The 115343-nt window shown below is 64.8% G+C and carries 101 protein-coding genes and 1 tRNA gene (1 of these 102 running past the window's edge); 31 read left to right on the top strand and 71 right to left on the bottom strand.

Going from position 1 to position 115343, the window contains the following annotated elements:
- Positions 1-909: the 3' portion of a M56 family metallopeptidase gene (locus PSET11_RS15700; RefSeq protein WP_124093267.1), read on the top strand. The gene continues 75 nt to the left of window position 1, outside the view; only the last 909 of its 984 coding nucleotides appear in the window; its start codon lies beyond the left edge, outside the window; the stop codon is at positions 907-909.
- Between the two features lie 44 nt (positions 910-953).
- Here the strand turns inward: PSET11_RS15700 and PSET11_RS15695 are convergent, their stop codons facing one another.
- Positions 954-3062 carry a DNA gyrase/topoisomerase IV subunit B gene (locus PSET11_RS15695; protein WP_124093266.1) on the bottom strand — a complete coding sequence of 703 codons (2109 nt, stop codon included), beginning with the start codon at positions 3060-3062 and terminating at the stop codon, positions 954-956.
- 254 nt (positions 3063-3316) lie between these two features.
- Here PSET11_RS15695 and PSET11_RS15690 point away from each other — a divergent pair, with 254 nt between their 5' ends.
- On the top strand, positions 3317-3538 hold the full coding sequence (locus PSET11_RS15690; protein ID WP_124093265.1) for a DUF7455 domain-containing protein: 222 nt from the start codon (positions 3317-3319) through the stop codon (positions 3536-3538).
- A gap of 133 nt (positions 3539-3671) precedes the next feature.
- On the opposite strand, the gene PSET11_RS15685 is transcribed toward PSET11_RS15690, so the two are convergent.
- The 4 genes from PSET11_RS15685 to PSET11_RS15670 all read right to left on the bottom strand — a co-directional run bounded on the left by PSET11_RS15685 (position 3672) and on the right by PSET11_RS15670 (position 8901).
- Positions 3672-4952, bottom strand: a complete 1281-nt coding sequence (locus tag PSET11_RS15685; protein ID WP_124093264.1) for an RNA polymerase sigma factor — start codon at positions 4950-4952, stop codon at positions 3672-3674.
- Between the two features lie 243 nt (positions 4953-5195).
- Entirely contained in the window at positions 5196-6428 is a 1233-nt protein-coding gene (locus PSET11_RS15680) for a DUF4192 domain-containing protein (RefSeq protein ID WP_124093263.1), read from the bottom strand.
- A gap of 76 nt (positions 6429-6504) precedes the next feature.
- Entirely contained in the window at positions 6505-7860 is a 1356-nt protein-coding gene (locus PSET11_RS15675; RefSeq protein WP_124093262.1) for an MFS transporter, read from the bottom strand.
- A gap of 102 nt (positions 7861-7962) precedes the next feature.
- A complete protein-coding gene (locus tag PSET11_RS15670; protein ID WP_124093261.1) occupies positions 7963-8901 on the bottom strand; it encodes a proteasome assembly chaperone family protein in 939 nt (312 codons plus the stop codon).
- A 254-nt stretch (positions 8902-9155) separates the two neighbouring features.
- Between PSET11_RS15670 and PSET11_RS15665 the strand changes: the two genes are divergently transcribed.
- The 5 genes from PSET11_RS15665 to PSET11_RS15645 all read left to right on the top strand — a co-directional run bounded on the left by PSET11_RS15665 (position 9156) and on the right by PSET11_RS15645 (position 15235).
- A complete protein-coding gene (locus PSET11_RS15665; protein ID WP_124093260.1) occupies positions 9156-10685 on the top strand; it encodes a leucyl aminopeptidase in 1530 nt (509 codons plus the stop codon).
- Between the two features lie 241 nt (positions 10686-10926).
- On the top strand, positions 10927-12309 hold the full coding sequence (gene lpdA, locus PSET11_RS15660) for a dihydrolipoyl dehydrogenase (RefSeq protein ID WP_124093259.1): 1383 nt from the start codon (positions 10927-10929) through the stop codon (positions 12307-12309).
- 115 nt (positions 12310-12424) lie between these two features.
- Entirely contained in the window at positions 12425-14170 is a 1746-nt protein-coding gene (gene sucB, locus PSET11_RS15655; protein WP_124093258.1) for a 2-oxoglutarate dehydrogenase, E2 component, dihydrolipoamide succinyltransferase, read from the top strand.
- A 148-nt stretch (positions 14171-14318) separates the two neighbouring features.
- A complete protein-coding gene (locus PSET11_RS15650; RefSeq protein WP_124093257.1) occupies positions 14319-14669 on the top strand; it encodes a hypothetical protein in 351 nt (116 codons plus the stop codon).
- 137 nt (positions 14670-14806) lie between these two features.
- The gene (locus PSET11_RS15645) at positions 14807-15235 is read left to right on the top strand and encodes an OsmC family protein (protein WP_124093256.1); all 429 of its coding nucleotides are present in this window, start codon (positions 14807-14809) and stop codon (positions 15233-15235) included.
- Between the two features lie 76 nt (positions 15236-15311).
- Here PSET11_RS15645 and PSET11_RS15640 read toward each other — a convergent pair whose 3' ends face one another.
- Positions 15312-18851 carry a S41 family peptidase gene (locus PSET11_RS15640; RefSeq protein ID WP_124093255.1) on the bottom strand — a complete coding sequence of 1180 codons (3540 nt, stop codon included), beginning with the start codon at positions 18849-18851 and terminating at the stop codon, positions 15312-15314.
- Between the two features lie 74 nt (positions 18852-18925).
- On the opposite strand from PSET11_RS15640, the gene PSET11_RS15635 reads away from it, so the two are divergent.
- Positions 18926-19855 (top strand): TIGR01777 family oxidoreductase, encoded by a 930-nt coding sequence (locus tag PSET11_RS15635; protein ID WP_124093254.1) that lies wholly within the window; start codon positions 18926-18928, stop codon positions 19853-19855.
- A gap of 10 nt (positions 19856-19865) precedes the next feature.
- Here the strand turns inward: PSET11_RS15635 and PSET11_RS15630 are convergent, their stop codons facing one another.
- Positions 19866-21524, bottom strand: a complete 1659-nt coding sequence (locus tag PSET11_RS15630) for a serine/threonine-protein kinase (RefSeq protein WP_124093253.1) — start codon at positions 21522-21524, stop codon at positions 19866-19868.
- A gap of 140 nt (positions 21525-21664) precedes the next feature.
- Between PSET11_RS15630 and lipB the strand changes: the two genes are divergently transcribed.
- The 4 genes from lipB to PSET11_RS15610 all read left to right on the top strand — a co-directional run bounded on the left by lipB (position 21665) and on the right by PSET11_RS15610 (position 24613).
- Positions 21665-22333 (top strand): lipoyl(octanoyl) transferase LipB, encoded by a 669-nt coding sequence (gene lipB / locus PSET11_RS15625; protein ID WP_124093252.1) that lies wholly within the window; start codon positions 21665-21667, stop codon positions 22331-22333.
- Complete coding sequence (lipA, locus tag PSET11_RS15620; protein ID WP_124093251.1) at positions 22330-23337, top strand: lipoyl synthase; 1008 nt, start codon at positions 22330-22332, stop codon at positions 23335-23337. The genes lipB and lipA overlap by 4 nt, the downstream gene beginning before the upstream one ends.
- Positions 23338-23426: 89 nt before the next feature.
- Positions 23427-24176 (top strand): DUF4191 domain-containing protein, encoded by a 750-nt coding sequence (locus PSET11_RS15615; RefSeq protein ID WP_124093250.1) that lies wholly within the window; start codon positions 23427-23429, stop codon positions 24174-24176.
- A gap of 83 nt (positions 24177-24259) precedes the next feature.
- Positions 24260-24613: a DUF3817 domain-containing protein gene (locus PSET11_RS15610; protein WP_124093249.1), complete on the top strand. Its 354-nt coding sequence runs from the start codon at positions 24260-24262 to the stop codon at positions 24611-24613.
- 228 nt (positions 24614-24841) lie between these two features.
- On the opposite strand, the gene PSET11_RS15605 is transcribed toward PSET11_RS15610, so the two are convergent.
- Positions 24842-25279: an RDD family protein gene (locus tag PSET11_RS15605; protein WP_124093248.1), complete on the bottom strand. Its 438-nt coding sequence runs from the start codon at positions 25277-25279 to the stop codon at positions 24842-24844.
- Between the two features lie 300 nt (positions 25280-25579).
- Between PSET11_RS15605 and glnA (PSET11_RS15600) the strand changes: the two genes are divergently transcribed.
- Entirely contained in the window at positions 25580-27004 is a 1425-nt protein-coding gene (gene glnA, locus PSET11_RS15600) for a type I glutamate--ammonia ligase (RefSeq protein WP_124093247.1), read from the top strand.
- A 220-nt stretch (positions 27005-27224) separates the two neighbouring features.
- Here the strand turns inward: glnA (PSET11_RS15600) and PSET11_RS15595 are convergent, their stop codons facing one another.
- Genes PSET11_RS15595 through glnA (PSET11_RS15580) form a run of 4 tightly spaced genes read right to left on the bottom strand, consistent with a single transcriptional unit; the run spans position 27225 to position 32635 of the window.
- On the bottom strand, positions 27225-27791 hold the full coding sequence (locus PSET11_RS15595; protein WP_124093246.1) for a GNAT family N-acetyltransferase: 567 nt from the start codon (positions 27789-27791) through the stop codon (positions 27225-27227).
- Positions 27791-28234 (bottom strand): VOC family protein, encoded by a 444-nt coding sequence (locus tag PSET11_RS15590; RefSeq protein WP_124093245.1) that lies wholly within the window; start codon positions 28232-28234, stop codon positions 27791-27793. Before PSET11_RS15590 ends, PSET11_RS15595 begins: the two co-directional genes overlap by 1 nt.
- 40 nt (positions 28235-28274) lie before the next feature.
- Entirely contained in the window at positions 28275-31286 is a 3012-nt protein-coding gene (locus PSET11_RS15585; protein WP_124093244.1) for a bifunctional [glutamine synthetase] adenylyltransferase/[glutamine synthetase]-adenylyl-L-tyrosine phosphorylase, read from the bottom strand.
- Positions 31287-31294: 8 nt separating this feature from the next.
- Positions 31295-32635 (bottom strand): type I glutamate--ammonia ligase, encoded by a 1341-nt coding sequence (glnA, locus tag PSET11_RS15580; protein ID WP_124093243.1) that lies wholly within the window; start codon positions 32633-32635, stop codon positions 31295-31297.
- 265 nt (positions 32636-32900) lie between these two features.
- Between glnA (PSET11_RS15580) and panB the strand changes: the two genes are divergently transcribed.
- Positions 32901-33794 carry a 3-methyl-2-oxobutanoate hydroxymethyltransferase gene (gene panB / locus PSET11_RS15575; RefSeq protein ID WP_124093242.1) on the top strand — a complete coding sequence of 298 codons (894 nt, stop codon included), beginning with the start codon at positions 32901-32903 and terminating at the stop codon, positions 33792-33794.
- A 42-nt stretch (positions 33795-33836) separates the two neighbouring features.
- On the opposite strand, the gene PSET11_RS15570 is transcribed toward panB, so the two are convergent.
- Positions 33837-34001 carry an SPOR domain-containing protein gene (locus PSET11_RS15570; RefSeq protein ID WP_124093241.1) on the bottom strand — a complete coding sequence of 55 codons (165 nt, stop codon included), beginning with the start codon at positions 33999-34001 and terminating at the stop codon, positions 33837-33839.
- Positions 34002-34123: 122 nt separating this feature from the next.
- On the opposite strand from PSET11_RS15570, the gene map reads away from it, so the two are divergent.
- The 3 genes from map to PSET11_RS15555 all read left to right on the top strand — a co-directional run bounded on the left by map (position 34124) and on the right by PSET11_RS15555 (position 36700).
- On the top strand, positions 34124-35002 hold the full coding sequence (gene map / locus PSET11_RS15565; protein ID WP_124093240.1) for a type I methionyl aminopeptidase: 879 nt from the start codon (positions 34124-34126) through the stop codon (positions 35000-35002).
- A gap of 104 nt (positions 35003-35106) precedes the next feature.
- Positions 35107-35910: a polyphosphate--glucose phosphotransferase gene (gene ppgK, locus PSET11_RS15560; RefSeq protein ID WP_124093239.1), complete on the top strand. Its 804-nt coding sequence runs from the start codon at positions 35107-35109 to the stop codon at positions 35908-35910.
- Between the two features lie 4 nt (positions 35911-35914).
- Entirely contained in the window at positions 35915-36700 is a 786-nt protein-coding gene (locus tag PSET11_RS15555; RefSeq protein WP_124093238.1) for an SDR family oxidoreductase, read from the top strand.
- Positions 36701-36727: 27 nt separating this feature from the next.
- Here the strand turns inward: PSET11_RS15555 and nrdR are convergent, their stop codons facing one another.
- From nrdR to PSET11_RS15540, 3 genes are all read right to left on the bottom strand, one after another.
- Positions 36728-37231 carry a transcriptional regulator NrdR gene (gene nrdR, locus PSET11_RS15550; RefSeq protein WP_124093237.1) on the bottom strand — a complete coding sequence of 168 codons (504 nt, stop codon included), beginning with the start codon at positions 37229-37231 and terminating at the stop codon, positions 36728-36730.
- 94 nt (positions 37232-37325) lie between these two features.
- On the bottom strand, positions 37326-38693 hold the full coding sequence (gene hisD / locus PSET11_RS15545; RefSeq protein WP_124093236.1) for a histidinol dehydrogenase: 1368 nt from the start codon (positions 38691-38693) through the stop codon (positions 37326-37328).
- Complete coding sequence (locus PSET11_RS15540) at positions 38690-39226, bottom strand: hypothetical protein (protein ID WP_124093235.1); 537 nt, start codon at positions 39224-39226, stop codon at positions 38690-38692. Before PSET11_RS15540 ends, hisD begins: the two co-directional genes overlap by 4 nt.
- Before the next feature lie 171 nt (positions 39227-39397).
- Here PSET11_RS15540 and PSET11_RS15535 point away from each other — a divergent pair, with 171 nt between their 5' ends.
- A complete protein-coding gene (locus PSET11_RS15535; protein WP_377946755.1) occupies positions 39398-39856 on the top strand; it encodes a flavin reductase family protein in 459 nt (152 codons plus the stop codon).
- A gap of 49 nt (positions 39857-39905) precedes the next feature.
- Here PSET11_RS15535 and dnaE read toward each other — a convergent pair whose 3' ends face one another.
- The 23 genes from dnaE to dinB form a co-directional block, all read right to left on the bottom strand.
- The gene (dnaE, locus tag PSET11_RS15530; protein ID WP_124093233.1) at positions 39906-43463 is read right to left on the bottom strand and encodes a DNA polymerase III subunit alpha; all 3558 of its coding nucleotides are present in this window, start codon (positions 43461-43463) and stop codon (positions 39906-39908) included.
- A gap of 35 nt (positions 43464-43498) precedes the next feature.
- Entirely contained in the window at positions 43499-44425 is a 927-nt protein-coding gene (locus PSET11_RS15525) for an RluA family pseudouridine synthase (RefSeq protein ID WP_124093232.1), read from the bottom strand.
- A complete protein-coding gene (lspA, locus tag PSET11_RS15520) occupies positions 44418-45002 on the bottom strand; it encodes a signal peptidase II (RefSeq protein ID WP_124093231.1) in 585 nt (194 codons plus the stop codon). Before lspA ends, PSET11_RS15525 begins: the two co-directional genes overlap by 8 nt.
- A 92-nt stretch (positions 45003-45094) precedes the next feature.
- On the bottom strand, positions 45095-45817 hold the full coding sequence (locus PSET11_RS15515) for a DivIVA domain-containing protein (protein WP_124093230.1): 723 nt from the start codon (positions 45815-45817) through the stop codon (positions 45095-45097).
- 177 nt (positions 45818-45994) lie between these two features.
- Positions 45995-46282 (bottom strand): YggT family protein, encoded by a 288-nt coding sequence (locus tag PSET11_RS15510; protein WP_124093229.1) that lies wholly within the window; start codon positions 46280-46282, stop codon positions 45995-45997.
- A 114-nt stretch (positions 46283-46396) separates the two neighbouring features.
- Positions 46397-46927 carry a cell division protein SepF gene (locus tag PSET11_RS15505; RefSeq protein ID WP_124093228.1) on the bottom strand — a complete coding sequence of 177 codons (531 nt, stop codon included), beginning with the start codon at positions 46925-46927 and terminating at the stop codon, positions 46397-46399.
- A 92-nt stretch (positions 46928-47019) separates the two neighbouring features.
- Positions 47020-47772 (bottom strand): YggS family pyridoxal phosphate-dependent enzyme, encoded by a 753-nt coding sequence (locus tag PSET11_RS15500; RefSeq protein ID WP_124093227.1) that lies wholly within the window; start codon positions 47770-47772, stop codon positions 47020-47022.
- On the bottom strand, positions 47765-48454 hold the full coding sequence (locus PSET11_RS15495) for a purine nucleoside phosphorylase YfiH/LACC1 family protein (protein ID WP_124093226.1): 690 nt from the start codon (positions 48452-48454) through the stop codon (positions 47765-47767). Before PSET11_RS15495 ends, PSET11_RS15500 begins: the two co-directional genes overlap by 8 nt.
- A 7-nt stretch (positions 48455-48461) precedes the next feature.
- A complete protein-coding gene (gene ftsZ, locus PSET11_RS15490) occupies positions 48462-49697 on the bottom strand; it encodes a cell division protein FtsZ (RefSeq protein WP_124093225.1) in 1236 nt (411 codons plus the stop codon).
- A gap of 211 nt (positions 49698-49908) precedes the next feature.
- Positions 49909-50958 carry a cell division protein FtsQ/DivIB gene (locus PSET11_RS15485; RefSeq protein ID WP_124093224.1) on the bottom strand — a complete coding sequence of 350 codons (1050 nt, stop codon included), beginning with the start codon at positions 50956-50958 and terminating at the stop codon, positions 49909-49911.
- The gene (murC, locus tag PSET11_RS15480; protein WP_124093223.1) at positions 50951-52324 is read right to left on the bottom strand and encodes a UDP-N-acetylmuramate--L-alanine ligase; all 1374 of its coding nucleotides are present in this window, start codon (positions 52322-52324) and stop codon (positions 50951-50953) included. The genes PSET11_RS15485 and murC overlap by 8 nt, the downstream gene beginning before the upstream one ends.
- A complete protein-coding gene (gene murG / locus PSET11_RS15475; RefSeq protein ID WP_124093222.1) occupies positions 52321-53421 on the bottom strand; it encodes an undecaprenyldiphospho-muramoylpentapeptide beta-N-acetylglucosaminyltransferase in 1101 nt (366 codons plus the stop codon). The genes murC and murG overlap by 4 nt, the downstream gene beginning before the upstream one ends.
- Before the next feature lie 6 nt (positions 53422-53427).
- Positions 53428-54768 carry a putative lipid II flippase FtsW gene (ftsW, locus tag PSET11_RS15470; protein WP_124093221.1) on the bottom strand — a complete coding sequence of 447 codons (1341 nt, stop codon included), beginning with the start codon at positions 54766-54768 and terminating at the stop codon, positions 53428-53430.
- 2 nt (positions 54769-54770) lie between these two features.
- Positions 54771-56312, bottom strand: a complete 1542-nt coding sequence (gene murD / locus PSET11_RS15465; RefSeq protein WP_203415998.1) for a UDP-N-acetylmuramoyl-L-alanine--D-glutamate ligase — start codon at positions 56310-56312, stop codon at positions 54771-54773.
- Positions 56294-57403, bottom strand: coding sequence for a phospho-N-acetylmuramoyl-pentapeptide-transferase (mraY, locus tag PSET11_RS15460; RefSeq protein ID WP_124093219.1), 1110 nt, complete (start codon positions 57401-57403; stop codon positions 56294-56296). The genes murD and mraY overlap by 19 nt, the downstream gene beginning before the upstream one ends.
- On the bottom strand, positions 57400-58866 hold the full coding sequence (locus PSET11_RS15455) for a UDP-N-acetylmuramoyl-tripeptide--D-alanyl-D-alanine ligase (RefSeq protein WP_124093218.1): 1467 nt from the start codon (positions 58864-58866) through the stop codon (positions 57400-57402). Before PSET11_RS15455 ends, mraY begins: the two co-directional genes overlap by 4 nt.
- 6 nt (positions 58867-58872) lie before the next feature.
- The gene (locus PSET11_RS15450; protein WP_124093217.1) at positions 58873-60507 is read right to left on the bottom strand and encodes a UDP-N-acetylmuramoyl-L-alanyl-D-glutamate--2,6-diaminopimelate ligase; all 1635 of its coding nucleotides are present in this window, start codon (positions 60505-60507) and stop codon (positions 58873-58875) included.
- A 75-nt stretch (positions 60508-60582) separates the two neighbouring features.
- Positions 60583-62385, bottom strand: a complete 1803-nt coding sequence (locus tag PSET11_RS15445; RefSeq protein ID WP_124093216.1) for a peptidoglycan D,D-transpeptidase FtsI family protein — start codon at positions 62383-62385, stop codon at positions 60583-60585.
- Between the two features lie 43 nt (positions 62386-62428).
- Positions 62429-63085 (bottom strand): cell division protein FtsL, encoded by a 657-nt coding sequence (gene ftsL, locus PSET11_RS15440; protein WP_124093215.1) that lies wholly within the window; start codon positions 63083-63085, stop codon positions 62429-62431.
- Entirely contained in the window at positions 63082-64074 is a 993-nt protein-coding gene (gene rsmH / locus PSET11_RS15435; protein WP_124093214.1) for a 16S rRNA (cytosine(1402)-N(4))-methyltransferase RsmH, read from the bottom strand. Before rsmH ends, ftsL begins: the two co-directional genes overlap by 4 nt.
- A 161-nt stretch (positions 64075-64235) precedes the next feature.
- Entirely contained in the window at positions 64236-64664 is a 429-nt protein-coding gene (mraZ, locus tag PSET11_RS15430; RefSeq protein WP_124093213.1) for a division/cell wall cluster transcriptional repressor MraZ, read from the bottom strand.
- Between the two features lie 459 nt (positions 64665-65123).
- Complete coding sequence (locus PSET11_RS15425) at positions 65124-65501, bottom strand: DUF3040 domain-containing protein (protein WP_124093212.1); 378 nt, start codon at positions 65499-65501, stop codon at positions 65124-65126.
- Positions 65502-65761: 260 nt separating this feature from the next.
- Positions 65762-66997, bottom strand: a complete 1236-nt coding sequence (gene dinB, locus PSET11_RS15420; protein ID WP_377946744.1) for a DNA polymerase IV — start codon at positions 66995-66997, stop codon at positions 65762-65764.
- 74 nt (positions 66998-67071) lie between these two features.
- Between dinB and PSET11_RS15415 the strand changes: the two genes are divergently transcribed.
- Together PSET11_RS15415 and PSET11_RS15410 are read left to right on the top strand one after the other, a co-directional pair.
- Positions 67072-67596, top strand: coding sequence for a hypothetical protein (locus PSET11_RS15415; RefSeq protein ID WP_124093211.1), 525 nt, complete (start codon positions 67072-67074; stop codon positions 67594-67596).
- Complete coding sequence (locus tag PSET11_RS15410; protein WP_124093210.1) at positions 67593-68687, top strand: polyprenyl synthetase family protein; 1095 nt, start codon at positions 67593-67595, stop codon at positions 68685-68687. Before PSET11_RS15415 ends, PSET11_RS15410 begins: the two co-directional genes overlap by 4 nt.
- A gap of 31 nt (positions 68688-68718) precedes the next feature.
- Here the strand turns inward: PSET11_RS15410 and PSET11_RS15405 are convergent, their stop codons facing one another.
- A complete protein-coding gene (locus tag PSET11_RS15405; RefSeq protein WP_203415997.1) occupies positions 68719-69072 on the bottom strand; it encodes an Rv2175c family DNA-binding protein in 354 nt (117 codons plus the stop codon).
- A gap of 253 nt (positions 69073-69325) precedes the next feature.
- Here PSET11_RS15405 and PSET11_RS15400 point away from each other — a divergent pair, with 253 nt between their 5' ends.
- Both PSET11_RS15400 and pknB read left to right on the top strand, forming a co-directional pair.
- Positions 69326-70702 carry a lytic transglycosylase domain-containing protein gene (locus PSET11_RS15400; RefSeq protein ID WP_124093209.1) on the top strand — a complete coding sequence of 459 codons (1377 nt, stop codon included), beginning with the start codon at positions 69326-69328 and terminating at the stop codon, positions 70700-70702.
- 77 nt (positions 70703-70779) lie between these two features.
- Positions 70780-72831, top strand: a complete 2052-nt coding sequence (gene pknB, locus PSET11_RS15395; RefSeq protein ID WP_124093208.1) for a Stk1 family PASTA domain-containing Ser/Thr kinase — start codon at positions 70780-70782, stop codon at positions 72829-72831.
- A 68-nt stretch (positions 72832-72899) separates the two neighbouring features.
- On the opposite strand, the gene PSET11_RS15390 is transcribed toward pknB, so the two are convergent.
- Positions 72900-74291 carry a class II 3-deoxy-7-phosphoheptulonate synthase gene (locus PSET11_RS15390; RefSeq protein WP_124093207.1) on the bottom strand — a complete coding sequence of 464 codons (1392 nt, stop codon included), beginning with the start codon at positions 74289-74291 and terminating at the stop codon, positions 72900-72902.
- 94 nt (positions 74292-74385) lie between these two features.
- Positions 74386-75096, bottom strand: coding sequence for a lysophospholipid acyltransferase family protein (locus PSET11_RS15385; protein WP_124093206.1), 711 nt, complete (start codon positions 75094-75096; stop codon positions 74386-74388).
- 110 nt (positions 75097-75206) lie between these two features.
- On the opposite strand from PSET11_RS15385, the gene PSET11_RS15380 reads away from it, so the two are divergent.
- From PSET11_RS15380 to PSET11_RS15370, 3 genes are read left to right on the top strand one after another with little or no spacing between them, the layout of a single operon-like run.
- Positions 75207-75995 (top strand): alpha/beta hydrolase, encoded by a 789-nt coding sequence (locus tag PSET11_RS15380; protein ID WP_124093205.1) that lies wholly within the window; start codon positions 75207-75209, stop codon positions 75993-75995.
- Positions 75992-76807, top strand: coding sequence for an alpha/beta hydrolase (locus PSET11_RS15375; RefSeq protein WP_124093204.1), 816 nt, complete (start codon positions 75992-75994; stop codon positions 76805-76807). The genes PSET11_RS15380 and PSET11_RS15375 overlap by 4 nt, the downstream gene beginning before the upstream one ends.
- The gene (locus PSET11_RS15370; protein ID WP_124093203.1) at positions 76794-77303 is read left to right on the top strand and encodes a hypothetical protein; all 510 of its coding nucleotides are present in this window, start codon (positions 76794-76796) and stop codon (positions 77301-77303) included. The genes PSET11_RS15375 and PSET11_RS15370 overlap by 14 nt, the downstream gene beginning before the upstream one ends.
- Here the strand turns inward: PSET11_RS15370 and PSET11_RS15365 are convergent.
- Entirely contained in the window at positions 77300-78388 is a 1089-nt protein-coding gene (locus PSET11_RS15365; RefSeq protein ID WP_124093202.1) for an ROK family glucokinase, read from the bottom strand. The genes PSET11_RS15370 and PSET11_RS15365 overlap by 4 nt on opposite strands.
- Positions 78389-78566: 178 nt before the next feature.
- On the opposite strand from PSET11_RS15365, the gene PSET11_RS15360 reads away from it, so the two are divergent.
- On the top strand, positions 78567-80378 hold the full coding sequence (locus PSET11_RS15360; protein WP_124093201.1) for an AMP-dependent synthetase/ligase: 1812 nt from the start codon (positions 78567-78569) through the stop codon (positions 80376-80378).
- A gap of 111 nt (positions 80379-80489) precedes the next feature.
- On the opposite strand, the gene PSET11_RS15355 is transcribed toward PSET11_RS15360, so the two are convergent.
- Positions 80490-83885, bottom strand: coding sequence for a pyruvate carboxylase (locus PSET11_RS15355; protein ID WP_124093200.1), 3396 nt, complete (start codon positions 83883-83885; stop codon positions 80490-80492).
- Between the two features lie 298 nt (positions 83886-84183).
- On the opposite strand from PSET11_RS15355, the gene PSET11_RS15350 reads away from it, so the two are divergent.
- Positions 84184-85002, top strand: a complete 819-nt coding sequence (locus PSET11_RS15350) for a ParA family protein (protein WP_124093199.1) — start codon at positions 84184-84186, stop codon at positions 85000-85002.
- A 74-nt stretch (positions 85003-85076) separates the two neighbouring features.
- Here PSET11_RS15350 and PSET11_RS15345 read toward each other — a convergent pair whose 3' ends face one another.
- The 5 genes from PSET11_RS15345 to gcvH form a co-directional block, all read right to left on the bottom strand.
- Positions 85077-85670: a MerR family transcriptional regulator gene (locus tag PSET11_RS15345; RefSeq protein ID WP_124093198.1), complete on the bottom strand. Its 594-nt coding sequence runs from the start codon at positions 85668-85670 to the stop codon at positions 85077-85079.
- Positions 85671-85896: 226 nt separating this feature from the next.
- Positions 85897-86400 (bottom strand): bifunctional nuclease family protein, encoded by a 504-nt coding sequence (locus tag PSET11_RS15340; RefSeq protein WP_124093197.1) that lies wholly within the window; start codon positions 86398-86400, stop codon positions 85897-85899.
- Complete coding sequence (gene ftsR, locus PSET11_RS15335; RefSeq protein ID WP_124093196.1) at positions 86400-87116, bottom strand: transcriptional regulator FtsR; 717 nt, start codon at positions 87114-87116, stop codon at positions 86400-86402. Before ftsR ends, PSET11_RS15340 begins: the two co-directional genes overlap by 1 nt.
- A 23-nt stretch (positions 87117-87139) precedes the next feature.
- Positions 87140-87613, bottom strand: coding sequence for an FHA domain-containing protein (locus PSET11_RS15330; RefSeq protein ID WP_124093195.1), 474 nt, complete (start codon positions 87611-87613; stop codon positions 87140-87142).
- Between the two features lie 154 nt (positions 87614-87767).
- A complete protein-coding gene (gene gcvH, locus PSET11_RS15325; RefSeq protein WP_124093194.1) occupies positions 87768-88154 on the bottom strand; it encodes a glycine cleavage system protein GcvH in 387 nt (128 codons plus the stop codon).
- 166 nt (positions 88155-88320) lie between these two features.
- On the opposite strand from gcvH, the gene PSET11_RS15320 reads away from it, so the two are divergent.
- A complete protein-coding gene (locus tag PSET11_RS15320; RefSeq protein WP_124093193.1) occupies positions 88321-89190 on the top strand; it encodes a DNA-formamidopyrimidine glycosylase family protein in 870 nt (289 codons plus the stop codon).
- A gap of 48 nt (positions 89191-89238) precedes the next feature.
- On the opposite strand, the gene PSET11_RS15315 is transcribed toward PSET11_RS15320, so the two are convergent.
- The 11 genes from PSET11_RS15315 to PSET11_RS15265 all read right to left on the bottom strand — a co-directional run bounded on the left by PSET11_RS15315 (position 89239) and on the right by PSET11_RS15265 (position 100603).
- Positions 89239-90831, bottom strand: coding sequence for an ABC-F family ATP-binding cassette domain-containing protein (locus PSET11_RS15315; RefSeq protein WP_160118992.1), 1593 nt, complete (start codon positions 90829-90831; stop codon positions 89239-89241).
- Between the two features lie 136 nt (positions 90832-90967).
- Positions 90968-91041: transfer RNA gene (locus tag PSET11_RS15310), tRNA-Pro, on the bottom strand.
- A gap of 146 nt (positions 91042-91187) precedes the next feature.
- Positions 91188-92738 carry a ribosome biogenesis GTPase Der gene (gene der / locus PSET11_RS15305; protein ID WP_124093191.1) on the bottom strand — a complete coding sequence of 517 codons (1551 nt, stop codon included), beginning with the start codon at positions 92736-92738 and terminating at the stop codon, positions 91188-91190.
- A gap of 10 nt (positions 92739-92748) precedes the next feature.
- Complete coding sequence (locus tag PSET11_RS15300) at positions 92749-93432, bottom strand: lysophospholipid acyltransferase family protein (RefSeq protein WP_124093286.1); 684 nt, start codon at positions 93430-93432, stop codon at positions 92749-92751.
- Between the two features lie 31 nt (positions 93433-93463).
- Entirely contained in the window at positions 93464-94177 is a 714-nt protein-coding gene (cmk, locus tag PSET11_RS15295; protein ID WP_124093190.1) for a (d)CMP kinase, read from the bottom strand.
- The gene (locus tag PSET11_RS15290) at positions 94177-95286 is read right to left on the bottom strand and encodes a prephenate dehydrogenase (RefSeq protein WP_124093189.1); all 1110 of its coding nucleotides are present in this window, start codon (positions 95284-95286) and stop codon (positions 94177-94179) included. The genes cmk and PSET11_RS15290 overlap by 1 nt, the downstream gene beginning before the upstream one ends.
- Positions 95287-95288: 2 nt before the next feature.
- Positions 95289-96506, bottom strand: coding sequence for a pseudouridine synthase (locus PSET11_RS15285; protein WP_124093188.1), 1218 nt, complete (start codon positions 96504-96506; stop codon positions 95289-95291).
- A 112-nt stretch (positions 96507-96618) separates the two neighbouring features.
- Positions 96619-97278 (bottom strand): SMC-Scp complex subunit ScpB, encoded by a 660-nt coding sequence (gene scpB, locus PSET11_RS15280; RefSeq protein WP_124093187.1) that lies wholly within the window; start codon positions 97276-97278, stop codon positions 96619-96621.
- Positions 97275-98117, bottom strand: coding sequence for a segregation and condensation protein A (locus PSET11_RS15275; protein WP_377946749.1), 843 nt, complete (start codon positions 98115-98117; stop codon positions 97275-97277). Before PSET11_RS15275 ends, scpB begins: the two co-directional genes overlap by 4 nt.
- Complete coding sequence (locus PSET11_RS15270; protein WP_124093186.1) at positions 98101-99000, bottom strand: ParA family protein; 900 nt, start codon at positions 98998-99000, stop codon at positions 98101-98103. The genes PSET11_RS15275 and PSET11_RS15270 overlap by 17 nt, the downstream gene beginning before the upstream one ends.
- A 253-nt stretch (positions 99001-99253) precedes the next feature.
- Entirely contained in the window at positions 99254-100603 is a 1350-nt protein-coding gene (locus tag PSET11_RS15265; RefSeq protein ID WP_124093185.1) for a cation:dicarboxylate symporter family transporter, read from the bottom strand.
- Positions 100604-100744: 141 nt separating this feature from the next.
- Between PSET11_RS15265 and PSET11_RS15260 the strand changes: the two genes are divergently transcribed.
- Both PSET11_RS15260 and PSET11_RS15255 read left to right on the top strand, forming a co-directional pair.
- A complete protein-coding gene (locus PSET11_RS15260) occupies positions 100745-102406 on the top strand; it encodes a sensor histidine kinase (protein WP_124093184.1) in 1662 nt (553 codons plus the stop codon).
- The gene (locus tag PSET11_RS15255) at positions 102403-103116 is read left to right on the top strand and encodes a response regulator (RefSeq protein ID WP_124093183.1); all 714 of its coding nucleotides are present in this window, start codon (positions 102403-102405) and stop codon (positions 103114-103116) included. Before PSET11_RS15260 ends, PSET11_RS15255 begins: the two co-directional genes overlap by 4 nt.
- Before the next feature lie 24 nt (positions 103117-103140).
- Here PSET11_RS15255 and PSET11_RS15250 read toward each other — a convergent pair whose 3' ends face one another.
- Positions 103141-103677, bottom strand: a complete 537-nt coding sequence (locus PSET11_RS15250; protein WP_124093182.1) for an 8-oxo-dGTP diphosphatase — start codon at positions 103675-103677, stop codon at positions 103141-103143.
- A 28-nt stretch (positions 103678-103705) separates the two neighbouring features.
- Between PSET11_RS15250 and PSET11_RS15245 the strand changes: the two genes are divergently transcribed.
- Positions 103706-104395: a hypothetical protein gene (locus PSET11_RS15245; protein ID WP_203415996.1), complete on the top strand. Its 690-nt coding sequence runs from the start codon at positions 103706-103708 to the stop codon at positions 104393-104395.
- A 145-nt stretch (positions 104396-104540) separates the two neighbouring features.
- On the opposite strand, the gene xerD is transcribed toward PSET11_RS15245, so the two are convergent.
- The 10 genes from xerD to PSET11_RS16945 form a co-directional block, all read right to left on the bottom strand.
- Entirely contained in the window at positions 104541-105494 is a 954-nt protein-coding gene (xerD, locus tag PSET11_RS15240) for a site-specific tyrosine recombinase XerD (RefSeq protein ID WP_124093181.1), read from the bottom strand.
- A complete protein-coding gene (locus tag PSET11_RS15235; protein WP_124093180.1) occupies positions 105494-106156 on the bottom strand; it encodes an NUDIX domain-containing protein in 663 nt (220 codons plus the stop codon). Before PSET11_RS15235 ends, xerD begins: the two co-directional genes overlap by 1 nt.
- A gap of 26 nt (positions 106157-106182) precedes the next feature.
- Positions 106183-107949: a CTP synthase gene (pyrG, locus tag PSET11_RS15230; protein WP_124093284.1), complete on the bottom strand. Its 1767-nt coding sequence runs from the start codon at positions 107947-107949 to the stop codon at positions 106183-106185.
- 109 nt (positions 107950-108058) lie between these two features.
- A complete protein-coding gene (gene recN / locus PSET11_RS15225) occupies positions 108059-109798 on the bottom strand; it encodes a DNA repair protein RecN (protein WP_124093179.1) in 1740 nt (579 codons plus the stop codon).
- 4 nt (positions 109799-109802) lie between these two features.
- Positions 109803-110840 carry an NAD kinase gene (locus tag PSET11_RS15220; RefSeq protein ID WP_124093178.1) on the bottom strand — a complete coding sequence of 346 codons (1038 nt, stop codon included), beginning with the start codon at positions 110838-110840 and terminating at the stop codon, positions 109803-109805.
- A gap of 13 nt (positions 110841-110853) precedes the next feature.
- The gene (locus PSET11_RS15215) at positions 110854-111669 is read right to left on the bottom strand and encodes a TlyA family RNA methyltransferase (protein WP_124093177.1); all 816 of its coding nucleotides are present in this window, start codon (positions 111667-111669) and stop codon (positions 110854-110856) included.
- Positions 111669-111950: a hypothetical protein gene (locus PSET11_RS15210; protein WP_203415995.1), complete on the bottom strand. Its 282-nt coding sequence runs from the start codon at positions 111948-111950 to the stop codon at positions 111669-111671. Before PSET11_RS15210 ends, PSET11_RS15215 begins: the two co-directional genes overlap by 1 nt.
- A gap of 9 nt (positions 111951-111959) precedes the next feature.
- Positions 111960-112949, bottom strand: a complete 990-nt coding sequence (locus PSET11_RS15205) for an HAD-IIA family hydrolase (RefSeq protein ID WP_124093176.1) — start codon at positions 112947-112949, stop codon at positions 111960-111962.
- 5 nt (positions 112950-112954) lie between these two features.
- Positions 112955-113953, bottom strand: coding sequence for a hypothetical protein (locus PSET11_RS16950; protein WP_238989189.1), 999 nt, complete (start codon positions 113951-113953; stop codon positions 112955-112957).
- Positions 113878-114915, bottom strand: coding sequence for a hypothetical protein (locus PSET11_RS16945; protein ID WP_238989188.1), 1038 nt, complete (start codon positions 114913-114915; stop codon positions 113878-113880). The genes PSET11_RS16950 and PSET11_RS16945 overlap by 76 nt, the downstream gene beginning before the upstream one ends.
- Positions 114916-115343: the final 428 nt, after the last annotated feature.

Raw genomic sequence — 115343 nt, 5'->3', positions numbered from 1 at the left:
GCGCAATGGCCCGCGCGTTCGCCGTTCACGGCCATGCTCCTCTGGCAGGCGATCGCGCTGGCCGGCGGGTTGTCCATGATCGGCGCCATGCTGGTCTACGGGCTCGAGCCCATTGGCGATAACCTCCTGGCGGGCCTCCGCGCGCTGGCGTCAATGGTCCTTTTCAATGCGCCCACAACAGATTTAGGCTTCTGGCACATTTTTGCCTTGTCGGCCGCAGCGTTATTGACGGCGCACCTGGTATTCACCCTGCTCCTGACGTACTACCGCATTCAGCGCCAGCGCTGGCGGCACCGTGAGCTCTTGGCCCTCCTTGCATCTCCCTCGGGGCAGGACGCAGCCACCCTGGTCATCAGCCACGACTCCCCCGTTGCCTATTGCCTGCCCGGCGGCGCACGCTCTGTCACTGTCCTCTCCGACGGACTGATGGCAGCTCTTGAGCCAGCTGAACTTCGGGCAGTCCTCAGCCACGAAAATGCGCACCTGAGCCAACGCCACCACCTGCTGCTCTGGGCCTTCGCGGCATGGCGGCAGGCGCTGCCTTGGCTTCCCACCACCCGCCTGGCCCAGGAAGCCGTCGGCTCCCTGATCGAAATGCTTGCCGATGATGTGGCGCTCAAGTCCGAGAGCAAGGGCACTCTGATCAAGGCGATTGCCATTGTGGCCAGCGGATCAGCCAAGGGCCTGGGGCAACCCGATCTGCAGTCCGGTACTGCCAACCTCAACCTGGGCGGCGGTGACCTCGCCCTCGGGGCCGAATCCGCACGGACCACCGCGTCCCGCGTCAGTCGGCTCCTGTCCCCGCAAGCTCCACTCCCGCCGGCCGTCCGCTCCGCGGTGCTGGTGGTCTGCGTATTGCTGCTCGCCGTGCCTACGGCGCTGCTGGTGGTACCGGGCCTTTTGGGCTAGGCCAGCCGTTTCAGCGCCGCAACTTTCGACAGTGCAGGCCGAAGTCAGGCGTCGATGCGTTCGCGGTCCAAGCTGGCGGCGCCGGCAACGATGAAGTCCTTCCGCGGCGACACGTCCGATCCCATGAGCAGGTCGAAGGTCTTCTCGGCCCGCTCCAACTCCGAGATCCGCACCTTCCGGAGCATTCGGTGCCGAGGGTCCATGGTGGTTTCGGCCAACTGCTCGGCGTCCATCTCACCGAGTCCCTTGTACCGCTGAATCGGCTCCTTGTAGCGCTTGCCTTCCTTCGCCAGCCGGGCCAGCAAGGTGTGCAGTTCAGCCTCGGAATAGGTGTAAATCATCTCGTTGGCCTTCTGGCCAGCGTTGATGACCTCCACCCGGTGGAGCGGTGGAACGGCAGCGAAGACCCGGCCCTCGTCAATCATGGGCCGCATGTAGCGGAAGAACAGCGTCAACAGCAGTGTCCGGATGTGTGCCCCGTCCACATCGGCGTCGGTCATGAGGATAACTTTGCCGTAACGGGCGGCGGAAATGTCGAAGCTGCGCCCCGAGCCAGCACCCACCACCTGGATGAGCGCGGCGCACTCGGCGTTGGAGAGCATGTCTCCCACAGAAGCTTTCTGGACATTGAGGATTTTCCCGCGGATGGGCAACAGGGCCTGGAAGTCCGAGGACCTGGCCAGCTTGGCGGTACCCAGCGCCGAGTCACCTTCCACAATGAACAGTTCGGAACGTTCGACGTCGTCGGTCCGGCAGTCGGCCAGTTTGGTGGGCATGGACGACGTTTCCAGCGCGTTCTTGCGCCGTTGGGTCTCCTTGTGAACGCGGGCAGAAATCCGCGATTTCATCTCGCTGACGATCTTTTCCAGCAGGAGCGCCGACTGTGCCTTGTCGTTGCGGTTGGCTGAGCCGAGCTTGGCGGTGATCTCCCGCTCAACGACGCGCGCCACGATGGCCCGGACGGCGGAGGTGCCAAGAATTTCCTTGGTCTGGCCCTCAAACTGCGGCTCGGCAAGCCGGACGGTCAACACGGCGGTCAGGCCGGCAAAAATGTCATCCTTTTCGATCTTGTCGTTGCCAGCCTTAAGCTTCCGGGCATTGGTTTCAACAGCCTTCCGGAAGGTCTTCACCAAAGCCTGCTCGAAGCCGGACTGGTGCGTTCCGCCCTTGGGAGTGGAGATGATATTGACGAAGCTGCGCACGGTGGAGTCGTAGCCAATCCCCCAACGCAACGCAACGTCAACTTCGCAGTCGCGCTCCACCTCAGCCAACTGGCTATGGCCACGCTCGTCCAGGACAGGGACCGTTTCCTTAAATTTCCCTGACCCGTGCAGGCGCCACACATCCGTCACCGCAGAGTCAGCTGCCAGGAAGTCGACAAACTCAGACAGGCCGCCGTCGTGGTGGAAGACCTCCTCATGCGGCCCGGCCTCCCCCGGCGTTCCGGGCGCCTTGCGTTCGTCCCGAACCGTCAGCTTGAGCCCGGGCACCAGGAAGGACGTCTGGCGGGCGCGCGCGGCTAGCTCATCGTAGGAGAACTTAGCGTCCGGGGTGAAAATCTGCCGGTCTGCCCAGTACCGGATCCGGGTTCCGGTGACGCCGCGCTTCGCCTTGCCGATGACGTCCAAAACGGAACCATCCACGAACGGAGCGAAGACGGCTGCCGGATCGACGCGGGACCCCGAATCCTGGAACCGGCCCGGCTCGCCCCGCCGGAACGACATTTTGTACGTTTTGCTGCCGCGGTCCACCTCAACGTCCAACCGGGAAGAGAGTGCATTGACCACGGAGGCGCCGACGCCGTGGAGGCCACCGGAGGCGGTGTACGAGCCGCCGCCGAACTTACCGCCAGCGTGCAACTTGGTAAAGACCACCTCGACGCCGGTGAGGCCGGTCTTTGGTTCTGTGTCCACCGGAATGCCGCGGCCGTCGTCGTGAATCTCCACCGAGTTGTCGGCGTGCAGGATGATCTTGATGTCGTGGCCGAACCCGGCAAGGGCCTCGTCCACGGAGTTGTCGATGATCTCCCAGAGGCAGTGCATCAGGCCGCGCGAATCCGTGGAACCGATATACATTCCCGGGCGCTTGCGGACAGCCTCGAGGCCCTCCAAGACAGACAAGTGCCGAGCAGTGTAATCAGAACTAGGTGCCACTGGTGATGAACTCCTTCAGGGAGGGAAAGCGTGCGTCAGGATCGCTCCCTCTAGGGTAGTCGCGCGCAGCCCGGCAGCCGAGCTGCCACACGGTGGTCGCCGTGTGCGGCATCCCACCCACTCCGGAACGCCGACGGCGGCACGATCTTGAGCGATTCTTGCGGCTACGCGGACAGCGAACTTGGCCCATCCTTGCAATGGTTTTGCTGCGAATACTGGTTATATAGACGTACAGATCTACTAAGGAGGCCGACATGACAACAGCAGTGGCAGACCGCACACTCAATGCACTCGACAGGTGCGATCGTTGCGGAGCTCAGGCATATGTTCGGGTTGTACTCGAGACCTCCGGCGGTGAGTTGCTCTTCTGCGGCCACCACGCCCGTGCAGTCGAATCAACGCTCAAGCCGTTGAGCTCAGACTGGCACGACGAAACCTCGAAGCTTCACGAAAAGGCAGTCGTAGACGTCGACTGACGTTTGACTCGCAAAAATGAGCCCTCGCCACCTCGGCGGGGGCTCATTTTTTCTGCCCTCGCCACACACAAAAGCCGCCCCGTGCCGCCATCCGAAGATGCCGGCCAGGAGCGGCCCTGTGGTGCAAGCTGATTTAGTCCAGGTAGTCCCGCAGGACCTGTGACCGGGACGGGTGGCGCAGCTTGGACATGGTCTTCGATTCGATCTGGCGGATCCGCTCGCGCGTGACGCCGTAGACCTTGCCGATTTCGTCTAAAGTCTTCGGCTGGCCGTCGGTCAGGCCGAAGCGCATGGCCACCACACCGGCTTCACGCTCGGACAACGTGTCCAGGACCGAATGCAGTTGCTCCTGCAGCAGCGTGAAGCTCACGGCGTCTGCAGGTACCACGGCCTCGGAGTCCTCGATGAGGTCACCGAACTCGGAATCGCCGTCCTCGCCCAACGGGGTGTGCAACGAGATGGGCTCGCGGCCGTACTTCTGGACCTCGACAACCTTCTCCGGCGTCATGTCCAGCTCGAGGGCCAGTTCTTCGGGCGTAGGCTCCCGGCCCAGGTCCTGCAACATCTGGCGCTGTACACGGGCCAGCTTGTTGATGACTTCCACCATGTGCACCGGGATGCGGATGGTGCGGGCCTGGTCTGCCATGGCGCGGGTGATGGCCTGGCGGATCCACCACGTGGCGTAGGTGGAGAACTTGAAGCCCTTGGTGTAGTCGAACTTCTCGACGGCGCGAATGAGGCCCAAGTTGCCTTCCTGGATGAGGTCCAGGAAGAGCATGCCACGGCCGGTGTAGCGCTTGGCCAGTGAGACCACGAGGCGGAGGTTGGCCTCCAACAGGTGGTTCTTGGCCCGCTTGCCATCGTGGATGATGAATTCGAGCTCACGCTTGAATTTGGGATCCATGGAACCGTCGTCCGCGTTGATTTTCTCTTCGGCGAACAGGCCAGCTTCGATGCGCAGGGCGAGGTCAACTTCCTGCTCGGCATTGAGCAGCGCAACCTTACCGATCTGCTTCAGGTAGTCCTTGACGGGGTCCGCAGTAGCGCCGGCCGACATGACCTGCTGGACAGGGGCATCGTCATCGTCGGCGTCAGAGTAGACAAACCCTTTACCTGCCGGGACAGCCGTCTTGGCAGAGCCATCTTCGGACTTGTCCGACCCGTCAAGGGCGGAGTCGTCCGGATCCTGATCGTCGTCGGCGTCCTCGGCGTCGTCATTGCTGGCCTGTGCGGCAGCAGCCTTTGCTCCAGGCTTGGGGCCGCGCTTTTTGGGCTCGGGCTTACCGTCCGTGCCTACGTTCGCCTTGTTGGCAGCACGCGTTGCTGCGCGCTTGGCGTTGGTAGCCGCCTGCTTTTCCTCTGCGGACAGTTCGTCCTGGGCGGCGGGGTCCTTCTTCGTGGAAGACGGGGTCACAGAAAACCTTTCTAGCGGTGGTCTGTGGAATCGCCATACGGGCAACACCACTATGACCCTGTCAAGTCCGTGGTAGAAATCAAGCGCCACCACGGCCAACAGAGTCTAAATGATCCAACTGCTGGAGCGGCTGTATTGTTCCCAAAGGAAGACAAGACAAGCACTGAATACACGGACCCAACCGGGTCTCGGCGTCTATTGTCTCACGATTCCGCCGGATCGGGCCTACCCACGCCGCCTGCCCTACACCGTTCCGTCCACCACGTGCTGCCAGGCTGCCTCCCGCCGAGCAGCCCAGCCACAAATGGTCCCGCGCCGATCCATCTCCAAGAGCAACTCAGCCAGCCTGTACTGCGGCTCCGCCCAGAGCGCCTGGCCGAAAAATGCCGCGGCCATGGACCCCCTTCCTCGGCTCCACGCGATCCACCCACGGACAGTGAGGGGAGCAGACACCACCTTTCCGCCGACGCTGCTGAGGTGCGCCGCCACCCTGTCCAGGGCATCCATCCGACTCCAGGTGGGAACCGCCGGCCACAGTCCCATCAGGACCTCGCCGTAGCCGGGCACAGCGCCGTCGTCCTTACCTGACACCCAAGCTTCCGGAGGAGGCGCGGCCGCCGCTTCGAGGAGTTGGCCGCATTCCGGCAGCACCGGGGACGGGTGCCGTCCCAACGTGAAGGGCCGGAACCGCGCAGCGCTCTCCGTAGCGAAGGTTTGGCCTGCAGCGGAAAGCACTAGGACGGCATCCCGCAGCACCGGCATCCGCAGTGTGGCCAGCAGGAACGCATCCCGCTCCACATCCTGGCGCCACGGGAGGCCAGCGGGTTGGGCCAGCACCAGAGCCCAGTACGACAGAACATAGCTGAATTGCGCTTCGCACCCTTGCCGCCGCTCCAGCTTCCGGCTCCATTGGCTGCGCGCCCGCCGGACCGCCAGCGCATAGGGCTTGTCCGCTGGCTCGAGGCCCACTGGTACCCCCACGGGCTCAGGACCAAAGGTGCTCCCGCGAAACACCATTTCGGCGTTCAGCCGGCTGTCCAGGATTTCCTGCACCGGCCGGCCAGGCAGCGGGCAGCATTCGAGGTTCGAGCAGTAGGCATCCCGCCAATATTTGGTGCCCACATACCAGGCGTCCCGGATGGGCATCCCTGCTGCAGTCAACGCCGTCTGCAACGTCACCAGGAGCAGGTCATGGGCGGCGGCGGCGGGCCGCTCCCCCGTTCCGCTGAAGATCACCACGAGGGTTTCGTCCGCCTCACCATCCGCCCGGAGGTAGCCGCACACGGCGCGGACCAGAGGGGTGGGGTCCCGCAGCAGATGCGGGGCCGGCAGATCCAGCCGGAGCGTGGCCCCAATCCCCTTGTTATGCAGTGTCACCGCCACCAGGCTGGAGGTGGGCCAGTAGCCCAGGGAGTGCGGAATGAAGCTGAGGATGTCCTCGGGTCCGTGGGCTGTGATTGACGTTGGCGTGTCCATGCCTCCACTGTCCGACGGCACCGGATCCTACGGACCCAGCCAATCGGGCTATGTGGGAAACCCGCCCTGTGGAGGACTACTCCGGACCGTTCTGCCCCTGCGCTGGAGGCCGTCGCCGGGCCAGGCTTTCCCGGCGCTGACGGGCCAGAGCAACGCGCAGCGGGGGCACCACGACTCCCTGGTCAGCCAATTGCCCGCGCACCTTGCGGCGGGAGAGGATAATGCCCACAACACCTATCGCGTACAGCATCAACTGGACGCTCAGCGCGATCTTCATGGGCCCCAGCCCGTACAGCACGCCCTGCGAATAGCCACTGGCCATCAGGACGTCCAACACAACGCCAATCAGGAACGTGGCAATCAAGGCAGCAACGAAGCCGCCGACGTTGACAATGCCGGTGGCCGCGCCGATGCGGTGGGCCGGGTTGAACGACCGGGCGAAATCGAATCCGATCATGGAACCTGGCCCGCCGATGGCCAGGACAACCACCAACACCGCCAGCAGCCACAGCGGTGCACGGCCCGGCACCAGCAGCACAGCAGACCAGGCAGCAATGCTGGCAGCCGCAATGAGCAGCACCATGGTGGAACGGCGCAGGGGGTGCCGCGAAACGAACCCGCCCATGAACGGTCCAACAGCCAACGCTGCGGCCACAAACAGCGCCATGAGTGCGGCCACCGTGGCAGGATCCAGGCCCTGACCGGAAATGAGGAACGGGTAGCCCCACATCAAGGCAAAGACCGTGCCGCCGAACTGGATGGTGAAGTGGCTCCACATCCCCAGCCGGGTGCCGGGCTGACTCCACGCCCGCGCCAACGAGACACCGGTGGCTTTGAGGCCCTCCCTCGGCGCAGACCGAACAGTTCCCGGCGGCGCGTCGCGCAGCACCAAGACCACCAGGACAAGAACCAGCACCGACATTCCGGCCAGCATCAGGAAGCCCGAGGTCCACCCAGAGGCGTGCAGCACCAGGGCAAACGGGATCACGCTGAAGAGCTGACCCAATTGACCTGACATACCCGTCAATTGGGTCACCAGCGGCACTCGCGCCGGTGCAAACCAAAAGGGGATCAGTCGGATGACGGCGATGAAGGTCATCGCATCGCCGGCACCCACGAGTACGCGGCCGGCAACCCCAGCAGTAATCGTCTCCGCGAACGCGAGCTGCAGCTGGCCCAGCCCCATCAACACGGCTCCGCCGGCGATCAGTGCCCGCGAACCAAACCGGTCCACCAGCACACCCACGGGAATCTGCAGCGCTGCGTAGACCAGTAGCTGCAGGACGGTGAAGAAGGAAATTGCCGAAGCACCGGCGTTGAACCGTTCCGTTGCTTCGAGCCCCACCACGCCAAACGAGGTTCGCTGGGACACTGCCACCAGGTACCCGAAAATTCCAACAGTCCAGATCAGCCAGGCGCGGGGTGCAGTCACCACCTCATTATGCCCGCACCGGCCCGCGACCCTGCCCAGCCAGCCCTGCCCAGCCAGTCCCGCCCAGCAGACCGGTCCAGCATGCCCGGGAGCCATGCACGCCTAGCTCCCGGGGTTCTCCCGAGCGAGGTAGGCCTCCACGGCTGCACCCAGCTCGTCGCCGTCGGGCAGCTGATCATTGTCATGAGCCAACAACGAGCGCCGGACGGTGCCCTCGGCTTTTTCGTCGTAGCGGGTTTCCAGCCGCGCCACTACTTCCTGGACGTCCTCGGAGGATTCGATCTGTTCTGCAATCTGGCGGCTAACGTCCCGGCCGGATTCGCGCAGCCTGTCCGTGGGGAGCATCAACGAGGTCGCCGCGCCGAGGTATTCCAGACCCGCGACGGCGGCGGGCGGGTATTCAGCATCCGCCAGGTAGTGCGGCACGTGGATGACGTAGCCGGCAACGTTGCGTTCGGCCTCGGTAAGACGCAATTCCAGGATGTGTCCTACTGCGGCCGGTACCTCAACCGTTGGCTTCCACACGGAAATGCCCTCGATGAGTTCTGGCCGGTTGCCGTGCACCGTGACGCCTACCGGCCGGGTGTGTGGGACAGGCATGGGGATCGAGTGGATCCAAGCCACGAGATTGACGTCCAGCTTTTCCACGATCCCGACGACGGAACGCGCGAACCGCTCCCACTGAAGGTCCGGTTCGAAGCCCGCCAACAACAGGAAGGGGCTCCCCAGCCCGTCCACCAACCGGTACAGGGCCAGGCGAGGTTCCTGGTAGTCCTGGAGGTGGTCCTCCACGAAGCTCACGTGCGGCCTGCGGGAGCGGTAGTCGATCAATTGGTCGGCGTCGAAGACCGCCACGGGCTGGACGTCTTGGGAGTCCAGGAGTTCGGCGTTGATCTGCTTGACTACGTGGCCCGCGTCCGCGAATCCGGTAAAGCCCATGAGCAGGTTCAGCCCGCGGAGGTCGGGGCTGTTGAAAAGCTCAATGTTGCTGGCGTACAGCGATTCGGGATCCAGGAGGGAGCCGGAAATCCGTTCAAGCACGGCGTTTTCCTTTCACGGGGCGGGTGTCTGGTCTGTACAACGCAGCAGGTGGCCTGGTCATTCCGCGCGCCACTGTGGCGCAGCTCTCAGAGGATTCCCGCCCCGCCGCGCGGACGGGCTACGATCGAAACTGGTCCGCCAGCCGGGCCTCTTGATACCCGGAGCGTTGCCGGAACGGCTTCCGCCGGGCATCAGGCAGTAGCCCATCAGGCGCCCCTGCCCCATCATCTTTCGAGAATCGAGGACTGATCCCTGTGATCAAGAATGTTGACGTCACCCTGAGTACCCTTTCCCGGAGCCTGGCCAAGAGCCCCAGCGACGCGGTGGTGCTGGGCGTGGGGCAAGGCGCCGATGGTCCAGAGCTTCTTGCTAACCCGTTGACGGCCAAGTCCGCCGAAACGCTCGCCGCTTCCCTGAAGGGTCTCGGTGTCACGGGCGCCGCAGATCAGGCAGTCCGGCTGCCGGGACTGCCTGAAACCGGGGCGCCGGTCTTGGTCCTCGCGGGCCTAGGCAAGGTCACCGCCGGCCAGCCGATCCCGGCAGAGACCCTGCGTCGAGCAGCCGGTTCAGCGGTCCGCCAGCTGGCAGGCCTCGCCACGGTCACGTTGGCGCTTCCGACGACGACCCTCGCCGACGTCGCGGCCATCGCCGAGGGCGCAGCGCTGGGCGCCTACTCCTACACCGAATTCCGCTCCTCGCAAGATGGCCTCAAGGCCCCCGTGCGCAACGCCGTGATCCACACGGCCCTGGCAGACCACGAAGAGGTCCCGGCGGCGTTGAAGCGCGCCACACTGTTGGGCAAGGCCGTCAACGCCACCCGCTCGCTGGTCAACCAGCCGCCCAGCCACCTTTACCCTGAATCCTTCGCTGAAGCTGCCAAGGACCTCGCCAAGGGCCTGCCCGTCAAGGTCACGGTCTGGGACGAGAAGCGGCTGGAAAAGGAAGGGTTCGGCGGCATCATGGGCGTGGGCAAGGGCTCCACCCGCCAGCCGCGCCTGGTGAAGGTGGAATACGCTCCGGCCAAGGCCGCCGCCAAGATTGCCCTGGTCGGCAAGGGCATCACGTTCGACACCGGCGGAATTTCCCTGAAGCCGGCCCTCGGCATGGGCGACATGAAGAGCGATATGGCGGGCGCCGCCGTCGTCCTCAACACCGTGCTGGCCATCGCCGGCCTGGGGCTGAACGTCAAGGCAACCGCCTGGCTGTGCATTGCCGAGAACATGCCCTCCGGTGCCGCAACCCGGCCCGCGGACGTGCTGACCATGTTTGGTGGCAAGACCGTTGAGGTCCTGAACACCGACGCCGAAGGTCGTCTGGTGATGGCCGATGGCATCGTGGCGGCAAGCCAGGAATACCCGGACGCCATCATCGACGTCGCCACCCTCACCGGCGCGCAGCTGATCGCCCTGGGCAACCGCACCGCTGGCATCATGGGTGCCGACTCCGTCACTTCTGCGCTCAAGACCGCAGCCGACCGCGCCGGCGAACTGGTATGGCCTATGCCCCTGCCCGAGGAACTGCGGGCCAGCATCGACTCACAGGTGGCAGACCTCGCCAACATCGGCGAACGCCACGGCGGCATGATGACCGCCGCTGTGTTCCTGCAGGAGTTCGTCGGCAAGGGCAAGGACGGCGAGCAGATCCCGTGGGCCCACGTGGACATTGCCGGCCCGTCCTTCAACAACGGCAGCCCGTACGGTTACAACCACAAGCAGGGTACGGGCTGCACCGTGCGGACCCTGGTTGCATACGCCGAAGACGTCATCGCCGGCACCCCCGCTTAGCCTGAACCCACGCGGCCCTGTGGCCAGGACAGCAACGTCCGCCACAGGGCCGCGTGAGTCTGGACACAAGCCAGCAACAAACATGCTGCCAAGGTGGAGCATGGAAGAGTGGTTCGCTAAGGTGAAGCACGATAGTCACAAATGCAAGCGAATGACCCTGCTGACATAATCACGGCAGTACTAGTTCAAAGACCAGATGATGCGCCAGAACGCGTCATCGTTCACGCGAGGGAGCGTTTTAGTGGCCGATCAGGCAACTGCGCAAGAATTCGACATCCTGGTACTCGGTGGCGGCAGCGGTGGATACGCCGCCGCGCTTCGAGCCGTCCAATTGGGCCTGACCGTCGGCCTCGTGGAGAAAGCGAAGTTGGGCGGCACCTGCCTGCACAACGGCTGCATCCCCACCAAGGCGCTCCTGCACTCCGCAGAATTGGCCGACCACGCCCGTGACTCCGCCAAGTACGGCGTGAACGTCAGCCTGGACGGCATCGACATCAACGCCGTCAACGCGTACAAGGACGGCATCATCGCTGGCAAGTACAAGGGCCTTCAAGGACTGATCAAGTCCAAGGGCATCACGGTCATCGAAGGCGAAGGCAAGCTCCAGGGCACCGACACCGTCGTGGTCAACGGCACCCCCTACAAGGGCAAAAACATCGTCCTGGCCACCGGCTCCTACTCCCGCACCCTGCCGGGCCTGGAAATCGGCGGCAAGGTCATCACCTCCGATGAAGCCTTGACCATGACCTCCATCCCGAAGAGCGTCATCATTCTCGGTGGCGGCGTGATCGGCGTCGAGTTCGCATCGGTCTGGAAGTCATTCGGCGCGGACGTCACCATTGTTGAGGGCCTGCCCTCCCTGGTTCCCAACGAAGACGCCACGATCGTCAAGGCCTTCGAGCGTGCTTTCAAGAAGCGCGGCATCAAGTTCTCCACCGGAATCTTCTTCCAGGGCGTTGAGCAGAACGACGACGGCGTCAAGGTCACCCTGGTGGACGGCAAGACGTTTGAAGCCGACCTGTTGCTCGTGGCTGTGGGCCGTGGCCCCGTCACCGCCAACCTTGGCTACGAAGAAGCAGGCGTCACGATCGACCGCGGCTTCGTCATCACCAACGAACGCCTGCACACCGGCGTGGGCAACATCTACGCGGTGGGCGACATTGTCCCCGGCGTGCAGCTGGCGCACCGCGGTTACCAGCAGGGCATCTTCGTAGCCGAGGAAATCGCCGGCCTGAAGCCGGTCATCGTCGAGGACATCAACATCCCCAAGGTCACGTACGCGGAGCCTGAGATCGCCACCGTTGGCTACACCGAGAAGGCTGCCAAGGCCAAGTTCGGTGACGACCAAGTCATCACCCAGGAATACAACTTGGCCGGTAACGGCAAGAGCTCCATCCTGGGCACGTCCGGCTTGGTCAAGCTGGTTCGCCAGAAGGATGGCCCCGTGGTGGGCGTTCACATGATCGGCTCACGCATGGGCGAGCAGGTCGGCGAAGCACAGCTGATCGTCAACTGGGAGGCCTACCCGGAGGACGTGGCGCAGTTGCTGCACGCCCACCCCACCCAGAACGAATCTCTGGGCGAGGCTCACATGGCGCTTGCCGGCAAAGCCTTGCACGGCTAGTTTTCCCCAGCATTAACGAGGTTTAGTGCACCTGGCCGAAGCTGCCAGGTGCACTAGGCTTCACACAAGGCAGCAATCATTCGCACTTAAGATCAATAAGGAGAACGGGGACGACATGTCTGAAACCGTTAACTTGCCCGCCCTTGGTGAAAGCGTCACCGAAGGAACCGTCACCCGCTGGCTCAAGCAGGTAGGTGACCGGGTAGAGGTGGACGAGCCGCTGCTCGAAGTCTCCACCGACAAAGTAGACACTGAAATCCCCTCCCCCGTGGCCGGTGTGATTGAAGAAATCCTCGTCCCCGAAGACGAAACCGCCGAGGTAGGCGCACCCCTGGTGCGCATCGGTGATGGTTCCGGTGGCGGCTCGCCCGAGGCTGCCCCGGCAGCAGAGGAAGCCCCGGCAGCGGAGGAAGCAGCAGCACCGGCTGAGGCTCCCGCAGCCGCTCCGGCACCTGCCGCTGAGGAAGCTGCAGCACCGGCAGCCGGCGGCGAAGGCCACGAAGTCACGCTGCCCGCCCTCGGCGAGAGCGTGACGGAAGGTACCGTCACCCGCTGGCTCAAGGCGATCGGCGACACCGTCGAGGTCGACGAGCCGCTCCTGGAGGTCTCCACCGACAAGGTAGACACCGAAATCCCGTCGCCGGTAGCCGGCACGTTGCAGGAAATCCGCGTCAACGAAGACGAAACCGCCGAGGTGGGCTCCGTACTCGCCGTCATCGGTTCAGGTGCTGCGGCAGCCCCCGCCGAGGCACCCAAGGCAGCACCGGCTCCCCAGGAACCAGCACCCGCTGCGCCCAAGGAAGAGGCCCCCAAGGCTGAGGCACCTAAGGCCGCTGAGCCCGAAGCCCCGAAGCCCGCCGCTGTTCCCGAGGCACCCAAGCAGGCACCGGCGTCCGCACCGGCACCCCAGGCTGCGCCCGCAGCTGGCGGTTCCGAGTCCGGCTACGTGACTCCCCTGGTTCGCAAGCTCGCCAACCAGCACGGCGTGGACATCACCAGCCTGACCGGGACCGGCGTCGGTGGCCGCATCCGCAAGCAGGACGTCGTCGCCGCAGCAGAAGCGAAGGCAGCCCCCGCGGCCGCACCGGCTGCAGCTGCACCGGCAGCCTCCGCTGCGCCTGCAGCAGCTGAGTCTTCCCTCCGTGGCACCACGCAGAAGGCGCCCCGCATTCGCCAGGTGATTGCACGCCGCATGCGCGAATCGCTGGAAACCTCCACGCAGCTCACGCAGGTGCACGAAGTCGACATGACCAAGGTGGCCAAGCTCCGCCTCAAAGCCAAGAACTCCTTCCTGGCCCAGAACAACGTCAAGCTGACCTTCCTGCCCTTCATTGCCAAGGCAGTGGCGGAAGCCCTCAAGCAGCACCCCAAGCTCAACGCTGCGTACGACGAGGACAAGCAGGAAATCACCTACCACAACGCCGAGCACCTGGCGATCGCCGTCGACACCGACAAGGGCCTTCTGGTTCCTGTGGTGACCGACGCCGGTAACCTGAACCTTGCCGGCCTCGCCGCCAAGATTGCCGACGTTGCAGGCCGCACCCGCGCTGGCAAGATCGGCCCGGATGAACTGTCCGGCGGCACGTTCAGCATCACCAACATCGGTTCGGTGGGCGCGCTCTTCGATACGCCCATCATCAACCAGCCGCAGGTAGGCATCCTGGGCACCGGCGCAATCGTCAAGCGCGCCGTCGTCGTGGCTGACGAAAACGGTGATGACTCGCTGGCCATCCGCTCCATGATGTACCTGTCACTCACGTACGACCACCGCTTGGTGGACGGCGCTGACGCTGGCCGGTTCCTGCAGACCCTGAAGGCCCGCCTCGAAGAAGGCGCCTTCGAAGCAGACCTGGGACTCTAAACGCACCAGACGACGGCGGTCCAGCGGCCGGTGGGAAACCATCGGCAGGCTGGGCCGCCGTCGGCCGTTAAAGGCAGAGCACCCCGCGCGAGGTTTTGCCACGCTGCCGCTACTACGGTGCGTAGAAACAGTTGACTAGACTGGTCCCATGACTCTCGTTTACAACATCATTGTCTTCTTGCACATCGTTGGCGCGGCTATGATCGTGGGCCTCTGGATCGGCCAGATGAAGAACCCCACGGTCCATCCCCGCCAGTTCGACGGCGCCATGCTGCAGTTGATCACCGGCATCGCTCTGATGGGTCTCATCCCAGCCCTGGACATGGATGCCAACTATTTCAAGCTGGGCATCAAGTTCGCCATCGCCCTCGCCGTCGGCGTGCTCGCGTTCATGGGCCGCCGCCAGTTCAAGAAGGGCGAGCAGGTCCCGCCGGGGATTGCGCACGGTGTTGGCGGACTCGCGTTGCTGAACATCGCCATCGCCACGATCTGGCACTAGCACCACCGCACTAACGGCAAGTCACAATCCACTGGTAGCGGACACCTCTCGCCCCCACCCGGCGAAGTCCCTACGATGGAAAAAGGCGGGGTCCAGGCAGCAGTCTGCCCCGGTAATGATCAATCTGAGGAGTGGAAATGGCAACTGTACGCACCGCACACACCGTCTGGAACGGGTCTTTGATCGAGGGCGCGGGCAACACCACGCTGGACAGCTCAGGCCTGGGCACGTTTGACGTGACCTGGAAGGCCCGCACGGAGGCCGCCGGCGGCAAGACCAGCCCAGAAGAACTGATTGCCGCAGCGCACTCGGCGTGCTTCTCGATGGCCTTCAGCCACGCTCTGGCCGGCGCAGGCCACACCCCGGAGGAAGTTAACACCAAGGCTGACGTCTCGTTCGTCCCCGGCACCGGCATCACCGGCAGCCACCTGACGCTCTCCGCCAAGGTCCCCGGCATCTCCGAAGAAGAGTTCCAGAAGATCGCCGCCGAAGCCAAGGTGGGCTGCCCCGTCTCTGGCGCACTTGCCAGCATCGACATCACCCTCGACGCCACCCTGGTGGCCTAAGCAACACCCACACCCAGAAGCCCCCTTGGGGCCGGAATGCTCCGGCCCCACTGGGGCTTCTTCGTGCTGTCCCGGCTTAGCTTCCCTGCCGCCGCGGCGGGAGGGGTGCTGGCCGGAGCTTTCGGTACCCCTCACGGAGCGGTGGCCTGTCGGTGGGCAACTCCTGGATCATTTCCTTCAGCGCACCGATCCCATATTCCAGCTGTGGATCCTGGCCGGCTGCGTAGGCGTGCGGCGGAAATACCACTTCGATGTCTGGATCGACCCCGTAGTTTTCGACGCCCCAGCCAACGCCACCGCCAAACCAGTTGGCGTAGCGGGGCTGAGTGACACCGGTACCGTCTGCGAGGCTGAAGCGGTTATCGATGCCCACCACGCCGCCCCACGTCCGGGTCCCGATCACAGGGCCGATGCCGCGCAGCTTCGATACCTGGGTGATGATGTCGCCGTCGGACCCGGCAAACTCGTCAGCGAGGACGGTTACCGGCCCCCGCGGCGCGTGGTGCGGGTAGGTCCGCGGTTTCTCGCCACGCGGCATGCTCCAGCCGGTTACCTTCCGACCGATCAGCTCGGCAACAAGTTGGGACGTGTGTCCGCCGCGGTTCCTGCGCACGTCCACGATCAGACCATCCAGGGCGGTCTCGGTGTCCATGTCCCGGTGCAGTTGTGCCCAGCCGTGCGCCATCATGTCCGGGATGTGCAGGTAGCCGTAGGCGCCGTCTGAGGCTTCGCGGACCGTGCGCCGGTTAGCTGCCACCCATTCCTGGTAGCGCAACCGTTCCTCATCCTTGATGGGCACTACTGCCACGCGCCGTTGGGTTCCGGTGGCCTCGCCGTGCGCGGCCCCGTTGAGCAGGGTGAGTTCCACCGCCCGGCCAGCAGCACCCACCAGTTGCATGGCTGGCGAGACCGTGGGAGTCAGCGGCACCCCGTCAATGGCCAGGATGATATCGCCTGGCTTGGCGCCTACCCCGGGGCGGGTCAGTGGTGAGGTCGCCAGCGGGTCGGAGGACTCGCTGGCCAAGATTCGAGTGATTTCCCACCCCGCTTCTGTGGCCTCAACGTCAGCCCCCAGCCGGCCCTGCCCGTGGCTGCCCGGCTCCGAGACGGCCGCCGGACGCACATACGCGTGGGAAGTCCCCAGCTCGCCGTGGAGCTCCCAGAGCAGGTCCACCAGGTCATCGTGTGAGCCCAGCCGGGCCACCAGTGGGCGGTAACGCCGGGCGATGGACTCCCAGTCCTGGCCCGCCATGTCCTCCGTCCAGTAGAAGTCCCGTTGCAGGCGCCACGCTTCGTCAAACGCCTGGCCCCAGACGCTGACGGGATCCATCATCACGCGGATGCGGCCCAAATCAACCTTGACGAGCTTGCCTGAGTCCTCGTCAGCCTTGGCATCAACGGGCACCACGGTGACTTGCTTCTCGGCAATCACCACCGCCTTCTTCCGGTCGCCGGAGAGCCGGTAGCTGTCCAGCGTGTCCACGAGCGTGGTGGTCTTCCGCCGGGCGATCTCGAATCGCACCAGGCTGGGTTTGGTGTCCTTGTCTTCCTGGCTGGCCTTGCCGTCACCTGTCACTCCGGCCAACGCGGCATCGAGCCACAGCAGTGCACCGTGGGTGGCCTTGAGCGAGGCGTAGTTGCCCTGCGGGACGGGGACGCCGATCACGCGCTGGGAGATGTTCTCCGGCTCTACCACCACGGCGGCCACGTCGTCAGTGGCCTCATCGGGTTCATCGGCGTCCGCTGCCACAGCAGGGCCGAACGGCGACGGCGTGTCAGCGCCCAGGGCCACCAGGTACGGCTTGATGGGGCTCGGGAAGGACAGGTCGAATGAATGCCCGTCGTAGACCGGGTCGAAGCTCCGGTTGGACAGGAATGCCAGGAACTTACCGTCCGGAGTGAAGGACGGGGATCTATCGCAGAACCGACCGTCGGTGACCTCCACAATGCCGCCACCCTGGCCCGCCTCGACGAGCCGCAGCCGGCTGCGCGCGCCAAACGATGTCACCGGCTCGGACCACGCCACCCAGCGGGAATCACCAGACCACGCGAGATCGTCAATGGACCCTTCGCCGATGCTGGCCACCAGAGTGAGCTGGCCGCTCGTGGTGTCTACCAGGTGCAGGTCGCCAAAGGACGTCCCCACCGCCAGCCACTGGCCGTCCGGGCTGGCTTCCATCGAACTGACGCGCGACGGCGACGGGAGGTCGATGCGGACCGCCTCGGTGTGGCTGCCAGCAGGCTTCGCCGCATCACGTTTGCCCTGGTCAGGCTCGGTATCTGCCGCCAAGGGGGCTGTGGACGCGGCGGGGGTGTCATCGCTGGCAGGAGGATGGGCTGACGCAACGGAGCGTCCAGTTGCGCCAGCGGCAGGCACGGGTTGCGGCAAGGGCGCTTCACCGTCTTTGGAGCTGGCCGTTTCACCGGCAAGGGCGTCTGCCCCCACCGTGGCACGAACGACGCCGGCACCTCCTCCGGCTGCCGACGCTGGCAGTGCGGCGGGGGCCGGCGTCGTCCGCTGCCGAACGGGGGCGGCGATGTCCTTGACGTATAGTGCCTCCACCCCGCCATGGTCTGCGACGTAGGCGATCCTGCCACCGGCGACGGGGCGCGGAAGGCGACCGCGGACCCCGGGAGCAGCTTCGACGATGCGGGACGGGCCGTCCTTGTGGCGCAGCCAGTGCAGCGTGCCGTGCGCCTCGACGGCACTGGCCGTGCCGGCGTCGTCCGGAACGACGGCGCCCAGATGCTTGGCGGTCTTCAGCAGCGCGGGGCGGCGGGCCTGGGAGGCGGAACCCAGCGTGATGTCCAACTTTGTGGCGTCAGAGGTGAGGTCGTTCAGGACCCACAACTCGCCTGCCGATTCAAAGATGACGCGCGTGCCGTCGGTCGCAGCGTGCCGGACATAGAAATCCTCGTGGTCCGTGTGTCGGCGCAGATCCTTGCCGGTGGGCAGGACCGAGTACAGGTTGCCGTAGCCTTCGTGGTCGGACAGGAAGGCGATCCGGCCGTCCACCCACAACGGATCGGTGAGGTTCCCGTCGATCTCGGGAACCAGGCGCGCGAACTCGCCGCCGCCGTCGGCATCGATCCACAACTTGCCCGCGGTGCCGCCACGATAGCGCTTCCACCAAGCGGGTTCGCGGGAGAGCACTGATGCCAGCACCACCGGCCGTTCATCGCCCACCACCGGTCCGAAAGCCACGCCCTCGACCGGGCCAAACGGCAGTTCCTGCGCGGAGCCCCCTTCTACCGGGATGCTGTACGCGTACGTGTGGCGGCTTTCCGCCTGCCGGAAGGCGCTGGTGACTACCACTGACCCGTCGGGGGTGAAGCCTTTGACCTTGGTGGTTGCATGGCCAAAGTAGGTCAGCTGACGGTAGCCGCCGCCATCCACCTCGGCACTGACCACCTCGGGCGCGCTCCCCTGCACCACCGACCAGACGAGGCGCTGCCCGTCCGGGGTGAACCTGGGATTGCGGGCTGGCAACTGCAGGGCCGAGACCCGCCATGCCCGGCCTCCGGTTAATGGCGCAATCCAGACATCGTCTTCAGCCACGAAGGTGACCAGATCGCCATGCAGATGCGGGAAACGTAAGTAGCTCGAAGAGGTCATCAATCGATCATAGTCACACGAATCCGCCGCCTGCCGCGCGTGCCAGCAGGGCATCAGCCGTGGTGAGATGGAGTATGCGTATTGTCATGGCCGGGGCTTCGGGACTGATCGGCACCCATATGTCTGCAACCTTCCGCGCCGCTGGGCACGATGTTGTGGCACTCGTCAGGCGCGAACCTTCCTCCAGCGCAGAGGTCCGCTGGGATCCTGCCACCGGGGATCTCAACCCCGCAGCGCTGGCTGGTGCCGACGCTGTGGTGAACCTTTCCGGCGCCGGCATTGGCGACAGGCCATGGACCAAGAAACGGGTGGCTGAGATCTTCAGTTCACGCGTCGACGCCACCAAAACCTTGGCAGCTGCGATGCACCAGATGGACGTCCCACCAGCCACCTTCCTCAGCCAATCGGCTTCCGGCTACTACGGCGACGCCGGCAACACGGTGCTGCGCGAGACCGCACCCGCAGGCTCTGCCATGCTGTCACGCGTCTGCCTGGCCTGGGAAGATGCCGCCCATGAGGCTCCGGACGGCGTCCGTGTGGTGACCCCGCGGACCGGTGTGGTGTTTAGCAGGACCGGCGGCGCGCTGGGGAAACTGTTGCCGCTCCTGAAGCTGGGGGTGGGCGGGCCACTCGGAAACGGCCGACAGTTCTGGCCGTGGATCACGCTCCCGGATATTTCCTCGGCGTTCCTCTTTCTCCTGACAGGGCCGACGGCGGGGTCCCCAACTGGTGGGGCAGGCGATTCGGTGGTGGGACCGGCGAACCTCTGCGCTCCCGAACAGGCAGATGTGGACGCCATTGTGGCAGCACTCGCCAAAGCCCTGCACCGGCCGGCCATCCTCCGGGTTCCCGCGCCGGTGCTCCGGTTGCTGATGCAGGACCTGGCCGAGGAACTCCTGCTCTCCAGCCAGCGAATGGAACCCACCGTGCTGTCCGCCGCCGGCTTCACCTGGCAACAACCCACGCTGGCGTCCGCTGCTGCCTGGGTGGCTGGCAAAGACTGAGCTGGGTTCCTCAGCCGGTGACCGGCAAAATTTCGCTGACCCGCCAGTAGCCGTCCACAGCCAGCAGGACCACATGGAGCCGTTGACTGCCCCGCTCCGGGGCACTTGACAGCACGGCACCGCTGGCATCGACTTCCCGATAGTCGGAGGTAGCTGCCGTCACGGCGACCACAGCTCGTGCATCAGTGGCAGCTCCCACTAGGAACGCATCGCTGATGGAGCTGGTGAAGCCGTCGAGTCGCTGCCCGGACGCCACCAGTCTCGCCATGAACGCGTCATCGGCAGCCGCGGCAGCCGATCCTGCGACGTTGACCTCGGCGAGCAATTCCGGGTTTCCTTTCCGGAGAGCTCCGTCCCGGAGTGCGGAGAGCCCACTAACCGCAAGGACAGGATCAGCCGACGCGGCGGCCGCCTTGACCCTGGCCAACTCCGTCGATTCTGCCGTAGCTGATTCACCGCCGTTGACCGTCTCGCTCAACGCGGCGGGGACACTACCGCTCTGTTGGCCGGGAGTGACGGGCTTGGGGCCCCACAGCCACCAGCCGCAGGCAGCAGCCACCACGAGGGTCAACCCGCCCAGGATCGCAGTGATATGCCGAAGTCCAGCCGCCCAACCCCGATAACGCGACGCTGCCCGTCCCTTCGGTTTCGGCACTTCGCTGGCCCGCCTGCCGTGCGCCGGCACGGCATCGGCCGGTGGCTGCCGGGTGAGCAGCCGCCGTCGTGCGTCCTGCCAACGGGCAATCAACGCCGCCCGCCGCGTCGGGACCGGCTCCTGGCGTCGCGTCAGGAGTTGTGGGACCACCGAGGAATGCACTGAGCCGGCCAGGTCCACCGGCCGCGCCGCTGCACTGCGGAAAAGGGCCACGGCGAAGGCGGCAGCAGTGGGCCGTTGCCGACGGTCCTCGTTCAGGCCCGCCTCGAGGGCAGTGACGAGGTCAACTGGCACCTCGGGCACCAGCAAGGGCAACGGGGCGCGGTCTCGGGTGCGGCCGGGGGCAGTCCCCGTGAGGCAGAACCAGCCCAGGGCCGCCAGGGAATAGACGTCGCGTTCTGGCTGCAGTCCGGCGCGGACCACATCCAAGGGTGCCGGATCCACGAAGCCAGCCGTCCCACTCGTAGCGTCCGCTGCCGGCTCGCCGAGCATCCGGGCAACCCCCAGATCAGCCAACAGCGGCTTCCCGTGGGCTGTGAACAGGACATTGCCCGGCGACACGTCGCCATGGGTGAAACCTTTTCCGTGCAGGTAGGCCAACGCCTGGGCAAGAGGGGTCAGGACGGTGACCGTCTCACCCACACTGATCTGCGTCCGGGCCGACAGGAGCGCTGCCAGCGATCCACCAGGAGCGTAATCCATGAGCAACCCCACGGGACCTTGCACCTCACCCTGCCCACCACTCGTGGCCAGTGCGAAATCGTTGACCCGGATGACGCTGCGTGCCTTGACCAGATGGGCGTGATCGAGGACTGACAGGATACGGACTTCGCGTCGGATGGCGTCCTCGTCAGCTCGCCCGGTTTCGGGTCTGCCTGCCGCATCGAAGCATTTGAGGGCATACTCCTGGCGGGTCCGCTGATCCTGGACCAGCCAGACGCTGGCGCTTCCGCCGCGACCTAACCTGCGCCCCACGTCATAACCAGCCGCCGTCGGCCGTTCCTCTTCCGCCATGACCTATTTCTAGTCCAAAACGCGCAACGCTGCAGAAGTTATCCACAGGCAGCCCCCTGCCTGCCGATGATGACTGCCCGGAGCGGTGAGCTTAAGCACTAAATCATGTCTGGCCGCAGCAGAGGTCTAAGCTGTTCAGCATGACTCTTCAGTTTTCACAGCTGGGTCTGGCACCGGATTTCATCGACTACGCGAGTGGTTGGAAAATCCAGGCCGAACTCCATGACAAAGTTGTCGCCGGAACGGCGCCCAGCACCGTCCTGTACCTTGAACACGCAGCCGTGTACACGGCAGGCAAACGCACCGAGGACCACGAACGGCCCTTCGACGGCACTCCCGTGGTGGCGGTAGATCGCGGCGGTAAGCTCACGTGGCACGGCCCCGGCCAGCTGGTTGCCTATCCCATCATCAAACTCAAGCACCGAGCCGGCATCCGGGACTACGTGGAACGGCTCGAGGCCGTCATTATCGCGGTCCTCGCCGATTACGGCATCGCCGCTGTCCGGATCAAGGGCCGGGCCGGCGTCTGGCTCGAAGCGGATGCCAAAGGTCCGGACCGAAAAATTGCCGCCATCGGAATTCGTGTCCATGAGGGCGTCACCATGCATGGCTTCGCCATCAACTGCAACAACGATCTCGCCCCCTACGCGCAGATCATCGCCTGCGGGATCACCGACGCCAGCGTGACCACCATCGCGGCGGAGATTGGCCGCGATGTCGCACCAGCAGACCTCGTTGACAGGATCACCGAGGAACTGCGCAAGAATGAAGACGCACTAGTCGCCACCCCAGAAGGAGCATTACTTTGACACTGGCACCCGAAGGCCGGAAGATGCTCCGGATCGAACAGCGCAACGCGGCAGTTCCCGTCGAGCGCAAGCCGGACTGGATCAAGGCAAAGGTCCAGATGGGCCCGGAGTTCGTCCAACTCAAGAACCTGGTCAAAAAAGAAGGCCTCCACACGGTCTGTGAAGAAGCTGGTTGCCCCAACATCTTTGAATGTTGGGAAGACAAGGAAGCTACCTTCCTCATCGGCGGCTCCGAATGCACCCGCCGCTGCGATTTCTGCCAGATCGACACCGGCAAACCCTCCCCCGTTGACATGTTCGAGCCCACCAAGGTGGCCCGCTCCGTCCAGGCGATGCAGTTGCGCTACGCCACCGTGACCGGCGTGGCCCGAGATGACCTTGCGGACGAGGGCGTCTGGCTCTACGCCGAGACGGTCCGTAAGATCCACGAGCTGAACCCCGGCACCGGCGTCGAACTCCTTATTCCCGACTTCTCCGGACGTCCGGAGCACATCGCGGCGATCTGCGATTCGAAGCCTGAAGTGTTTGCGCACAACGTTGAAACGGTCCCCCGGATCTTCAAGCGCATCCGCCCGGCGTTCCGGTACGAACGTTCCCTCGACGTCATCACGCAGGGCCGCAAACTCGGCATGGTCACCAAGTCCAACCTGATCCTGGGCATGGGTGAGACCCGCGAGGAAATCTCTGAAGCACTCCGCGACCTGCACGAGGCTGGCTGCGACCTCATCACCATCACCCAGTACCTGCGCCCCTCGGAGCGGCACTTGCCGGTGGATCGCTGGGTCAAGCCGCAGGAATTCGTTGACTTGCAGAATGAGGCCGACGAAATCGGCTTCCTGGGAGTCATGTCCGGCCCGTTGGTGCGGTCTTCCTACCGCGCCGGCCGCCTCTGGGCCACCGCCATGCGGAAGAAGGGGTGGGAGATTCCCGCCCAGCTGGCCCACATCGAGAGCTCAGGCAGCACCCGGCAGGAAGCCAGCTCACTCCTGGCCGCGCATTCCTGATCAGTAGTTAAGAGCAGGTCCTTAAGGCCGGACGCCGCAGGATATTGGCGTCCGGCCTTTGGCGTCTGGTCACGTAGAATTGAGGAACTATGGCGAAATCCACTGACTCCAGCAACCCCACCGCGGCATCCCGCGCTCCCAAGCGCGGCCTTTTCTCTCGCAAGCCGAAAGAACCCAAGGTCAAGAAGCCAAGCCGCCTCAAGCAAATCGCCGAGGTCTTCACCATGACCCGGCGCCACGACCCCATGGCGCCGTGGCTCATGCTGCTGGTGTTCCTCGGTGTCGTCGCTGCAGGCCTCCTGGTGGGCTTCCTGCTGGACAACTGGATTACCGGCCTCATCATCGGCATCATGCTTGGCCTGCTGGGAGCCACCCTCATCTTGTCCCGCCGCGCCGAGCGGGCCGCGTTCGCGCAGATCGAGAACCAGCCGGGCGCCTCTGGCGCAGCGCTGGGCACCCTCCGCCGTGGCTGGATCACCGAAGACCAGCCAGTCTCCGTCAACCCCCGCACCCAGGACGCCGTGTTCCGCGCCATTGGCCGTCCCGGCGTCATCCTGGTCAGCGAAGGCCCCACGCACCGGGTCAAGCCGCTCATTGACGCCGAGCGCAAGCGCCTGACGCGCATCCTCCCCAACGTCACCATCCACGTGATTGAAAGCGGCCGTGGCGAGGGCCAGGTGCCCATCAGCCAGGTAGCCAAAAAGATGGGCAAGATGAAGAAGGAACTCACCAAGCTGGAGGTCAACACGGTCTCTAAGCGAATCTCGTCGCTGGGAAACCGGCTTCCTATCCCCAAGGGCATTGACCCCTACAAAGCCCGCCCCAACCGCGGACGCTAAATCGTCGGACGCCCCGGTCCCGGCTACAGCCGGCGCCGGGGCGTTCTTTTTTGCCCAACACCCCGCACCGACAGGACATCGACATGACCGCCAAGACCATCGTGATCCGCGCCTTCAAGATCCTTGCCATTGCCGAAGCCTTCAGCTGGGCAGCCCTCCTGACCGGCATGTACTTCAAATGGATCGCTGGCACCACCGAAATCGGAGTGGAAATCGCTGGACCGATTCACGGCGCCCTCTTCGTGGCCTACGGTGTGGCGGCTCTCGTCTTATGGCGCCTGCAGCGGTGGCCGTTCATCGTGGCGCTCTTTGCCGGCCTCTCCGCGGTCTTCCCCTTCGCCACCATTGCGTTCGAACGCTGGGCTGGCCGCAGGGGTTACCTCACTGCTGCGCCCGCAACTGAGCTGGCTAATGAGCTGGAGTCGACCCGAGCCTAGGCTCCCAACCCTCCCGGAGATCTGACGGGCAGACGGCCAACCCTCCCGGACATTTGATTGGAGTCATGACCCTTATCTAGATATCTCCGGGAGCGTTTCAGGTTTAGGCGCGAAAGCTCCGGGACGGATGCCGGTTTGGCCGCGAAAGCTCCGGGACGGATGCCGGCTCGGGCGCGAAAGCTCCGGGAGGGATGACGGTTCCGGCGCGAAAGCTCCGGGAGGGGTGGACTAGCGCCGGACCAACAGGGTATTCATGGCGCGGTCGTGCAGGCCGCGCTGGTCTGGGTCGAAGATGACGGCAGGAATGACCAGGCAAAGGAGCAGGGCGCGCAACAGCCCTGCAAGTGGGCCTGGTGCACCGCCCCCGCGTCGGATGACGTGGATGCCAAGGGCACGGTGACCAATGCTGTAGCCGAGCGTGCCGACCAAGATGGTCTGTTCGATGGCGAAGATCGCCAGGGTGGCCCAGGAGTCGCCGCCAAACGCGAAGTTGCTGATCAGGAGCGCAATGGTCCAATCGATAATGATCGCCGCAATCCGGCGGCCGGCCCTCGCCATGGACCCCGGACCAGATTCGGGCAGTCCGAGCCGAGCACCGGGGTACCGGGAAATGCCGGAGGTGTCTGGCCCGCTGAGCCACGAGCCGATGTCTTTACGATCTACCACCACCCCAGTTTACCGGCCCTGCCGGGGTGGCAGATCACGCCAATTCCCGGTCGCAACATTGCCGCGAACTGTCAACTGGTCGGGAGTGGCGGCGCGGGAACCCGCTAGGGTGGAAGCAGGCCGGGCAATCTGTAACCTGCCCGAAACAATACGGACACGGCCGAGAAATGCCGTGTCCATAGGCTGTTAGCAGGTTTCAAGCAATACCTTCGAGCAGGGACGCGAGATGGCATCCCTGCTTTCAGATTGCGCTGGATCGGCTGGCCACCAGCCACATACACATATGCGTTAGGAGCATAGATGTTCAAGAATGCGGACGAAGTCCTCAAGTTCATCAAGGACGAAGATGTTAAATTCGTCGATATCCGCTTCACGGATCTCCCGGGCCTACAGCAGCACTTCAACGTTCCCGCAAAGAGCGTCGACGCTGAATTCTTCATCAACGGGCAGCTCTTTGACGGCTCCTCCATCCGCGGCTTCCAGGGCATCGCCGAGTCTGACATGCAGCTCATCCCGGACGTCACCACTGCGTTCATCGACGCGTTCCGCATGGAGAAGACCCTTGCGCTGAACTTCTCGATTGTGAACCCCCGCACGGGAGACCCGTACCACCGCGATCCTCGCGGCGTGGCCGAGAAGGCTGAAGCGTACCTGTCCTCCACCGGCATCGCCGACACCGCGTTCTTCGCTCCCGAAGCCGAATTCTTCGTCTTCGACGACATCCGCTACGAGTCCACCCCCCAGGGCAGCTTCTACAAGATCGACTCAGAAGAAGCGCACTGGAACACCGGCCGCAAGGAAGAGGGTGGAAACCTCGGCTACAAGACCCCCGTCAAGGGCGGCTACTTCCCGGTTTCCCCCACGGACAAGCAGGCTGACCTGCGCGACGCCATGTGCGTAGCGTTGGACGAAGCTGGCCTTGAGGTTGAGCGCAGCCACCACGAAGTCGGTTCGGCCGGCCAGGCTGAGATCAACTACAAGTTCACCACGCTGACCCACGCTGCTGATGACCTGCAGAAGTTCAAGTACGTCATCAAGAACACGGCAGATGCCTGGGGCAAGTCGGTCACCTTCATGCCGAAGCCTGTCTTCGGCGACAACGGCTCAGGCATGCACTGCCACCAGTCGCTGTGGACCAAAGGCGAACCGCTGTTCTACGACGAAAAGGGCTACGCCGGACTCTCCGACACCGCCCGCTGGTACATCGGTGGCCTGCTGAAGCACTCCTCGGCAGTCCTCGCCTTCACCAACCCGACGGTCAACTCGTACCGCCGCCTGGTCAAGGGCTTCGAAGCTCCGGTCAACATGGTCTACTCGCAGGGCAACCGCTCCGCTGGCATCCGGATCCCCATCACAGGTTCCAACCCGAAGGCCAAGCGCATCGAGTTCCGCGCGCCGGACCCCTCCTCCAACCCGTACCTGGCGTTCGCAGCCCAGCTGATGGCCGGCATCGACGGCATCCGCAACCGCATTGAACCGCCGGCTCCGATCGATAAGGACCTCTACGAGCTCCCCGCCGAGGAAGCCAAGGACATCCCCAAGGCTCCGGGCACGCTCGAGGAAGCCCTGGAGGCCCTGCGTGAGGACAATGAGTTCCTGCAGGCCGGTGGCGTCTTCACCCAGGACCTGATCGACACCTGGATCGACTACAAGTACGAGTACGAAATTCGGCCGCTGTCACTGCGCCCGAACCCGTACGAGTTCGAGCTCTACTACGGCGTCTAGTCGAGCCGCAACGCATTAAGAAGGGCTGGCCCCGAGGTGGAAACCTCGGGGCCAGCCCTTTTGCGTGCTCCAGCGCACTGAAATTCCGTAAAGGTGGGAATCCCGTTCCAGACGTGCTGAGACCGGGAACGGGATTCCCTAGCGTTTGCCCCCCGAGACGAAGACAAAATCAGCCTTCCCCCCAACAAGGATAAAGAGCAACACCAATTCACATATTCGACTACTGCGCCCCGGAAGGCAAAACGACTCCAGTCGAAGGTTGGTTGTGCGTCGCAAAGGGGGCAAACATGGTCCGCTGGGGACCTGCCGAACCGCCCAGATACTGGCCGTGATCCACGAATCCCGCCGCAGCATACGCCGCAATCCCGGCTGGGTTGGCTTCGTTGACGGAAAGTACGACGCCGGCCTCCCCGGCCCCAAGCTGACGACTGAGTCGGTGCGCGGTCACCACAGCAGCGGCGGCTGCGGAGCGGCCCAAGCCCTTGCCTTGCTGCCGCTGATCGATCAGGAACCCGCGCAACAACCATGCGGTGTGCTCATTGGCCCATCCTGCCAGCCTGGCGGCACCAGATTGCAGTGTGAGCACTCCCACGGCCTGGCCGTTGGTTTCGATGACGTAGGGCCATCTGCCCGCTTCGGCCAGACCTGTTAACGCCATCCGGAACGGGTCCCCCACGAACCTGTCCTGGCCAGCGGCAAGCTCAAGGCTGGCAACGGCGCCGAGCTGGATGGCCCGGGCGTCGTCGTCGAGGTCGCGGAGGGAGATGAGCCAGGTGTGTGCCGGGATCAGGGCGCGGCGGGCGCGTCAGCACCAGCGGCGTCCCCGTCGGTAGGCGGCCCGGCGGGGTCCATCCAGAAAACCTCCCAGAGGTGACCATCCGGGTCCTGGAAGCTGTGGTTGTACATGAACCCGTGGTCGATGGGCTGTTCGGAGAGCGACCCGCCGTGGGCAAGGGCGGTCTGGACTGCAGTATCCACTGCTTCACGGGTGTCTACCGAGTAGGCGATGATGGCTTCGGCCTTGCCCTCGGTGCTGGCAACGTCCTTGGCGGTGAAGCTGCTGAAGTAGTTCTCCACCAGGAACATGACGTAGGCGTTCTCGTTTACCACCATGCAGGTGGCGTTTTCGTCGGTGAAGTCAGGGTTGAAGGAGAAGCCCAATGCTGTGAAGAAGGTGACGGTCCGGGGCAGGTCCTTGACGGGCAGGTTCAGGAAGAGTTGGTTTGCCATGCGCCAAAACTAACACCAGCCACTGACATGTGTCAGCTGGTCAGTGACCGTAGAAGACCCGCTCAAACACTCCGCGTGCCCGCCGGCTGATGCGCAGGTAGTCCTCCTCCAGGGCTGCCGCGTTGCCTGGTTCGTAGCCGCACCAGCGCGATACCGCTTCGAGATCACGGCGCGAGGAGGGCAGCAGGTCGGAAGCCTTCCCGTTCCAGATGACGTTGGCGGAACGGATCCGGCTCGCTAGTCGCCACGCTTTGATCAGGAGTTCTGCGTCAACCTGGTCCAGCAGTCCCAAGCGGGCTGCCGCCTCCAGCGCGGGGACGGTAGACGTGGTGCGCAGTTCCGGAAGCTGGGCAGCATGCTGGAGCTGCAGAAGCTGGACCAGCCATTCGACGTCACTCAGGCCACCGCGCCCCAATTTCAGGTGCCGGGCGGGGTCGGCGCCGCGGGGCAGCCGTTCGGACTCCACCCGGGCCTTGATGCGGCGGATTTCGCGGAGGTCCTGTTCAGCCACCGCTTCCGGGTACCTGATGGGTTCGATCAGGTCGATGAAGTCAGCTGCCAACGTGTCGTCTCCCGCCATGGGCCGGGCCCGCAGGAGCGCCTGCGCCTCCCAGATGAGGGACCAACGCCGGTAGTACTCGGCAAACGAGTCCAGCGAGCGGACCATGGCACCGTTCTTGCCCTCCGGGCGGAGGTCAGCGTCCATCTGCAGGACCCGCTCGGCCATGATGGCGGGTTTGAGTGGATGGGTCAACAGGCTGGAGACCTTGGCAACGATCCGCAGCGCCTGTTCCTGGGCTTCGGCGTCGGAGAAGCCTGGCCGGGCCCGGTGCACGAACATGACGTCGGCGTCGGAACCATAACCAATCTCGCGGCCGCCCTGCCTGCCCATGGCAACCACCACCACTGCTGTCTTGAGTGGTCCAGAAGCCAGCACCACGCTCTCGGCCACCCGAAGCGCGCCAAGCACTGCCGCGCGGTCGGTGTCGGACAAGGCGGCACCCACCTGGTCCTGATCGAGCAGGCCCACCGAGTCGGCGATGGCAATCCGAAGGGTTTCCCGCCGTCGGATCAGCCGGATGAGCCGCATGGCGCTTTCCGGGTCTGCGTGCCGCGACATCTTCGACGTAATCTCGTGCCACTGCGCCTCGAACGAGACCGGCACGAGTTCCTTGTCCTGGCCCAGCCACGCCACCGATTCGGGTGAGACTTCCAGGAGATCGGCGATTAGGCGGGAGTTGGCGAGCATGTGGCACAGCCGCTCTGCAGCGGCGGTGGAGTCGCGCAATAGCCCCAGGTACCAGTGCGTTGTCCCCAGTGCCTCGCTGACCCGGCGAAAAGCCAACAGCCCGGCGTCGGGATCCACGCCTTCGGCCAGCCAGTCGAGCAGGACGGGCAGCAGCTGTCGCTGCAGGGCAGCCCGCCTGCTGACACCGGCCGTGAGCGCCTCAATGTGCCGGAGTGCGCCGGAAGGATCGGAGTAGCCCAGGGCTGCCAATCGGCCCTGCGCCGCCTCGGGCGTGAGCTTGGCGTCCTCGGTGCTGAGCTTGGCGGCCGTGTTGAGGAGGGGCCGGTAGAAGATCCGTTCGTGCAGCTCACGCACCGATCGTTTGGTCTTTTGCCATGCTGCCAACAAGGCATCTGGATGCGGACGCTCGTCCGAGAACGGGCCCAGCACGGCCTTGGCCAGTGCGCGCAGGGCAGGTTCGGCGACGGGCATCAGGTGGGTCCGCCGCAGCTGGAACAACTGGATGCGATGTTCGAGCAGGCGCAGGTAGCGGTAGGCGTTGTCGAAGGCGGCGGCATCCAGCCGGCCAATGTAGCCGCCGTTGGACAGTGCGCTGATGGCTGAGGTGGTGTCGCGGCGCCGCAGCGACTCGTCCGCCTTGCCGTGGACAAGCTGCAGGAGCTGCACCGTGAATTCAACATCCCGCAGCCCGCCACGGCCCAGCTTGATCTGCCGCTGTTCCTCGGCCTTGGGAATGTGATCGGTCACGCGACGGCGCATAGCCTGCACCGACTCCACGAAGCCGTCCCGGCTGGCCGAGGTCCAGATCAGCGGCGCGACGGCCGCTTCGTAGCGTTGGCCCAGCGCGGCGTCACCAGCAATGGTCCTGGCCTTGAGGAGTGCCTGGAACTCCCAGCTTTCCGCCCAGCGGGCGTAGTAGGTTTCGTGCGAGGCGAGCGTCCTGACCAGCGGCCCCGACTTCCCCTCGGGACGCAGGTTGGCGTCCACCTCCCACAGCCCCGGCTCGCGGGCCACACTGGAAATAGCACGGGAAATGCCACTGGCCAGCACGGTCCCGATGGTGTTGGCGCGGGCATCGTCCAGTTCACCGGCATCCACCACGTAGATGACGTCGACGTCGGAAATGTAATTAAGTTCGCGGGCTCCGCATTTGCCCATCCCAATGACGGCGAGGCCCACCTCCGCGACCTCGGTGGCGCTGTGGTGCTCCGCAGCTTCTGCCCGGGCGACGGCCAAGGCAGCCTCGATCGCGGCGCCGGCAAGGTCGGCCAGTTCCGCGCCAACAGCGGGCAGGTAGTCCAGCGGATCAGCGGCGCACAGGTCTTTGACTGCCAAGTCCACCACCCCACGACGGTAGGCAGTCCGCAACGCAACGTAGGCGTCCACCCCTGAAGCCGTGGCGACGGGCCGGGTTGCGCGGGGATCGGCGCCAACGGACTGCAGCAGCCGGGATCGCAGCTCGGCAGGATCAGCGGGCACGGGTTCTGGACTGGGCCGGACCTCGAACGCCTTCAGGTGCTCCGGGTGCCGGATCAGGAACTCTCCCAACGCTTCGGAGGCCCCCAGGACCCGAAACATCGGCTCGCTGGTTTCGGTATCCGCAGCCGCCAGTTCACGCAGGGCAGGGTGCTTTTCGATCAGCCGGACCAGGGACAGCAGCGCAGTGTCGGGACTGGCAGCCATCTGCAAGCCAGCAAGCAGCCGCTCCTCGTCAAGGCCCTCGAGTTCGGGCGCGGCGAGGAACCGGCCGGCCTTCTTCAGGTCGCTGAATCCTACGGTGATGAGGCGGCGAACAAGGCTCACGCCCGGTCCTAGAGGATACCCAGGTTGCGCTGCAGCTCGTAGGGGGTGACCTGGAGCCGGTAGTCCTGCCACTCAGCACGCTTGTTCCGCAGGAAGTGCTCGAAAACCTGTTCGCCAAGGATCTGCGGCATGAGTTCGGAGTCTTCCATCGAGCGAATGGCGTCGTGCAGGCTGGCAGGCAGGGGGTCGTGGCCCATGGCGCGGCGCTCCGCAGAGCTGAGCGACCAGACATCGTCCTCAGCGGCTGCCGGCAGTTCGTAGCCTTCCTCGATGCCCTTGAGCCCCGCACCCAGCAACACGGCGTAGGCCAGGTACGGGTTTGCTGCCGAGTCGATGCCGCGGTACTCGATGCGGGCCGACTGGCCCTTGCCCGGCTTGTACAGCGGCACGCGCACCAGCGCTGACCGGTTGTTGTGGCCCCAGCTCAGGTAGCTTGGCGCCTCGCCGCCGCCCCAGAGCCGCTTGTAGGAGTTCACGAACTGGTTGGTGACAGCAGTGAACTCGGGGGCGTGCTTGAGGATACCGGCAATGAACTGGCGGGCTGTGGAGGACAGTTGGAACTCCGCCCCGCCTTCGTAGAATGCGTTGGCGTCGCCCTCAAACAGGGAGAAGTGCGTGTGCATGCCGGAACCGGGGTGGTCGGTGAAGGGCTTGGGCATGAACGTGGCGTAGGTACCCTGCTGCAGGGCGACTTCCTTGATGACCGTGCGGAAGGTCATGATGTTGTCGGCTGTCTGCAGCGCATCTGCGTAGCGCAGGTCGATCTCGTTCTGACCGGGGCCAGCCTCATGGTGGCTGAACTCCACGGAGATACCCACCGATTCGAGCATGGTGACGGCGGTCCGGCGGAAGTCCTGCGCCACGCCACCGGGGACGTGGTCAAAGTAGCCGCCCTCATCCACAGGCACGGGCGAACCGTCCGGGCCGGGCTGCTGCGACTTGAGCAGATAGAACTCGATTTCGGGGTGCGTGTAGCAGGTGAAGCCCATGTCTGCGGCCTTGGCGAGGGTGCGCTTGAGGACATTCCGGGGGTCCGCCGCGGACGGCTCGCCGTCCGGGGTGAGGATGTCGCAGAACATCCGCGACGTCTGTTCGGTCTCGCCGCGCCAGGGCAGGATCTGGAAGGTCGAGGGGTCCGGCTGGGCCAACATGTCGGATTCGAAGACGCGGGCCAGTCCCTCAATAGCGGAGCCGTCGAAGCCAAGACCCTCTTCGAACGCCCCCTCGACCTCGGCGGGCGCCAGGGCCACCGACTTGAGCGAGCCCACGACGTCGGTGAACCACAACCGCACAAATCGTACGTCGCGTTCTTCGATGGTGCGCAGGACAAACTCTTGCTGGCGGTCCATGAGGCCTCTTTCCGGTCAACGTCCATAGCTCCGGGCCCGCGAGAAAGGGAAAGCCGGCAGCAGTTCATCAACACTGTACTAAGCATTCGACGGCGGCGCTGAAGCCGCGGGGCGACGTAACCCAGCGTTTACATCGGCGACCTCGCCTACACCTGCCCAGGCCCCGCCGTCGCGGTCCCGCAGGCGGTGGGTACGTGATGCGGATCACCGCCCCGGTTGTGGACGATTATGGCCCCGGCGGCAGCGGCACCAGTACGCTCGTGGCATGGAACCCAGCACTCACCCCGGCTCAACTGCCTCTGCTGAACAGCCCGCTCCCTACGGGACAGGGCCTGGCAAGGACGCCGCTGCAGCGATCCGCAAGCCCGCGAAGGTGCGGATCCACCACCTCCAGCAGGCCAAGGACGAGGGCACCAAATTTGCCATGCTGACCGCCTATGAACAGTATTCGGCCGAAATCTTCGACGAGGCCGGCATTGAAGTACTCCTGGTGGGCGATTCGGCGTCGAACAATGTCTTTGGCAACGAAACCAGCCTTCCCGTCACCGTCGACGAGCTGCTGCCCCTTTGCCGGGCGGTGGCGCGGTCCGCCAAGCGGGCCCTGATCGTGGCGGACCTGCCCTTCGGCAGCTATGAGGTCTCGGCCGAACAGGCGGTGGCAACGGGTGTCCGCTTCCTCAAGGAAGGCCTGGCGCACGCCGTCAAGATCGAAGGTACTGCCTACTACGCTGAGACCGTCAAGGCGATGGTGCAGGCTGGCATTCCCGTCATGGCGCACATCGGCTTCACCCCGCAAAGCGAACACTCCCTGGGCGGCTACCGGGTCCAGGGCCGCGGCGATGACGCCCAGCGCCTCATCGACGACGCCTTAGCACTGGCCGACGCCGGCGCCTTCAGCATCCTGATGGAAATGGTTCCAGCGGACACGGCAGCGGCCGTGGATGCCGCCGTCGGCGTTCCCACCGTGGGGATCGGCGCTGGCGCGGCGACCACGGGACAGGTCCTGGTCTGGTCAGACATGGCAGGGCTTCGCGGCGGCAAGATGGCCAAGTTCGTCAAGCAGTACGCGGACCTGCGTGGCACCCTGCTGGCCGCTGCTGCGGAGTACGGCGAGGACGTGCGGACCGGCCAGTTCCCCGGCCCTGAGCACTCCTTCTAGCCTCCTGCAAGTCGAGTCCGCCCTCGCCAGCGGCGGGCACGCCTAGTTGTCGTCCTGCTTATCCCACTGCTCGTTGCGGGCGCGGACCTTTTCCAATGCGTGTTCGGCTTCCTCCCGGGTGGGGTAGGGGCCAATGAGTTGGCTCCAGTCGGACTGCCGGTCCTCTTCGATCTCGTGCGTGGTGATGTTGTACCAAAACTCGCTCATGCCACTCCCCTGTCCGATGACGGGCAACCATCCGTGGTGTGGCCTGCGTAACGTTTATTCTTACGCGGGTCACGGGGACGTCCTGTTGCCAGCCGTTCTGCACTGCCTTATATGATCAATCTATGCCTTCCCTTGCCTCTACTGCACCCATCGGCACCCTCACTCCGGGAACCATCGGTCCGCAGCGTTCCGTTCCGGCAGCTATCCCCCGGCCGGAGTACGTAGGCAAGCCTGGACCGGCTAAATTTACCGGCTCCGAGGTGAAGTCCGCCGAAACGGTAGAAAAGATCCGGTTGGCTGGAAAGATCGCGGCGCAGGCCATCGTGGAGGTGGGCAAGCATATTGTCCCCGGCGTCACCACAGATGAACTGGACCAGGTGGGTCACGAGTTCCTTCTGGATCATCACGCCTACCCGTCCACCCTTGGCTACCGCGGCTTTCCCAAGTCGCTCTGTTCGTCGCTGAACGAGGTCATCTGCCACGGCATCCCGGACAGCACGGTGGTCCAGGACGGCGACATCATCAACATTGACATCACCGCGTTCATCAACGGCGTCCACGGCGACACCAATTCCACCTTCACCGTGGGTGACGTGGATGAAGACTCCAGGCTCTTGGTGGAACGGACCCAGGAATCCTTGAATCGGGCCATCAAAGCGGTGGCACCCGGCCGTGAAATCAACGTCATTGGCCGCGCCATCCAGTCCTACGCCAAGCGGTTCAACTACGGCGTGGTCCGTGATTTCACCGGCCACGGCGTAGGCGAGGCCTTCCACACCGGCCTGATCATCCCGCATTACGATGCGGCTCCCGCCTACAACACCGTCATCGAAACCGGCATGGTCTTCACCATTGAACCGATGCTTACGCTCGGTACCGTGGATTGGGACATGTGGGCTGATGACTGGACAGTGGTCACCAAGGACCGCAGACGCACAGCCCAGTTTGAGCACACCCTGCTCGTCACTGAATCCGGCGCGGAAATCCTGACGCTACCCTGACGGGTCGGACAGGTACCCACTAGCCTGTTGTACCAAGCAACACCCGTGCCCGCGAACCATTCGGGTGCCCCACCATCCCTGCACCTGCCACGAACGGATACCCATTGGCCAAGAAAGACGAGAAGTCGCACAAGAATTCCCCGCTGATCGGCATCGATATCGGTGGTACCGGTATCAAGGGCGGCATTGTGGACATCAAGAAGGGCAAGCTGCTCGGCGAACGGTTCCGGGTGCCCACCCCCCAGCCCGCCACCCCCGAGGCTGTCGCCGAAGTGGTGGCCCAGGTGGTAGCTGAGCTGTCGTCCCGCCCGGAGGCTCCTGCCGCCGACTCGCCGGTTGGTGTGACCTTTCCCGGCATCATCCAACACGGTGTGGTCCACTCCGCAGCCAACGTGGACAAGGAATGGCTGAACACGGACATTGACGCACTCCTGACCAAGCGCCTGGGCCGGCCGGTGGAGGTCATCAACGACGCCGACGCCGCTGGCCTCGCCGAAGCCCGCTATGGCGCCGGCGAAGGCGTAGACGGCACCGTCCTGGTCATCACGCTGGGAACCGGAATCGGTTCAGCCTTCATCTTCGACGGCAAGCTGGTCCCGAACGCCGAACTCGGGCACCTCGAAGTGGACGGCTTCGACGCCGAAAGCAAGGCTTCCGCCGTGGCCCGCGAACGTGACGGCTTGACGTGGGACGAGTACAGCGTCCTGCTGCAGCGCTACTTCTCGCACGTGGAATTCCTCTTTTCCCCCGAGCTCTTCATTGTGGGCGGCGGCATTTCCAAGCGCGCCGACGAGTACCTGCCGAACTTGGACCTTCGCACCAAAATTGTGCCGGCCGAGCTCCGTAACGAAGCCGGCATTGTGGGCGCCGCCCTGGAAATCGCCATCAAGCACAAACTGACCAAGTAGCACCGTGACCGCCGCCCACCACCAGGACGTCCCAGCCGGCAGCGACCGGGATGTCCTGGTGGTGACCGGCGCCAGCAGGGGCATCGGCGCAGCCATTGCGCTCCGGGCGGCCCGTGCGGGGTTCGCGGTGGTGGTCAACAATTCGGCAGATGCCGCGGGGGCTGCCGGGGTGGTCCAGGCAATCACGGACGACGGCGGCACCGCCCTGGCCGTCTGCGCAGACGTCAGCGAACCAGCCGACGTCGTGAGCCTGTTTGACGCCGCGGCACGCCTTGGCCGCGTCTGTGCCGTGGTGAACAACGCTGGCGTGACCGGTGACCACATCGGTACGCTCCTTGACATGAGAGCGGAGAACGTGCGCCGCGTGATGGCGGTCAACGTCACCGGCACGATCTTCGTATGCCAGGAAGCGCTCCGCCGGATCGGCACCACCTTTGGCGGTCCCGGCGGTTCCATCATCAACATTTCGTCCACCGCCACCAAGGCAGGTTCGCCGGGAACGTGGGCGCACTATGCGGCGTCCAAGGGCGCGGTAGACGTCTTGACGATCGGGCTGGCCACTGAAGCTGCCCGCCATGGCGTCCGCGTGAACGCCGTGGCACCTGGCAGCACCAACACCGGGTTGCATGCCGCGGCCGGAATGCCGGACCGGGTGGAACGGCTGAACCCCACCATTCCGCTGGGGCGGGGCGCAGAGCCGGACGAAATCGCCGCCGCCGTGCTGTGGTTGTTGTCCAAAGAGGCCAGCTACATCACCGGGGCTGTCCTGCCTGTGGCTGGCGGCCGCTGAAACTGGGAGTCCTCCCGACCAACGCCCTCAGGCTTGGCTTTTTGCCGAACCGTTGGGGGCTGTAGCGGCGGCCGGCATTTCTTGTTCTGCCTCGTGGCGGAGCAAGGAGATGGCGGACTCGAAGTCCTCCAGAGAATCAAACGCCTGGTAGACGCTGGCGAAGCGCAGGTAGGCCACTTCATCAAGTTTCTGCAGTGGCCCCAGGATGACCAAGCCCACCTCATGGGCTTCGATCTCGGCGGCCCCTGAGGAGCGGATCTGTTCTTCGACTTCCTGGGCGAGGAGCGCCAGGTCGTCTTCGCTGACGGGCCGGCCTTGGCAGGCCTTCCGGACGCCGTTGATGACCTTGCTGCGGCTGAAGGGTTCGCCCACACCCGAGCGTTTCACCACGGAGAGGCTGGTGGTTTCGACAGTGGTGAATCGGCGGCCGCACTCGGAGCATTGCCGACGACGGCGGATGGCGGAACCATCGTCAGTGACCCGGCTGTCCACCACTCTGGAGTCGGGGTTCCGGCAGAACGGACAGTACATGTGCGCCTCCCTCTCCCTTGTCTGGACAGCCTACGCGCTCACTTTACGGCCACATCTTGGGTAATCACAATCGTGTCATTACTACATCGTGTGGTCAGTTGTCGGCGAAGCGCGCCGTCACGGCGTCACCGTGGGCGGGCAGATCCTCAGCGCGCGACAGGCTGACAATGTGACCACTGACTTCCGCCAGGGCCGACCTGCTGTAGTTGATGACCTGCACGGCCCGCAGGAACGTGGTGACGTTCAGTCCGGACGAAAACGCAGCGGTCCCGCTGGTGGGCAGGACGTGGTTGGAGCCCGCGCAGTAGTCCCCCAGGCTGACGGGACTGTAGTCGCCCACGAAAATGGCACCGGCGTTCCGGATCCGTGCCGCCACGGCCGCTGCGTCCAGGGTCATGATTTCCAGGTGCTCCGCAGCATAGGCGTCACAGGCGGCGATGCCTTGTTCCAGGTCATCCACCAGGACCACGCCGGATTGCGGACCAGAGAGGGCCATCTGGACTCGAGCGGAGTGCCGCGTCACTGCTGCCTGCCGGTTCAGTTCAACGCGGACGGCGGCGGCAAGGTCAGGGGAATCGGTGATGAGGACCGAGGCGGCCTGCGGATCATGCTCGGCTTGGCTGATGAGGTCTGCAGCCACCAGGTCTGGTTGCGCCGAGGAGTCGGCGAGGATGGCGATCTCTGTGGTGCCGGCTTCGGAATCGATTCCCACCACGCCCTTTACCAGGCGCTTGGCGGTGGCCACGAAGATATTCCCGGGCCCGGTGACCACATCAACGGGCTCCAGCGCCGGACCAGTTGCTGAGGCGGGCACCCCATAGGCAAAAGCAGCAATGGCCTGCGCTCCACCGATCGCGTAGACCTCGGTGATGCCCAACAACGCTGCGGCAGCCAGGATAGTGGGGTGCGGCAGGCCGCCAAACTCCTTCTGCGGCGGGGACGCCAACGCAATCGACACCACGCCGGCAGCCTGCGCCGGAACAACGTTCATGATCACCGAGGACGGGTAGACGGCCAAGCCGCCGGGGACGTAGAGGCCCACCCGGGCCACGGGCACCCAGTTTTGGCTGACGACGGCGCCGTCACCCAAGGCCACATCAACGTTGCGGGGGCGCTGACCCTCGGCAAAGATCCGGGCCCGTTTGATGGATTCCGCCAGCGCCGCCCGCACGGTGGCATCCAGGCTGGCCAGGGCGGCATCAAGTGCTTCCTGCGGAACCAACGGGTGCTGCTGCTCAACGCCGTCGAACGTGGCCGCGAGGTTGGCGATGGCCGCGAAGCCGTCTTGGCGGACAGCGGCAATGATGGCGTGCACCTTTTCCTCGGCGTCAGCCATGGTCCGGCCCTGCGCCCGTGGAACGGCGGCGCGCAGTGCGGCCAGGGACAGTTGCTGGCCGCGCAGGTCAATCGTCCGGAAATCGACGGCAGGGCTGGCGGGTGCGGGGGCGTTCGTAGTGCTCACCCAGCTATTTTACCGGCCACGGCGATACTCTCATCGCCAGCCATCGCCGCACGTGAACTCGCGGGTTTAACGATCTCGAAGACAAACACGCCGATCGCCGTGACGGCCGGCCAGATGAGCAGGACCGGCCAGGCCCGGAGCGAAAACCACACGCTGGGGTTGTAGGAAGGATCCACCGCTGGCCCCCAGAGCGTCCCCGCCAACAGCCCCACCTGGCAGGCCAGCACCGCGCCGCACAGCGCACCCACAAGGCCCACCAGCACCACGCGCGCCGGCTCTGGCTGCCTACGGTCAGCAACGACCACGGCAAGCACACAGCCCGCGACGAGCAGCAGGCCCGCCAACGTGAGGTCCCGGGGCAGCCAAATCATGGGATTGGTGCCCACGGCCAGGGCAGGGTCCCTGGTGATGACGTTCAGCCCGCCGGGCGCCAACAGCCACCAGAGGAGTCCCAGCGGGATTCCCGCGAGAACCGTCACGACAAGGGTCAGCCAGGGTGCGCGGACGGCGCGGCGGCGCGGCGATGTACTCATGCAACAAACCTTAACAAACACCTCCCCCGCCGCCGTCCCGGGACATGGGGCTTCATGAGGTTCGGCCTGCTGGCCACCGCGCCATAGTCTTGAGGCTCAGCAACTTTTTCATCTGTTCAGGAGTTTTCCGTGCCCGAGTCCGATTCGCCGTTCGAAGCAACGTTCAAGCGCATGTTCCGTCGGCACGCTGCCGGTGTCGCCATCATCACGGTGAACTACAAGGACAAGCCCTTCGGCTTCACGGCAACTTCAGTGGCCTCGCTCTCGGCGCAGCCGCCACGGTTCACCTTCAACATGGCCCGGAGCTCGAGTTCGTGGCCGGCGGTGGCCAACGCCACGCACCTGGGCGTGCACATGCTCGGGTTGGAAAACCAGGAACTGGCCGACCGTTTCGCCAAGACCCAGAATCGTTTCGAGGGCGACCACTGGGAAGAGGGCCCGCACGGTGTCCCCGTCCTGAAGAACGTTGCCGGCTGGCTGATCGGCGAAGTCCAGATGCGGCTGTCGTTCGAAAACAACGCCGTGGTGGTCGTCCAGGTGGTTGACGGCGAAGAAGGCAGCGACGGCGTGCCCCTCCTGTACCACGATGGCGCCTACAGCAAACCTGCCCCGCTCGACTACCAAATTTAGGCTACGGCCCTAGGCCGGGGCCGTCATCGTGGCGGCCACAGCCTGGCGCTCAGGCGTCCAGGCAGGCAGGTCCCAGGAGAACTTTCAGGTCGCCAAACAGCGACGGACTGGGGTTGACCCGCAGGTGCACGGGGAGGCCCATGACCTCGGTCCGGGTATCGCCCTGCAGGTGCAGGCGCACCTCCGAGTTGCCGCGATGGGTCCGGAGCACGTCGCCGAGTTCGGTGACGACGGCCTCGGTGGCCTTGTGCGTGGGCATGGTGATCACCAGCGGTCCGTTGAGTCCTTCGCTGAGGTCCGGCACCGAGAGTTCCATGCAGTTCAAGGCGATTGCGCCGTCGTCCCGCTTCTGCAGCCTGCCCTTGATGACCACGATCAGGTCTTCGGCCAGGACCGAGGCGATGGGTCCGTAGACCTGGCCAAAGAACATGACCTCCATGGAGCCACCCAGGTCTTCGACCTCGGCGCGGGCGTAGGCGTTGCCACTGGCCTTCGCGATCCGGCGACTGAGCGAGGTGATCATCCCGGCGATGGTGATGATGGCGCCGTCGTTCGGGCCGTCGTCGCCCAGGACGGTGGTGATGCTCATCTCGGCGTGCTGGCTGAGGAGGCCCTCGAGGCCCTGGAGCGGGTGGTCGGAGACATAGAGGCCCAGCATGTCGCGTTCAAACGAGAGCTTGTCCTTCTTCTCCCACTCCGGCAAATCCGGAATCTCGATGCTGAGCGACGCTTCTGAATCGGCGGCCTCGAACCCCGCGAAAAGGTCAAACTGGCCAATCGCCTCGTTGCGTTTGAGGGTGATGACTGAATCGATGGCCTCTTCGTGGACCATGGCGAGTGCGCGGCGATGGTGGCCCAGCGAATCGAAGGCACCAGACTTGATCAGCGACTCAATGGTCCGCTTGTTGCAGACCACTGCCGGTACCTTCATCAGGTAGTCCTTGAAGGAGGTGTAGGCGCCCTCGGTGGTCCGGGCATTGACCATGGCCTCCACGGCGTTCACACCGACGTTGCGGATGGCGCCCATGCCGAAGCGGATGTCGTTGCCCACAGGAGTGAAGTTCAGTGCCGATTCATTCACATCCGGCGGCAGGACGGTGATGCCCATCCGGCGGCACTCGTTGAGGTAGATGGCGGATTTGTCCTTGTCGTCACCCACGGAGGTGAGCAGGGCTGCCATGTATTCCGGGGCGTAGTGCGCCTTGAGATAGGCGGTCCAGTAGGAGATCACGCCGTAGGCCGCTGAGTGGGCTTTATTGAAGGCGTAGTCGGAGAAGGGCAGCAGGATGTCCCAGAGGGTTTTGACGGCGGCCATGGAATAGCCGTTGTCCTGCATGCCCTGGGAGAAGCCGGCAAACTGCTTGTCCAGTTCCGACTTCTTTTTCTTGCCCATGGCGCGGCGGAGGATGTCTGCTTGGCCCAGGGAGTAGCCGGCAAGCTTTTGCGCCACGGCCATGACCTGCTCCTGGTACACAATCAGGCCGTAGGTGCCGCCGAGGATGTCCGCCAGGGGTTCCTTCAGCTCGGGGTGGATGGGGATGACTTCCTGGATCCCGTTTTTCCGCAGGGCGTAGTCGGTGTGGGCGTTGGCGCCCATGGGGCCTGGCCGGTACAGGGCCAGCACGGCGGAGATGTCTTCGAAGTTGTCAGGCTTCATGAGCTTCAGCAACGACCGCATGGGGCCGCCATCCAACTGGAACACTCCCAGCGTGTCGCCGCGGGCCAGGAGCTCGTAGGATCCGACGTCGTCGAGTTCAAGGGTTTCGAGGTCCAGATCCACGCCGCGGTTCATTTTGATGTTTTCCAGGGCATCGGAAATGATCGTCAGGTTCCGCAGGCCCAGGAAGTCCATCTTGATCAAGCCCAGTCCTTCGGACGTGGGGTAATCGAACTGGGTGATGACCTGGCCGTCCTGGAATCGGCGCATCACGGGGATGACGTCGATGATGGGGTCAGAGGACATGATCACGCCGGCAGCGTGGACGCCCCACTGCCGTTTCAGGCCTTCAATGCCGAGTGCCGTTTCGAAGACCTTGGCGGCTTCCGGATCGGTGCCGATCAGCTGCCGGAAGTCCCCGGCTTCGCTGTACCGCTTCGAGTCCTTGTTCTGGATGTCAGCCAGCGGGATGTCCTTGGCCATGACGGCCGGCGGCAGGGCTTTGGTGAGCGTCTCGCCCATGCTGAACGGGTAACCCAGCACGCGGGAGGAATCCTTGAGGGCCTGCTTGGTCTTGATGGTGCCGTAGGTGACGATCATGGCTACCCGCTCGTCGCCGTACTTCCTGGTGACGTAGTCGATCACCTCGGACCGGCGCCGGTCATCGAAGTCGACGTCGAAGTCGGGCATCGAGACGCGGTCCGGGTTGAGGAAGCGCTCGAAGATCAGGCCGTGGTGCAGCGGATCGAGGTCGGTGATGCGCATGGCGTAGGCCACCATGGAGCCTGCACCTGAGCCACGGCCAGGGCCCACCCGGATGCCGTTGTTCTTGGCCCAGTTGATGAAGTCGGCCACCACCAGGAAGTAGCCGGGGAACCCCATCGAGGTGATGACGCCCAGTTCGTAGTCGGCCTGCGCGCGGACCTTGTCCGGGATGCCTTTGGGGTAGCGGTACTGCAGCCCGGCGTCCACCTCTTTGACCAGCCAGGAGGTTTCATCTTCACCCTCCGGGCAGGGGAACCTTGGCATGTAGTTGGCGCCGGTGTTGAAGGAGACTTCGCACCGTTCGGCGATCAGTAGCGTGTTGTCGCAGGCCTCCGGGTGGTCGCGGAAGAGTTCCCGCATTTCCTGCGGCGACTTGAGGTAGTAGCCGCTGCCTGAGAACGCGAAGCGCGAGCCGCCGTTGTCATAGGTGGGTTCCAGCAGCGTGGACCCGGATTGGATGGCGAGGAGTGCCTCGTGGGCCTTCGCGTCGTGTTCGTGCGTGTAGTGAAGGTCGTTGGTGGCCACCAACGGCAAGTTGAGGTCTTTGGCGAGCCGCAGCAGGTCTCCGGTGACGCGGCGCTCGATGTCCAGGCCGTGGTCCATCAGCTCGCAGAAATAGTTTTCCGCACCGAAGATGTCCCGGAACTCAGCTGCCGCTTCCAGGGCTTCCCGGTACTGCCCCAGCCGCAGCCGGGTCTGGACCTCACCGGACGGGCAGCCGGTGGTGGCGATCAGGCCCTCGGAGTACGTGTTGAGCAGCTCGCGGTCCAGCCGTGGCCACTTGCCGAAGACCGAGTCCAGGGATGCCAGGGAGGACGCCCGGAACAGGTTGCGCATGCCCACGTTGTTGTAGCTGAGCAGCGTCATGTGGGTGTAGGAGCCACCGCCGGACACGTCGTCTTTCCGCTGGTTTTCCTCGCCCCAGCGGACGCGGGTCTTGTCACCGCGGGCCGTTCCGGGGGTGACGTAGGCTTCCACGCCGATGATGGGCTTGATGCCCTTGTCCGTTGCCTTCCGCCAGAAATCAAAGGCCCCGAAAAGGTAGCCGTGATCGGTGGTGGCCAGCGCCGGCATTCCCAACCGCTCGGTCTCATCGAAGAGTTCTCCGAGGCGGGCCGCTCCATCCAGCATGGAGTATTCGGTGTGGGTGTGCAGGTGGACAAATGAATCATTGCTGGAAGTCACCGGACCATTCTACGGGCTGGTGTTTGGCAGCCGAATCAGGCTTGGCCGGAGCCCAGGATTTCCAGGGCGTAGGCCAGATCCTGTGGGTAGTCGCTGGTAACCTGCACCCGCTCCCCCGTGACAGGGTGGTCGAAGCCGAGCTCCTTGGCGTGCAGCCACTGCCGGGTGAGCCCCAGCGTAGCCGCCAACCGGGGATCCGCCCCGTACGTGAGGTCACCGGCGCAGGGATGACGCAGCGCGGAGAAGTGGACCCGGATCTGGTGGGTCCTGCCGGTCTCCAGGTGGACTTCCACCAGGCTTGCCTTGCCGAACGCTTCCAGCACCTCATAGTGGGTCACGGACGGCCTACCGTCTTCAATGACGGCGAAGCGCCAATCGTGTCCGGGATGCCGGCCAATGGGGGCGTCAATGGTGCCCGCCAGCGGATCTGGCAGCCCTTGAACCACGGCGTGGTAGACCTTCTCGACGGTGCGTTCCTTGAAAGCCCGTTTCAGCACGGTGTAGGCGCGCTCGGTCTTGGCCACCACCATGACCCCTGAGGTGCCCACATCGAGCCGATGGACAATGCCTGCCCGTTCCGGCGAACCGGAGGTCGAAATGCGGTAGCCGGCACCGGCCAGGCCACCCACTACTGTGGGTCCAACCCAGCCCGGAGAAGGGTGGGCGGCGACGCCAACAGGTTTGTCGACGGCGACGAAATCATCGTCGTCGAGCAGGATCTTGAGGCCTTCCACTACTTCCTCCACAACTTCCAGCGGGTCGGACCGCTCCGGGATGGTGACCTCGAGGGCATCACCTGCCACCAGCTTGGCGGACTTGCCCAGCGGCCGGCCGTGACTGAGGACGTGCCCACCAGAAAGCAGGCCCGCCGCGACGGAACGGGAGATACCCAACAGGGCCGCCAGGCCGGCGTCGGCCCGTACGCCACCGAATTCCTCGGCGACTACTACCTGCTCAGGCATGATCCGAGGACCCCTTAGCAGCGGACTTTTCCTTGGCTGCAACCTTGGAACCGTCCATCGCGATGCCACGAATGGTCAGCAGGCAGATAATGACCACTGCAGAGACCACTGCCGAATCGGCGATGTTGAAGATCGCAAAGTTTGGCAGCTGGATGAAATCGACAACGTGCCCCATGCCGAAGGACGGCTCACGGAACAACCGATCCGTCAGGTTGCCCAACGCACCGCCCAGCAACAGCCCCAAGGCCAGCGACCACCATTTGGAGCCCAGTTTTCGGACTTGGAAGAGGATGGTGACTGCCACCGCTGCCATGATGAGGGTGAAAACCCAGGTGATGTTTTCGCCGATGGAAAACGCAGCACCCGAGTTCTTGATGAAGTACCAGTGCAGCAGCGGTGGCAGCACCGGCGTCCGTTCGCCTTCCACCATGGTGGAATCGACCCACAGCTTGGTGAGCTGATCGAAGGCGTAGGCGAAGACGGCAAACCCGATGAACAGGGACAGGAAAACTATCCGGCGGGCTCGCGGTGCGGGCGGAACAGGAGGTGCTGCGTCGGCGGCAGGTTCGTCAGTCATGGTGCTTTCGTTCGTCAAAACTGGAGTTAATGCCAAAAGCCGGCGGCCGAGGAATCCTCAGCCACCGGCTTTCAGAATACGTGCTGGGTGGTTCAGTTGGCGTCGCTGACTTCCGGCGCCGCTACCGAACCGCGGGCGTCGAGATCGCGAAGCTGACCCTCGATGTAGGCCTTCAGGCGTGAGCGGTAGTCGCGCTCGAAGCCTCGGAGCTGCTCCACCTTGCGCTCGAGCACCGAACGCTGCTGTTCCAGGGCACCAAGGATCTTGCGGGACTTCTCCTGCGCGTCGTTGACCAGGCTGCTGGCTTCGATCTGCGCCTCAGCGATGATCTTGTCCTTCTGCGACTGGCCGTCAGCGACGTGGCGATCATGCATCTGCTGTGCCATGGCCAACAGGCCAGCAGCGGATTCTGCGGACGCTGAGCTTGCCTGGGCAGGCGCTGCAGCGGCGGCCGGAGCAGCCGGTGCCGGAGTAGCAACAGCTGCGGGGGCAGCCGGCTGGGCGTCCTTCTTCTTGGCGTCCTCGGCAGCTTCGGCGGCCTTGGCTGCCTCTGCCTTCTCGGCTGAATCGTCCTTGTCAGCCTTGGCGGGCGCGGGAACCTTCTCCACCACGGGTGCGGCTGCAGTCGCAGCTGCCGGGACGCTGGTTCCGGATTCGGCGAGCTTCTTGCGAAGGTCTTCGTTTTCCTGCGTCAGGCGTCGGAGTTCGACGACGATTTCGTCCAGGAAGTCATCAACTTCATCCTGGTCATAGCCCTCGCGGAACTTGGTGGGCTGAAAGCGTTTGTTGACAACGTCTTCTGGCGTCAAAGCCATCTGGTCACCTCACTGGTCTGGTTAGTCAGCAGGCCTTCCGGCCGTCAAAACTACGGTACCTAAATTTGGTCTGCTACCTCTAATTCGACACAACCGTGTCGACGTCGTGGTTTTTCTTTCCTTCACCCTAGCCGTTCCCGGAGCGGGAACTGGGCGCATGGCAAGTTTTTGAATTATTTATGCGAAACTCCGCGTGATTCCCATCAGGATGCTCACCGCAATAAAGAGAACCAGGAAGCCTAGATCCAAGGTGATGCCGCCAAGGCGCAACGGCGGGATGAGGCGGCGCAGCAAGTTCAGCGGCGGATCAGTGATGGAGTACACAGTATGCGCAGTGACGAGGGCCACGCCCCGGGGGCGCCACTGCCGGGCAAACATCTGGACCCAGTCGAAGACGAGGCGGATGATCAAAGCCACGAAAAACAGGAGGAGGGCGAGATACACAAGTCCGAAGACAATTCCCATGACGTACTCGTAACTCCATGTCGATAGTGATGTTGGGCGGCCGGAGCCGATCCTCTATTTCAGCACAGATGCCAGGCAGGTGTCCCTGCCTGGCATCTGGCGTCCGTCTGGTGGTCAGCTCTGGTTGAAGAAACTGGCCTGGGTGTCGCTGACTTTCTTGTCGTCTCCGATGACCTCAACGTAGGAGGGTGAGAGCAGGAAAACCTTGTTGGTGACGCGCTCAATGCTGCCGCGCAACCCGAAGACAAGCCCCGCGGAAAAGTCGACGAGCCGTTTGGCGTCAGCTTCGCCCATATCGGTGACGTTCATGATCACCGGAATGCCGTCGCGGAAGCTCTCACCGATGAGTTTGGCATCGTTGTAGGAGCGCGGGTGGATGGTGGTGATCTGTCGCAACCCGGCGTGCTCTTCTCGGCTGGAGGCCGCACGCTTAATGGGGGTCACAGGCGCACGGTATTCATCATCGGGGCTGTAAGACGATTCGCGGCTGACTTCGCGGACCGGTGCTGGTGCACGGCGTTCCTCGCGGTCTGCTTCCATCGTTTCGCCTTCGTCCTTTCGTGTGGTTTGGTGCTCGGACTCGTAATGCTCATCGCCGTCGGCGAGCCCAAGATAGATCATTGTCTTGCGCAGAGCGCCGGCCATGGTCGACTCCTCGTTCGTGTGTCCCGGTTGCGGGCCGTCCAATGATTTGACAGCACTGGAATATCCGCCCATCACTTCCAATAAAACCGACGCTACCCCAAGGCGGGGCGTGTTCCGAGAATATCGGAACCGATCCGCAGGTGTGTCGCACCGAACTTGATGGCGGCTTCCAAGTCCTGGCTCATGCCCGCGGAAATCGCGCCGGCATCAGGATGCTGGGCCACCAGTTCCGCCGATACCCGGGCAAGTTTCTCGAAGGCCGCTTCGGGGTCGACACCCAGCGGCGCCACCGCCATCACCCCTGCCAGGCGCAAGCCAGCGGCAGCAGCTACCTGGTCCGCCAGGTGGGGCACCACCGCAGGAGCCGCACCTCCCCTGCCCTCAGCTGCATCCTCATCGAGGCCCACCTGGATGAAACACTCGAGGTCAGCCCGGCCGGACCCTGCCTGCTCTACAGCAATGGCTTTGGCCAAGGCGTCGACGAGTTGCGGCCTGTCCACCGAATGCACTGCCGCTGCGTAACGGGCCACCGATTTGGCCTTCTTGGTCTGCACCTGGCCCACAAAATGCCAGGTGAGCCCGCAGTCGGCTAACTCCACTGCCTTCGCAGCGGCTTCCTGGTCCCGGTTTTCACCGACATCCCGCACGCCCAGGTCCGCAAGCCGACGGATGTCAGCGGCCGGGTGGAATTTGGTGATCACAATCAGCCGAGGGGCAGCTGCCTGCTTGCCCGCACTGGACATGGCGGCCTGGATCCGGTTCCCCACGACTGCCAGTCGGCCAGCGAGCTCAGCCGTGCGCGTATCGGCAGGGTCCACAGGTGAAGGATTCAGGGGCTCAGTCATGGGTCACCAGCACTCCGGCGAAACGTCCGGTCCGTTGGTCCCGGCGGTACGAAAACAAGGATTCGGTCTCCAGGGTGCACGCGCCGGTGAACTCTATGGACACCCCGACGGCGGCCAGCTGGCTGATGGCTCCTGCGGGGAGGTCCAGGCTGGGGGTCCCCCACGATGTGACGCCGTAGGTCGCCGGGACCAGGGCAGAAACTTCAGCGCGCAAAGCCTCGGGGACCTCATAGCAGTGCCCGCAGATGGAGGGACCCAGCCACGCGCGGATATTCTCAGCGCCCACGGCACGCATGGCCTCGACCGCAGTCGGCACAATGCCGTTGGCCACTCCCGGCCTGCCTGCATGCACCGCGGCAAGCACCGGCCCCGTGGGTCCAACACCAGCCAGCAGCACCGGAATGCAGTCGGCCACCATGACGGCCAGCGGAACGCCTTGGGACACCATGGCGTCTGCTTCGGGCGCCGTACTGTCCGCTGTCATCAGCGCCACAGCAGAGCCGTGGACCTGATTCATGAACTTCAGTCCAGCAGGCGCCACGCCCAACGTCTCTTCAAGTTGGGCGCGACGCGCTGCGACTACTGCTGGATCGTCCCCCACGTGCAGGGCGAGGTTGCCGGCGTCGGCGTTGGTAAAAGCAGCCGTGACCCCCGGCAGGATCTCTTTCCGCCATGCGAACAAGCGAGGCCTACTTCAGGAAGTCGGGGACATCCAGGTCATCCGAGCGGCTGCCGGTGAGGTCCGGCTCCACCACGGAGGGCAGGTCAACGTCGAAGCCGGAGTCGGCCGGGACGGCGGTGGCACGCTGCTGGCCCCAGTTGCTCAGGCCTGCCCCTACTCCGGCGTGGACCGGCTGCACATTGGCGTGCTGGGTACCAGCGGACGGCGCCTGGGTGGGCGCCGGGCCTGCTGCGGGAGCTGCGGGACGCTGCGGCGCAACCTGGGGCTGCGACTGGTCCATGGAGGGCGAGGTGGCCTTGACGTCGTCGAAGCCGGCAGCGATGACCGTGACACGGGCTTCATCGCCGAGGGCGTCGTCAATGACGGCACCGAAGATGATGTTGGCCTCGGGGTGCGCCACTTCCTGGACCAGGCGGGCTGCTTCGTTGATTTCGAAGAGGCCCAGGTCCGAGCCGCCCTGGATGGACAGCAGGACGCCGTGGGCACCGTCGATCGAGGCTTCCAGCAGCGGGGAGGCAATGGCAAGTTCGGCGGCCTTGACGGCCCGATCCTCGCCGCGTGCCGAGCCGATACCCATCAGCGCCGAACCTGCACCCTGCATGACGGACTTGACGTCTGCGAAGTCGAGGTTGATCAGGCCGGGGGTGGTGATGAGGTCGGTGATGCCCTGGACGCCCGAGAGCAGGACCTGGTCCGCGGAGCGGAAGGCATCCAGCACGGAGACGTTGCGATCGCTGATGGAGAGCAGGCGATCGTTGGGGATCACGATCAGTGTGTCCACCTCGTCGCGCAGCGCATCGATACCGGTTTCGGCGGAACCTGCACGACGGCGGCCCTCGAACGTGAAGGGACGGGTCACCACACCGATGGTCAGGGCCCCGAGGGAACGGGCAATTCGGGCCACGACGGGGGCGCCACCGGTACCGGTACCGCCGCCTTCGCCAGCCGTCACAAACACCATGTCGGCGCCGCGAAGGACCTCTTCGATCTCGTCAGCGTGATCCTCGGCGGCCTGCTTGCCCACCTCCGGATTGGCGCCGGCACCCAAGCCACGGGTCAGTTCGCGGCCTACGTCGAGTTTGACGTCAGCGTCACTCATCAGCAGAGCCTGGGCATCGGTGTTGATGGCGATGAATTCAACGCCCCGGAGGCCGACATCGATCATTCGGTTGACTGCGTTGACGCCACCGCCGCCGATGCCGACGACTTTGATGACGGCCAAGTAGTTCTGCGGAGCTGCCACGTTACGTGTCCCTTGTTCGTGTCTTTGTGTTCGTGTGTACTGCTGAATCCTGCGAGCAATATCTTGTGCCGGGCGTGAACCCGCTAACCTTAACCTTCGACTTGAGGGTTATAGTTATGTCAAGTAACTCATGTCAATGACGGTATTTGCTCTGTATCCCACATTCAATAACCGGGTCCGCGTGTCGGATTAATACGCGAAATAAAGCGGCTCACCGGGTGACGGGATGGCGTGGCACGCTGACGTCATAGACTCGCACGGGATTTTTGGCATCCACGGGGACGGTCAATAGCGCCGCCAGCACCTTGGCCTTGAGTTCCTTCTCGGACGCGTTCCCCCAGACGATGGTCTGGCCGTCCACCAATTTGAGCTCCACGGCGTCAACGGACTGGGCCGAGGCATTGGACAACTTGGCCAGCACGTCCGCCGGGAGCGCGGCCAGGACGTTGGTGGTGGCGCGGAACAGGTCTTGGCCGATGGTGCCTGCGCCGCCGTCGATCACCGGCAAGGCGACCGAAGCGGGGTCGGCAGTGTCTGCCAGCCGGACGCCGTCGACGTCCACCAGCTGGTACTGCTCGCCCTGTTTGACCAAGGCCACGGGCACGCGTTCGTCGATCTGCACGGCCAATCCCGACGGCGGCCGGGCCGAGATCTGCACCGAACGCACCTGGACCAGTGGTTCCAGCAGCCGGGTAACCTCGTCGTTGCTGATTTGCGGCAGCGGTTTGCCTTGCAGGGGTGCCAATGCGGTCTGGACCTGGGCAGGCGTGAGCAGCCGGGTGCCAGACACGGTGACGTCCTTCAGCGCCAGAACGGGCGAATAGATGGCAGCGAGCAATAGTGCGGCCACGACGGCAAGCACGGACCCGGCGACGAGTGCGATCGTCCGCCGGCGCCGCTTGCGCTTCGGCTCGGGAAAGGCCAGCACATTCTGGCGGGTGGCATCGGCCGGCGTCGTGGCGGTTGCCTTCTTCCGTTTCGGCAGGCTGGGCAGCGACTTCCTGGACTTTTCCGGCGTGCTGGAACGGGCGGCCTTGGTGGCATCCCCCGGCGTGGTCGATTGCCCCTGTTTCGACTTCTTGACCGTCGTGGGCGACTCCGGCAGGCTACGAGAGGCGGAGATAACCTCAGCGGCCGGTGTGCGGGGCGCTTCCTTGGCCGTCGGTTCTTCGGGTCCAGCTGGGGGCGGACCGGCGGGCGTCAAGCCTTCCCGGCCCTTCTGCCCGGCCGAGGTGTAGGTGGGGCGGCGTGAGCTAGGCATGGAGCGCCTCAACGATGCGCGGTCCGTAGGCTGTCACATCGCCAGCCCCCACCGTCAGCACCACGTCGCCGTCGGCAGCAACGCCTGCCAGCGCAGCCACAGCATCCGTTGCGCTGACCAGCTTGCCTCTGGCCGAGAGGTGGTCAACGATGAGTTGGCTGCTGACACCCGGAATGGGGTCCTCCCTGGCCGGGTAGATGTCCAGGACCAGCGCAGTGTCCGCGAGGTTCAGCGCCTCGGCGAACTCCCGGGCGAATTCCCGGGTGCGGGAGAACAAATGGGGCTGGAACAATACGTGCACCCGTTTTCCGTCAGCCACCGAACGTGCAGCGGTCAACGCTGCACGAACCTCTGTGGGATGGTGCGCGTAGTCGTCAAACACGCGCACTCCCCCGGCGGTGCCCTTCAGCTCGAACCGACGGGAGGCACCGGAAAACTGGGCCAAAGCGGCCGCCGCGGCGGCGGGATCCACTCCCAGTTCCACGGCCACGGCGAACGCGGCCGCAGCGTTGAGGGCATTGTGCCGCCCTGGAACTTGCAGCGACAGCTGGTAGTCACCGGTCCCGGTGGACACCGAGACGCGGCCGGGGCCGCCGTCGTGCAGCTGGACGTCTGCGCCCTCGGCAGTGCCGTAGAGCAGGACCCGGGTGGTGCCCTGCGCCTTGGTCCGTTGCGCCAAAGCCAGCGCGCCGGCGTCGTCAGCGCAGGCAATGAGCAGCCCATCCGCCGGCAGCAGCGCCGTGAATCGGTCGAAGGATGCGAAGACGGCCTCAGCGGTGCCGTAGAAGTCCAGGTGGTCTGGTTCCACGTTGGTGACCACGGCGATCTGGGGGCGGTAGTTCAGGAACGAAGCGTCCGATTCGTCCGCCTCGGCGACGAAGATGGGCGTGGATCCGGAGGCAGCGTTGACGCCCAGGGCTGGGACGTTGGCGCCGATCGCGAAGGACGGGTCCAGCCCAGCGCCCTTCAGTAGCACGGCCACCATGGAGGTGGTGGTGGATTTTCCGTGAGTTCCAGCCACCGTGACCGCCGTGTCTGCGGCCATGGTGGCGGCCAATGCCTCCGAGCGGTGCAGGATTGGCAGGCCGGCTGCGCGTGCGGCGGCAAGTTCGGGGTTGTCCTCCCGGATCGCCGAGCCGGCAACCACCGTCTGGGCATCGCCGAGGTTGGCCGCGGCGTAGCCCACGGCAATCCGGGCCCCGCCGGCAGCCAGGTCCGCCATCACGGGGAGGTTCTTGGCGTCACTGCCGCTGACGGCCACGCCCCTGGCAACCATGATGCGGGCTACCGCGGACATCCCTACGCCGCCGATGCCAATGAAGTGTGTCCGGCCAAGCGCGCTGAGGTCTGGGATGGGCTGGTTCATGCGGACGCTGCTTTCAGGACGAGGTCGGCCATGCGTTGATCGGCGTTCCGGACGCCCAGCGCAAACGAGCTGCTGGCCATGGCGGCCAATCGGTGGGGGTCGGTGGCGAGCGGGATCAAGGTCTTTGCCACCCAGTCGGCGGTGAAGTCGCGGTCTGCCACGAGGACGGCACCTCCGGCAGTCACCAAGCCGGCGGCGTTAAGTGCCTGTTCGCCGTTACCAATGGGAAGGGGTACCAAGACGGCAGGGACACCTACCGCGGCTACTTCGCAGACTGTGGCGGCACCAGAGCGGGCCAGCAGGAGGTCTGCTGCCGCGTAGACGAGTTCCATTCCCGCAACGTACTCCACCTGGCGATACCCCTCCGCGGACAACGGTGCGCCGGTGTGGTCGAGGACCACTTTGTCCCGGCCCGTAATGTGCAGGGTCTGGATGCCCGCGGTGTGCAGGGCGGCCACGGAGGCCGCAACGGTCCGGTTGATGCTGAGTGCTCCCGATGATCCGCCGGTGACGATCAAGGTGGGACGGTCCAGGTCCAGCCCCAGGGTTTCGCGCGCGGCTCGTTGGGAAGAGGTCCGGTCCAGGCCGGAGATTTCCTTCCGCATGGGCATGCCCACGTGGACCGCGTGGCGCAAGGGAGTTCCGGCAAATGCCACGGCAACGTTTTGCGTGAGTCGGGCGCCTACCCGGTTGGCGAGGCCGGGCCGGGCATTTGCTTCGTGGATGACAATGGGGATCTTTCGCCTGCGGGCTGCCAGGTACAGCGGGGTACTGACGTAGCCGCCCACTCCCACCAAGACGTCGGCGGCGGCTGAGTCGAGGATGGCCCCCGCTTGCCGGACTGCGCCAGCGAGGCGTGCGGGCAGTCGCAGGAGGTCCAGGGAGGGCCGGCGCGGAAACGGCACCCTGTCGATGGTGGCCAATTCCACTCCTGCTGCGGGCACCAAGCGGGTCTCCATGCCCGACGGCGTCCCAACGGCAAGGATCGACGCGTCCGGTACGGTGCTCCGCAGGGCAGCAGCGATCGCCAGGAGCGGGCTGATGTGGCCAGCGGTACCGCCACCGGCCAAGACGATGGAAAGGGGTTTCGAGGTCATCAAGGGTCAGGAGCGCTTTCTTGCAGTCTTCTTTTTGGGTGTTGCCCGGCCCGGTTTGAGGCCTAACGTGAGCACCCGTTTGGGCCGGATGGCGGGGGCCATCTGCTCCCGGGCCAGGGATAACACCACACCCACAGCGCAGAGCGACATGAGCAGGGCGGAGCCGCCATAGGAAATGAACGGCAGGGGTACACCGATCACGGGCATGAGGCCTGTCACCACCGCCATGTTGACAGTGGCCTGACCGAGGAGCCACACCATGATGGTGCCAGCCAGGACTCGGTGGAAGAGTCCCTCCTGTGCCACCACCACGCGGTAGATGGCAGCGCCCAGGATGGCGAAGAGGACAAGCACGACGACGGTTCCCACCAGACCCAGTTCCTCGCCGATGATGGCGAAGATGAAGTCGTTGTGGGCTTCGGGGATCCAGCTGTACTTTTGCCGGCTCTGGCCCAGGCCCACCCCGAACCAGCCACCGGAAGCGAGGCCGTAGAGGCCGTTGGTGGCCTGGTAGTTGGCGTCTGTTCCGTTGGCGCAGGTTTCACCTGTCCACCAGGAGGTGATGCGGCACATCCGGTTGGAACTGGTGATCGCCATGACGGCTGTTCCCGCCGCAGCGGCGAGGCCAGCAATGCCGAAGATGTAGAGCGGGACGCCGGCGAAGAAGAGTGCGGCTGCGGCCACCATCATGATGATCATGGCCGTGCCAAGGTCGTTGCCGACCAGGACCAGCGCGATAATGACTGCTGCCATGGGAACGGCCGGGATGAGAACGTGTTGCCAGCGGGCCAGCAGCTTTCCCTTGCGGGCCAGGACGGTGGCCATCCAGAGCGCCAACGCGAGCTTCGCAGCTTCGGAGGGCTGGAAGGTGATGCCGCCGAAGTCCACCCAGTTCTTGTTGCCGTTGACCGATGAACCCACCACCTGCACTGCTGCAAGCAGGACCAGGGCGAGTCCAATACCTGGCCAGGCCAGGCGCTTAAGCCACACCACATTGATGCGGGACAGGACAAACATCAGGCAGATCCCGATCGCGGCGAAAGCACCCTGCTTTAAGGCGTTGCCGTAGGGCGATTCGCCGGCAGCAATGGATTCCACGCTGGACGCGGAGAGGACCATCATGATGCCGATGGCCGTCAGCGCGAGGGTGGATCCCAGGATGAGGTAATACGTGGACCCGTTGCGGGAGGTTCCTGTCCCTTCGAGGGCGGACCAGAACTTGTGATAGGCGCCCCGGATGCGGGCCCCAATAGGCAGCGGCGTGGTTGGCCGCTTTGCTTGAGGGGTTTTCGTGGGGACCTTGGGCTGGGTTTTGGTGGCCTGCGGCCTGGTGGGCGTGCTGACCATTGTTACTCCTCGCCGGTCTGGGCCTGCCCTTCCACCAGCTCACGGACAGCTTCGATGAAGGCGCCACCGCGGTGAGCGTAGGAAGAGAACTGATCCATGGAAGCAGCTGCCGGAGCCATCAGCACAGTGTCGCCAGACTCGGCCACCTGTGCCGCTGACGCTACGGCCAGGGACATGATGTGTTCCCCTGCGGCAGACTGCACGTCTTCAGTGTCACCCGGCAGCGCAGGGATCACGGGGACATCTGGCGCGTGTCGCTGCAGTGCTGCCAGCAGGGACGCCGAGTCAGCACCAATGAGCACCACGGCCTTGAGGCGACTGGCATGTTCCTGGACCAACTGGTCGTAACTGACGCCCTTGGACAGGCCACCGGCGATCCAGACGACGTTGCTGAAGGCGGCCAGCGAGGCCGCTGCGGCATGCGGGTTGGTCGCTTTGGAATCGTTGACCCAGAGGACACCGTTGTGGCGGGCCACCGGCTGGATGCGATGGTCCCCGGGGACGTAGTCCTTGATTCCCTGCCGCACGGCCTTGACGTCCACCCCGTAGGCACGGACCAGGCCGGCGGCGGCGAGGGCGTTGGCCACCATGTGCCGTGGCGCCAGTTCGCCAAGATCTGTCATGGCAGCAAGCTCCACGGCGCTGTCTTTGCGTTCTTCGATGAAGGCCCTGTCCACTAGGAGGCCCTCAACAACTCCGAGCATGCTGATGGCGGGGGTCAGGGTGGTGAACGCCACGGCGCGGCACCCTTCCACGACGTCTGCGTTCTCCACCATGCGTTCGGTTTCGATCTGCTCCGCGTTGTAGATGCAGGCTTTCCGGGTGCGTTCGTAGACCTTTGCCTTATCGGCCAGGTACGACGCGTAGGAACCGTGCCAGTCCACGTGGTCTTCGGCAACGTTGAGGCATACGCTCGCCTCTGGCGAGAGGGACTCTGACCAGTGCAGCTGGAAGCTGGAGAGTTCCACGGCCAGGACGTCGTATTCCACGGGATCCCGGAGCGCGTCGAGGATCGGTGTGCCCACGTTGCCCACTGCCAGGGCCTTCAGCCCGGCTGCGCGCAGCATCGACTCGGTCAGGCCTACCGTAGTTGTCTTCCCGTTGGTCCCGGTGATGGCCAACCAATCAGCGGTCTTGCGTCCCTCCCGCACCCGGACCCGCCAGGCGAGCTCCACATCGCCCCAGATCGGAAGGTGGGCGCGCGCAGCGGCGGCAAGCAGGGCTTGATCGGGACGCCAGCCCGGCGAGGTGACAATCAGGTCCGGCTGTTCGCCGTCGACCTCGGGAATGCTGGTGACGGCGTCGGGACCGAGCAGCACGTCCACGGCCCCCACGATCCGGAGCGTATCGGCGCGGGAGCGTGCGGTGTCGCTGGTGGCGGCGTCAACCACCACTACCCTGGCGCCGAGCTCGATCAGGGTGTCCGCAGCCGCGAACCCGGACACGCCGATTCCGGTGACCACCACGCGGAGCCCTGCCCAGTCGGCATCCCAGGTATCGAGGCCAACAAGTCGGGGGGAAACGGTCACAGCAGCACAACCCATTCAGCGTAGAAGATGCCCAAGCCCACGGCCACGAACAGGCCGCAGAGGATCCAGAACCGGACCACCACCGTCACCTCGGCCCAGCCCTTGAGCTCGAAGTGGTGTTGGAGCGGCGCCATCTTGAAGACGCGTTTGCCGCCGGTGGCCTTGAAGTAGCCCACCTGGATGATCACCGAGAGGGTGATCAGGACGAAGAGTCCGCCGATGATGCCCAGCAGCAGTTCGGTGCGGGAAAGGATGGCGAAGCCGGCAACAGCGCCGCCGATGGCCAGCGAGCCGGTGTCGCCCATGAAGATTTTGGCGGGTGAGGTGTTCCACCAGAGGAAGCCCACCAACGCCGCGCTGAGGATGGCGGCGAGCAGTGCCAGGTCCAGGGGGTCGCGGACGGAGTAGCAACCGCTGCCAGCCTCGCGGGGTGAACCGCAGGACTGGTTGCTCTGCCAGATGCCCATCAGCGTGTAGGCGCCAAAGACCATCACGGAGGCACCTGCGGCGAGACCGTCCAGTCCGTCGGTCAGGTTCACGCCGTTGGTGGCCGCAGTGACGATCAGGTTGGACCAGAGGACAAAGAGGATGGCGCCCAGGACGGTGCCACCGAAGGCCAGGTCCAGCCAGGGAATGTCGCGCACCAGGGAGATTTTGGTGGAGGCGGGGGTCAAGCCTTCCGAGTCCGGAAAGTTCAGTGCCAGCACCGCAAAAATAATGCCGACGGCGGCCTGCAGGATGAGCTTCGCCTTGGCGTTCAGGCCCAGGCTGCGTTGCCGGGAGATCTTGATGAAGTCATCGAGGAACCCCACCAGACCCATTCCCACCATCAGGAACAGCAGGATCAGCGCCGAGGCGGACGGTCCCGGCGAGGCCGGATTCATCAGGAGCATGATCCAGTGGGTCAGGAAGTAGCTGACCAGGACTGCTGCCACCACCACGGTGCCGCCCATGGTGGGGGTGCCGCGTTTGGTGTGGTGCGAAGTGGGTCCGTCGTCGCGGATGAACTGCCCATAGCCTCGTCGGACCAGGAGCTTGATGAAGAGCGGCGTGCCAACCAAGGCAAAGAGGAGGGCAAGGCCCGACCCGATCAAAAGTGCAATCACAGCAGAGTGCTCCTTTCATCGGTACTTTGCGGGGTTTGTGGGGGTAATGCTATCCGATCGCCTAGACGGTGCAGCCCTACTCCGTTGGAGGATTTGAAGAGCACCAAGTCTCCCGGCTGCAGTTCACGGCTCAACAGTTCGTAGGCTTCATCAGCGTCTTCGGTGAAGATGCATTCATCGCCCCAGGAGCCTTCCTGGACCGCGGAAACGTAGAGGGCCCGGGCTTCCCTGCCCACCACCACCAGGCGGGAGATGTTCAGCCGCACCACCTGGGTGCCTACGGCAGTGTGCTCCCGGATGGTGTCCTCGCCGAGCTCCCGCATGGCGCCGAGGACTGCCCAGGTGCGCCGGCCACGGCCAAGGTCGGCCAGGGTCCGGAGCGCCGCGCGCATGGACTCGGGGTTCGCGTTGTAGGCGTCGTTGATGATGGTGACGCCGTCGGCACGTTCGGTGCGTTCCATCCGCCACCGGCTCGCAGCTGCCTGCGTTCCCAACGAAGCCGCAATGTCAGCCCCCGGCACGCCGGCAGCAGATGCGATGGCGGCGGCGGCCAGGAGGTTGGCCACATGGTGCGCACCAATGAGTTGGCTCTGGACCGGCAGCGTCCCCGGGTGGTTCGGCAGCACCAGGTCAAATTCAGGGTTGCCGGAAGCGTTGGTGTCGACGTTGAGTGCCTGGACGCCAGCGTCGCTGCGCCCCTCGGCGGAGAAACCCAGCACTGTCGCTTCGGTGCGGCTGCGCATGGCGGCCACCCGTTCGTCGTCGAGATTCAGGATGGCGGTACCGGCAGCCGAAAGGGCTTCCACCATTTCGCCCTTGGCGCGGGCAATGTTCTCCACGCCGCCGAACTCGCCGGCGTGCGCGGTACCCACGCCGAGGACAACGCCGATGTCCGGGGCCACCAGGTCGCAAAGGTAGCGGATGTGGCCAATCCCGGTGGCGCCCATTTCGATCACCAGGTAGCGGGTGTCCTCGTCGGCCCGGAAGACCGTCAGCGGGACGCCCACCTCGCCGTTGTAGGAGCCTTGCGGCGCGACGGTGGGGCCATGGGCGGCGAAGATTCCAGCTACCAAGTCCTTGGTGGTGGTTTTCCCGGCGGAGCCGGTGATTCCCACCACGGTGGTGCGTTCGTTCCGGGCGGTACGCGCGGCCCGGATACGCCGCACCACTTCCGCGGCCAGGGCACCCATGGCGGCTACGGCGTCGGCCACTACCACTGCGGGATAGGTGGTTCCGTCTGCGGCAGCGACCGGGCGCTCCACCAGGGCCAACGTCGCTCCGGCGGCGAAGGCGGCCGCAATGAAGTCGTGGCCGTCCGCCTGCTCGCCGGGTTTGGCAACGTACAGCGCGCCTTGGGTGGCTTCCCGGGAGTCCGTCACAACGGACGACGGCGTGATGCCGGGTTCGGCGTCAAGGCGCCCGTGAGTGATGTCGGCGATCTCCGCCGCAGTAAGTGCAATCATGTCGGTCTAGGACTCTATCCGGTCGGCTTGGAGAACGTTCAATCCCCTGGCTGTCAAGGCGTTGCGCAGTTCAACCCTGTCATCGAGGGCAAGGTTGACGCCTTTCACTTCCTGCCAGACCTCGTGTCCACGGCCGGCAACAAGGATGGTGTCGGCGGGCTGGGCAAGCTGCACGGCATGCTGGATCGCGGCCTCACGTGGGAAGACTTCAAGAATGTCAGCCGCCAACGATTCTGCTGCTTTCGCTGAGTGTGCGCCGGCCAGGACGTCTGCCCGGATGGCTGCAGCGTCTTCATCGTGGGGGTCGTCGTCGGTGATGATGACGGTGTCTGCCAACCGTGCGGCAATGGCGCCCATGGCGGGCCGCTTGCCTTGGTCACGCTGGCCGGTGGCGCCGAAGACCACAATCAGGCGTGAGCCCGGCTCGGCGGACCGGACGGCTTCGAGCGCCCTGGCAAGGGCGTCGGTGTTGTGGGCAAAATCAACCACTGCCGCGGGCCGCTCACAGACGAGCTGCATGCGGCCAGGTACGGCCACGGTGAACGGATCACGTATCGTCAAGGCTTCCTGCACCGCCTCAACCGGGACGCCGGAGCTGAGCACCATCACCGTGGCCAGCGCCGCGTTGGCCACGTTGAAGCTGCCAGGCAGGCCGGTATGCACCTTGAGTTCGGCTCCGTGGGGGCCGGTCAGGGTGAAGTCCGTGCCCAATCCGCGCGGCGTGCTGGCGGTAACGGTCCAGTCCGCACGTGCACCGGGGCTCGTGCCCAGAGTGGTCACCGGCACCGGAGAATGCGCAGCCAGCCGCTGGCCCCAGGGATCATCCACAGTGACCACCGCATGCCGTGCCCGCGCCGGGGTGAAGAGTTCGGCCTTCGTGGCGAAGTACTCGTCCATGGTCCCGTGCAGGTCCAGGTGGTCCTGCGTCAAGTTGGTGAAACCAGCCACGTCAAAGCGGACGCCGTCCACCCGCTGGTAGGAAATGGCGTGTGAAGAAACCTCCATGGCCGCCGCCGTCAGCCCACGTTCGCGCATGAGGGCCAACAGCCCGTGCACGTCAGTGGATTCGGGCGTGGTGAGCAGACTGGGAATGGCCTCGCCGCCGGCGAGGATTTCAATGGTCCCGATCAAGCCCGGCTGCCGGCCCAAAGCCCGCAGCAGGGCGGTGATGAAGTAGGTAGTGGTGGTCTTGCCGTTGGTACCGGTGACGGCAAACAATTCGGGCGCGGTGCCGTCCTGCGGCTGGCTACCGTAGATCAGTGCCGAAAGCGGCCCCACCACGTTGCGGGGCTGCCGGACCACCACCACGGGAACCGCGACGTCGGAGCCGAGCGCCTGCAGCCGGGCGCCTGCTTCGTCGGTGAGGATCGCCACGGCACCGGCGCTGATGGCCTGCGCGATGAAATCGGCGCCGTGCCGGGTGGCCCCGGGCAGGGCCACATAGAGGTCACCGGGTTGGACGGTGCGGGAGTTCAGGGAGATGCCGGTCACCTCCACAGCGCCGAACCTGTCGGGTACGGCGAGGCCCAACGCGTCGCCGATTGCGTCCAGGCGGACGGGGTGGACTGTTGCGGGGCGGAACGGGGACCGGCCGGCCTGATCGTCCGGGGCGGAACCGCCGGACGGGGTGAACTCTGACAAGGGATCTCCGATGGTGCTAGATGTTCCCGCGCCAGCAGGAGCGCCGGGTGAGGCTTGCCTGCATGGTGCGGGGTATTACTTGGCGAACTGAGGCAGCCTGGCTGGCTCGCCGGTGGACGGCTGGATGTTGTAGGTCCGCAGGACCTGGCTCATGACGGACCGGAAGACCGGTCCATTGGTGATTCCGTAAATGCTGCCTTTCGGCCGCTGGAGCACCACTTCCACAATAAACCGCGGATCGTCCATCGGGGCCATTCCCACCATGGAAGCGGTGTAGCCGCAGAACCCCGACTTGCCGTCGTCGCACGGTGACTCAGAGGTGCCGGTTTTCGCTCCGACGCGGTAGCCGTCGATGCCGGCGTCCTTGATCTGGCCCTCGGTGACGGCGCTCTCCAGGATGTCCCGGACCTGCTGTGCGGTGCCCTCGGAGACCACCTGGCGGGTGTCCGCGGCAGGCACTTTCTCTTCGGTCCCGTCAGCAGAAATGTACGAATCAATGAGGCGCGGCTGGATCATGGTGCCCTTGTTGGCGATCGCGGCGAACGCACGGACCGTCTGGAGCGTGGACTGGGAGACCCCCTGCCCGAAGAGGACTGTGAACTCCTGCCGGCCGTCCCACTGGTCGGCCGGAGTGAGGATTCCAGCAGCCGTTGAGGGCAGGCCAACATCCGGTGCCTCGCCAATGCCGAACTTACGGAGCCAGTCGTAACGCTCCTGCTTGCTGAGCGCCGAACCCGCCATCACGGTGCCGGTGTTCATGGAGTAGCCCAAAATACCGGCGAGGGTCCTGTCCTCTGTGCCGTGCGAGAAGGAATCGGTGAACGTCTGCCCGTTGATGGTCAACGACGGCGGCAGGGTGTACTCGCTCAGCGGGGTCGCTTTGCCTTCGTCAATGAGGGCAGCAGCAGTGATCATCTTCTGTACCGAGCCCGGCTCGTACGCAGCAGTGACGGACCTGACGCCGCGGTCGGCAGCGGCTACCAGGCCGGGGTTGTTCGGGTCCGGGGCGTTGGTGTCGGCCATGGCCACCAGGTTGCCGGTCTTGATGTCCATCACCGTGATGACGCCCCATTCGGCACCGAGCTTGTCAGTCTGGCTCTGGATGGCCTGCTGGGCAAAATACTGCAGGTCGGAGTTGAGGGTGAGCTTGACGTCCTTGCCATTTTCCGGCGGAGTCAGTTCATCGAGGCCAACGGGGATGCGGAGCCCATCGGCACCTTCTTCGTAGACGCGTTTACCGTCTTTGCCCTGCAGCAGCTCATCCTGGGTCTGTTCGATTCCGGCCTGGCCTGTGGTGCCGTCACGGAGGAAGCCGATGATTCCGCCTGCCACCGACCCATTGGGGTAGACCCGCTTGCTGATGCCTTCGCTGACGACGCCGGGGATCTGAAGTTTCGAGATCCGGTCCTCAACGTCGGGCTTGACCTCTTTGGCCACGACGTAATAGCGCGAGTCGCCCGTCAGCGCCGTTCGGACGTCGTCGGACTTCATGCCCAACGCCGCCGCGAGTTCGTTGATGCCTTGGTCCCGGCTGACGGCGACTACCTTGCGTTCGCCATCGACCGTGTCCAGCCGACGGAACGTGTCAGTGGCCGTGTTCAACTGCTGGTCCACCACAACGTTGTAGCGGATCACGCTGCTGGCCATGACGGTGCCGTTGGCGTCGAGAATCTTGCCGCGCTCAGCGGGCAGGACCGTCTCGGTCATCCGCTTGTCGAGGGCGGCTTCGGCGTTGCCACCGACATCCAGACCCTGCACCAGGAAGAGCTTGCCACCCACCACCAGCAACAGGGCCAACATGATGCTCAGCCCGAGCCGCAGCCGTTTGGTGGGGTTGGGCGATTTCCTGCTGTGTGCCGTGCCGGTCCTCTGCGCCACCCTGATTTTCCTTGCTGCTCGCTGTGTTGCCTTGACCTGCTACTTACTGACCGGGGACCTTCTGCGCGGGGGCAGGAACCGTTCCGCCGTTCAATTCCACTTTAGGGGCGGCAGGGACGGCAGCCGGGGCTTGCGCCACCGGCGCGGCGGAACCTGCTGCGCTTTCAGCGGGTTTGCGATTCTCCAACGGTTCACCCTTGGTAGCTGGCGGGACCACAATGAGCTGGCCGGCCACGGCGGGGGCGGGAAGAACCGACCCCGTGGTGGCGCCCTTGACGGCTGGGGTGGCCTTGCCGGTCACTGCCAGCGTGGACAAGTCGATCTGGCCCTTGACCGTGGAGGCCACCATGCCCAGATCGGTGGCCTTGGCCGCCAGGTTCTGCGGCGCTTCGAAGTTCTGCACCTGTTGGGTGAGGTCCTGGTTGGTCTTGGTCAACTGACTCTGCTTGGCGCGCAGTTCCACCAACTGGTACTGCGAGGTGGAGACGGAGATGTTGAGCACCAGAACGGCAACCAAGGCGACGGCGAGCATGGCGAAGCACAGCACCACGAAGGGCGCCCGGCGCTTCTTCGGAACGGTACGGACCACTGAGAGCGGAGTACGTTCCTTGCGCCCTGCGCCTGGACTTCCTGCCGGCTGAGCCTTACCAGCAGACAGGCTGGAGGCAGCGGGGAAGGACTTGACGGCGGCGATGCTCATGCAGCTCTCCTGGCTCTGATACGTTCCGCCGCGCGCAGCCTGGCTGAGGCAGCGCGCGAATTTTCGGCGATTTCGACGGCGGTAGGCACCTCGGTGCCTTTGGTCAGGGTCTTAAGTTCGGGTTTGTGCTCTTCGAGCTCCACCGGAAAATGCAGGGGCGCAGAAGACTTGGACCGCGACTGCAGCACACCCTTGACGATTTTGTCCTCCAGCGAGTGGTATGACATCACCACCAGGCGTCCGCCCATGGCCAGTGAATCCACTGCCGCAGGAACCGCGCGCTCAAGGACTTCAAGCTCTTCGTTGACCTCGATGCGTAGAGCCTGGAACGTTCGCTTGGCCGGGTGCCCGCCAGTTTTCGCTGCAGCTGCCGGGACCACGGAGCGGATCTGCTCCACCAGTTCACCGGTGGTGGCGAAAAGCTTCTCGGTCCGGGCGGCCACGATCCGATTGGCAATCCGGCCGGCAAACTTCTCCTCGCCCCACTTCCGGATGATTCGGACCAGGTCCTCTTCGCTGTAGTTGTTCACCACATCTGCCGCGGTCTGCCCGCGGCTGGTGTCCATCCGCATGTCCAGTGGCGCATCAAACGAGTAGGCGAAGCCTCGCTCGCGTTCGTCCAGCTGCAACGATGAGACACCCAGGTCCATCAGGATGCCGTGGACTTCGGTGACCCCGAGGTCGGCCAGGACGTCCTCGATTTCGTCGTAGACGGCGTGGACCAGGTCGGTGCGGGCCGAGAAGTCGGCCAACCGCTCCCCTGCCAGCGCCAAAGCCTCTTCGTCCCTGTCGATGCCGATCAGGTGCAGGTCCGGGAACCGCTGCAGCATTGCTTCGGAGTGCCCGCCCATGCCCAGGGTGGCATCGATGGCTACCGGAGTCTGGCCGCGGAGCCTGGCGGCCTCGAAACCAGGTGCCAACAAATTGATGCACCGGTCCTTGAGAACCGGCACATGGCGTTCGGACGTGGGCTTCGGGTGTTCAGTCATGCCTCGTCCTCTCTCGCCATGAGTAAAAATGTGTGCTTCTTGGATCAGAGCCCCATCCGTGCCTGCCATCCCTCTCCGCCTGGCTCCGGGGAAGTGAGCCAGGTGGTTGGGTGGGCGGGCCGGCTGGAGTTCTCAGCCAAGAAGCGTAGGAGTCCGGGTAGTCAGAGAATGCCCGGGATTGGATCGTCGGTTTCAGAGAAGGCCGATTCCTTCTCTGCGAGGTACTCGTTCCAGGCCTGGGCGTCCCAGATCTCTGCGCGGGATCCGGCCCCAATGACGGCCAATTCCCTGCCAAGACCTGCGTACTCCCGGAGCGCCGGTGGAATGGTCACGCGCCCCTGCTTGTCAGGTACCTCATCAGAGGCCCCAGAGAGAAAAACGCGGATGTAGTCACGCGCCTGCTTGGAGGAAATTGGTGCCTCCCGCATCTGCTCGTGAACCCGCTCAAATTCCTTCTCACTGAAGACGTAGATGCAACGTTCCTGGCCTCGAGTCAGTACCAGTCCGCTGGCCAGTTCCTCGCGGAACTTAGCGGGGAGAATGATCCGGCCCTTTTCATCAAGACGCGGCGAATGTGTGCCAAGAAACATTGGCCCACCGCCTGTCTTCTGAAAGGAACTGCACATCCCCTGTGTTGCAACCACCCTCTTATGTCCTCCACAGTACTCCACTTTGCTCCCCAGTCAACGCGAAACACCCCACGCCACTCCCCTATCTGTGGTGCGCATGCCGGAAATCCGCGGCCGCGAGCGGTGGAGGGCAGTGGAGGGAGTCCGCCGACCCGTCCGACCCACACGCCTGGTAAGGGGCTTCAGGGGCCTTCACTGGGCCCCGGCGGGCGCGTCAACTCCACCCGAGACGCCAAAATCTCCGAATCTGAGCCCGGGTGGGGCGAAGTGGGGACCCCCTCGAAACCCAGCCACCTGCCTTTTCGAAAGGGCAGTTTTATGCGGAGGCGTTAAATGCGAAAAGACCCGCCGGAGCGGGTCTTTTCGCGGATCCTCCACTAGCCCCAAGAGGAGCGCGGAAGGAGGCTGGGGCCTGGAAGCTTAGGGTTCGCCGCGGCGGCGTTCGTCCCAGCGTTCCTCGAGACTGTTCATGAATGAGCTTCGCGGCTTACCGGATTTCGCGGTACTACCGGGAGCACCGCCCCTGGCAGCTGCGGCGGCGCTACGCATGGTGGCGAAGTAGACGCCACCACCCATGACAATGAAGCCAAGGACGCCAACAACAATGAGCTGGGTAGTCACTCCGACCAGGAGCAGGAAGATGCCGGCAAGGGCGCACAGAACACCGATCACCACATGTCGCGTTGACCACGATCGGCCCGGATCCGAACCCATGGAGTTCGCAAACTTGGGGTCTTCCTCGTGAAGCTGCTTTTCAAGCTGTTCCAGCAGCTTCTGTTCGTGCTCCGACAGCGGCATCACGACCTCCTTTTGTAGGTCAACGTCCAGGCCAATCCCGGCCAGTACTCCGTTCGTTTTAACGACTGGAGCCCCTGATACGTTCCCACTCTGCCACCGATGACAAGAGCAGTGCCAAGCACTCAGCCGCCTAAGCGGAGCATGTCAGGAGGGTCCGGCAGTAAATCCATTCACTCGCAAACTATGTATCTTCAAGGATAGGTCGTCAGGCCCGGATCTGAAAGGCGAACGGGAAGTTCGCTGACCGATTTCGAAGAATGTTACTCCGGAGTATCCCGACTGGTCTCCGGCTCCATCAATCGGGCGGGCAAAACCGACTTGGAACCGAACCTGCGGGTGACCTGATCCAGCGCCTGCTCCGCTGCCCGCCAGTTGTCGTCGCGCCGATCGAAGCTCAACTGGAGCGATGTCCTGGCCGCTTCCTCCAGCCCCTCCGCTCGGATACCTACCAGCCGGACGGTCATGGCCCGCTGGCCCACTCCTTCCAGCAACTGCAGGGCCACCGCGTAGATGAGCTGGGCACTGTCCACGGGAGTATGCACCGTCCGGCTGCGCGAGATGGTGGAAAAGTCGGCGAACCGCAACTTTAAGGCGATGGTCCGAGCCACCATCCCGGAGCTTCGCAGGCGCACCGCCGTCCGGTGAGCCAGTCGAAGCAGCTCGCGGTGGATCAGTTCATCATCGGCGGTATCGATGGCGAAGGTCTCCTCCGCGCCGATGCTCTTTTCCAGCCGAATGGGCGTCACGGGGCGGGGGTCAATGCCCCACGACAATCGGTGCACGTGCTCACCGGTCGCCCCCATGGCTCGCTTCAACGTGGCAATGGGAGTAGCAGCCAGGTCGGCTACCGTCCTGATGCCCATGTTCGCCAACACGTCGGCAGTCTTCCCGCCCACTCCCCAGAGGGCACCGACCGGCAGGCTGTGCAAGTAAGGCACGGTGTCATCCGGACCGATCATCAGCAGTCCATCCGGCTTGCAGCGGGTCGAGGCGATCTTTGCCACGAACTTTGTCTCCGCTATCCCCACCGACGCCGTGATGCCCAGTTCCGCTGACACCCGACGGCGGATCAGCTCACCGATTCCCCTGGGTGGTCCCAACCGGCGCATGGCGCCGGTGACGTCAAGAAAAGCCTCGTCCACGCTCAGCGGTTCAACCAGCTCAGTGATGGATTCAAAAATGGCCATCAATTGGGCCGAGACCTCATAATACACTCCGTGGCGCGGTTCAATCACCACCGCCTGCGGACACATCCGCATCGCTACGGCCATGGGCATGGCCGATTTCACTCCGAAAGCCCTCGCCTCGTATGAGCCGGAAAGAACCACCGAACGCTCCCCCGGGAACCCCACAATGACGGGCTTGCCCACGAGTTCAGGGCGGGTCCGCAACTCCACGGAAACGAAGAAGGCATCCATATCGACGTGCATGATGCACTTGCGCCGGCGGTCCGTTGCGGCCGCCGATCCGATCTGGTTCCTACCTTCTGGTTGCACGGCTGTAATCCTAGCCGTCGGTACTGACTAAACTGGAGGTTGGATCCGGCATCTATACCAGGAGGAATGTCCCTGTGACGGTCATTGGAAAACTTCGGCCCGTGGGCCTCGCCCTCGTGGCCAGCACGGCACTCGCCTTGGCAGCCTGCAGCCCCACCCCGTCGGGCAGCCCGGCACCCACAGTTTCTGGGTCCACTTCGGCCGCCGCCCCCTCCACCGTGACCGCCTCGCCCAGCCCGTCGGCGTCGCCCAACACCTCAGCGACGGTGGGCGCAGTGGTTGCCGGCTTCCCCACCCAACTCCTTCCCCTCATGCCGGAGTCGACTGTGGTGTCCAGCAGCTTCGACAAGGCCACGACGCCGGTCACCGCGGCCTTGGTGGCAACGAATCGGACCACAGCGGCCGCCGTCGTGGATTTCTACACGAAGGCCCTCGAAGCGCAAGGCTTCAAGGCCGTACCCGGCGACTCAGTGGGCGCCATCGCCTCCAAGGACTTTGTCCGGAACGACTCTGAAACGGTCAATATCTCTGTTGTCGAGGCAGCCGGGGTCAGCACGTTCACCATCGGCGCCAACGTCGCCGCCGAGTCGGCGAAGTGAGCGCTGCGGAGCAGCTCCGGCACGAGCAGGCAGACTTTGTGGCGGCGGTGGCAGGCGAGCTGACAGGGTTCCTCAGCGCAAAGCAGTCAGTCATGGCCGCCATCTCGCCAGACATCGAGCCCATCATGGGTTCAATCTCCAACCTGGTCACCGGCGGCAAACGGCTGCGGGCACTGATGTGCTACTGGGGTTGGCGCGGTGCCGGCGGCGCTGCGGAGGCACCGGAAGTGGTGACCGCGGGCACGGCCCTGGAACTCTTCCAGGCAGCGGCCCTGATCCATGACGACATCATCGACAGGTCGGACACTCGACGCGGCGGCCCCAGCGTGCACCGCAGCTTCAGCCAGCTCCACGACGCCCAGGGCTGGGCGCTCGACAGTGAGCGATTCGGCCAGGCGGCAGGCATTCTCGCCGGCGACCTTTGCCTGTCCTTCAGCGAGGAAGCTTTCACGGACATCGGCGAACGAGCCGCCGCCCGAAGCACCGCGCGCCTGATTTTCAATCTCATGCGGGCCGAAGTCATGGCCGGTCAGTACCTGGACATCCTCGAGGAGGTGGCCGGTCCGGTCCGCGACCGCGCCGGTGCCGTCCACCGGGCGCAATCGATCATTCGATTCAAGAGTGCCAAATATTCTACTGAGCACCCATTGGCGCTGGGCGGCGCACTGGCAGGAGCCAGCACCGAACTCCTCCGCGGTTACTCAGCTTTTGCATTGCCATTGGGCGAAGCGTTCCAGCTGCGCGACGACGTACTGGGGGTCTTCGGCGATCCGCAGACCACGGGCAAGCCGGCAGGGGATGATCTTCGCGAGGGAAAGCGGACTGTCCTAGTGGCCCTCGCTTTGGAGCAGGCTACCGCAGCCGAGTCGGCGTTCATCGATGCCCGGCTGGGGCACCAGGATCTCACTGACCCTGAAATCGACCAGATCCGGACGATCATTGCGGAGTCGGGGGCGCTGCAGGCCACGGAAGTCCTGATTGAGCAGTTCGGCGCAACAGCCTACGAGGCGTTGGCAGCCCTGGATCTTGACGAGCTGCCTAAAACGGCACTACGCCGCTTGGCTGAAGTGACGGTCAGCCGCGCCGCCTGACCCGCACGCCGCGGCGGGCCAGGCACTGGTCCTACCAGGCCAGAGTTTGGGCCCGGCGCCTAATTTCGGTCTTTCGGCCTTCGCGCAGCGCATCAATGGGACGGCCTCGAAGTGACTCGTCTGCGGTAAAGAGCCACACGATCAGGTCTTCATCGGAATAACCAGCATCAGATAACACCACAATGGTGCCCTTTAGGCTGTCCACCACCATGCCATCCTGCAGGAAAGCGGCAGGGACGGAACGGATATTTCGCGCGCCAACCCGCACTGCGGCCAGGGCCCGTTCGGTAAGAAGGCTGTGCACCCGAGTAATGGGCACATTCAGTTCGAGGGCAACATCTGGCAGGGGCAACCATTCGCCCACAAGGTTTTCTACAGTACTCACGTACCAAGAATGCCACGGTGTGTGCCATGGCGCCCAGTTGGCCTGCCCTAAAGGGGCATTGGCCTGCGGTAATGGCAACAAATCCGTTTGTCATGAATATTGACAGTCTTCTTGTGATCTCCGCAGATTCGTGAAAGATTCACATTGATCACATCGGTAACACAAGTCACTTGCCTAACATTAGAATACGAACTGACAGCGGCTACCGCTGCACGTCGTGATGACCCCGCAGTTGAGAAAAAGGACCCCCTCCATGACGACATCCCGCACGCGCCAGCAGTCCCGGTCGCGCCTGCCGATGATTGCCGCCACCACGGCTGCCCTGCCCGCGGTTGTTCTGTCATCCCTGGCCATGGCCCAGCCGGCCACAGCACAGCCGGCAGTCCGGAGCATTCCGGGCACCCTGGCTGCAGCAATGAAGGCCCAGGCAGCCAGCCAGTTGACGTCGATCATCCCGGCATCAGCCGTCCCCGCTGTCATCCCTGCCCTTCGCCCAGCCCAGACAGCCGTCCCGGCGCAGTACACGATCGCCCGCGGCGACACGATCAGCGCCGTTGCAGGGAAATTCGGCCTGAGCACCAACGCTGTGCTGGCGTTGAACAACCTGCAGGCAAACACCATCATCTACCCCGGCCAGACGATCAAGCTCCCCGGCTCGGGCACTGCACCGGCAGCCCCGGCAGCCCCGGCAGCAGCCGCTCCTGCGGCACCGGCGGCCGCTCCCAGCGGCGCAAGCTACACCGTCAAATCAGGTGACACCCTGGGCGCCATTGCTGCCCGTCACAACGTGAGCCTCAGCGACGTGTTCGCATGGAACAACCTTTCCAACCGGTCCATCATCTATCCCGGCCAGAAGGTCAAGGTGGGAGCAGGCAGCGCACCAGCCCCAGCCGCCGCCGCACCGGCAGCTGCTGCACCGGTCGCCAGCACCAGCCCTGCGGCGTCAACGGGCTCGTACACCATCAAGTCGGGCGACACGCTCTCTGCTATCGCGTCCCGCCATGGCGTCAGTTTGGGCAACCTGCTGGCGGCCAACCGGATCAACGCAAGCACCATCATCTACCCCGGCAGCAAGTTGACCATCCCCGGGGCATCGGCTCCCGCGGCGGCAGCTCCAGCCGCACCGGCTGCGCCCGCCAAGGATCTGGTACCCAGTTCCTTCCTCGGGTTCTCCTACCCGGCAGCTGTGGTCAGCTCGGCCAACGAGAACAAGGCGCTGCTGAACGCGGCTCCGGTTCCCAGCCGCGCCGAAATGAAGACGATTGTTGCAGACACCGCCCGCAAGATGGGTGTCGACCCAACTTTGGCGCTTGCCTTCGCCTTCCAGGAGTCCAGCTTCGATCACCGCTCCGTCTCGCCGGCCAACGCCATCGGCACCATGCAGGTGATTCCCAGCTCCGGCCAGTGGGCATCGGACCTGGTCGGCAGGAAACTGAACCTCCTCGACCCCTACGACAACGCCACCGCCGGCGTAGCCATTATCAGGCAGCTCCTGGCAACCAGCGGTGACAGGGACTCGGCAATCGCCGGCTACTACCAGGGTCAGTACTCCGTCAGTAAGTACGGCATGTACGACGACACCAAGCGCTACGTTGCAAGCATCAAGTCGCACCAGCAAAGCTTCCGCTGAGTCGGCATAAGAACGCCACGGTGAGGCCCGGACCGGGATCGGTCCGGTCCTCACCTTTGCGGGATTAGGATCGAAGGGTGCAAGAACACGTCTCAGACCCCCTCATCGGAGCGCTGGTGGACAATCGCTATGCGATTCTCTCCAAGCTGGACTTCGGAGGCATGTCCACCGTGTACCTGGCCGTTGACCAACGCCTGGAACGCGAAGTAGCGCTCAAGGTGCTGCACCCGCATCTCGCGGCCAACAATGGTTTCCTGGACCACTTGGGCCGTGAGGCGAAGGCCGCGGCCCGGCTGTCCCATCCCAACGTGGTGGGTGTCTTTGACCAGAACACCGACGCCGCCACCGCCTACCTGGTGATGGAGTACATCAAGGGGCACACCCTCAGAGACGTCATCAAGGCCCAAGGCCGGTTGACGCCGCGCGCAGCGTTGGACTACATCGAACCGGTGGTCGCCGGCCTGGCAGCAGCCCACGCCGCCGGAATGATCCACCGGGACGTCAAACCGGAGAACGTCCTGATTGCCACGGACGGTCGCGTCAAGATCGGCGACTTTGGCCTCTCCCGGGCCGTGTCCAACGCCACCAGCACCGGGCAACTCATCGGCACCGCCGCCTACCTCTCCCCCGAACTGGTGGAGGCCAAGCCAGCCGACGCCCGCAGCGATGTCTACTCAGTGGGCATCATGCTCTTCGAGATGCTCACCGGCCAACAGCCCTACGCGGGCGAGACAGCCCTCCAGGTGGCGTACCAGCACGTCACCGGCACCGTCGCGGCACCGTCGAGCATCGTGCCGGGTTTGACCGCCGAGCTGGATGAACTGGTCCAGTGGTGCACGGCCAAGGATCCGGAAAACCGGCCGGTGAATGGCGGCGCGCTGCTGGCCGAACTCCACCACATCCGTTCCCAGCTCACCGACGCGGAGCTGGACCTGAAACCTGCGGCATCCCGCCAGCCCCAGCCAACCTTGCCGGCGGACCCCAGGTTTGGCGAGACCGCCGTGGTGGCGCAGCAGGGTGTAAATCCCACAGAGTTCATTGCCCGCAACAGCAACCCCACCACCATTCTTCCTGCGGCCCGGACGCTGACCCCACCGGACAAAGAACCCGTGCACGAACAGACCTGGACGCCGCCAACTCCAACCCCGACCAAACGCGAACAGCGCAGGAACGCCAAGGAATCAGCCAAGGCCGATGCCCGGGCAGCTGCCACACCCACCCGCACCCTGCACCACGGCAACCCACGGCGGCGCGGAATCCTTTGGGTAGTGGCACTGGTCCTCGTTGCCATCCTGGCAACCGGCGCTGGCTGGTTCTTCGGGCTGGGCCCCGGCGCCGCCGCCAGCATTCCTGCCGTCTCCAACAAGACCGTTGAGGATGCCCGGATCATCCTTGAGCAGGCCGGGTTCAGCACCAAGACCAGCGATGTGTTCGACGACGACGTCCCTAACGGCCTGGTGGTGGGCAGCGATCCAGCAGCGGGCGCTGAGATTCGAAAGTTCATTCCTATTTCACTGTTCGTCTCCAAGGGTCCCCAACTCTTTCCGCTCAGCGACCTGACCGGAGGCACGCTCGATGCGGCGAAGGCTGGCCTCAACGCAGCCGAAATGGCGTTGGGTACTGTCACCGAACAATTTGATGAAAAGGTAGCCGTGGGCGTGGTGCTCAGCCAGAATCCGGCGGCTGGTACTGACATCAGGCGCGGCACCCCGGTGGCATTGGTGGTCTCCAAGGGCCCCCAGCCCCTGCCCGTCCCCTCGGTGGTGGGTCAGCGGCAGAAGGCTGCCGTGGATGCCATCAAGGCAGCCAGCCTGGTCGCCGAGATTGCACCGGAGGAGGTCTTCGACGCCAAGGTTCCCGAAGGATCGGTGGTCAGCCAGAGTCCCGCCAACGGAACCCTCACAAAGGGGGGAACGGTCACGCTGACCATTTCGAAGGGCCCCAAACTGGTGGATGTGCCCAGCTTCGTTGGCAAACAAGCGGCCGAGGCAGAGAAGGCCTTGCAGGCCTTGGGCTTTGAGGTGCGACGCAACAACATCCTGGGCGGATTCTTTGGCACTGTCCGCTCGCAGGACCCGGTCAACACCAAGGTGCCGGAGGGCTCAGTCATTACCATCACGGTGGTCTAGGCGCACCAAGCAGAAGGCCCGCCGCCAGCAGCAGCTGGTGGCGGGCCTTCACCGTCAAGCAGGAGGGGCTAGTTCTTCGACAGCGCTCCGGCAACGAGGAACGCCATCTCGAGCGACTGCATGTGGTTCAGGCGCGGGTCGCAGACCGATTCGTAGCGGTCCAGGAAGGCTTCTTGGTCCACGGGATCTGCGCCGCCAAGGCACTCGGCGACGTCGTCGCCGGTCATCTCCACGTGCAGGCCGCCTGGAACGGTGCCCAACGCTTGATGGACCTCGAAGAAGCCGCGCACCTCGTCGATGACGTCGTCGAAGTTGCGGGTCTTGTAGCCATTGGGTGAGGTGACGGTGTTGCCGTGCATGGGATCGGTCACCCAGAGCACCTGCGCTCCGGAGGCGGTGACTTTCTCCACGAGGGCAGGAAGCTTCTCGCGGATGTTGCCAGCACCCATCCGGGTGATGAAGGTCAGGCGGCCGGGTTCACGCTCCGGGTCCAACTTGTCGATGAGGCGCAGCGCGTCGTCTCCCGTGGTGGACGGGCCAAGCTTGACGCCGATCGGGTTGCGTACCTTCGAGAGGAAGTCGACATGGGCGTGGTCGAGCTCGCGGGTCCGCTCGCCAATCCAGAGGAAGTGCGCGGACGTGTCGTAGGGAAGTCCGGTGCGGGAATCGATGCGGGTCAGGGCACGCTCGTAGTCGAGCAGCAGCGCTTCGTGGCTGGCAAAGAACTCCACGCGCTTGAGTGCTTCGAAGTCCGCGCCGCAGGAGTCCATGAACTTGATGGCCCGGTCAATGTCGCGGGCCAGTGATTCGTAGCGGGCGTGCGCAGGGTTCTCGGTGAAGCCCTTGTTCCACTGGTGCACCAGGCGCAGATCGGCGAAACCGCCCTGCGTGAAGGCGCGAATCAGGTTCAGCGTCGAGGCGGAGGTGTGGTAGGCGCGGAGCATGCGGGCGGCATCGTGGCCGCGCGATTCCGGCGTGAACTCGTAGCCGTTGACGATGTCGCCGCGGTACGCGGGAAGCGTCACGCCGTCGCGGGTTTCATCGTTGGAGGAGCGCGGCTTGGCGAATTGGCCTGCCATCCGGCCCATTTTGATGACCGGCATTGCGGCACCGTAGGTGAGGACCACTGCCATCTGCAGGATGGTCTTCACCCGTGAGCTGATCTTGTCTGCCGTAGCGGCGTCAAAGGTCTCCGCGCAGTCGCCGCCCTGCAGGAGGAAGGCCTTGCCCTGGGCCGCGTCCGCAAGCCGGGCACGCAGGACGTCTACTTCGCCGGCGAAAACCAGCGGCGGAACCATGGAGAGTTCCTGCACGGAAGCGTCAAAGACTGCCTTGTCCTGCCAGGTGGGCTGCTGTGAGATGGGAAGATCTCGCCAGCTGTCCAATCCGGGGTAGTTCGCGGCGCCGCTTTGGGCGATTCCGGACAGCGGGAGGGCAGATTTTTCAAATAGCTCAGTCACTCCCCTAGCCTATCTCCCGCCACGGCCTGCGGGGCACCGTGACCATCACGTGGACACCTCCCGGCGTCGTGACAGCAAGGGCGGGAAGGGCCGCCTACTGGGCGGCGGCAGCACCGCCGTCGGCCGCGGCGGACTGCCGGAGCTTGACGACGGCGGCATATTCGTCCACGTATTCCTGGCCGGAGAGCCGCATCAGTTCGAACATGATGGCGTCGGTGACCTTGCGCTGCACGGCGCGGTCCTCGACCTGGTCGTGGAACTCGGAGAAGTCCAGCGGCTCGCCGAAGATCATCCCGATCCTGCGGATGTTGGGGAGCCGCTTGCCGATGGGCTGGACCTTGTCCGTGCCGATCATGGCCACAGGAATCACCGGCACGCCAGCCTCCAATGCCAGGCGGGCCACCCCCACCTTGCCCCGATATAGCTTGGCGTCCGGACTCCGGGTGCCTTCTGGGTAGATTCCGAGGAGGCCGCCGTGACCCAAGACGTCCATCCCCGCACCGAGGGAGGCGGCCGAGGCTGCTCCGCCGGACCGATCCATGGGGAGCTGGTTGGTCAGCCGGAAGAAGAGCGCCGTGAGCCGACCCTTGATTCCAGTACCGGTGAAGTACTCAGACTTGGCCAGGAACACCACCGGCCGGCGGACCATCAGTGGCATGAAGATGGAGTCCGAGAAGGACAGGTGGTTGGAAGCGATGATGGCCGCTCCCTCGGCAGGAATATTGTCCAGTCCTTTGACCCACGGGCGGAACAGGAGCCGAAGGATCGGCCCGAGGAAGACCCGTTTCATGACCCAATAGAACACGTAGTGACCTCTCCCGACGGCGGCCGTCCAGCCCGGCGTCGGGCCCGGCCAGCAATTCAATGCCACCCTACTCTAGTGAGAAACACCGCGAACAGTGACACGATGGACGCATGACTGCAGGCACCCATCCGACCCCTCCGGCCGCCTTCAGCTACCCCGGCCACGGCGAGCGCGCTCGGATTGGAATCGCCATCTGCCACGGGTTTTCCGGCAGCCCGCTGAGCGTTTTGCCGTGGGCCCAGTACTTGGCGGATGCAGGCTTCTGCGTTACCGTGCCGCTCCTCCCCGGCCACGGAACCAGCTGGCGCGATCTGGGCCGGCGCAGCTGGCGGGACTGGTACGGCGCCTACGAAGAGGCGTTCCTGGACCTGCAGGCGCGGACCGACACCTGCTTTGCGGCCGGCTTGTCCATGGGTGGCGCCATTGCCCTCTTGACTGCCGCCAAGCACCGGGTGGCGGGGGTCAGCGTGGTGAACCCGGGCCTGACGTTCTACGACCGGCGGATCAAGGTGATCGGCCTGCTGAAATTCGTCCAACGCACCACCGCGCCCATCGCCGAAGACAAGCCCAGTGCCATGGTGACCTACGACGGCGACTACTCACGGACGCCGCTGGCAGCAGTTCACGAACTGAAAAAGCTCTTCGCGGCAGCCACCCGGGGACTGCCCACCATCAGCGCTCCCGTGCAGGTGTTCAAGTCGTTGACCGACGTGGTGGTGCCACCCACCTCGCTGGCCCTGATGCGGAAGCACCTGGGGTCCCACCTGGTGGAGGTGGTGGACCTTGCGGAGAGCGGCCATGTGGCTACGCTTGATGTGGACGCGCCGTTGATTTTCGCGTCGTCCCGCGCGTTCTTTGATTCCACTGCCCGCACCGCCCTCCCGTTGGAGACCTCATGACCGCAGCACCGGACCACCGTCCCTTCAGCAGCGACGTCCGCGCCGGTGGACCAAGCATTGGAGTGGTGCTCTCGCACGGCTTTACCGGCAGCCCGCACGGACTGCGTGACTGGGCGCAGGCAATGGCCGACGCCGGATTCGCGGTCCGCATGCCGCTCTTGCCCGGCCATGGCACCAGCTGGCAGGACCTGTCCCGCAAAAAGTGGCACCAGTGGCACGATGCCCTGGATGCCGCGTATCTGGACCTTGATGCCAGCTGCGAGCACGTTTTTGCTGCGGGGCTCAGCATGGGCGGAGCGCTGGCCCTCCGGATCGCGGCAACCCGCCCGGTGGCAGGCGTGGTCTTGGTCAACCCCGGGTTGGTTATCGACGATCCGCGAGCTCCGCTGGCCGGGCTGCTCAAATTGGTGGTCAAGTCCACGCCGCCAATTTCCAACGACATCCTCAAGCCAGGGGTCGAGGAAGGCGCCTACCCGCGCACGCCGGTGGCGGCCGCGCACGAGCTCAACAAGATGTTCAAAGACACTGTCCGGCTGCTCCCTCGCGTCACCGCACCGGTCCAGGTCTACCGCTCCAGCGTGGACCATGTGGTGTCTGAATCCTCGATGGTCGCCTTGCGGCAAGGCCTCAGCCATGCGCCGCTGGAGGTCATCCCGCTGCCCAACAGCTATCACGTGGCCACCATGGACCACGACGCCGGAACAATCTTCCAGGGGTCGGTCGACTTCATCACCCGGCACGTCGCCACGATCACCCCCGCGGCGTCCGGAACTCCAGCGCCAGCCAGGGAGGATAGCCATGACCCGGCATGAATCGGACTCCGCTGACCACGATGCCAGCCAGGACGACGCCGTGTGGCTGGATCTGGTGGCCCGGCTCGAAAGTGACTTTGCCGGCGTCGACCCGTCCCCGGATCCAGCGCCCGCGCCGCCGCGGCCCTTCCGGGATTTCGATCCCCTGGGCCTGGCTGGAAATGCACCGGCCGAGCCGTCAGCCGCCGAACGCGCCGCGGGAGCACCAGGTGAGGCCGGTCCGTTGGGTCCCCGCGATTATGACGTGGAGGACGACGACGGCGAGTTCGTTCCCGAGGAGCCGCCCAGCCTCGCGGGCACGGATCCCCTCACCGTGCTGGCCTGGTGTGGCGCGCTGGGCGGGCCACTGGCGATCATGGCCACGGTGATGTTCTGGCGGTCGGCTCCCCTGTTGGCGATCGTGGGCATGGTGGCAGCCTTCGTTTTCGGGGTGGCGTTCCTGATCATGAAGCTGCCGCAGGAGAAGGCCGACGGCGACGACGGCGCCAGGGTCTAGCGGCGCCCGCGGCTGCTGACGCGGGCCAGGTCGGCGGCCCCAATGAGTCCCGCGTTGGGGCCAAGGGCGGCGAGTTTGATGTCGGCGACAGGCCGGAAGCCGCGGCCGGTCAGGTTCCGGGCGAACGCCTTGCGGGCCGGACCGACCAGGAGTTCGCCCGCCGAGCAGAGCCCGCCACCGATCACAAAGAGCCCTGGATCCAGTGCGGCGGCCAGGTTGGCGAGCCCCAACCCCAGCCACTCCCCCACGTCCTCCACCAGTTCCCGGGATGCCGGATCGCCTGCCAGGGCGAGCTCGGTGACGATCGCGCCGGTGAGCGACACAGCATCACCGGACACTGCGTCCAGCAAGTCCCTGGCCATGGGCGAGTTGGCGCTGGCGAGCAGCCGAGCTTCCCGGCCGAGGGCATTCCCCGACGCGTACTGCTCCCAACAACCGCGGTTACCGCATTCACAACGCTGCCCGCCCGGCATGATGACTTGGTGGCCAAACTCGCCGGCCACCCCAAAGCGGCCCCGCTCGATCCTTCCGTCCATGACCATGGCGCCCCCGATTCCGGTGCCCAGCGTGATGCAGACCAGCCTGCCCTCACCCTGCCCGGCGCCAAAGCGCCATTCTGCCCAGGCCGCGGCGTCGGCGTCGTTCGCCAACAGGACAGGGCGCCGAAGGAGCTGCTGCAGGTTCGCCCGCAGGGGTTCGTTCCGCCAGGCAAGGTGGGGGCTGAAGAGCACCGTGCCACCGTCCAGGTCCATCCAGCCGGCAGCGCCAATTCCCACCGATCCCACCCGGTAGTCCCGTCCCAGCTCGGTCACCAGTTCCACAATGACGCGTTCGACGGCGCGTGGATCGGTGCCGGGGGTGGCCCGGCGGCTCTGGCGGAGGATGCGCCCCTCGGCGTCCACAACGCCGGCTGCCACCTTGGTTCCACCGATATCGATCCCGATCGCCAGGCCCTTGCGGCCCAGCCGCACTCGGGGGTGGAAACCGGCGTCACGGCGAATCCGGGCCGGCGCCGGTGGCCTGCGTCCCCAGGGAACGTTTCTCGCCGGAAGGGTGGGCTGCTCACCGGCAGCTGCTGCGTTCATAGTCCACCATCCTAGATCGCCCGCCCCGGCTCCCGCAGACGGCCCTCACACCGGACCGGGAAGGCACATTGACGCCAATGTTACTGGCCAGTAGGTTTAGTTCCAGCATGGCCTCGCGCGGACATACTAGGCTGGTTGCACATCCCTGCGCGGGACCTCGGATATCAAAGGAGCTATAGTGCGCGAATTCAGTGTTCCGTCCCTCGTTGTGGCCGCACCAGAGACCAACGTCACGGACCTGGTGCTGCGGCAGTCCAACAAGCCGAGCAACCCCATCCTGTTCTCGCGGCTGGACGCCACCGGCGCCTGGCAAGACATTGCCGCCAAAGACTTCCTCGCCGACGTGCACGCCCTCGCCAAGGGGCTGATGGCCAGCGGCGTTGGCGCCGGAGACCGCGTGGGAATCATGTCCCGTACTCGCTACGAATGGTCTCTGGTGGATTTTTCCATCTGGTTCGCCGGCGCGGTTTCGGTGCCGATTTACGAGACGTCTTCGCCGTCTCAGGTTGCCTGGAACTTAGGTGACTCCGGCGCCGTGGCTGCATTTGGCGAGTCGGCGCACCACGAAAACATCATTCAGCAGGCGGCTACGTCCGAGGGCCTCACCGCGCTGGCGAACGTCTGGCAGCTGGAAGGCAACGGCCTGGACGCACTCCGGGAGGCCGGCCGGGGCGTCAGCGACGCCGACCTGGAAGCGCGCCGCGCCACGGCGAACCTGGATGACGTCGCCACCATCATCTATACCTCCGGCACCACCGGCAGGCCCAAGGGCTGCGAACTGACCCACGGCAACTTCGTGGAGCTCTCCGACAACGCGCTGGCCATCATCGGCGAAATTGTGCACGAGCATGCGAAGACGATCATGTTCCTTCCGCTGGCGCACGTGTTTGCCCGCTACATCTCCGTGCTGGCCATGGCGGCCGGCACCACGGTAGCCCACACCCCGGACATCAAGAACCTGCTCGCTGACCTGCAGAGCTACCAGCCCACGTTCATTTTGGCTGTTCCCCGCGTCTTCGAAAAGGTCTACAACTCGGCCCTGACCAAAGCAGAGGACGGTGGCAAGGGTGCCATCTTCCACCGCGCAGCAGACACCGCCATCGCCTACTCCAAGGCGCGGCAAGCTGGCTCGGTAGGCCTGGGCCTGAAGCTCAAGCACGCCCTGTTCGACAAGTTGGTCTACGGCAAGCTCCGCGCGGCTATGGGTGGCCAGGTGGCCCACGCTGTCTCCGGCGGTGGGCCCCTCGGCGAACGGCTGGGCCACTTCTTCCAAGGGATCGGCATGCAGGTCCTCGAGGGCTACGGCCTGACGGAAACCACCGCACCCATCACGGTCAACACGCCCTCACGGATCAAGATCGGTTCCGTCGGCAAGCCGCTGCCGGGCAACGCCGTCAAGATTGCCGACGACGGCGAAATCCTCGCCAAGGGCGTCTGCGTCATGAAGGGCTACTACAAGCGCGAAGAACTGATGGCCGAAACCTTCACCGAGGGCTGGTTCCGCACCGGGGACGTCGGCAGGATTGATGAGGACGGTTTCGTCTGGATCACGGGCCGCAAGAAGGAAATCATCGTCACCGCCAGCGGCAAGAACGTGATCCCGGCCCTGCTTGAGGATCAGATCCGCGCCGATGCGTTGGTCTCGCAGGTCCTGGTGGTCGGCGACAACAAGCCGTTCATCGGCGCTTTGGTCACCTTGGACCCCGAGGCCCTGCCGGGTTGGTTGCAGAGGCACGGCCTGCCCGCAAGCACATCGCTTGCCGACGCGGCCAGCAACACCGTGGTCAAGGCAGCCGTCCAGGACCTGATCAACGCCGCCAACGGTTCGGTGTCCCAGGCGGAAGCCATCAAGTCCTTCCGCATCGTGCCGGCAGATTTCACCGAAGCGTCAGGGCACCTGACCCCGTCCATGAAGGTCAAGCGGGCGCAGGTGATGAAGGACTTCGAGGCCGTCATCGAGGAAATGTACTCAGCGCCGCGCGCGTCCTGACCGCAGGGTCCGCCGGCAGACCTGGTCTAAGCGCACCAACGAGACGGGGCCACCCCCAGCCAAGGAATCCAGTTCCTTGGCTGGGGGTGGCCCCGCCTCGTTGTGGTGTGGTTACTCGACCACGATCAGCAGATCGCCGCCCTGGACCTGCTCCACCGCGGAGATGGCGAGGCGCGAGACCTTGCCGCCCACCGGCGTCGTGATGGACGCTTCCATCTTCATGGCTTCGATGGTGGCCACGGTATCGCCTGCCGCCACGGTGTCGCCCGCCTTCACTGTCACGGTGACGGCGCCGGCAAACGGTGCCGCAACGTGGCCCTGCTGGGCGGGGTCGGCCTTCTCCGTGGCCTTGACGTTGCTTACCACTGAGCGGTCGCGGACCGTGACATTGCGGGACTGACCGTTGAGGGTACACATGACGGTGCGCATACCCTTTTCGTCCGGTTCCGAAACGGCCTCGAGCGACGCGATCAGGCGCACGCCACGTTCAAGGGTGATCTCATGCTCCCCGCCCTGCTGCAGGCCGTAGAGGTAGTCACGAGTGTCCAGGACCGAGATGTTGCCGTAGGTCTCAACGCTCTTCAGGTAGTCCTTGGTGGGACCGGCGAACAGCAACCGGTTCAAGGTGTGCTGGCGCGTCTTCGAGTCCGCCTGCAGCGCAGCGCTGTCCTCGGCACTCAATTCCACGTCGCGCACCTTGATGCTGCGGCCCTGGAGGGCCTTGGTGCGGAACGGTTCCGGCCAGCCTCCGGGCGGGTCGCCCAGTTCACCAGACAGGAACCCGATGACCGAATCCGGGATGTCGTAGTTTTGCGGGTTCTCGTTGAAGTCGGCCGGGTCGGCGTTCAGGCCCACCAGGTGCAGGGCGAGGTCGCCCACCACCTTCGACGACGGCGTGACCTTGACCAGGCGGCCCAGGATCCGGTCCGCGGCGGTGTACATATCCTCGATGGCCTCGAAGCGCTCCCCCAGACCAAGTGCCATGGCCTGCTGGCGCAGGTTGGACAGCTGTCCGCCGGGAATCTCGTGCTGGTAGACCCGGCCGGTGGGGCCCGGCAGGCCGGACTCGAACGGGGCGTAGACGCGTCGGACGGCTTCCCAGTACGGTTCCAGTGAGCTCACACTGTCCAGGTTGAGGCCGGTATCCCGTGGAGTATGCGCCAACGCTGCAACGAGCGAGGACGCCGACGGCTGGCTGGTGGTGCCGGCCAACGAGGCGGACGCCACGTCCACGGCGTCGACGCCGGCATCGACAGCTGCCAGGAGGGTGGCCAACTGGCCGCCGGCCGTATCGTGCGTGTGCAGGTGCACGGGCAGGTCGAACCGTTCGCGCAGTGCCTTCACCAACCGGGCGGCGGCGGCGGGCCGAAGCAGCCCGGCCATGTCCTTGATGGCTAGGATGTGGGCGCCGGCGTCGACGATCTTCTGCGCGAGTTCCAGGTAGTAGTCGAGGGTGTAGAGGGTTTCGTCTGGGTTGAGCATGTCCGCGGTGTAGCAGAGGGCAACTTCTGCGACGGCGGTACCCGTGGCCCGGACGGCGCGGATGGCCGGGGCCATCTGGTTCACGTCGTTGAGGGCGTCGAAGATCCTGAAGATATCGATGCCCGTGGCGGCGGCCTCGTTGACGAAGGCTTCGGTCACCTCTTCCGGGTAGGGCGTGTAGCCCACGGTGTTCCGGCCGCGCAGCAGCATCTGCAGGCACACGTTCGGCAGGGCTTCCCGGAGTGCGGCAAGCCGGTCCCACGGGTCCTCGCCCAAGAACCGTAGCGCGACGTCGTAGGTGGCGCCACCCCAGGCTTCCACCGAAAGCAGCTGCGGCAGGAGCGCCGTCACTGCAGGTCCGGCGGCAACCAGGTCCCTAGTGCGCACCCGGGTGGCCAACAGCGACTGGTGGGCATCACGGAACGTGGTGTCGGTGACGGCCACGGCCGTCTGGGCCCTGAGGGCCGCCGCGAAGCCTTCGGGGCCGAGTTCCTGCAGCCGCTGCCGGGAGCCAGGTTCGATCGTTGCGTCTTTGACGACGGGAAGCTTGTCCGCCGGGTCTGAGTGGACCGTCAACTCGCCGTTGGGCTTGTTGACGGTGACATCGGCAAGCCAGGTCAGCAGCTTGGTGCCACGGTCGGCCGAGACCCGGGCCTTGAGCAGCTCGGGGCGCTCATCGATGAAGCTGGTGGCAACATCGCCGGCGATGAAGGCCTCATCATCGAGGACAGCCTGGATGAAGGGGATGTTGGTGGACACGCCACGGATCCGGAATTCCGCAAGGGCCCGGCGGGCCCGGGCAACGGCCGCGGGGTAATCGCGTCCGCGGCAGGTGAGCTTCACCAACAGGGAATCGAAGTGCGGGCTGATTTCGGCACCCGAGTAGACGGTGCCGCCGTCGAGCCGTACCCCTGCGCCACCGGCGGAACGGTAGGCAGTGATCTTTCCGACGTCGGGGCGGAACCCATTACTGGGGTCTTCAGTGGTGATGCGGCTCTGCAGCGCGGCGCCCTTGAGGTGCACCGTTTCCTGCGAGAGGCCGAGGTCCGCGAGGGTCTCGCCGGCCGCGATCCGCATCTGCGCCTGCACCAGGTCCACGTCCGTGACTTCTTCGGTGACGGTGTGCTCCACCTGGATGCGCGGGTTCATTTCGATGAAGACGTGCTGGCCGGCCCGTTCACCCACGGTGTCCACCAGGAACTCGACGGTTCCTGCGTTGACGTAGTTCAGTGCCTTGGCGAACTTCACGGCATCGCGGTAAAGGGCCTGCCGGATGCCCTCGTCCAGGTTGGGAGCGGGCGCAATTTCGATGACCTTCTGGTGGCGACGCTGGATGGAGCAGTCACGTTCGAAGAGGTGCATGATGTTGCCCTCTGCGTCAGCCAGGATCTGCACTTCGATGTGCCGTGGGCGCAAGACCGCCTGTTCCAGGAACATGGTGGGGTCACCGAAGGCGGCGTCAGCCTCGCGCATGGCCGCGTTGAGTGCCTCTGGAAGGGCTTCACGGGTGTCCACGCGGCGCATGCCACGGCCGCCACCGCCGGCTACGGCCTTGGCGAAGATGGGGAAGCCGATTTCGTCTGCTGCCTTGATGAGTTCGTCCAGGTCCTTGGACGGCTCGCTGGACTTCAGGACGGGGACGCCGGCTTCGCGGGCAGCTTTAAGGGCCGCCACCTTGTTGCCAGCCAGCTCCAGTACCTCGGCCGGCGGGCCGACGAACGTGATGCCAGCTTCCTTGGCCGCCCGGGCCAGGTCCGGATTTTCGGAGAGGAAGCCGTAGCCGGGGTAGATGGCGTCGGCACCTGACTCCTTGGCGACCCGCACCACCTCAGCCACGTCCAGGTAAGCGCGGACCGGGTGTCCTTCTTCACCAATCAGATACGCCTCATCCGCCTTCTGGCGGTGGATCGAGTTTCGATCCTCATGAGGGAACACAGCAACGGTTTTGGCACCCAGCTCGTAGCCGGCGCGGAAGGCCCTGATCGCGATTTCGCCGCGGTTGGCCACCAGTACTTTGGAAAACATACTTCTCCTGCATCATTGCGATTGGATCGGTGAGTGGTCACAGTGTCTAAGAACGGTGCCGCCCATGACAAATCTTCGTGACAACCATCACAGTAATCCCCGTCATCTCCCAAAGAGTTTCGCGGTCGTCACTAAAAATACCCCGACCCAAAGTCCGTTGCCGTGCCGCCGCCGTAGAAAGCAATAAACGTCCAGACAGCAACATATGATGAGTAGGGCGGCAGGTCCGTCCGGACTCGGTTCTGCCGAGCCAAAGTACTCCGAACAGGGCAACCGGCGTTAGGTTTTGGTCTCTCAAGTGCAAGTAGTCAGCATCAGCAGCCTCAAGGGCGGGGTCGGCAAGACCTCCGTCACCACAGGACTAGCCTCGGCGGCGCTGGCCGCAGGAATCCGGACTTTGGTGGTTGACCTCGATCCGCATGCCGATGCCACCACCGCCTTGGGCGTGCAGCCTGGTGATCAGCTGGACATTGGCAAGATGCTCAAGAGTCCCCGCCGGGCACGGCTCGCGGACAACGTGGTTGGTAGCAGCTGGACCGCCAAGGCTTCATCCAACGGGTCCGGACCAGCAGTCCTGGACGTCGCCGTCGGGTCCGCCTACACAGGCATCTACGACCGTCCGGACCTTGGCAGGCGTGACCTGCGCCGACTCTCCACAGTGCTTGCCGGCGCCGACAAGTATCAGCTGGTGCTCATCGACTGCCCGCCGTCACTCAACGGCCTGACCAGGATGGCGTGGTCCGCCAGCGACAAGGTGGCCCTGGTCGCCGAACCTGGGCTCTTCTCCGTGGCTGGTACCGAGCGCACCCTGCGAGCCATCCAGTTGTTCCGGCGCGAGTTCGCCCCCAACCTGGTACCTGCAGGCATTGTGGCCAACCGGGTCCGTCCCAGCTCCTCCGAACACACCTACCGGCTGGCCGAGATGGAATCCATGTTTGGCGAGCTGTTGCTCAGCCCGAGGATTCCGGAACAGGCCAACTGGCAGCAGATCCAAGGCGCAGCCCACCCCGTGCACCAGTGGCCCGGCGATTCGGCCAAAACCGCAGCCGGACTTTTTGACGACCTGCTGGCCAACGTGATGGCGGCTGGTGGCGGCCTGCGCAGCCGCGCCCGCTAGGGATACTGCCGGTCACAGACAGCAAGCTAAACAAAAAAGCCGCTCCGAGGAGCGGCTTTTTTGTGGCGCGGTGGTCAGCTGATTTTTCGGGTGGCCCTGCGCTTGCTCAACTCATCATCCGGGAAGGATTGTTCAACGGCGTGCTCACTGGGCAGCGAGGCGAGGCTGCCTTCAACTTCACGCCACACGCGGCCTACGGCGATGCCGAAGACTCCCTGGCCGCCCTGCACCAGGTCGATGACTTCGTCGGCGGACGTGCATTCGTAGACACTGGCGCCGTCGCTCATCAGCGTGATCTGGGCGAGGTCTTCGACGCCTCGCTCCCGGAGGTGTTCCACGGCGGTGCGGATCTGCTGCAGCGATACTCCGGTGTCCAGGAGCCGCTTGACCACTTTGAGGACCAGGATGTCCCGGAAACCGTAGAGGCGCTGGGAGCCGGATCCGGCTGCGCCGCGGACAGCGGGCTCAACGAGTCCGGTGCGGGCCCAGTAATCCAGCTGGCGGTACGTGATGCCGGCTGCTTTACAGGCGGTGGGGCCGCGGTAGCCGGCGTCTTCGTCAAGAACGGGGAGGTCCTCCGTGAACAGGAGGCCCTGAGCTCCGCTGACGGGCACAGCAGCACCGCCAGTGGGCTGCTTCAGCCCGCCTGATTCGCCTTTGGGACTCACCTGGATCCTCCTTGTTGTGCGTTCCCCGGAGCTACTGCACACGAGCACGAGGCCAGACTGGCCATGTCCGCAGGGCGCACTTTCCAGTGTGACGTGCCCGGCTGCCGTACGCAATGGGAACCTAATACCTCGACGTTAGGCCCGGCGGGGGCCAAGGTCAAAGACGTTGGGGGCTTCGAGGGGGCGTGTCGAAAGTTTCAGCCTCAACTTTAACCTTAACGTGACCTCAGCCGTCGAAGTCTTCCGGCTCAACGTCGTCGAGGAACTCGCGGAAGCGGCGCAGTTCGCCTTCCTGGTCCACTGCTGGTGCAGGCTGGGCGTCTTCACCGTCATCGTGCTCGGTGATCCGAACTCCGGCCTCGTCCATGACGGAGTCAGCGCACCAGATGCGGCACTTGGCGCGCAGCGCCAGAGCCAGGGCATCGGAGGCACGTGAGCTGACAGTGGTACCGCTGTCGAACTGCAGCTGGCCATAAAAGATGTTGTCCTCAACCGCCACGATATTGACGCTGACCACCGTGTGGCCCAAGGCTTCCACGACGTCGAGCAGGAGGTCGTGGGTCATGGGCCGGGGCGGGACCACACCCTGTTGCGCCAGTGCGATGGCGCTTGCCTCAGGGGTTCCGATCCAGATGGGCACATGCCGTTCGCCGTGCAGCTCCCGCAGCAGCACCAGGGGTTGGTTGGAAGGCAGTTCGATGCGGACACCCACGATTTCCACTTCGATCATCAGTTGTCCATACGTGCGATGTGGTCCTGGACCAGGGCACGGTGCAGGGTGAGGCAAAGTTCGCTGATTTCCCGGGCGGCTTCGGCGGCGCGAGCCTGGGACGCGGCGTCCTTGCGGGACGCCAATGGGGCCACCACTCGCTCGACGAGGCCGAATTCGCGTTCCGCGGCGGCTTGGAAGGGGCGCAGGTGGCGAGGTTCCAGGCCGTGGCTTTCCAGCTGGACGCAGGCGCGGGCTACCTGGAGTGAGTGTTCGTCGAATCGGCCACCGCTGTGGCTGATGAGGCCGAAGCTCAACAGCGAGTGCACCAGCGGGACGCTCGCGCCTGACTCGGCCCGGAGTTGCTCTTCGCTCAGGGTCCTGCCGCGCCGCTGCAGTTCCGCAGCGAGTTCATCGGAGACAATGCGTGGTGAAACCACGACGCCGGGCGGCAGGTTTTCCGGCCGCTCTCCCCTGTCGATGGCGTCCAGGTAGTCCTTGATCACCTTGAGCGGAAGGTACTGGTCCCGTTGCAGCGCCAGGACGAACCGCAGGCGCTCCACGTCACTATCCGAGTACTGACGATATCCCGCTGGCGTGCGCCGCGGGTTGATCAGGCCTTTTTCCTCCAGGAACCGGATTTTTGACGCAGTCATGGCCGGGAAGTCGTCGCTGAGTTGTGCGAGGACTTCGCCGATGTTCAGGACCTGGGGACCCCGACGGTCCGGTTGTGCCATTGCCACAGGCAGGTGTTCCCGGATCAGCCGCGGCCTGCGACGGCAGGGCTCAGGTAGAAGGTCAGGCGGAACTTACCGATCTGGACTTCACTGCCGGACTTCAGTTCCACCGCATCCACCCGGTCTTGGTTGACATAGGTGCCGTTGAGGCTATTCTTGTCCACCACTTCGAAGCCCTTGTCCGTGCGGCGGAACTCGACATGCCGCCGGGAGACGGTGACGTCGTCCAGGAAGATGCCAGCTTCTGGGTGCCGCCCAGCGGTGGTGACGTCCGAGTCGAGCAGGAACCGGGCGCCAGCGTTCGGGCCGCTGTGGGCCACGAGCAGGGCGGAACCAGCGGGCAGTGCTTCGACGGACGTGCGTTCCTCCGCAGACAGTTGCGGAGCAGTAGCGGGTGTTTCGGCCACGGGAGTGATGTGGATCGAGGTGGTCTCCGATGCCCCAGCCGACCCCACGCCGTAATCCCCGTCGGCAGGGTTTTCGATATGGCCAGCCATGGATTCCTCCTCATTACGCAGCAGGCTCGGGCCTGCAACTCTCAATTTCCGGCCGACCTTTTCAGAAAGGTCCGGCTCCGGCTCCCAACGGCCTCTGACGTGCGGAGATACCCAGTCAAAGGTTCGGGGGCCGGACCGGCTTAACCGGCTATCTTCAGCCTACCTGCTGTTCGTACTCCGATGCACTGAGCAGTGACTCCATGGCGTCGGCGTCAGCGAGTTTGACCTCGAAAAGCCAGCCGTCGCCGTAAGGATCGGTGTTGATCAGGGCCGATTCGGTGTCCAGGGAGTCGTTGCGCGAGACGATTTCGCCGCTGACGGGTGCGTAGATGTCGCTGACACTCTTGGTGGACTCTACTTCGCCCACCACTTCGTTGGCCGTGACCTTGGTTCCGGATTCCGGCAGCTGCGCGTAGACCACGTCGCCCAAGGCATCTTGGGCGAAATCGGTGATGCCTACGCGGACTACCCCATTGGCGTCCGGGGCGGAGATCCATTCGTGTTCGGCGGTGTAGGACAGTTCTTCGGGAATGTTGGACATCAGGGGCCTTTCGTTGGATCAATCACCACTGTCGACGCCGGCCCGGAAACAGGCCGCCGCTGAAAGTATAGACACAACTTCGCGCCCGTTCACCGGTGTTTCTGCAAGGATGGGACCCATGAGCTCATGCGCTGGATTCGGCTGCTGGAATCGCTGGCGGTAGGCCGTGCCTGAAATGCCGGAAGTTGCGGCCCTGGCCGAATTCCTGGACTCGCAGCTGCGCGGGACCACGGTTTCCTCGGTGCAGATTGTCTCCTTCGCCGTTCTAAAGACAGCTGATCCACCGTTCACGGAACTGGCAGGCCAGACGGTGGCTGGAGTGCGGCGCTTCGGCAAGTTTGTCTGCATCGATACCAGCGGGCCGTCACTGGTGTTTCATTTGGCTCGAGCGGGGTGGGTTCGCTTCACCGATGCTCCCAGTTCCGCTGCCTTGAAGCGCGGCGGCAGCTATATCGCTGCCCGCTTGGCGTTTGAGGGCGAAGACGGCGCGCACGGCATGGACCTCACGGAGGCCGGCACCCGGAAAAGCCTGGCCGTGTACGTGGTGCGGGATCCGCTGGATGTCCCTGGTATCGCCGCCTTGGGCCCGGACCCGTTGGGCGCAGCGTTCGACGTCGGCATGCTGGCTGAGATTGTCGGCAGCAGTTCGCAACAGATCAAGGGACTGCTGCGGAGCCAAAGCGTGATCGCTGGGATTGGCAATGCCTACAGCGACGAAATCCTCCATGCAGCCAAGATGTCTCCTTTTGCGATCGCCAAGTCGCTGGAGCCAGCAGCCATCCAAACCCTTTTCGAGTCCATCCGCACCATTTTGGGCGCGGCTGTGGCGGAGGCGCACGGCAGGCCGCCTGCAGACTTGAAAGACGCTAAACGCAGCCACCTGCGTGTCCATGCCCGGACGGGTCAGGCCTGCCCAGTCTGCGGCGATACGGTTCACGAGGTTTCCTTCTCCGACACAGACCTGCAGTACTGTCCCACCTGCCAGACCAAGGGCAAGATCCTGGCGGACCGCCGGACGTCGAAGTTCCTCAAATAGGGTCTGCCCCAATGGCGGATGACCAGGCGGGACGACCCCGGATAAGCCTCAGGCGGCGCGCACCTGGACGGTGCCGGCATCGGCTCCAGCACCAAAGACGATCAGCTGGTTCGCGATCTTGTCCGTGAAGAACCGATCGTGACTGACCACCACCACGGCGCCCGGGAAGTGCATCAGTGCCCGCTCCATCACTTGCGTGCTGGGCAGGTCCAGGTGGTTGGTCGGTTCATCAAGCAACAGCACCGACGCGCCGGACAGCAGGCACTGGGCCATGGCCACACGTGCCCGTTGCCCACCGGACAGCTCGCGGATACGTTTTTTCTTGTCCGCTTCGGAGAACTGGAACATGGCCAAGAACCTGGCTACCGATTTTCGCGTCGCCGTCAGGGCCAGACTGTCCGGCATCGCGTTCACAGCGTGGGTCAGGGTGTCGTCCCCGTCGAGGTCGGCCAGGACCTGGTTATAGGAAATCACCCGCGCGCCGGCCGCCCACGCGACGGTGCCGCCGTCGGCCGTTTCCTCCCCTGTCAGCACCCGCAAAAGGGTGCTTTTGCCGCTGCCGTTGGCGCCCAGCACGACGATCCGGTTCCGGCGGCCGATCTCGAAATCGAGCCCGGCGAACAGGCTGCGGTCGCCGTAGCCTTTGGCCAGCCCGTTGACTCGGCAGAGGACGTCCTTGACGTGCAGGCCACGGTAGATCTCCGTGATGATCTCGTCCACCGGCCGAGGTGCACGAGATTTCTTGATGGTGGCCAATTGCCTGCCCAGGCCTTTGCTGCCGGCCTTGGCGGCTTCCCGGCGGTCCGCGATGCCTTCGGCTTCGAAGGCCAGCAGCTCAGACTCGTGCACGAACTGGGCTTCCAGGGTTTTGAGCCGGAACTGTTTGGCAATGACGTATTCGGCGAAGTTGCCGGGGTATTCGTGCAAGTGGAAATTTTCTACTTCGACGATCCGGGTGGCCACCGAGTCGAGGAACTTGCGGTCGTGCGAGACGATGATTGCTGCGCCCTTGAAGTCGCGGAACCATGACTCCAACCACTCAACGCCTGCCACATCAAGGAAGTTGGTGGGCTCATCGAGGAGCAGGACATCGGGTTCTTCAAGGATGATCTTGGCGAGGGCTGCACGGTTCCGCCAGCCGCCGGACAAGTCATCAATGGCGCAGGTGCGGTGAGCTGCCGTGAAGCCCAACGTGGTCAGGGCCTGATCAATTTTCCGCGGATAGTCCCAGCCGTCCAGCCTATCCATGTCCTCGAAGAGCTCTGCCTGGCGGATGATCTGCCGGTCTTGTTCCGGACCGCCGGAAGGATCAGCGGCGATGGCCGCCTCGATCTGCGCCAGTTCCGCTTCCAAAGCATGGACCTCATCAAAGAGGCCGTCCAGCACTTCGCTGATGGTGGCCGTACCGTCCAACTCCGAAAACTGGGAGAAGTAGCCAATCCGCAACCCGTCATCCAGGGACACCGTCCCCGAGTCCGGCTGCACTTGGTCCAGCACCAGTTTGAGCAGCGTGGTCTTGCCGGAGCCGTTTCGGCCAATCAAGCCCACCCGGTCCTTGCTCTCCAACCGAAAGAACGCCTCACGCAGGATCTGCGCGTTGTCGAAACGGACATGGACATCGTTGAGGCGAACCAGGCTCATGGGAACTCTTTCGTCATGCTCAGATGGTGCTGGAAAACCTACTGGATGACGATCATGGATCAGCGACACCACTGCTGGACCGTCCGAGGAAACAACAATGCCCTGATGAGAATCACTTCTCATCAGGGCATTTCTGTCGGGCTGACAGGATTTGAACCTGCGACCCCCTGACCCCCAGTCAGGTGCGCTACCAAGCTGCGCTACAGCCCGCTGGTTCCACCGTTCTCCGCTGATTGGCTACCAAGAATTCCTTCAAGGTTTTTATCAGCAGTCCGGCCGAACCACCTAGAAGAGCTTACACGATTCCGGGGGTGCCAATGACACTTTCCAATCGCGTGCGCCCAGGTGTGTCGCAATTAACGCTTCTTGCCACGCTTTTCGCGAACCCGCATGTTGACCTCGATGGGTGTGCCCTCGAAGCCGAAGGTTTCGCGGAGCCGGCGGGTGATAAAGCGGCGGTAGCCGGGGTCCAGGAAACCGGTGGTGAACAACACGAACTTCGGCGGCCGGCTGGAGGCCTGGGTGCCGAAGAGGATCCGGGGCTGCTTGCCGCCGCGCACCGGGTGCGGGTGCGCCGCTACCAGTTCGCCAAGGAACGCGTTCAGGCGGCCGGTGGGGATCCGTCGGTCCCAGCTTTCCAGGGCCACGTCAAGGGCAGGAACCAGCCGGTCCTTGTGCCAGCCGGTCAGCGCCGAGATGTTCACGCGCGGGGCCCAGGCAACGTGGGCCAGGTCCCGCTCGATCTCTTTCTCCAGGTAGTTGCGGCGTTCGTCGTCCAGCAAGTCCCACTTGTTGAAGGCCAGGACCAAGGCACGGCCGGATTCGATGGCCAGCTGCAGGATCCGGACGTCCTGCTCGCTGAGGACCTCGTCCACTGCCAGGAGCACGACGGCGACCTCCGCCTTCTCCAGGGCAGCCTGGGTCCGGAGGGAGGCGTAGTAGTCGGCACCCTGCGCCATGTGCTGGCGGCGGCGGATACCGGCGGTATCAACGAACCGCCAGGTCCGGTCCCCCAGCTCAATGAACTCGTCAACAGGATCCCGGGTGGTGCCGGCCGTGTTGTCGACCACCACGCGGTCCGAACCGGCCAGCTTGTTCAGCAGCGAGGACTTGCCCACGTTGGGACGGCCGATCAAGGCGATCCGGCGCGGCCCGCCGGAGCGTTCCACACCCTCAATGGTGGAGAACTCGGGCAGGGTGTCAATCACGTGGTCGAGCAGGTCTGCCACACCGCGGCCGTGGAGGGCAGAAACGGGGTACGGCTCGCCGAAGCCAAGGCCCCAGAGAGCAGCCGAATCGGATTCCTGGGCGAAGTCGTCCACCTTGTTAGCCACCATGATGACGGGCTTCTTGCTGCGGCGGAGCATCTTCATGACACCCTCATCCGTGGCGGTGGCGCCAACGGCGGAGTCCACCACGAAGAGCACCGCGTCGGCCAGCTCAACAGCCATTTCGGCCTGTTCTGCGACGCGGGCGTGGATGCCGCGGGCGTCATGCTCCCAGCCGCCGGTGTCTACCAGGGTGAAGTTCTGGCCGTTCCAGTTGGCTGCGTACATGACCCGGTCGCGAGTCACGCCAGGGGTGTCCTCCACCACTGCTTCACGCCGGCCCAGGATGCGGTTGACCAGGGTGGACTTACCCACGTTGGGTCGGCCGATGATGGCCAGGACGGGGTCAAGTTTGACCGGCCCGTCGAAGTCGGCGTCGTCGTAGTCCCCGCTGAGCAGGGCGGCGTCGTCCTCATCGAGGTCATAGTCGTCCAGCCCTGCCCGGAGGGACGCCGCGCGGAGTTCCGCTTCGTCGTCGCCGATGGCTGCGAGCCGTTCCGCCACCTGGTCGGAGCCGGAGGGGGTGTATTCGTCGTCGCCGGCGCCGGAGTGGCCGGTTGTCTGCGTGGTATCGCTCATTGCACTGTCCTTAGTGGTGGTCATCTGCCGGCGTCCCGGCTACTGCTATCAAGTCTGTTGGTTCCCCGGTGCCGGGCAGTGGCTGCCCGCTGCGGCGCACTGCGTCCTGCACATGCACCGCCATGGCCGCGCGGATTTCCTGCGCCGCCCTGTCCATTGAAGCACGGCCGGTTTCACCGGCCCTCCGCCCCAGGGTTACGGCTGGGCCGAAGCTCACGTGCAGGCGCCGCCGCGGCCGGGGCACCGTGTCCACGTGTTCATCGCCCACCCGGGTGCCCAGCACGGCGACGGGCACCACCGGCGCTCCGGACTGGAGTGCGAGCCAGGCGACGCCGCCGTTGATGTCTGCGGCGTCCCCGTTGCCCCGCGTCCCTTCAGGCAGGATCCCCACGCACCGGCCGGCGTCGAGCAGGTCCTTACACCGGTGCAGCGCGGCCCTGTCGCCGGTACGGTCCACCGGCAACTGCCCGGATGCAACCAGTACACGGCCCAGAATGCCCTTGAACATCTCCCTTTTAACCAGGATGTGCATGGGCCGCGGTGCTGCGCCAAACATCACCGGCCCGTCGAGGAAGCTGATGTGGTTGGCGGCGAAGATCACCGGTCCCCCGGTGGGAACATGGCCCTTGCCGGTGATGGTGGTCCGGTAGATGACGTGGTCCAGAAACCAGCCAACGGGCCTGCTCCACGCCATGGTCCAGTTGGCGGGCACTGCGTGTGCAGCCTCAGTCACGGTTCAACACCCTCGCCACGATCACCAGGGCGGCGTCCACGGTTTCGGCAAAGTCCAGGTCTGAGGAGTCGAGAGTCACCACGCCGTCAGCGGCCTGGGTGAAATTCACCACAGTGGAGTCTTTGGCGTCGCGGTGCGTGACCTGGGCAGCCAACTGCTCGGCAGTCTGCGTGCCGCCCAACTGGATCCCGCGGCGGCGGAGCCGTGCCTCTTCGCTGGCAGTCAGGAGCATCCGCACTTCCGCCCCGGGCGCGACGACGGTGGTGATGTCCCTGCCTTCCACCACAATGCGCCGGTGATGTTTTTCGATCAATTCCCGTTGCCGACGAATCAGTTCGGTCCGCGCCCCCAGGGTGGTGGCCACGGCGCTGACGGCGGCCGAGATGGCCGGTTCCCGGATGGCCTCGGTCACGTCCACGCCGGCAACCCTGACAAACTCTTCGTGCGGGCTGGAGCTGAGGTCGAGGACCATGTCGCGGGAGGCTTGCTCCACGGCGGCACCGTCCGTCAGATCGATGCCTTGCGAGACGCAGAACCAGGTCACCGCGCGGTACATGGCACCCGTGTCCAGGTACGCCAAACGAAGCCGGTGCGCTACTTCCTTGCTGACGCTGGATTTGCCCGAGCCTGACGGCCCGTCAATCGCCACCACCAGCGGCCTGCCCTGCCGGAGCGACGGGACAGTGTCGAGGAGTTCCTGTGTCATTACTGCAATACCCGCCATCCACGGTCGTTGAGTGCTTCGATCAGGTGGTCGTGTTTATTCGGCAACACTGACAATTCCACCATGCCCACGTTCTGGCCGGAGGAGTGATCGAGCCGAAGGTCTTCAAGGTTGACCCCAATTTCGCCAATCTCGGTCAGCAACCGGGCAATCTGTCCTGGCGTGTCATCCACCAGGACCGTCAGCCATGAGTAAGCCTGTGGTGGTCCACCGTGCTTGCCAGGGATCCTGGCCTGGCCGGCGTTTCCTTCGCTGATCAGTTGCGCCAAGTCCAGCCGGGCGCCCGGAGCGGCCGGATCCTCAAGGGTGCCAATGAGACGGTTCAGGTCCTCGCGGACGCCGTAGAGGATTTCCACCATCTTGGCGGCGTTGCCACCGAGGATCTGCACCCAGAGGGTGGGGTCACTGGCAGCAATCCGGGTCACGTCCCGGAGCCCGTTTCCTGCCAAGGACAACGCATGCAAGGGCGTGCCCTGGAGCCGGCTGGCCAGCAGCGAGGACATCACCTGCGGCAGGTGCGAGACCAAAGCCACCGCTTCGTCATGCTCATCTGCGGAGAACTGCGACACCACGGCACCCAGGTCCGTCGCCAGTGAACGGGCAACAGTGAGTGCCGCATCAGTAGAGACATCGGTGGGGCAAAGCACCCAGGGCATGGAAGTAAACAACTCGCCCCGCGCAGCCACCGGCCCTGACTTTTCCCGCCCGGCCATGGGATGGGTACCCACGTACCGGGACAGGTCATCGCCCGTAGCCCGCAGCTGGGCCAGGATGTCAGCCTTGACGCTGGCAATGTCCACCACCGTAGCGGCCGGGTAGTCGCGCAATGCGCCGGTCACCACGGCAGCCGTGACGTCTGGCGGAGCTGCCACCACCACAAGCTGCGGCTGGGCGGCACCTAAGTCGGCCAAGGGCCGACCGGCACCAATATCCACGGCAACAGCCTGGTTGGTGGGCGAAGGGTCGCTGAGGTAGACCGGGATCCCCCGGCCCCGCAGCCCCAACCCGATGCTCGCGCCGAGCAGGCCCGTGCCCAGGACCACCACCGGACCATCAAGATGGCCCCGGCCGTGGTTGCGAAAAGCTGACATGCCTAGAGTCCTACAGATGCCAGCAGGTGGCCGACTTCCTGCCTGCCGAGGTTGCGGATGCTGCCCTGGCGCTGATCGCCCAGGCCGATGGGGCCAATCTTCACGCGCACCAGTCGGAGCACCGGGAAGCCCACGGCATCGAACAAGCGGCGGACAATCCGGTTCTTGCCGGAGTGCAAAACTACCTCGATCAGCACGTGCCCCGGGGTAGAATCCACCAGCCGGAAGGAGTCCACCGAAGCGAAGCCGTCCTCAAGCTCAACGCCCGACTTCAGCTGGGCGCCCACGCCCTGCGGGAACGGCCCGCGGACCTGGACCAGGTACGTCTTGGGCACCTCGTAGGAGGGGTGCGTCAGCCGGTTGGCCAGTTCGCCGTCGTTGGTCAGCAGGAGCAGCCCTTCGGTGCCCACGTCCAAGCGGCCCACGTGGAACAGCCGTTCGCCGTGGCTGTGCTTAATGAAATCGCTGATGCATGGCCGGCCCTCGGGGTCTTCCATGGTGGACACGACACCCTTGGGCTTGTTGAAGACCAAGTAGGAGAGCGTTTCGTCGAGTTGGATGCGCAGGCCGTCCACATGGACCACTGCGGTCTTGGGGTCGATCCGGACACCGAGTTCGGTAACTACCTGACCGTCAACCTCAACGCGGCCTTCAGCGATCATTTCTTCGCAGACGCGGCGTGACGCCACGCCCGCCTGGGCCATGACCTTCTGCAGGCGTACGCCGTCAACATCGTGGAGATCCGACTGCGGCACCGGGCCGCTGGGGCCCTTCCTGCGGGTAGGGCGGCGAATCGGGCCCAGGTTCTGACCGAACCGTTCGCTGCCGAAGGCACGCGATGCTGCTGCGCCCGGCTTGCCGGTGCGCGGCTTGGCCTTCGGCGCGCCGGGAGTGCCGGGCACCTTTTTGTCGCCGGGCTTGCGGGCGGCGGGCTTGCGCGACGACGACCGGGCCTGGCTTTGCTCCGGTGCGCGGCCGGCGTCGGGACCTGCAAGGTCCGGGTCGATGAAGCGCTCCTCGCGCGGCTTGGGTGCGCGCTGCGGCCGATCGCCGCCTGCAAAGCCGCCAGCGTTGAAGCCGCCGGCGCGTTTGGGGGCGCCGCCGCGGGATCCGCCGCTGAAGTTTCCCCCTTGGGGGGTGTTGCGTCCAGAACCGCCGCGCGCTGCGCCGCCCCGTCCTGAACCGTTACGTGGTGAACCCTGGCGTCCCGCCTGTGTCATGACCCGTCCTTTGTGTGTTGGCCGGCAAAGGTGTCTATAGACAACCCTAGCCAGCCGTGCAGATTTCGTCTGCCCTGATGAGTATTTCGAGCAGGCCAAGAAGTACCTTGGCCTACATTCGTTCGGCGTCGTAGAACTCCGCGATGCCATCGAGCCCTGGAAGGTGCGGCGACAATTGCGGCAACTCCACCACGGAGCTGATGCCCATCCGTTCCAGGAAATACGAGGTAGTCCGGTAGAGGATGGCGCCAGACTCGGGATCCTGTCCCGAGTCTTCAATCAGCCCGCGCTGAGCGAGTGTCCGTACGACAGAGTCAACATTGACCCCGCGAATTGCAGACACCCGTGCCCGTGAGACGGGCTGGCGGTACGCGATGACCGCGAGCGTTTCCAATGCCGCCTGCGTGAGCCTGGCTGTCTGTCCCTCCAACACGTATTTGCCCACGATCTCGGCGAAATCCGTGCGGGAATAGATTCGCCAGCCACCGGCGATATTCCGCAATTCAAAACCCCGGGGGCTGGAGCCGAAACCAGCGTTGCTGGCCTTCTCCATATCCGGGGCTTTAACAGTATAGCCGTTATAGTCGCGCTGCAGCTCAAGGAGCAGCCCGGCCACCGTGGGGACGTCCAGGTCCAGGCCGGCTGCAAGCTCTGCCTCAGTGGCTGGCTGGTCCAAAACCATCAGGACCGCTTCGAGGGCAGCCTTCGCCCCGCCGGGAAGATCGGTGACGCCGGGCAACTGCTCGTTGTCGGTCTGGTCTGGTGTGCTCACTGTGGGTCCTCGTACTCTTCGCTGACGTTATCCGCCGACCAGGTGCTCCCGCTTGCGGTCCAGTGGACGGCCAGTTCGGCCAAAGGTGCCAGTTGGTCAAACGTGACTGCTTTGTCTCTGAACAGTTCAAGGAGGGCAAGGAAACGGGCCACCACCACCAGCGGTGAGCTGGCATCCGCGATCAATGCCCGGAACGTCAATGGTGACTGGCGCTGGAGCCGGCGGCCCACCAATTCCGCTTCTTCCTTGACGCTGACGTTGCTGCTGTGGCCATGCAAGTGCGCCAGGCCAACCTCGTTGGGCTGCGGGGTTTTCGGTTGCAGCGCAGCAGCGGCCAGGGCAGCGAACTGCTCGGGCGTGTGCTTCCACACCAGTTCCGGCAGCATGGCCGCAAAGTGGTCTTCCAGGGCCACTTGGCGCGGGAACCGCTGGCTTTCGTGCTCCAGCGTCACGGACATCAATGCCGCCACCTGCTTGAAGGCTCGGTATTGCAGGAGCCGCGCGAACAGCAAGTCACGGGCTTCCAGGAGGGCAATGTCTTCTTCATCATCAACCGCTCCGGCGGGCAGGAGTCGGGCAGCTTTGAGATCCAGCAGGGTGGCCGCAATGACCAGGAACTCACTGGCCTCGTCCAGATCCCAGTTGTTTCCCTGCTCCTGCAGGTTGCGGATGTACTTGATGAACTCATCGGTAACGGTGGCGATAGCCACGTCCGTGATATCCATCTGGTGCTTGGCGATCAGCCCCAGCAACACGTCAAAAGGGCCGGTGAAGTTGGCGAGCCGAACCTCGAAGGCGGGCTTGGTGTCGACCACGGTGTGGCTAGGGAGCGCCGCCACGGGAGATCAGTTCCTTGGCCAGGCGACGGTAGGCATCGGCACCAATATGGTTCCCGGCGTAGCTGGTGATGGGTTCTGCAGCCACGGTGGCGTCGGCGAACTTGATGGACCGCTTGATGACGGTCTCGAAGACCTTGTCCCCGAAAGCCTCGACCAGGCGGGTGATGACCTCGCGGCTGTGCAGGGTCCGGGCGTCGTACATGGTGGCCAGGACGCCGTCCACCTGCAGCCTGGGGTTGAGCCGGTCCTGGACCTTGTCGATGGTTTCTACCAACAGGGCAACCGCGCGGAGCGCAAAGAATTCACAGATCAGCGGGATGATGACGCCGTGCGCTGCCGTGAGGGCGTTGACCGTCAACAGACCCAGCGACGGCTGGCAGTCGATCAAGACGACGTCGTAATCGTCTTCCACCTTCTTCAGCGCCCGGTCGAGCACCTGCTCGCGCGCCACCTCATTGACCAGTTGCACCTCGGCGGCGGACAGGTCGATGTTGGCGGGCAGCAGGTCGACGTTTTCGACGCCGGTGTGGTGGATGGCATCGCGGATGTCCACCTTGCGATCCATCAGGACGTTGTAGACCGTGAGATCCAGCTCGTGCGGGTTGACACCGAGGCCTGCAGACAGGGCACCTTGGGGATCGAAGTCCACCAGCAAGACCTTGCGGCCAAACTCGGCGAGCGCTGCTGCCAGGTTGATGGTGGAGGTGGTCTTCCCCACGCCACCCTTCTGGTTAACCATGGCAATCACGCGGGCGGGCCCGTGGGAAGACAGCGGTGCGGGTTCCGGGAATTCGCGGTAGGGACGCCCGGTGGGGCCCATGACCTTGTCCTCAAGATCGAGGTCCGTGCCCTCCAGAGTTGCCGAACCCTGATCGCTGCTCACGTATCTATCCACACTTTCGATGACGGTGATTGCAGGCTCCCGGACGGCCGGAAGCATGCCTTCTTCTCACCAAGGTTACAGCCGCGAGCACGGCTTTCCGGTCAACTTGACTTTCTGCGAATGTTGAGCCTTGACCCTCTAGTTGAGGTCGAAGGTTGCCCCCACTCCCCCTGCTCACGCCAAACAACACCGCCCCCGCAGCGTGGTGCTGCGGGGGCGGTGTCGGTTGCCAGACGCTGTGCGGTGGTTGCTGCTAGGCGTTGACGGGAACGGGCTTCTGGTCGGCTGTTGGCTCGTCGGTAACCTCGCCGTGGCCGGCGATCATGGTCTGCTCGTCGAACGGTTCTTCACCGGACAGCACCCGGTTGACTTGGGCATTGTCGATCTCCTTGACCCAGGTGCCCACCAGGACGGTGGCCACTGCGTTGCCGGTGAAGTTGGTCAGGGCGCGGGCCTCGGACATGAACCGGTCGATCCCGACGATCATGCCCACGCCGCCGAGCAGTTCAGGCTTGTGGGCCTGCAGGCCGGCTGCCAGGGTGGCCAGGCCGGCGCCGGTGACGCCTGCCGCACCCTTGGAGGCGATGATCATGAAGACCAGCAGCGATACCTGGGCGCCGAGGTCCAGCGGGGTGCCCATGGCGTTGGCGACGAACAGCGATGCCATGGTCAGGTAGATCGCAGTGCCGTCAAGGTTGAAGGAGTAGCCGGTGGGGACCGTGACGCCTACCACGGGCTTGGAGACACCCAGGTGCTCCATCTTGGCGATCAGGCGGGGCAGTGCTGCTTCGGAGGATGAGGTGGAGAAGATGAGCAGGTATTCGCGGCCCAGGTACTTCATCAACTTGAAAATGTTGAAGCCAGTGACCAGTTTGAGCAGGCCGCCGAGGATGATGACGATGAACAGGGCGCAGGTGATGTAGAAGGCAAGCATCAGGGTGAACATGCTCACGATTGCCTGGAAGCCGGTGGCGCCAACCACGGCGGCGATGGCACCGAAAGCGCCGATCGGGGCAAGCCACATGATCATGATCAAGATGCGGAACACGAGGGTCTGGCCGTGGCCGATCGCCTTCAGGATCGGAGCGCCCTGCGGGCCCATCTTCTGCAGTGCGAAGCCCACCAGGATGGCGGCGAGAAGCGTCGGGAGGACTGGGATATCACCGGGGATGATGCCCAGCAGGAAGGCTACCGTGGGGTCTGTGGCGGCCGGCTTGGTGGGATCGTAGGGGGTGAGCTTGAGGCCTTCGCCGGGGTGGATCAGGTTGCCGACCACCAGGCCGATGGCCAGGGCGAAGGTGGACATCAGGACGAAGTAACCAAGGGCCAGGCCGCCGACCTTGCCCACCGTCGCGGCTTTGGCGATCGAGCCAATGCCCAGGACGATGGTGCAGAAGATCACGGGGCCGATCATCATCTTGATGAGTTTGATGAAGCCGTCACCCAAAGGCTTGAGGGACTTGCCAACCTCGGGGAACATCAGGCCAACCACGGCGCCGAGGATCACGGCGGCGATGACGGCGATGTAGAGATAGTGCGATTTGTCGATGCCCTTGCGCTTCTTCTTAAGGGTGCCGAGCGACTCTCCTCGTTGAGAGGCCATGATGTGTCTCCTTATGGATAATCTGGAAGACGCTACGGCTCGTGTTCTGGATCCCGATGCGTCCTTGCGGTGTGATGTCCATCATTGGGCACGCCGTGATCCAGGTCACCGTTGCGTTCATATTGGTCGTGGAAGGCAGTGATGATCCAGCGTTGGAGTATTGCCCGCCGGCTTTTTGTGGCGAACCTGCTGATCGTGGTGGCATTCATCGCCGTCGTGGGAACTGCCACCTTTACCGACGCGCGGGACCGGACCTATGACGAGGCGGGGCTGCGGATGGCAGGCATTGCCGCGTCGATTGCCGCCAACCCGCTGGTCCTCCAAGCGGCCGGGTCGCCTGATCCCAGTGCCGTGCTGCAGCCATACGCGCTGGATGTCATGGCGGGCGCCGACGTGGATTTCATCACCATCATGGCGCCGGACCGGACCCGCTGGACGCATCCGCGGACCGAGGAGCTGGGCAAGCCCTACATTGGTTCCATTGATGCTGCCCTGCAGGGTCAGGCGTTCACTGAGGTCACTGCCGGGACGTTGGGGCCGTCGGTGCGCACCATTGTTCCCGTGCTCGACGGCGGCGGCACAGTCCGTGCCCTGGTGGCGGTGGGGGTGACGGTCCGGACCGTCGATGTGGCGTTGGCTGCGCGACTGCCGGCGTTGCTGGCTATTGGGTTGGCGTTGCTGGTGGGCGGGTCCTTGGCGGCATGGCTGCTGGGAAGGTATCTTCGCCGCGTTACCCGCGGGTGGGGGCCGGAGCAGCTCTCCCAGCTCTTTGCCTACTACGAATCGGTGCTGCACTCAGTCCGTGAGGGGCTGATCCTGATCGACACCAAGGGCAACGTGGTGATGTACAACGACCAGGCCGCGGAACTCCTGGGCCTGGCAGGCAGCCCCCTGGACCCCACCAGGCCGCCGTCGTTGGCTGAGCTGCCCCTCGACGAGGGGCTTCGGGAGCTCTTCATCTCCGGCCGCGCCACGAAGGATGAGATTGTCCTGACCGGATCGCGGATCCTGGTGGTCAACCAGGGCCCGGCCAAGGGGCCGGACGTCCCTGCTGGCCGTGGCAGGACTGCACTTTATGGCACCGTGGCGACGCTGCGGGACAGGACTGAGATTGAAGCGCTGGGCAACGAACTGGAGACCATGCGAACCTTGTCTGGGGCCCTCCGGGCACAGACGCACGAGCACGCCAACAGGCTGCACACCATGGTGTCGCTCCTGGAACTGGGCCGCATGCAGGAAGCCCTGGACTTCGCCACCAACGATCTGGCCCTGAGTCAACGGCTTACGGACGACATGATCAGCTCCGTGGACGAACCCGTGCTGGGCGCCCTGGTGATGGGGAAAGTCGCCGAAGCGCACGAGCACGGCGTGCAGCTGGATGTGTCAGCCCTTGGGTCCGGGAGCGTGGCGGGGGTGCCGGTCCAGGACCTGGTCACCATCCTGGGAAACCTGCTGGACAACGCCATCGACGCGGCAACCGAAGGCCCCCCGCCGCGGCGGGTCAGGCTCACGGTCGAATCCGACGAGGAGGGACTGGACGTCACCGTCCACGATTCTGGGCCGGAAATTTCACCGGCAGCGGCTGCGAACATTTTCCGGCACGGCTACAGCACCAAGCAGTCGGGGCCGGGCGGTCGCGGCATTGGGCTGGCCCTGGTACGGCAGGCCGTGCAACGACTGGGCGGTACGCTGGCCATCAACGGCAGGCGCGGCGCCAAGTTTGAGGTTTTCCTGCCTGCTACCGTCCCGGGCCATGAACCAGCTACCCCACCAGAGACTGCCCCAGCCGAAAGGGAACCATGAGTGCCATCCGCGTCCTCGTCGTTGAGGACGAGGCGATCGCCGCCGCAGCACACGCCACCTACGTGGGCCGGGTACCAGGGTTCGAGCTGGCCGGGACGGCACCGGATGGCCAGTCGGCGCTGCGGCTCTTGGGCGAATTTGCTGCAGCCGGGACTCCAGTGGAACTTGTCCTGCTCGACATGAACCTGCCGGACCTGCACGGCCTGGACATTGCCCGGCGGATGCGTTCGGCGGGCATCCTGGCAGACATTATCGCCATCACAGCGGTCCGGGAACTCGCCACCGTCCGGGCGGCCGTGGCGATCGGCGTGGTCCAGTACCTCATCAAGCCCTTCACGTATGCCGCGTTTGCGGACAAGTTGGCCAGCTACCAGCAGTTCAGGGCACAACTGGCCGGCTCAGGAACCGGGGCAGGCCGCTCCAGCGCCTCGCAGAGCGAGGTGGACCAGGCGTTCGCCAGCCTCCGCGCACCGTCTGAACTTCAGCTTCCCAAGGGACTATCGACCTCCACCTTGGGGTCGGTCCAAGATTTCCTGCGCGCACAGACTGCAGCGGTTTCGGCCACCGAGGTCATGGACGCCCTGGGCATGTCCCGGGTCACTGCACGGCGCTACCTCGAGTACCTGGCAGATGCGGGTACGGTGTCCCGGATGGCGCGGTTTGGCACCCCCGGCCGGCCGGAAAACGAATACCGCTGGTACCGGGCCTGACATCACTGCCGGGTGCCGGCGTCGTTATTCCCCGCCGCGCACCGCCGCGTTGGGAAACGACGACGACGGGACGTCCGCGGGCCAGTCGGCATACCTGACGCTGGCCACATTTTCGTTGTCCGCTGCCAGGACTACTGTCACGTCCGTGCGCCGCCCGGACAACAACGCCGGCAGCCAGTGCTCGGCGTCAGCCCACATCAGGGCCGTGGGTAACTGGTCGGCGGGGTGCCAAGCCGGGGTGATCTCGTCACTTTCGGAAGGCTCCCCCAGCCAGCGCCGGGTCAGGAAGACGGTGCAGAACATGTTCCATTCCGGCCTGGCGGGGAAGACGAAATCGACGGTCCCAGCTGGAAGCAGGTCTTCCGGCGCAACGGTGACGTTGACCTCTTCCAGGACTTCCCGGCAGGTGGCGGCCAGCACCGTCTCGCCGGGTTCGACGTGACCGCCCACCCCCACTACCTTGCCACGGCCAAAACCGGTGCGTTTGTGGCCCAAGAGGACTTCCTGGCCGGGACCGCTGTCACGGAGGAAGAAGCACAAAGTCACGGGGTCGGCAGTCATGCCGCCCAGCCTATGCGAAGCTCTAGGGGTGACTGAGGATATCGCCCCGGGGCGCAGGCCCACCCGCGGTTCTGCGCTCGATGCCCGATTGCCGGACTGGCTGGTCCGCAACCCGCTGTACTGGGGCTGGGCGTGGTCCGGACTGTGGACCGCGTTGATCATCCTCGATGAATTCGTGGATATCTCCGGCTGGACTTGGTACCTGCTGGTGGGCATGGCCGCCCTACCCACTATGGTCTGCACCTTGGCCGTGTTGCACGTGACGCCACGACACGAGGTCAAACCGGTCCGGGAATCGGTGCTGAGCCTGTTCTTTGTCCGGTTCCTCGCCTTGGTGGCGGCGTTCCTGGTGTGGTCAATTTCAGTGGTTCTCAGCGCGTCGATTTCCACCACCATCCAGGCGCTGGCCGGCGATTCGGAACGGGAGGTGACTGCCCTGGGCCTGAACCTGATGGCGGCCCTCGTTCCGCTGGTGGTTTCGGTCCTCTGGCTGGCGTTCGTAGCCCGCTGCGCCTGGTTCCTGCGCAGGCTGCGCGGCTGGACCCAGTCCCCTGCCCGCACCCGGGTGCCGGCATCATTCCTCCGTGGTCAGCCGAGGCTTCGACGGGTGGTGATCGGGTTGGCACACCCCGGCCTGATGCTGGTGGCGGCCATGGGTTCGTCGGTGCTGGCGTTGTTTCTGAGCGCCGTGGAGCTGACCCTGGACGCCGTGCTTTAGTCCCCCGCCTGGGCCGCTGCCACACCAGTCTAAGGTCCCGGCTCGGGCTGCTGCCACACCAGCCCAGTTTTCAGCCCACCCGGTACGCCGGAGCACAGCAGCTCCACCACCAGCCCTCCAAAACCGGGCCAGTCTGGCAACCCGGTCAGCCCAATGCCCTCGGGTGCGCCGCAGCGTAGATTTCGCGCAGGGTGTCTGCGGTGACCAGCGTGTACACCTGGGTGGTGGTGACGGATGCATGTCCCAGGAGTTCCTGGACCACACGGACATCCGCCCCGCCCTCCAGCAGGTGGGTGGCGAAGGAGTGCCGAAGTGTGTGTGGCGAAACGGCCCGGGTGATGTTGGCTTTTTCCGCTGCCGTTTTGATGATGGTCCAAGCGCTCTGCCTGCTGATCCGGCCGCCGCGGGCGTTCAAGAAAAGCGCCGGGGTGCCCTTTCCCTTGGCTGCCAACAACGGCCTGCCCCGGACCAGGTAGGCGTCCAAGGCCCTGGCACCATAGGACCCCAGCGGCACCAGCCGCTCCTTGGAACCCTTGCCGAAGAGCCGAACAATTGCGGGGCCGTCATCATCACTGGCCAGCGAGATGTCATCAACATCCAAGTCCATGGCCTCGCTGATCCGGGCGCCGGTGGAATATAGGAATTCGAGCAACGCCCGGTCACGGAGTCCAGCGGCCGTGTCCGTTCCGGCCGCCTCCAAGATACGTGTCACCTCTGCCACGCTGATGGCTTTGGGGAGGCGTTTGCCGGGCATGGGCGGATGGACTTCACTGGCGGGGTCTGCCACCGTGTAGCCTTCAAGCGCCCAGAACTTGTGCAGGCCGCGGACGGCCACCACCGTCCGGGCTGCCGAACGGACGGCGAGGACGGAGCCGCCGTCCGACCCTTCCGAGAGCGCCCGGACAAAGCCTGTGACGTGCTGACGGGTGATGTCGCCGGGTGCCCGGGTGCCGTCGGCCTGCAGGTAGTGCGCGTACCGCGTCAGGTCTCGCCGGTATGCCGCGAGCGTGTTGGCGGCCAGCCCACGCTCCACCCCCATGTGCTGGAGGTAGTCGGTGATGCCGCGGTCAACAGCAGTGGGCGGCGGCGCAGCGCTCATCAGCGCTGGCTGGGGTGGGCCGGCCAGGGCGCATCCGCTGGGCGTAGGGCTGCGTAGTCCCCGGCCCGGGCGGCCGCTGCAGCCAGGATCCCGACGACGGCAGACGGGTTGTGCAGTCGACCCGCCAAGACGGCAGAGACGGCGTCGTCGAGGCTGATCCAATGAAACTCGATCTCAGCTTCTTCATCAGTCCGCTGGTGCCGATCCTGGTGCGGGATCTCGGTGATGTCCCGGGCCAGGTAGATGCGGATCGCTTCGCTGGAGGAGCCTGGGGAGTTGAAGAAATCGGCCAACACGTTCCAGGTGCCAGCCGCAATGTCCGCTTCCTCGGCAAGCTCCCGGGCCGCGCCCACCACGAAATCCTCGCCCTCAATGTCCAGGAGGCCGGCTGGAATCTCCCAGAGGTCCATGCCCACCGGATGCCGGTATTGGCGGAGCAGCAAGATCTCCCCTGCTGCGTTCATCGGCAGGACGGCTACGGCACCTGGGTGGTCGATGAAGTCGCGAGTGAGTGGTTCCCCGCCGTCCTGCAGGCTGAACGTGTCACTGACGACGTCCCAGATCCGGCCCGCGTAAACCTTCTCGGAAGACAAAAGACGGCGCGGACTCGGTGCATCCGAAACTTCCCGATTGGCAGGGGTGGTTTCGGGTGTACCGGGCATCGCGCCGTCTCTTTTCTGTTGGGTTGTTACTTCGCCGCGACGGCGCCGGGCTCAGCGGCGTCAGCAGTCAACGACTCGGGCAGCTCTTCGGAAGCACCGTTCTGGTGCGCCAGCGCAGCCTTGACCAGGCCGGCGAACAGCGGGTGCGGCCGGGTGGGTCGTGAGCTCAGTTCCGGGTGCGCCTGCGTGGCCACGTAGTACGGGTGAACGTCAGCGGGCAGCTCCACGTACTCCACCAGCTTGCCGTCAGGGGACGTGCCGGAGAAGACCAAGCCCTTGGCAGCGATCTGGTCACGGTACTTGTTGTTGACCTCGTAGCGGTGCCGGTGGCGTTCGCTGACGGTGGTGGCTCCGTACGTAGTGGCAATGACGGACCCGGCGTCCAGCTTTGCCTCATAGAGGCCCAGGCGCATGGTTCCACCGAGGTCGCCGGCGCCTTCAACAAACTCAAGCTGCTCTTCCATGGTGGCGATCACGGGGTACTTGGAGTCCGGTTCGAACTCGCTGGAGGACGCACCCTCCAGCCCCACCACGTTGCGTGCGTACTCGATGACCATGCACTGCAGGCCAAGGCACAGGCCAAGGACCGGGAGCTTGGTTTCGCGGGCAAATTTCAGCGCCCCGAGCTTCCCTTCGAGGCCACGGATACCGAAGCCGCCCGGCACGCAGATGGCGTCGACACCGTCGAGCGCCTTGACAGCGCCTTCGTGGGTTTCGCATTCGTCCGAGGGGACCCAGCGGATCTTGACCTTGGTTTCGTTGGCGAAGCCACCGGCACGCAGTGCCTCGGTGACGGAGAGGTAGGCGTCCGGCAGGTCGATGTACTTGCCCACCAAGGCAATTTCGACCTCGTGCCGGGGGTTGTGCACAGCTTCGAGGAGCTTGTCCCAGCTGGTCCAGTCGACGTCCTTGAACGGCAGGTTCAAGGCTCGCACAATGTACGAATCCAAGCCTTGCCGGTGCAGGGTCTTGGGAATGTCGTAGATGCTGGGCGCGTCCGGGCAGCCGATGACGGCTTCGAGGTCCACGTCGCACATGCGGCCAATTTTGGCGCTCATGGCTTCGGGGATTTCGCGGTCGGAGCGGATGACGATCGCTTCGGGCTGGATGCCGATGGACCGCAATGCTGCCACGGAGTGCTGCGTGGGTTTGGTCTTCAGTTCCTGCGACGGTCCGATGTACGGAACTAGCGAGACGTGGACGAAGAACACGTTGCCGCGGCCTACGTCCTGGCGCACCTGGCGGGCCGATTCGAGGAACGGCTGCGACTCGATGTCGCCCACCGTGCCGCCGATTTCGGTGATGATGACGTCCGGTGCGTTCTTGCCTTCGGCGGGCAGCCGCATCCGGCGCTTGATCTCGTCCGTGATGTGCGGGATGACCTGGACGGTGTCACCGAGGTACTCGCCACGACGTTCCTTGGCGATCACGGTGGAGTACACCTGACCGGTGGTGACGTTGGCGGAACCCTCGAGGTTTTCGTCGAGGAAGCGCTCGTAGTGCCCGATGTCCAGGTCAGTCTCAGCGCCATCGTCCGTGACGAAGACCTCGCCGTGCTGGAACGGGTTCATGGTGCCCGGATCCACATTCAGATAGGGATCGAGCTTCTGCATTGTTACAGACAAACCGCGGGCCCGCAGGAGGTGACCAAGGCTGGAAGCCGTGAGTCCCTTACCGAGCGAGGACGCCACACCACCGGTTACGAAGATGTGTTTGGTCGTCTTGGATGAACCCGGAAACCGGGAATTTACACGGGAATTTGATCGCTGCACCACGGAATTCGAGCCTATCATCATTTGAGCCTTCCACCGGTCGCCACATCTTTGGTCTCCACCACACCTGCTGCCCCAAATGATCAAGTGTGCGTCTCAGGGAGCGTCTTGATCAAGGGGTTGACGCGGCTCAGGCCCGTTGCGGCAGCAACTTGGCGTCATCCAGCAATTCCTGAGCATGGGCCCGCGCCGATTCCGAGTCCTCCTGTCCGGCCAGCATGCGAGCAAGCTCACGGACCCGCTCGGCATCGCTGAGGAGGCGGACGTCGCTGGAAGTGAACCCGGTGGCAGTGCCGCCGTCGGCGCCCCTGACGGACGTTTTGGTCACCGTGATGTGCTGGTCTGCGAAGGCGGCCACCTGCGGGAGGTGGGTCACCACCAGAACCTGGACATGGCGGGCCAGCATGGCCAACCGGCGGCCAATTTCGACGGCGGCCCGGCCACCCACGCCAGCGTCCACTTCATCGAAAACAAACGTGGGCACAGGGTCCACGGCGGCGAGGACCACCTCGATGGCCAGCATCACCCGGGACAATTCACCACCGGACGCGCCCTTGCCCAGCGGACGGGCTGGTGCCCCGGAGTGCGGCTGCAACAGGAAGGCGATCTCGTCTGCGCCGTGGGGTCCCAGCGCGCCGGCAGGTTCCATGGTGATCACCAGCGTGGCGTCCGCCATGGCCAGGGCCGTCAGTTCGGCGCTGACACGTGCAGACAGGTCCTTGGCCGCCTTGGTGCGAATTTTGGTCACGCCGGCGGCTTGCTTGCGCAGGTCCGCCTCGGCCCGCACCACATCAGCGGCGAGGGCCTCGATCCGGGTGGAATCGTCCTGCAGCTCGTCGTACCGGATGCGCGAACGCTCTGCCCACTCGAGGACTTCGTCGATGGTGGGGGCGTACTTGCGGACCAGTTTGGCTAACGCGGCCCGTCGCTCCTCGATTTCGGCCAGCCGCTCAGGCCCTTCGGAATCCAGGCCCGCCTGGTAGCTGGCCAAATCCGTGGCAATGTCATTGAGCAGAAAGCCCACCTCGGCGAGCCGGGCGGCAGCCTGGCCGAGTTCCGCGTCATGCTCCGCCACATGCTCGAGGGTGCGTTTGGCAGCATCCACCATGGTGGTGGCATCCCCGGAGTCACCGAAATCCTCCGCGATGAGTGCCTGCTGGGCGGTGGTCGCCGCGATCCGTAACTCCTCAACGTTGGCCAACTTCACGGCTTCGGCTTTGAGGGCCTCGTCCTCGCCCGGCTGTGGCTCAATCTCATCAATCTCGGCGAGGGCTACAGCCAAGGACTCGGCCTCACGCAACCGGTCACGCGCCGCGCTCTGCAGCTCATCCAGTTCTGCCTGGCTGGCGCGCCAATGGGCGTAGAGCTCCTGATAGGCAGCCATCGACGTCGCCAGGCCCGACCCGGCAAACTTGTCGAGCGCACCGCGTTGGGCAGCTGCGCCCTTCAGTCGAATCTGGTCTGACTGGCCATGGACCACCACCAGTTGCTCACCAATTTCGGCCAGGACTCCCACGGGGGCGGCCCGGCCGCCCAAGAAGGCACGGCTGCGGCCGTCAGCACCCAGTCGACGGGCGAGGATCAACTCCGCGCCGCCGTCGTACTCCTCAATGACCGCGCCGGCGTCCACGGCCCGGACGACGGCGGGATGCCCGCTGGGGAGCCTCAGCACGGCCTCCGCGGTGGCACTCTTGGCCCCGCTGCGGACAGCTCCTGCGTCGGAGCGGGCACCCAGCAGCAGCCCGACGGCGGTGACCACCATGGTTTTGCCGGCGCCTGTTTCGCCGGTGACGACGCTCAGCCCTGGGCCCAGCGGCAGCGTGGCGTCGGTGATGACGCCCAGATCGCGGATTCTCAGTTCTTCAAGCATGGCTTCACTTCGCAGTTGGCGGATCGGTGGGGAAAGCGTCGGGCGCCGCCCCGGTTACCCCTTCCGGGGCCTGCAGCGGCGGCAAGGTGCGTAGGGTGCGGACAATCGGGACGGGCCCGGTGGTGACCTGGCTGGTCTTGGGCGCGGGGCCGCGCCAACCGTGGATGGGGAGTTCGAATTTCCGGACCAGACGGGCGGAAAACGGTGTCTGATGGGTCCTGGCGAGGCGTACAGGGGTGGTGGACTTGGTGACTTCCACCCGCGCGCCCGGTGGCAGGTCAACGGATCGCCTGCCGTCGCACCACAGGACGCCTTGGGCATCCGTTCGGGTGAGGATTTCCACTGCCAGCCGGGATCTCGGCGAGACCACCAACGGCTTGGCGAAGAGCGCGTGCGCGCTGATCGGCACGATCACCAGGGCCTCCACCTCCGGCCACACCACGGGTCCGCCGGCAGAAAAAGCGTAGGCGGTGGACCCGGTGGGCGTGGCCACCACAATGCCGTCGCAACCAAAGGACGTGAGCGGGCGTTCGTCCACTTCCGTCACCACTTCGAGCATGCGCTCCCGGTCCGCTTTCTCGATTGCGGCCTCGTTCAAAGCCCACGTGTGCCAAATCCGTTGGCCGCGGACCCACACCTGGATGTCAATGGTCATCCGCTCCTCGACCGTGTAATCGCGGCTGGCGATCCACTCCACGGTCAGGGCAAGATCGGCCCGCTCGCTCTCGGCCAGGAAGCCAACGTGGCCTAGGTTCACGCCCAACAAGGGTACGTCCACCTCGCGGACCAGCTCGGCCGCCCGCAGGATGGTGCCGTCGCCGCCCAGCACCATGACCAGTTCAACATCTTGCAGTTCAACATGGTCGTTGAGGATCTCGACCGGCTGGGCCAAATGTCCGAAGAACCGCTCCATGTCAGCTTGCTCGGAATCCTGCATGACCGGAATCATGCCGGAGCCGTGCAACAGGGCACACGCTTCCCAGGCAGCCTTCAAGGATTCCTCGCGGCCGGTGTGGGCAAGGACAAGGACACGCCTGCTCATCAGGTTCCGCTCTCTAGTGATTCGGCCAGATACGCCCGAGCAAGGCAGCAACAGCTGCTTCCCGCTCTTCGATCTTAGGCAGGTCCAAGGTCATCCTGCGCGTTATCCACAGGAAGTATTCGACGTTTCCGTCCTGGCCGGGCAGCGGACTGGCCGCCAGATCGCGAAGCTCAGTCCCGGCGTCGACGGCGGCGGCAGCAACTTTCGCCACTGCCATCCGGCGTTCCCGTTCCGAAGTGACCACGCCGTTCTTGCCCAGCCGGTCCTTGCCGATCTCAAACTGTGGCTTCACCATGAGCACCAGGTCCCCGCCCGGCTCAGTTGCCAGGGCCAAAGGCACTGCCACCAAGGTCAGCGAGATGAACGACAGGTCTGCCACCGTCAGCGCCGCGGTGCCGCCAATATCCGCCGCCGTCATGTACCTGACGTTCATGCCCTCATGAACTTCCACGCGTGGATCGGTACGGATGCTGGGCACCAGCTGGTCATGCCCGACGTCGACCGCCACCACGTGCGCGGCGCCCCGCCTGAGCAGCACGTCAGTGAATCCGCCGGTCGATGCGCCAGCATCAAGGCACCGCCTGCCGGTCACCACGATGTCCGGGAAGGCGTCCAACGCGCCCGCCAGCTTGTGCCCGGCACGGCTCACATAGATGTCCTGGTCATCGCGTTCAACAGCGAGTTCCCGGTCCTCGGGTATTTGAAGGGACGCCTTGGCCAGAACCTGACCCGCCGAACTAACCTTGCCTTCGGCGATCAGGCTTGCCGCATGGGTCCGCGAACGGGCCAAGCCACGGGCCACCAACGCCTGGTCGAGGCGAACCGGCATCAGATGGTCCCTTCGTGGGCAGTTTTCGTGAGCTTTGCGGCCGACGGGTGTGGGAAGTTGGCTGGTTGGACGCTTGCTGGTTCAGCGTTGAGGGCGGCCAACAGTTCATCGTGGAGCACCGCGTACGTTTCCTGCTGCTGTGCAACGGGCTGCGCCGGGATCTCCGCAAGGGCCGCCAACGCCGCAGCTACGGCGGAATCAGCCACCGGGCTGGCTGGTACCGGCCAGCCCAGTGGTTGCTGGGCCGCGTCATGAGGTTCGGGTGCGCTCAGCTCGGTCATCCAACCAGTCTAGTGATTGAGCCAGGTCAACTGGGGCGCTTGGGCAGTCGCGGCGTCCGGAGTGGCCGCCCACCACGCAGCGCACGCTGCCCGCCACGAGTCCAGGCTGTCCTCGCGGCCGATGATGCCCACGGCGCTGCCAGCCACGCGCGCCGTCGCCGTACCGCAGGAGTACGTGCCGTCGTCGTGCGTTACCTCTGGATAGGGCTCGAACAGTTCCGGCAGACTGCCGATGATGTACTGCGGGCGCTCCGCAGTCCGGGCCGCCAGGATGCTGAGGGTGGTGTCGACGCCGGTCAGGACCGCGGCCGTGGCGAATCCGGCGTTGTTGCCGCCCAGGATATCGGTGTCCAGCCGATCCCCCACCACCAGCGGACGCTGCGCGGACAGACGCTTGGCGGCAGAGTGGAACAGCGGCGCCTCAGGCTTGCCCGCCACGAGCGGCTGCTGCCCGGTGGCTGCGGCGACGGCTGACACCAGGGTGCCGTTGCCGGGGGCGATGCCGCGTTCCTGCGGGATGGACATGTCAGTATTCGTGGCAACCCACAACGCCCCCGCTCGCACCACATACGTGGCCTCGGCGAGGTCTTTCCAGCCCAGATCCGGGCTGAACCCCTGGACTACCGCCACGGGATCATCGGCCTGGCTGCGCACGGGCACCAGCCCCACGAGCTCCAACTCATGGGCCAACGCGGGACTGCCCGTCACCAAAACGTTGGATCCCGCGGGCAACCTGGCCGCGAGCAGATCCGCCGCTGCCTGCGACGAACTGACCACCTGGTTGTCCTCAGCCGGCGCACCCAATTCCCGCAGGTGGGCGGCGACCTGGGCAGGAGACCTGGATGCGTTGTTGGTCACGTAGCCCAGGCCCACTCCGAGCCCGGCCAACTGCTGCAGCGAATCGATGGCGCCCGGGATGGCGTGGGGCCCTGCATAGACCACGCCATCCAGGTCAGCCAACAGCGCATCGAAGTGCGAGATCAGGGTCGCTTCCGGCATACGGGTCAGTCTTCCCGGCGATCGTCGTGGCTGTTGGCTTCGGGAGCTTCTACGCCCTCTTCGGACTCGGCAGAGTCCTCGTCCGATTCGGCGTCGTCGGACTCGAAGTAGTCCGATTCTGCGTCCTCGATGGCCGCGTCCTGGGGATCGCCGTCGTCGTTCGCTGCATCCTTGTCCGTGCCAGCAGCAGCGTCGTCAACCTTTGCGCTGGTAGCGTTCTGGGCTGCGCTGGCGGCATCCGCCAAGGTACGACGGCGCTCGGCCTCCTCGCGTGCTTCCTCTTCCTCGTCCCAACCGAGGTCGATAATGTCAGGTTCCTCATCAACACCCTGGCCCAGGGCGTTCTCGGCGACCACGGCCTGCTTGCTCCAGGTGCTGGCATCGTCCGTCCGGCCAACGGCTTCGAGCGCGTTGGCGTAGGCGCGGAAGAGGCGCGGGCTGTAGGAGAAGGCTCGGTGCAGGTCCAGCTGGGTGATCTCCAACTCGGCCACGGCCGCATCCAGCTGACCGAGGTCCGTCCGGGCTCCAGCTGCGACAATCGCCAACTCCACCTTGCCGGGAGCGTCCAGATCCTTGGCTTCCTCCGAGCGAACCACGTCAAGGGCACGATCGGGACGGCCAAGACCGCGTTCGCAGTCCGCCATGACAGGCAAGTGCACGTTCGAGCCACTGATGCGGCGGTAGGTACGGAATTCACGCAGCGCCTCACCATAGTGGCCGGCAGCGTAAGCCGTCAGGCCCACGGCTTCGCGGACCACTGCCAACCGGCCGCCACGACGGCTCGCCGCGAGGGCATGCTGAAATGACAGCTCAGGTTCGTCATCGATCAGGCGACCCGCCATCACCAAGTGGCGCGCCACCCACTCTGCGCTCTTGGGCTCCAGTGTTTTGATCTGGTGCTGTGTGGGGCGGTCAAGTTCCTTGCCCGTCACATCCTCGTCGATTTCGGGCGAACGCTCCCGGTCAGGGCGGTTGGCGCTGCGGAGGTCCCGAGCGTTGGGCACGCGGACAGGACGCTCTTCACGGTCATGACCGAAGCTGCGCGGTGCGCTGTCCCTGCGGTCATCTCCTTGACGGCGATCTTGGCTGTAGGAACGGTCTTGGCGATCGCCGCGGTCGGGACGGTCGCCGCGGTCTGGGCGGTCACCGAAAGGTTTGCGATCACCGAACGAGCGGGAGTTCTCCCGGTCACCGTAAGGCTTCCGATCACCACGATCCGATCCACCGGCACCGCGGCCTGCGCCGCCGCCGAAGCCACGCGGGCCGCGATCATCGCGACCCTGGCGGTCGGGACGATCTTGACGGTCGCCGAAGGGCTTGCGGTCGCCGCGGTCTGATGCGCCTTCGCCACGGCCTGCACCACCGAAGCCACGGGGGCCAGCGTCGTCACGACGCGGACGATCGCCGAAGGGCTTGCGGTCACCGAAGGAGCGGGAATTGTCCCTGTCACCGTAGGGCTTCCGCTCACCACGGTCGTTGGAGCCTGCGCCACCGAAGCCACGCGGGCCGCGATCATCGCGACCCTGACGCTCAGGACGATCCTGCCGGTCACCGAAAGGCTTGCGTTCGCCGCGGTCTGATCCCCCGGCACCAGCGCCTCGGCCCGAGCCACCGAAACCGCGGGGGCCACTGTCGCCGTCGCGCCGCGGACGATCGCCGAAGGGCTTGCGGTCACCGAACGAGCGGGGGTTATCCCTGTCACTGTAGGGCTTACGCTCACCACGGTCATTGGAGCCTGCGCCACCGAAGCCACGCGGGCCGCCGCGATCATCGCGCCCCTGACGCTCAGGACGATCCTGCCGGTCACCGAAAGGCTTGCGTTCGCCGCGGTCTGACCCTCCGGCACCAGCGCCACGGCCTGCACCGCCAAAGCCGCGCGGGCCGGCGTCACCGTCACGACGGGGACGGTCACCAAAAGACTTCGAGTTGTCCCGATCGCCGTAGGGCTTACGGTCGTTGCCGCCATTGTCGCGCGCGCCGAATACACGCGACTCACCACCGGAGTTGTTCCCCCTGAACGGTCCTCGGTTGTTGCCTCGGTTACCGCCGTTGTGCTCGGCCATGGGGATTCCTCCTGTTGTGAGCCGACCGCTGGCGCCAACTGCAGCCGCTCTGTTCCGTGTTTTGTTTTCCTACGCAACCCGAAATCAAGCGCTTCGAAGTCCGTACATCTGTATCAATTCTAAAGGAGCCACGCTAGCGGACGGCACGCTCCGCCCAAAACAAGAGGTGATGGTGGACATGTTCACACCAACCCTCCCGGCGTTGTTGCGCCGGTTTCGACATCCTTCCCGGGGTTGTTGCGCCGGTTTCGACATCCCTCCCGGGGTTGTTGCGGGTGACGCCGCTTTTGGGTTTGTGGTGTGCGACGGCGGTGGGTTGTTTGGGTGGGTG

The sequence above is a fragment of the Arthrobacter ulcerisalmonis genome (genome assembly GCF_900609065.1).
GTDB classification, from domain to species: domain Bacteria; phylum Actinomycetota; class Actinomycetes; order Actinomycetales; family Micrococcaceae; genus Arthrobacter; species Arthrobacter ulcerisalmonis.
This window is presented reverse-complemented; position numbering and strand designations above follow the sequence as displayed.

What these genes read in the sequence shown, in the direction of transcription:
- PSET11_RS15690 (WP_124093265.1), top strand. Translation starts at nt 3,317, where the DNA reads ATGACAACAGCAGTGGCAGACCGCACACTCAATGCACTCGACAGGTGC.
- PSET11_RS15680 (WP_124093263.1), bottom strand. Translation starts at nt 6,428, where the DNA reads ATGGACACGCCAACGTCAATCACAGCCCACGGACCCGAGGACATCCTC.
- sucB (WP_124093258.1), top strand. Translation starts at nt 12,425, where the DNA reads ATGTCTGAAACCGTTAACTTGCCCGCCCTTGGTGAAAGCGTCACCGAA.
- PSET11_RS15650 (WP_124093257.1), top strand. Translation starts at nt 14,319, where the DNA reads ATGACTCTCGTTTACAACATCATTGTCTTCTTGCACATCGTTGGCGCG.
- PSET11_RS15645 (WP_124093256.1), top strand. Translation starts at nt 14,807, where the DNA reads ATGGCAACTGTACGCACCGCACACACCGTCTGGAACGGGTCTTTGATC.
- PSET11_RS15640 (WP_124093255.1), bottom strand. Translation starts at nt 18,851, where the DNA reads ATGACCTCTTCGAGCTACTTACGTTTCCCGCATCTGCATGGCGATCTG.
- PSET11_RS15635 (WP_124093254.1), top strand. Translation starts at nt 18,926, where the DNA reads ATGCGTATTGTCATGGCCGGGGCTTCGGGACTGATCGGCACCCATATG.
- PSET11_RS15630 (WP_124093253.1), bottom strand. Translation starts at nt 21,524, where the DNA reads ATGGCGGAAGAGGAACGGCCGACGGCGGCTGGTTATGACGTGGGGCGC.
- lipB (WP_124093252.1), top strand. Translation starts at nt 21,665, where the DNA reads ATGACTCTTCAGTTTTCACAGCTGGGTCTGGCACCGGATTTCATCGAC.
- PSET11_RS15615 (WP_124093250.1), top strand. Translation starts at nt 23,427, where the DNA reads ATGGCGAAATCCACTGACTCCAGCAACCCCACCGCGGCATCCCGCGCT.
- PSET11_RS15610 (WP_124093249.1), top strand. Translation starts at nt 24,260, where the DNA reads ATGACCGCCAAGACCATCGTGATCCGCGCCTTCAAGATCCTTGCCATT.
- glnA (WP_124093247.1), top strand. Translation starts at nt 25,580, where the DNA reads ATGTTCAAGAATGCGGACGAAGTCCTCAAGTTCATCAAGGACGAAGAT.
- PSET11_RS15590 (WP_124093245.1), bottom strand. Translation starts at nt 28,234, where the DNA reads ATGGCAAACCAACTCTTCCTGAACCTGCCCGTCAAGGACCTGCCCCGG.
- glnA (WP_124093243.1), bottom strand. Translation starts at nt 32,635, where the DNA reads ATGGACCGCCAGCAAGAGTTTGTCCTGCGCACCATCGAAGAACGCGAC.
- panB (WP_124093242.1), top strand. Translation starts at nt 32,901, where the DNA reads ATGGAACCCAGCACTCACCCCGGCTCAACTGCCTCTGCTGAACAGCCC.
- PSET11_RS15570 (WP_124093241.1), bottom strand. Translation starts at nt 34,001, where the DNA reads ATGAGCGAGTTTTGGTACAACATCACCACGCACGAGATCGAAGAGGAC.
- map (WP_124093240.1), top strand. Translation starts at nt 34,124, where the DNA reads ATGCCTTCCCTTGCCTCTACTGCACCCATCGGCACCCTCACTCCGGGA.
- nrdR (WP_124093237.1), bottom strand. Translation starts at nt 37,231, where the DNA reads ATGTACTGTCCGTTCTGCCGGAACCCCGACTCCAGAGTGGTGGACAGC.
- PSET11_RS15540 (WP_124093235.1), bottom strand. Translation starts at nt 39,226, where the DNA reads ATGAGTACATCGCCGCGCCGCCGCGCCGTCCGCGCACCCTGGCTGACC.
- PSET11_RS15535 (WP_377946755.1), top strand. Translation starts at nt 39,398, where the DNA reads ATGTTCCGTCGGCACGCTGCCGGTGTCGCCATCATCACGGTGAACTAC.
- PSET11_RS15525 (WP_124093232.1), bottom strand. Translation starts at nt 44,425, where the DNA reads ATGCCTGAGCAGGTAGTAGTCGCCGAGGAATTCGGTGGCGTACGGGCC.
- lspA (WP_124093231.1), bottom strand. Translation starts at nt 45,002, where the DNA reads ATGACTGACGAACCTGCCGCCGACGCAGCACCTCCTGTTCCGCCCGCA.
- PSET11_RS15515 (WP_124093230.1), bottom strand. Translation starts at nt 45,817, where the DNA reads ATGGCTTTGACGCCAGAAGACGTTGTCAACAAACGCTTTCAGCCCACC.
- PSET11_RS15510 (WP_124093229.1), bottom strand. Translation starts at nt 46,282, where the DNA reads ATGGGAATTGTCTTCGGACTTGTGTATCTCGCCCTCCTCCTGTTTTTC.
- PSET11_RS15505 (WP_124093228.1), bottom strand. Translation starts at nt 46,927, where the DNA reads ATGGCCGGCGCTCTGCGCAAGACAATGATCTATCTTGGGCTCGCCGAC.
- PSET11_RS15500 (WP_124093227.1), bottom strand. Translation starts at nt 47,772, where the DNA reads ATGACTGAGCCCCTGAATCCTTCACCTGTGGACCCTGCCGATACGCGC.
- PSET11_RS15485 (WP_124093224.1), bottom strand. Translation starts at nt 50,958, where the DNA reads ATGCCTAGCTCACGCCGCCCCACCTACACCTCGGCCGGGCAGAAGGGC.
- murC (WP_124093223.1), bottom strand. Translation starts at nt 52,324, where the DNA reads ATGAACCAGCCCATCCCAGACCTCAGCGCGCTTGGCCGGACACACTTC.
- murG (WP_124093222.1), bottom strand. Translation starts at nt 53,421, where the DNA reads ATGACCTCGAAACCCCTTTCCATCGTCTTGGCCGGTGGCGGTACCGCT.
- ftsW (WP_124093221.1), bottom strand. Translation starts at nt 54,768, where the DNA reads ATGGTCAGCACGCCCACCAGGCCGCAGGCCACCAAAACCCAGCCCAAG.
- murD (WP_203415998.1), bottom strand. Translation starts at nt 56,312, where the DNA reads ATGGGTTGTGCTGCTGTGACCGTTTCCCCCCGACTTGTTGGCCTCGAT.
- PSET11_RS15455 (WP_124093218.1), bottom strand. Translation starts at nt 58,866, where the DNA reads ATGATTGCACTTACTGCGGCGGAGATCGCCGACATCACTCACGGGCGC.
- ftsL (WP_124093215.1), bottom strand. Translation starts at nt 63,085, where the DNA reads ATGAGCATCGCCGCCGTCAAGTCCTTCCCCGCTGCCTCCAGCCTGTCT.
- rsmH (WP_124093214.1), bottom strand. Translation starts at nt 64,074, where the DNA reads ATGACTGAACACCCGAAGCCCACGTCCGAACGCCATGTGCCGGTTCTC.
- mraZ (WP_124093213.1), bottom strand. Translation starts at nt 64,664, where the DNA reads ATGTTTCTTGGCACACATTCGCCGCGTCTTGATGAAAAGGGCCGGATC.
- PSET11_RS15425 (WP_124093212.1), bottom strand. Translation starts at nt 65,501, where the DNA reads ATGCCGCTGTCGGAGCACGAACAGAAGCTGCTGGAACAGCTTGAAAAG.
- PSET11_RS15400 (WP_124093209.1), top strand. Translation starts at nt 69,326, where the DNA reads ATGACGACATCCCGCACGCGCCAGCAGTCCCGGTCGCGCCTGCCGATG.
- PSET11_RS15380 (WP_124093205.1), top strand. Translation starts at nt 75,207, where the DNA reads ATGACTGCAGGCACCCATCCGACCCCTCCGGCCGCCTTCAGCTACCCC.
- PSET11_RS15375 (WP_124093204.1), top strand. Translation starts at nt 75,992, where the DNA reads ATGACCGCAGCACCGGACCACCGTCCCTTCAGCAGCGACGTCCGCGCC.
- PSET11_RS15370 (WP_124093203.1), top strand. Translation starts at nt 76,794, where the DNA reads ATGACCCGGCATGAATCGGACTCCGCTGACCACGATGCCAGCCAGGAC.
- PSET11_RS15365 (WP_124093202.1), bottom strand. Translation starts at nt 78,388, where the DNA reads ATGAACGCAGCAGCTGCCGGTGAGCAGCCCACCCTTCCGGCGAGAAAC.
- PSET11_RS15355 (WP_124093200.1), bottom strand. Translation starts at nt 83,885, where the DNA reads ATGTTTTCCAAAGTACTGGTGGCCAACCGCGGCGAAATCGCGATCAGG.
- PSET11_RS15340 (WP_124093197.1), bottom strand. Translation starts at nt 86,400, where the DNA reads ATGATCGAAGTGGAAATCGTGGGTGTCCGCATCGAACTGCCTTCCAAC.
- ftsR (WP_124093196.1), bottom strand. Translation starts at nt 87,116, where the DNA reads ATGGCACAACCGGACCGTCGGGGTCCCCAGGTCCTGAACATCGGCGAA.
- PSET11_RS15330 (WP_124093195.1), bottom strand. Translation starts at nt 87,613, where the DNA reads ATGGCTGGCCATATCGAAAACCCTGCCGACGGGGATTACGGCGTGGGG.
- gcvH (WP_124093194.1), bottom strand. Translation starts at nt 88,154, where the DNA reads ATGTCCAACATTCCCGAAGAACTGTCCTACACCGCCGAACACGAATGG.
- PSET11_RS15315 (WP_160118992.1), bottom strand. Translation starts at nt 90,831, where the DNA reads ATGAGCCTGGTTCGCCTCAACGATGTCCATGTCCGTTTCGACAACGCG.
- der (WP_124093191.1), bottom strand. Translation starts at nt 92,738, where the DNA reads ATGAGCGATACCACGCAGACAACCGGCCACTCCGGCGCCGGCGACGAC.
- PSET11_RS15300 (WP_124093286.1), bottom strand. Translation starts at nt 93,432, where the DNA reads ATGGCGTGGAGCAGGCCCGTTGGCTGGTTTCTGGACCACGTCATCTAC.
- cmk (WP_124093190.1), bottom strand. Translation starts at nt 94,177, where the DNA reads ATGACACAGGAACTCCTCGACACTGTCCCGTCGCTCCGGCAGGGCAGG.
- PSET11_RS15290 (WP_124093189.1), bottom strand. Translation starts at nt 95,286, where the DNA reads ATGTCAGCTTTTCGCAACCACGGCCGGGGCCATCTTGATGGTCCGGTG.
- PSET11_RS15285 (WP_124093188.1), bottom strand. Translation starts at nt 96,506, where the DNA reads ATGACACAGGCGGGACGCCAGGGTTCACCACGTAACGGTTCAGGACGG.
- PSET11_RS15265 (WP_124093185.1), bottom strand. Translation starts at nt 100,603, where the DNA reads ATGGCCTCTCAACGAGGAGAGTCGCTCGGCACCCTTAAGAAGAAGCGC.
- PSET11_RS15260 (WP_124093184.1), top strand. Translation starts at nt 100,745, where the DNA reads ATGATCCAGCGTTGGAGTATTGCCCGCCGGCTTTTTGTGGCGAACCTG.
- PSET11_RS15255 (WP_124093183.1), top strand. Translation starts at nt 102,403, where the DNA reads ATGAGTGCCATCCGCGTCCTCGTCGTTGAGGACGAGGCGATCGCCGCC.
- PSET11_RS15250 (WP_124093182.1), bottom strand. Translation starts at nt 103,677, where the DNA reads ATGACTGCCGACCCCGTGACTTTGTGCTTCTTCCTCCGTGACAGCGGT.
- xerD (WP_124093181.1), bottom strand. Translation starts at nt 105,494, where the DNA reads ATGAGCGCTGCGCCGCCGCCCACTGCTGTTGACCGCGGCATCACCGAC.
- PSET11_RS15235 (WP_124093180.1), bottom strand. Translation starts at nt 106,156, where the DNA reads ATGCCCGGTACACCCGAAACCACCCCTGCCAATCGGGAAGTTTCGGAT.
- pyrG (WP_124093284.1), bottom strand. Translation starts at nt 107,949, where the DNA reads ATGATAGGCTCGAATTCCGTGGTGCAGCGATCAAATTCCCGTGTAAAT.
- recN (WP_124093179.1), bottom strand. Translation starts at nt 109,798, where the DNA reads ATGCTTGAAGAACTGAGAATCCGCGATCTGGGCGTCATCACCGACGCC.
- PSET11_RS15220 (WP_124093178.1), bottom strand. Translation starts at nt 110,840, where the DNA reads ATGAGCAGGCGTGTCCTTGTCCTTGCCCACACCGGCCGCGAGGAATCC.
- PSET11_RS15215 (WP_124093177.1), bottom strand. Translation starts at nt 111,669, where the DNA reads ATGCCGGTTCGCCTCGACCAGGCGTTGGTGGCCCGTGGCTTGGCCCGT.
- PSET11_RS15210 (WP_203415995.1), bottom strand. Translation starts at nt 111,950, where the DNA reads ATGACCGAGCTGAGCGCACCCGAACCTCATGACGCGGCCCAGCAACCA.
- PSET11_RS15205 (WP_124093176.1), bottom strand. Translation starts at nt 112,949, where the DNA reads ATGCCGGAAGCGACCCTGATCTCGCACTTCGATGCGCTGTTGGCTGAC.
- PSET11_RS16945 (WP_238989188.1), bottom strand. Translation starts at nt 114,915, where the DNA reads ATGGCGGCAACGACCGTAAGCCCTACGGCGATCGGGACAACTCGAAGT.